General features: G+C 67.2%; 111 protein-coding genes and 1 pseudogene (2 of these 112 only partly in view). 59 read left to right on the top strand and 53 right to left on the bottom strand.

Translation table 11 applies throughout. The features are described 5' to 3' along the window. A protein-coding gene (locus ACFWO8_RS16370) for an MFS transporter (RefSeq protein WP_378950815.1) crosses the window boundary here: on the top strand, positions 1-996 show its 3' portion. It extends 258 nt beyond the left edge of the window; the window shows 996 of its 1,254 coding nt (coding positions 259-1,254); the start codon falls outside the window, past its left edge; its stop codon occupies positions 994-996. Positions 997-1,037: 41 nt separating this feature from the next. Here the strand turns inward: ACFWO8_RS16370 and ACFWO8_RS16365 are convergent, their stop codons facing one another. Beyond that, positions 1,038-1,484 (bottom strand): SRPBCC family protein, encoded by a 447-nt coding sequence (locus ACFWO8_RS16365; RefSeq protein WP_378950812.1) that lies wholly within the window; start codon positions 1,482-1,484, stop codon positions 1,038-1,040. Positions 1,485-1,669: 185 nt separating this feature from the next. On the opposite strand from ACFWO8_RS16365, the gene ACFWO8_RS16360 reads away from it, so the two are divergent. From ACFWO8_RS16360 to ACFWO8_RS16350, 3 genes are all read left to right on the top strand, one after another. Next, on the top strand, positions 1,670-2,473 hold the full coding sequence (locus tag ACFWO8_RS16360) for a helix-turn-helix domain-containing protein (protein ID WP_378950809.1): 804 nt from the start codon (positions 1,670-1,672) through the stop codon (positions 2,471-2,473). 84 nt (positions 2,474-2,557) lie between these two features. Beyond that, positions 2,558-3,199 carry a helix-turn-helix domain-containing protein gene (locus tag ACFWO8_RS16355; protein ID WP_378950806.1) on the top strand — a complete coding sequence of 214 codons (642 nt, stop codon included), beginning with the start codon at positions 2,558-2,560 and terminating at the stop codon, positions 3,197-3,199. Next, positions 3,196-4,788, top strand: a complete 1,593-nt coding sequence (locus tag ACFWO8_RS16350) for an MDR family MFS transporter (RefSeq protein WP_378950803.1) — start codon at positions 3,196-3,198, stop codon at positions 4,786-4,788. The genes ACFWO8_RS16355 and ACFWO8_RS16350 overlap by 4 nt, the downstream gene beginning before the upstream one ends. Before the next feature lie 84 nt (positions 4,789-4,872). Here the strand turns inward: ACFWO8_RS16350 and ACFWO8_RS16345 are convergent, their stop codons facing one another. Continuing rightward, a complete protein-coding gene (locus ACFWO8_RS16345) occupies positions 4,873-5,709 on the bottom strand; it encodes an SDR family oxidoreductase (RefSeq protein WP_378950800.1) in 837 nt (278 codons plus the stop codon). 128 nt (positions 5,710-5,837) lie between these two features. Between ACFWO8_RS16345 and ACFWO8_RS16340 the strand changes: the two genes are divergently transcribed. Together ACFWO8_RS16340 and ACFWO8_RS16335 are read left to right on the top strand one after the other, a co-directional pair. Beyond that, positions 5,838-6,311 (top strand): MarR family winged helix-turn-helix transcriptional regulator, encoded by a 474-nt coding sequence (locus ACFWO8_RS16340; protein WP_378950797.1) that lies wholly within the window; start codon positions 5,838-5,840, stop codon positions 6,309-6,311. Next, positions 6,311-6,925 carry a GNAT family N-acetyltransferase gene (locus ACFWO8_RS16335; protein ID WP_378950794.1) on the top strand — a complete coding sequence of 205 codons (615 nt, stop codon included), beginning with the start codon at positions 6,311-6,313 and terminating at the stop codon, positions 6,923-6,925. The genes ACFWO8_RS16340 and ACFWO8_RS16335 overlap by 1 nt, the downstream gene beginning before the upstream one ends. A 57-nt stretch (positions 6,926-6,982) precedes the next feature. On the opposite strand, the gene ACFWO8_RS16330 is transcribed toward ACFWO8_RS16335, so the two are convergent. From ACFWO8_RS16330 to ACFWO8_RS16310, 5 genes are all read right to left on the bottom strand, one after another. Continuing rightward, positions 6,983-7,909 carry a TAXI family TRAP transporter solute-binding subunit gene (locus ACFWO8_RS16330; RefSeq protein WP_378950791.1) on the bottom strand — a complete coding sequence of 309 codons (927 nt, stop codon included), beginning with the start codon at positions 7,907-7,909 and terminating at the stop codon, positions 6,983-6,985. Beyond that, complete coding sequence (locus ACFWO8_RS16325; protein WP_378950962.1) at positions 7,906-8,091, bottom strand: ATP-binding protein; 186 nt, start codon at positions 8,089-8,091, stop codon at positions 7,906-7,908. Before ACFWO8_RS16325 ends, ACFWO8_RS16330 begins: the two co-directional genes overlap by 4 nt. Positions 8,092-8,258: 167 nt before the next feature. Beyond that, positions 8,259-9,692, bottom strand: coding sequence for an RNA-guided endonuclease InsQ/TnpB family protein (locus tag ACFWO8_RS16320; RefSeq protein WP_378950788.1), 1,434 nt, complete (start codon positions 9,690-9,692; stop codon positions 8,259-8,261). Between the two features lie 83 nt (positions 9,693-9,775). Further along, on the bottom strand, positions 9,776-9,973 hold the full coding sequence (locus ACFWO8_RS16315) for a transposase (RefSeq protein ID WP_378950959.1): 198 nt from the start codon (positions 9,971-9,973) through the stop codon (positions 9,776-9,778). Between the two features lie 2 nt (positions 9,974-9,975). Further along, entirely contained in the window at positions 9,976-10,773 is a 798-nt protein-coding gene (locus ACFWO8_RS16310; protein WP_378950785.1) for a transposase, read from the bottom strand. 376 nt (positions 10,774-11,149) lie between these two features. Here ACFWO8_RS16310 and ACFWO8_RS16305 point away from each other — a divergent pair, with 376 nt between their 5' ends. Both ACFWO8_RS16305 and ACFWO8_RS16300 read left to right on the top strand, forming a co-directional pair. Further along, entirely contained in the window at positions 11,150-12,385 is a 1,236-nt protein-coding gene (locus tag ACFWO8_RS16305; protein ID WP_378950782.1) for a cytochrome P450, read from the top strand. 288 nt (positions 12,386-12,673) lie between these two features. Beyond that, positions 12,674-13,558 carry a hypothetical protein gene (locus ACFWO8_RS16300; protein ID WP_378950779.1) on the top strand — a complete coding sequence of 295 codons (885 nt, stop codon included), beginning with the start codon at positions 12,674-12,676 and terminating at the stop codon, positions 13,556-13,558. Between the two features lie 122 nt (positions 13,559-13,680). On the opposite strand, the gene ACFWO8_RS16295 is transcribed toward ACFWO8_RS16300, so the two are convergent. After that, the gene (locus tag ACFWO8_RS16295; RefSeq protein ID WP_378950776.1) at positions 13,681-13,938 is read right to left on the bottom strand and encodes a hypothetical protein; all 258 of its coding nucleotides are present in this window, start codon (positions 13,936-13,938) and stop codon (positions 13,681-13,683) included. 555 nt (positions 13,939-14,493) lie between these two features. Between ACFWO8_RS16295 and ACFWO8_RS16290 the strand changes: the two genes are divergently transcribed. The 6 genes from ACFWO8_RS16290 (at position 14,494) to ACFWO8_RS16265 (ending at position 21,819) form a co-directional block, all read left to right on the top strand. Then, positions 14,494-14,976 carry a pyridoxamine 5'-phosphate oxidase family protein gene (locus tag ACFWO8_RS16290; RefSeq protein WP_378950773.1) on the top strand — a complete coding sequence of 161 codons (483 nt, stop codon included), beginning with the start codon at positions 14,494-14,496 and terminating at the stop codon, positions 14,974-14,976. Between the two features lie 54 nt (positions 14,977-15,030). After that, positions 15,031-18,117, top strand: coding sequence for an amino acid adenylation domain-containing protein (locus ACFWO8_RS16285; RefSeq protein WP_378950770.1), 3,087 nt, complete (start codon positions 15,031-15,033; stop codon positions 18,115-18,117). After that, positions 18,114-19,313, top strand: a complete 1,200-nt coding sequence (locus ACFWO8_RS16280; protein ID WP_378950767.1) for a cytochrome P450 — start codon at positions 18,114-18,116, stop codon at positions 19,311-19,313. The genes ACFWO8_RS16285 and ACFWO8_RS16280 overlap by 4 nt, the downstream gene beginning before the upstream one ends. Positions 19,314-19,363: 50 nt before the next feature. Beyond that, positions 19,364-20,578, top strand: coding sequence for a cytochrome P450 (locus tag ACFWO8_RS16275; protein WP_378950764.1), 1,215 nt, complete (start codon positions 19,364-19,366; stop codon positions 20,576-20,578). Between the two features lie 206 nt (positions 20,579-20,784). Continuing rightward, positions 20,785-21,009 carry a hypothetical protein gene (locus ACFWO8_RS16270; protein ID WP_378950761.1) on the top strand — a complete coding sequence of 75 codons (225 nt, stop codon included), beginning with the start codon at positions 20,785-20,787 and terminating at the stop codon, positions 21,007-21,009. A 72-nt stretch (positions 21,010-21,081) separates the two neighbouring features. After that, positions 21,082-21,819, top strand: a complete 738-nt coding sequence (locus tag ACFWO8_RS16265) for a class I SAM-dependent methyltransferase (RefSeq protein ID WP_378950758.1) — start codon at positions 21,082-21,084, stop codon at positions 21,817-21,819. 65 nt (positions 21,820-21,884) lie between these two features. Here the strand turns inward: ACFWO8_RS16265 and ACFWO8_RS16260 are convergent. The 8 genes and pseudogenes from ACFWO8_RS16260 to ACFWO8_RS16225 all read right to left on the bottom strand — a co-directional run. Further along, positions 21,885-23,012 (bottom strand): annotated as a pseudogene (locus tag ACFWO8_RS16260) (AMP-binding protein); the annotation flags it as partial. Then, complete coding sequence (locus tag ACFWO8_RS16255) at positions 22,955-23,104, bottom strand: hypothetical protein (protein WP_378950755.1); 150 nt, start codon at positions 23,102-23,104, stop codon at positions 22,955-22,957. The gene ACFWO8_RS16255 and the pseudogene ACFWO8_RS16260, both read right to left, overlap by 58 nt. Beyond that, on the bottom strand, positions 23,101-24,003 hold the full coding sequence (locus tag ACFWO8_RS16250) for an alpha/beta hydrolase (RefSeq protein WP_378950752.1): 903 nt from the start codon (positions 24,001-24,003) through the stop codon (positions 23,101-23,103). Before ACFWO8_RS16250 ends, ACFWO8_RS16255 begins: the two co-directional genes overlap by 4 nt. Positions 24,004-24,041: 38 nt before the next feature. Then, positions 24,042-24,914, bottom strand: coding sequence for a short-chain dehydrogenase/reductase (locus ACFWO8_RS16245; RefSeq protein ID WP_378950956.1), 873 nt, complete (start codon positions 24,912-24,914; stop codon positions 24,042-24,044). Continuing rightward, complete coding sequence (locus tag ACFWO8_RS16240; RefSeq protein ID WP_378950749.1) at positions 24,914-26,371, bottom strand: flavin-containing monooxygenase; 1,458 nt, start codon at positions 26,369-26,371, stop codon at positions 24,914-24,916. Before ACFWO8_RS16240 ends, ACFWO8_RS16245 begins: the two co-directional genes overlap by 1 nt. A 3-nt stretch (positions 26,372-26,374) precedes the next feature. After that, the gene (locus ACFWO8_RS16235; RefSeq protein WP_378950746.1) at positions 26,375-27,355 is read right to left on the bottom strand and encodes an aldehyde dehydrogenase family protein; all 981 of its coding nucleotides are present in this window, start codon (positions 27,353-27,355) and stop codon (positions 26,375-26,377) included. Positions 27,356-27,374: 19 nt separating this feature from the next. After that, positions 27,375-28,406 (bottom strand): PDR/VanB family oxidoreductase, encoded by a 1,032-nt coding sequence (locus tag ACFWO8_RS16230; protein ID WP_378950743.1) that lies wholly within the window; start codon positions 28,404-28,406, stop codon positions 27,375-27,377. Then, positions 28,403-29,284, bottom strand: coding sequence for a metal-dependent hydrolase (locus ACFWO8_RS16225; protein WP_378950740.1), 882 nt, complete (start codon positions 29,282-29,284; stop codon positions 28,403-28,405). The genes ACFWO8_RS16230 and ACFWO8_RS16225 overlap by 4 nt, the downstream gene beginning before the upstream one ends. Positions 29,285-29,382: 98 nt before the next feature. On the opposite strand from ACFWO8_RS16225, the gene ACFWO8_RS16220 reads away from it, so the two are divergent. After that, positions 29,383-30,000, top strand: a complete 618-nt coding sequence (locus tag ACFWO8_RS16220; RefSeq protein ID WP_378950737.1) for a TetR/AcrR family transcriptional regulator — start codon at positions 29,383-29,385, stop codon at positions 29,998-30,000. 15 nt (positions 30,001-30,015) lie between these two features. Here ACFWO8_RS16220 and ACFWO8_RS16215 read toward each other — a convergent pair whose 3' ends face one another. Then, entirely contained in the window at positions 30,016-31,164 is a 1,149-nt protein-coding gene (locus ACFWO8_RS16215; protein WP_378950734.1) for an acyl-CoA dehydrogenase family protein, read from the bottom strand. Between the two features lie 191 nt (positions 31,165-31,355). Here ACFWO8_RS16215 and ACFWO8_RS16210 point away from each other — a divergent pair, with 191 nt between their 5' ends. From ACFWO8_RS16210 to ACFWO8_RS16170, 9 genes are all read left to right on the top strand, one after another. After that, entirely contained in the window at positions 31,356-32,855 is a 1,500-nt protein-coding gene (locus ACFWO8_RS16210; RefSeq protein WP_378950730.1) for a CoA-acylating methylmalonate-semialdehyde dehydrogenase, read from the top strand. A 7-nt stretch (positions 32,856-32,862) separates the two neighbouring features. Beyond that, on the top strand, positions 32,863-34,002 hold the full coding sequence (locus tag ACFWO8_RS16205) for an acyl-CoA dehydrogenase family protein (RefSeq protein ID WP_378950727.1): 1,140 nt from the start codon (positions 32,863-32,865) through the stop codon (positions 34,000-34,002). After that, positions 33,999-35,069: an enoyl-CoA hydratase/isomerase family protein gene (locus tag ACFWO8_RS16200; RefSeq protein ID WP_378950724.1), complete on the top strand. Its 1,071-nt coding sequence runs from the start codon at positions 33,999-34,001 to the stop codon at positions 35,067-35,069. The genes ACFWO8_RS16205 and ACFWO8_RS16200 overlap by 4 nt, the downstream gene beginning before the upstream one ends. Then, positions 35,066-35,962, top strand: coding sequence for a 3-hydroxyisobutyrate dehydrogenase (gene mmsB, locus ACFWO8_RS16195; protein WP_378950720.1), 897 nt, complete (start codon positions 35,066-35,068; stop codon positions 35,960-35,962). Before ACFWO8_RS16200 ends, mmsB begins: the two co-directional genes overlap by 4 nt. Next, positions 35,959-36,735, top strand: a complete 777-nt coding sequence (locus ACFWO8_RS16190; protein ID WP_378950717.1) for an enoyl-CoA hydratase — start codon at positions 35,959-35,961, stop codon at positions 36,733-36,735. Before mmsB ends, ACFWO8_RS16190 begins: the two co-directional genes overlap by 4 nt. A 33-nt stretch (positions 36,736-36,768) precedes the next feature. Continuing rightward, entirely contained in the window at positions 36,769-37,980 is a 1,212-nt protein-coding gene (locus tag ACFWO8_RS16185) for an acetyl-CoA C-acetyltransferase (RefSeq protein WP_378950714.1), read from the top strand. A gap of 29 nt (positions 37,981-38,009) precedes the next feature. Continuing rightward, positions 38,010-40,172 carry a 3-hydroxyacyl-CoA dehydrogenase NAD-binding domain-containing protein gene (locus tag ACFWO8_RS16180; protein WP_378950709.1) on the top strand — a complete coding sequence of 721 codons (2,163 nt, stop codon included), beginning with the start codon at positions 38,010-38,012 and terminating at the stop codon, positions 40,170-40,172. Positions 40,173-40,185: 13 nt separating this feature from the next. Further along, positions 40,186-40,884, top strand: a complete 699-nt coding sequence (locus ACFWO8_RS16175; protein ID WP_378950706.1) for a TetR/AcrR family transcriptional regulator — start codon at positions 40,186-40,188, stop codon at positions 40,882-40,884. 139 nt (positions 40,885-41,023) lie between these two features. Next, positions 41,024-41,152, top strand: coding sequence for a hypothetical protein (locus ACFWO8_RS16170; RefSeq protein ID WP_378950703.1), 129 nt, complete (start codon positions 41,024-41,026; stop codon positions 41,150-41,152). Positions 41,153-41,238: 86 nt separating this feature from the next. Here the strand turns inward: ACFWO8_RS16170 and ACFWO8_RS16165 are convergent, their stop codons facing one another. From ACFWO8_RS16165 to ACFWO8_RS16145, 5 genes are all read right to left on the bottom strand, one after another. After that, on the bottom strand, positions 41,239-41,706 hold the full coding sequence (locus ACFWO8_RS16165) for an NUDIX hydrolase (RefSeq protein ID WP_378950700.1): 468 nt from the start codon (positions 41,704-41,706) through the stop codon (positions 41,239-41,241). Positions 41,707-41,892: 186 nt separating this feature from the next. Next, entirely contained in the window at positions 41,893-42,534 is a 642-nt protein-coding gene (locus tag ACFWO8_RS16160; protein ID WP_378950697.1) for a LysE family translocator, read from the bottom strand. Between the two features lie 202 nt (positions 42,535-42,736). Beyond that, entirely contained in the window at positions 42,737-43,144 is a 408-nt protein-coding gene (locus tag ACFWO8_RS16155) for a hypothetical protein (protein WP_378950694.1), read from the bottom strand. Positions 43,145-43,214: 70 nt separating this feature from the next. Next, positions 43,215-43,856 carry a LuxR C-terminal-related transcriptional regulator gene (locus ACFWO8_RS16150; RefSeq protein ID WP_378950953.1) on the bottom strand — a complete coding sequence of 214 codons (642 nt, stop codon included), beginning with the start codon at positions 43,854-43,856 and terminating at the stop codon, positions 43,215-43,217. Between the two features lie 26 nt (positions 43,857-43,882). After that, positions 43,883-45,277 (bottom strand): sensor histidine kinase, encoded by a 1,395-nt coding sequence (locus tag ACFWO8_RS16145; RefSeq protein ID WP_378950691.1) that lies wholly within the window; start codon positions 45,275-45,277, stop codon positions 43,883-43,885. Between the two features lie 300 nt (positions 45,278-45,577). On the opposite strand from ACFWO8_RS16145, the gene ACFWO8_RS16140 reads away from it, so the two are divergent. Continuing rightward, the gene (locus ACFWO8_RS16140) at positions 45,578-46,207 is read left to right on the top strand and encodes a hypothetical protein (protein ID WP_378950688.1); all 630 of its coding nucleotides are present in this window, start codon (positions 45,578-45,580) and stop codon (positions 46,205-46,207) included. Between the two features lie 4 nt (positions 46,208-46,211). Here ACFWO8_RS16140 and ACFWO8_RS16135 read toward each other — a convergent pair whose 3' ends face one another. Then, positions 46,212-46,472, bottom strand: a complete 261-nt coding sequence (locus tag ACFWO8_RS16135) for a hypothetical protein (RefSeq protein WP_378950685.1) — start codon at positions 46,470-46,472, stop codon at positions 46,212-46,214. 236 nt (positions 46,473-46,708) lie between these two features. Here ACFWO8_RS16135 and ACFWO8_RS16130 point away from each other — a divergent pair, with 236 nt between their 5' ends. Next, complete coding sequence (locus tag ACFWO8_RS16130; RefSeq protein ID WP_378950682.1) at positions 46,709-47,794, top strand: fatty acid desaturase family protein; 1,086 nt, start codon at positions 46,709-46,711, stop codon at positions 47,792-47,794. A 13-nt stretch (positions 47,795-47,807) separates the two neighbouring features. On the opposite strand, the gene ACFWO8_RS16125 is transcribed toward ACFWO8_RS16130, so the two are convergent. Both ACFWO8_RS16125 and ACFWO8_RS16120 read right to left on the bottom strand, forming a co-directional pair. After that, the gene (locus ACFWO8_RS16125; protein ID WP_378950679.1) at positions 47,808-50,069 is read right to left on the bottom strand and encodes a molybdopterin-dependent oxidoreductase; all 2,262 of its coding nucleotides are present in this window, start codon (positions 50,067-50,069) and stop codon (positions 47,808-47,810) included. 11 nt (positions 50,070-50,080) lie between these two features. After that, complete coding sequence (locus tag ACFWO8_RS16120) at positions 50,081-50,542, bottom strand: PaaI family thioesterase (RefSeq protein WP_378950676.1); 462 nt, start codon at positions 50,540-50,542, stop codon at positions 50,081-50,083. An 88-nt stretch (positions 50,543-50,630) separates the two neighbouring features. Between ACFWO8_RS16120 and ACFWO8_RS16115 the strand changes: the two genes are divergently transcribed. Both ACFWO8_RS16115 and ACFWO8_RS16110 read left to right on the top strand, forming a co-directional pair. Continuing rightward, the gene (locus ACFWO8_RS16115; RefSeq protein WP_378950673.1) at positions 50,631-51,191 is read left to right on the top strand and encodes a TetR/AcrR family transcriptional regulator; all 561 of its coding nucleotides are present in this window, start codon (positions 50,631-50,633) and stop codon (positions 51,189-51,191) included. Positions 51,192-51,227: 36 nt separating this feature from the next. Further along, complete coding sequence (locus ACFWO8_RS16110; RefSeq protein WP_378950670.1) at positions 51,228-51,677, top strand: nitroreductase family deazaflavin-dependent oxidoreductase; 450 nt, start codon at positions 51,228-51,230, stop codon at positions 51,675-51,677. Positions 51,678-51,853: 176 nt separating this feature from the next. Here ACFWO8_RS16110 and ACFWO8_RS16105 read toward each other — a convergent pair whose 3' ends face one another. Next, positions 51,854-52,522 (bottom strand): SDR family NAD(P)-dependent oxidoreductase, encoded by a 669-nt coding sequence (locus tag ACFWO8_RS16105; RefSeq protein WP_378950667.1) that lies wholly within the window; start codon positions 52,520-52,522, stop codon positions 51,854-51,856. 144 nt (positions 52,523-52,666) lie between these two features. Between ACFWO8_RS16105 and ACFWO8_RS16100 the strand changes: the two genes are divergently transcribed. Next, positions 52,667-53,053 (top strand): winged helix-turn-helix transcriptional regulator, encoded by a 387-nt coding sequence (locus tag ACFWO8_RS16100; protein ID WP_378950664.1) that lies wholly within the window; start codon positions 52,667-52,669, stop codon positions 53,051-53,053. 31 nt (positions 53,054-53,084) lie between these two features. On the opposite strand, the gene ACFWO8_RS16095 is transcribed toward ACFWO8_RS16100, so the two are convergent. Next, positions 53,085-54,299 (bottom strand): PE-PPE domain-containing protein, encoded by a 1,215-nt coding sequence (locus ACFWO8_RS16095; RefSeq protein WP_378950661.1) that lies wholly within the window; start codon positions 54,297-54,299, stop codon positions 53,085-53,087. A 75-nt stretch (positions 54,300-54,374) separates the two neighbouring features. Then, complete coding sequence (locus ACFWO8_RS16090) at positions 54,375-55,070, bottom strand: DUF2993 domain-containing protein (RefSeq protein ID WP_378950658.1); 696 nt, start codon at positions 55,068-55,070, stop codon at positions 54,375-54,377. Between the two features lie 166 nt (positions 55,071-55,236). Here ACFWO8_RS16090 and ACFWO8_RS16085 point away from each other — a divergent pair, with 166 nt between their 5' ends. Continuing rightward, positions 55,237-56,367: a metallophosphoesterase gene (locus ACFWO8_RS16085; protein WP_378950655.1), complete on the top strand. Its 1,131-nt coding sequence runs from the start codon at positions 55,237-55,239 to the stop codon at positions 56,365-56,367. Between the two features lie 15 nt (positions 56,368-56,382). Here the strand turns inward: ACFWO8_RS16085 and ACFWO8_RS16080 are convergent, their stop codons facing one another. Beyond that, positions 56,383-57,462 carry a PQQ-dependent sugar dehydrogenase gene (locus tag ACFWO8_RS16080; protein WP_378950652.1) on the bottom strand — a complete coding sequence of 360 codons (1,080 nt, stop codon included), beginning with the start codon at positions 57,460-57,462 and terminating at the stop codon, positions 56,383-56,385. Between the two features lie 92 nt (positions 57,463-57,554). After that, positions 57,555-57,986, bottom strand: a complete 432-nt coding sequence (locus ACFWO8_RS16075; RefSeq protein WP_378950649.1) for a PaaI family thioesterase — start codon at positions 57,984-57,986, stop codon at positions 57,555-57,557. Between the two features lie 55 nt (positions 57,987-58,041). Here ACFWO8_RS16075 and ACFWO8_RS16070 point away from each other — a divergent pair, with 55 nt between their 5' ends. Both ACFWO8_RS16070 and ACFWO8_RS16065 read left to right on the top strand, forming a co-directional pair. Further along, the gene (locus tag ACFWO8_RS16070; protein WP_378950646.1) at positions 58,042-58,659 is read left to right on the top strand and encodes a TetR/AcrR family transcriptional regulator; all 618 of its coding nucleotides are present in this window, start codon (positions 58,042-58,044) and stop codon (positions 58,657-58,659) included. After that, positions 58,649-59,365, top strand: a complete 717-nt coding sequence (locus tag ACFWO8_RS16065) for a hypothetical protein (protein ID WP_378950643.1) — start codon at positions 58,649-58,651, stop codon at positions 59,363-59,365. The genes ACFWO8_RS16070 and ACFWO8_RS16065 overlap by 11 nt, the downstream gene beginning before the upstream one ends. Positions 59,366-59,376: 11 nt before the next feature. Here the strand turns inward: ACFWO8_RS16065 and ACFWO8_RS16060 are convergent, their stop codons facing one another. Beyond that, positions 59,377-59,970, bottom strand: coding sequence for a TetR family transcriptional regulator (locus ACFWO8_RS16060; RefSeq protein WP_378950640.1), 594 nt, complete (start codon positions 59,968-59,970; stop codon positions 59,377-59,379). A gap of 144 nt (positions 59,971-60,114) precedes the next feature. Here ACFWO8_RS16060 and ACFWO8_RS16055 point away from each other — a divergent pair, with 144 nt between their 5' ends. The 7 genes from ACFWO8_RS16055 to ACFWO8_RS16025 are packed head-to-tail and all read left to right on the top strand — an operon-like array spanning position 60,115 to position 66,688. Then, complete coding sequence (locus tag ACFWO8_RS16055; RefSeq protein ID WP_378950637.1) at positions 60,115-61,332, top strand: acetyl-CoA C-acetyltransferase; 1,218 nt, start codon at positions 60,115-60,117, stop codon at positions 61,330-61,332. Continuing rightward, positions 61,329-62,084 carry an SDR family oxidoreductase gene (locus ACFWO8_RS16050; RefSeq protein ID WP_378950634.1) on the top strand — a complete coding sequence of 252 codons (756 nt, stop codon included), beginning with the start codon at positions 61,329-61,331 and terminating at the stop codon, positions 62,082-62,084. The genes ACFWO8_RS16055 and ACFWO8_RS16050 overlap by 4 nt, the downstream gene beginning before the upstream one ends. A gap of 51 nt (positions 62,085-62,135) precedes the next feature. Next, positions 62,136-62,891 (top strand): SDR family oxidoreductase, encoded by a 756-nt coding sequence (locus tag ACFWO8_RS16045; protein WP_378950631.1) that lies wholly within the window; start codon positions 62,136-62,138, stop codon positions 62,889-62,891. Beyond that, the gene (locus ACFWO8_RS16040; RefSeq protein WP_378950628.1) at positions 62,888-63,340 is read left to right on the top strand and encodes a MaoC family dehydratase; all 453 of its coding nucleotides are present in this window, start codon (positions 62,888-62,890) and stop codon (positions 63,338-63,340) included. The genes ACFWO8_RS16045 and ACFWO8_RS16040 overlap by 4 nt, the downstream gene beginning before the upstream one ends. After that, entirely contained in the window at positions 63,340-64,422 is a 1,083-nt protein-coding gene (locus ACFWO8_RS16035; protein WP_378950625.1) for a phosphotransferase family protein, read from the top strand. The genes ACFWO8_RS16040 and ACFWO8_RS16035 overlap by 1 nt, the downstream gene beginning before the upstream one ends. Further along, the gene (locus ACFWO8_RS16030; protein ID WP_378950622.1) at positions 64,419-65,597 is read left to right on the top strand and encodes an acyl-CoA dehydrogenase family protein; all 1,179 of its coding nucleotides are present in this window, start codon (positions 64,419-64,421) and stop codon (positions 65,595-65,597) included. The genes ACFWO8_RS16035 and ACFWO8_RS16030 overlap by 4 nt, the downstream gene beginning before the upstream one ends. After that, positions 65,594-66,688, top strand: coding sequence for an acyl-CoA dehydrogenase family protein (locus ACFWO8_RS16025; protein WP_378950619.1), 1,095 nt, complete (start codon positions 65,594-65,596; stop codon positions 66,686-66,688). The genes ACFWO8_RS16030 and ACFWO8_RS16025 overlap by 4 nt, the downstream gene beginning before the upstream one ends. A 15-nt stretch (positions 66,689-66,703) precedes the next feature. Here the strand turns inward: ACFWO8_RS16025 and ald are convergent, their stop codons facing one another. Beyond that, positions 66,704-67,804 carry an alanine dehydrogenase gene (ald, locus tag ACFWO8_RS16020; RefSeq protein ID WP_378950616.1) on the bottom strand — a complete coding sequence of 367 codons (1,101 nt, stop codon included), beginning with the start codon at positions 67,802-67,804 and terminating at the stop codon, positions 66,704-66,706. A 120-nt stretch (positions 67,805-67,924) separates the two neighbouring features. Here ald and ACFWO8_RS16015 point away from each other — a divergent pair, with 120 nt between their 5' ends. The 3 genes from ACFWO8_RS16015 to ACFWO8_RS16005 all read left to right on the top strand — a co-directional run bounded on the left by ACFWO8_RS16015 (position 67,925) and on the right by ACFWO8_RS16005 (position 70,692). After that, positions 67,925-68,437 carry an Lrp/AsnC family transcriptional regulator gene (locus tag ACFWO8_RS16015; RefSeq protein WP_378950609.1) on the top strand — a complete coding sequence of 171 codons (513 nt, stop codon included), beginning with the start codon at positions 67,925-67,927 and terminating at the stop codon, positions 68,435-68,437. A gap of 60 nt (positions 68,438-68,497) precedes the next feature. Further along, on the top strand, positions 68,498-69,781 hold the full coding sequence (locus ACFWO8_RS16010; protein ID WP_378950605.1) for an MFS transporter: 1,284 nt from the start codon (positions 68,498-68,500) through the stop codon (positions 69,779-69,781). Positions 69,782-69,876: 95 nt separating this feature from the next. Then, the gene (locus ACFWO8_RS16005; RefSeq protein ID WP_378950602.1) at positions 69,877-70,692 is read left to right on the top strand and encodes a cyclase family protein; all 816 of its coding nucleotides are present in this window, start codon (positions 69,877-69,879) and stop codon (positions 70,690-70,692) included. Positions 70,693-70,698: 6 nt separating this feature from the next. Here the strand turns inward: ACFWO8_RS16005 and ACFWO8_RS16000 are convergent, their stop codons facing one another. The 6 genes from ACFWO8_RS16000 to ACFWO8_RS15975 form a co-directional block, all read right to left on the bottom strand. Continuing rightward, a complete protein-coding gene (locus ACFWO8_RS16000; RefSeq protein WP_378950598.1) occupies positions 70,699-72,255 on the bottom strand; it encodes an FAD-binding protein in 1,557 nt (518 codons plus the stop codon). A 120-nt stretch (positions 72,256-72,375) separates the two neighbouring features. Beyond that, positions 72,376-73,164, bottom strand: a complete 789-nt coding sequence (locus ACFWO8_RS15995; protein ID WP_378950595.1) for a GTP pyrophosphokinase family protein — start codon at positions 73,162-73,164, stop codon at positions 72,376-72,378. 129 nt (positions 73,165-73,293) lie between these two features. Next, complete coding sequence (locus ACFWO8_RS15990; protein ID WP_378950592.1) at positions 73,294-74,400, bottom strand: PDR/VanB family oxidoreductase; 1,107 nt, start codon at positions 74,398-74,400, stop codon at positions 73,294-73,296. Then, on the bottom strand, positions 74,397-75,296 hold the full coding sequence (locus ACFWO8_RS15985; RefSeq protein ID WP_378950589.1) for a metal-dependent hydrolase: 900 nt from the start codon (positions 75,294-75,296) through the stop codon (positions 74,397-74,399). The genes ACFWO8_RS15990 and ACFWO8_RS15985 overlap by 4 nt, the downstream gene beginning before the upstream one ends. Beyond that, on the bottom strand, positions 75,293-77,068 hold the full coding sequence (locus tag ACFWO8_RS15980) for an amidohydrolase family protein (protein WP_378950950.1): 1,776 nt from the start codon (positions 77,066-77,068) through the stop codon (positions 75,293-75,295). Before ACFWO8_RS15980 ends, ACFWO8_RS15985 begins: the two co-directional genes overlap by 4 nt. A 21-nt stretch (positions 77,069-77,089) precedes the next feature. Next, positions 77,090-78,016, bottom strand: coding sequence for an alpha/beta fold hydrolase (locus tag ACFWO8_RS15975; protein ID WP_378950586.1), 927 nt, complete (start codon positions 78,014-78,016; stop codon positions 77,090-77,092). Between the two features lie 211 nt (positions 78,017-78,227). Between ACFWO8_RS15975 and ACFWO8_RS15970 the strand changes: the two genes are divergently transcribed. Beyond that, a complete protein-coding gene (locus ACFWO8_RS15970) occupies positions 78,228-78,935 on the top strand; it encodes a TetR/AcrR family transcriptional regulator (protein WP_378950583.1) in 708 nt (235 codons plus the stop codon). 47 nt (positions 78,936-78,982) lie between these two features. On the opposite strand, the gene ACFWO8_RS15965 is transcribed toward ACFWO8_RS15970, so the two are convergent. Further along, a complete protein-coding gene (locus ACFWO8_RS15965; protein ID WP_378950580.1) occupies positions 78,983-80,905 on the bottom strand; it encodes an acyl-CoA dehydrogenase family protein in 1,923 nt (640 codons plus the stop codon). 109 nt (positions 80,906-81,014) lie between these two features. Here ACFWO8_RS15965 and ACFWO8_RS15960 point away from each other — a divergent pair, with 109 nt between their 5' ends. Continuing rightward, positions 81,015-81,641: a TetR/AcrR family transcriptional regulator gene (locus ACFWO8_RS15960; RefSeq protein ID WP_378950577.1), complete on the top strand. Its 627-nt coding sequence runs from the start codon at positions 81,015-81,017 to the stop codon at positions 81,639-81,641. Positions 81,642-81,669: 28 nt separating this feature from the next. Here ACFWO8_RS15960 and ACFWO8_RS15955 read toward each other — a convergent pair whose 3' ends face one another. Next, positions 81,670-82,737, bottom strand: a complete 1,068-nt coding sequence (locus ACFWO8_RS15955; protein WP_378950574.1) for an alpha/beta hydrolase — start codon at positions 82,735-82,737, stop codon at positions 81,670-81,672. A gap of 199 nt (positions 82,738-82,936) precedes the next feature. Continuing rightward, positions 82,937-83,734, bottom strand: a complete 798-nt coding sequence (locus ACFWO8_RS15950; protein ID WP_378950571.1) for an SAM-dependent methyltransferase — start codon at positions 83,732-83,734, stop codon at positions 82,937-82,939. A gap of 338 nt (positions 83,735-84,072) precedes the next feature. Between ACFWO8_RS15950 and ACFWO8_RS15945 the strand changes: the two genes are divergently transcribed. Next, positions 84,073-85,275 (top strand): cytochrome P450, encoded by a 1,203-nt coding sequence (locus ACFWO8_RS15945; RefSeq protein ID WP_378950947.1) that lies wholly within the window; start codon positions 84,073-84,075, stop codon positions 85,273-85,275. Between the two features lie 45 nt (positions 85,276-85,320). Here the strand turns inward: ACFWO8_RS15945 and ACFWO8_RS15940 are convergent, their stop codons facing one another. The 3 genes from ACFWO8_RS15940 to ACFWO8_RS15930 are packed head-to-tail and all read right to left on the bottom strand — an operon-like array spanning position 85,321 to position 88,222. Further along, positions 85,321-86,544 carry a cytochrome P450 gene (locus ACFWO8_RS15940; protein ID WP_378950944.1) on the bottom strand — a complete coding sequence of 408 codons (1,224 nt, stop codon included), beginning with the start codon at positions 86,542-86,544 and terminating at the stop codon, positions 85,321-85,323. A 2-nt stretch (positions 86,545-86,546) separates the two neighbouring features. After that, positions 86,547-86,975 carry a roadblock/LC7 domain-containing protein gene (locus tag ACFWO8_RS15935; RefSeq protein WP_378950567.1) on the bottom strand — a complete coding sequence of 143 codons (429 nt, stop codon included), beginning with the start codon at positions 86,973-86,975 and terminating at the stop codon, positions 86,547-86,549. Then, positions 86,975-88,222 (bottom strand): sensor histidine kinase, encoded by a 1,248-nt coding sequence (locus ACFWO8_RS15930; protein ID WP_378950564.1) that lies wholly within the window; start codon positions 88,220-88,222, stop codon positions 86,975-86,977. The genes ACFWO8_RS15935 and ACFWO8_RS15930 overlap by 1 nt, the downstream gene beginning before the upstream one ends. Before the next feature lie 429 nt (positions 88,223-88,651). Between ACFWO8_RS15930 and ACFWO8_RS15925 the strand changes: the two genes are divergently transcribed. The 11 genes from ACFWO8_RS15925 (at position 88,652) to ACFWO8_RS15875 (ending at position 100,213) form a co-directional block, all read left to right on the top strand. Beyond that, positions 88,652-88,810 (top strand): hypothetical protein, encoded by a 159-nt coding sequence (locus ACFWO8_RS15925; RefSeq protein ID WP_156677555.1) that lies wholly within the window; start codon positions 88,652-88,654, stop codon positions 88,808-88,810. A 158-nt stretch (positions 88,811-88,968) separates the two neighbouring features. Then, on the top strand, positions 88,969-90,159 hold the full coding sequence (locus ACFWO8_RS15920) for a lipid-transfer protein (RefSeq protein ID WP_378950560.1): 1,191 nt from the start codon (positions 88,969-88,971) through the stop codon (positions 90,157-90,159). Positions 90,160-90,193: 34 nt separating this feature from the next. Beyond that, complete coding sequence (locus ACFWO8_RS15915) at positions 90,194-90,634, top strand: SRPBCC family protein (protein WP_378950557.1); 441 nt, start codon at positions 90,194-90,196, stop codon at positions 90,632-90,634. Beyond that, positions 90,631-91,503: a MaoC/PaaZ C-terminal domain-containing protein gene (locus ACFWO8_RS15910; protein ID WP_378950554.1), complete on the top strand. Its 873-nt coding sequence runs from the start codon at positions 90,631-90,633 to the stop codon at positions 91,501-91,503. The genes ACFWO8_RS15915 and ACFWO8_RS15910 overlap by 4 nt, the downstream gene beginning before the upstream one ends. Positions 91,504-91,515: 12 nt before the next feature. Then, positions 91,516-92,394, top strand: coding sequence for an SDR family oxidoreductase (locus tag ACFWO8_RS15905; protein WP_378950551.1), 879 nt, complete (start codon positions 91,516-91,518; stop codon positions 92,392-92,394). Positions 92,395-92,396: 2 nt separating this feature from the next. After that, positions 92,397-94,625, top strand: a complete 2,229-nt coding sequence (locus ACFWO8_RS15900) for an acyl-CoA dehydrogenase (RefSeq protein ID WP_378950548.1) — start codon at positions 92,397-92,399, stop codon at positions 94,623-94,625. Further along, a complete protein-coding gene (locus tag ACFWO8_RS15895) occupies positions 94,622-95,779 on the top strand; it encodes a CaiB/BaiF CoA transferase family protein (protein WP_378950545.1) in 1,158 nt (385 codons plus the stop codon). Before ACFWO8_RS15900 ends, ACFWO8_RS15895 begins: the two co-directional genes overlap by 4 nt. Before the next feature lie 269 nt (positions 95,780-96,048). Then, positions 96,049-96,732, top strand: coding sequence for a TetR/AcrR family transcriptional regulator (locus ACFWO8_RS15890; protein WP_378950542.1), 684 nt, complete (start codon positions 96,049-96,051; stop codon positions 96,730-96,732). 29 nt (positions 96,733-96,761) lie between these two features. Further along, positions 96,762-97,775: a diiron oxygenase gene (locus ACFWO8_RS15885; RefSeq protein WP_378950539.1), complete on the top strand. Its 1,014-nt coding sequence runs from the start codon at positions 96,762-96,764 to the stop codon at positions 97,773-97,775. After that, entirely contained in the window at positions 97,772-99,100 is a 1,329-nt protein-coding gene (locus ACFWO8_RS15880; RefSeq protein ID WP_378950536.1) for a lipase family protein, read from the top strand. The genes ACFWO8_RS15885 and ACFWO8_RS15880 overlap by 4 nt, the downstream gene beginning before the upstream one ends. 78 nt (positions 99,101-99,178) lie before the next feature. Beyond that, positions 99,179-100,213: an alpha/beta fold hydrolase gene (locus ACFWO8_RS15875; protein WP_378950533.1), complete on the top strand. Its 1,035-nt coding sequence runs from the start codon at positions 99,179-99,181 to the stop codon at positions 100,211-100,213. On the opposite strand, the gene fadD5 is transcribed toward ACFWO8_RS15875, so the two are convergent. The 3 genes from fadD5 to ACFWO8_RS15860 form a co-directional block, all read right to left on the bottom strand. Then, positions 100,203-101,771 (bottom strand): fatty-acid--CoA ligase FadD5, encoded by a 1,569-nt coding sequence (gene fadD5, locus ACFWO8_RS15870; RefSeq protein WP_378950529.1) that lies wholly within the window; start codon positions 101,769-101,771, stop codon positions 100,203-100,205. The two genes, ACFWO8_RS15875 and fadD5, sit on opposite strands and share 11 nt — an antisense overlap. 79 nt (positions 101,772-101,850) lie before the next feature. Next, positions 101,851-102,660, bottom strand: a complete 810-nt coding sequence (locus tag ACFWO8_RS15865; RefSeq protein ID WP_378950526.1) for an enoyl-CoA hydratase-related protein — start codon at positions 102,658-102,660, stop codon at positions 101,851-101,853. Then, positions 102,657-103,643: an NAD(P)H-dependent flavin oxidoreductase gene (locus tag ACFWO8_RS15860; protein ID WP_378950523.1), complete on the bottom strand. Its 987-nt coding sequence runs from the start codon at positions 103,641-103,643 to the stop codon at positions 102,657-102,659. The genes ACFWO8_RS15865 and ACFWO8_RS15860 overlap by 4 nt, the downstream gene beginning before the upstream one ends. A gap of 178 nt (positions 103,644-103,821) precedes the next feature. Between ACFWO8_RS15860 and ACFWO8_RS15855 the strand changes: the two genes are divergently transcribed. From ACFWO8_RS15855 to ACFWO8_RS15845, 3 genes are all read left to right on the top strand, one after another. After that, the gene (locus ACFWO8_RS15855; RefSeq protein WP_378950520.1) at positions 103,822-105,318 is read left to right on the top strand and encodes an aldehyde dehydrogenase family protein; all 1,497 of its coding nucleotides are present in this window, start codon (positions 103,822-103,824) and stop codon (positions 105,316-105,318) included. Between the two features lie 37 nt (positions 105,319-105,355). Further along, positions 105,356-106,501 (top strand): acyl-CoA dehydrogenase family protein, encoded by a 1,146-nt coding sequence (locus ACFWO8_RS15850; protein WP_378950517.1) that lies wholly within the window; start codon positions 105,356-105,358, stop codon positions 106,499-106,501. Between the two features lie 157 nt (positions 106,502-106,658). After that, entirely contained in the window at positions 106,659-107,633 is a 975-nt protein-coding gene (locus tag ACFWO8_RS15845; protein ID WP_378950940.1) for an alpha/beta hydrolase, read from the top strand. An 82-nt stretch (positions 107,634-107,715) separates the two neighbouring features. Here the strand turns inward: ACFWO8_RS15845 and ACFWO8_RS15840 are convergent, their stop codons facing one another. The 6 genes from ACFWO8_RS15840 to ACFWO8_RS15815 all read right to left on the bottom strand — a co-directional run. Next, positions 107,716-109,257, bottom strand: coding sequence for a molybdopterin-dependent oxidoreductase (locus ACFWO8_RS15840; protein WP_378950514.1), 1,542 nt, complete (start codon positions 109,255-109,257; stop codon positions 107,716-107,718). A 48-nt stretch (positions 109,258-109,305) separates the two neighbouring features. Further along, positions 109,306-110,040, bottom strand: coding sequence for an anti-sigma factor domain-containing protein (locus ACFWO8_RS15835; protein WP_378950511.1), 735 nt, complete (start codon positions 110,038-110,040; stop codon positions 109,306-109,308). Continuing rightward, complete coding sequence (sigK, locus tag ACFWO8_RS15830) at positions 110,037-110,684, bottom strand: ECF RNA polymerase sigma factor SigK (RefSeq protein WP_378950508.1); 648 nt, start codon at positions 110,682-110,684, stop codon at positions 110,037-110,039. The genes ACFWO8_RS15835 and sigK overlap by 4 nt, the downstream gene beginning before the upstream one ends. A 122-nt stretch (positions 110,685-110,806) precedes the next feature. Beyond that, entirely contained in the window at positions 110,807-111,454 is a 648-nt protein-coding gene (locus ACFWO8_RS15825; RefSeq protein ID WP_378950505.1) for a fasciclin domain-containing protein, read from the bottom strand. A 132-nt stretch (positions 111,455-111,586) separates the two neighbouring features. Next, a complete protein-coding gene (locus tag ACFWO8_RS15820) occupies positions 111,587-112,288 on the bottom strand; it encodes a class I SAM-dependent methyltransferase (protein ID WP_378950502.1) in 702 nt (233 codons plus the stop codon). A gap of 127 nt (positions 112,289-112,415) precedes the next feature. Beyond that, positions 112,416-113,001 carry the final stretch of a TetR/AcrR family transcriptional regulator gene (locus tag ACFWO8_RS15815; protein WP_378950499.1) on the bottom strand. Its footprint extends 671 nt past the window's final position, so only the last 586 of its 1,257 coding nucleotides appear in the window; its start codon lies beyond the right edge, outside the window — the gene reads right to left on this strand; the stop codon is at positions 112,416-112,418.

Below are 113,001 nucleotides of genomic sequence, written 5' to 3'. Positions count from 1 at the left end.
GCGCACTTCGCGGCACTGGCGGTCGCTTCGGCGGCCGGGGCGATGGCGGGTTCGGTGTGGGTGCTGGGAGCCGCCGTCGGCGTGGTCGGGGCGGGATCGGCCGTCGGCGCTCAATTGAGTTCGGTGGCAGGGCGTTTCGCGGGGCCGCGCCGCCAGGCCACCGTGTTGGGGATCGTCACCGCGGGTATCTCGACCGGAATCCTCGCGGGTCGCATCGTGGGCGGTTGGCTCACCGAGGTGATCGGCTGGCGCCCGACGCTTGTGGTGTTCGCGGTGCCCTGTGTCGCGGTGGCGGCGATCGCGTTTTCCGTCCTGCCTGCGGTCCGCGGTCGCACGCGTGCCGGATATCTGGATACGGTGCGGGGGATACCCGGGCTCTTCGCGCGCTTCGCGGCCCTGCGTTGGGCGGCGGCGCGGGGTGCGCTGTGGTTCTTCGCGTTCTGTGCGGTCTGGGCGGGTCTCGCGGTGGCGTTGTCGCAGCCTCCGTACTCGTATTCGCCCGAACGGATCGGTCTCTACGCCGGAGCCGGGCTGGCCGGTGTCGTCGCGACGCGGATCGCCGGCAGCTGGACCGATCGAGTCGGTCCGAGGAAGGTGATCCTGGTCGGGCTCGCGCTCGCCTTCGCCTCGGCAGTTGTTCTGGCGGTCGCGCTCTCGAACACCGTGGTGACGCTGATGTGTCTCGGTCTCTTCGATGCCGGCCTGTTCGCGGCGCAAGTCGCCAATCAGAGCACGGTACTGGCCATCGATTCCTCGGCACCGGCCCGCTTCAACAGCGCGTATATGTCGGTCTATTTCGTCGGGGGCAGTCTCGGCACGGCGTTCGGGGCCGCCGCGGTCGGCTGGTTCGGCTGGTCGGGTCTGGCCGCTGCCGCCGCGGCGGCCACGGCTGCGGCGGGCGTGGTCGCCCTGGCCGACCGGGCACGCATCGACTCCGGTTCGGTCGGCGAACATGATGGTTGCGCGACCGTTGCCGCTGCCCGCGTCGAGCGGTAGTCGGCGAAGGGCGGCGCGATTGTTCCGCGCCGCCCTTCGGGTCAAGCGATCTCGTGCACGGGTTCGCCCACCCGAGGCGACCGCGTTGCCGCCGCTTCCAGCGCCGCGCGGATGACCGTGGCTCCGTGTTCGACGGACTCGGCGATCGACGCGGCGAGCGGTTCGGGAAGAACGTCGGTGTGCCAGATGAACCGTGTCTTGTCCTCGGCCTCCGGGAGGGCCTGCATCCACGCATGGTGATGGGAGGGATGCAGACTTCCCCCGACCACCGTGTAGGCGACCCGCCTGCTCACGGGGTCGAGGTCGACGAGCCGCTCGGCGACGATGGTGCCGTCGGCGAAGGTGACTGTGCGGGTGTCGGCGTCGAGTCGGGTATCGGTGACGAAGCCGGGAGCGAGGCGCTCGTGCACAGCGCCGAAGTCGCGCAAGACATCCCAGACCTGGTCCGGTGTGGCGTCGACGAGAAATTCTTTGTGAACAGATGCCATGGTGTACTCCTGGTCAGGCTGCGGTGATACAGAACAGGTGGGTCCTCGGCGAGGACCGTGAGTTCTGCGGGGCGGTCGATGTCCGGTGTGCGTTGCTGCCCACTCAGCATTCAGTCCGGACCAGCCCCCGGTCTTGAAGATCCTTGCGGGGTCGAGGTGTCATAGCCCCGGCGTACGGTCAGCCCATGCTGTGCGCCGTTCCCCTTGCCGCCCGGCCGGACTTCACCGTGACCACCGTGACCTGCCACGCCGACCACACCCGATGGTCGGCGCCGGAGGCGTGCGGTGATCACCGCCTTGTTCTCGTGCGGCGCGGCAGGTTCCGGCGTCGAGCCGACGGCGTCGACGCCGACTTGGACCCCACCCTCGGCTACCTGGGCGCACCCGGGGAGGAAGAACGGTTCGCGCATCCCGCCGGTGGCGACGTGTGCACCTCGGTGAGCATCGGGCCCGAGTTCTGGGAAGGGCCGGCGGCCGCGCGATCGGTATACATCGACGCGCGCGTCGAGCTGGCCCACCACCGGCTGCTCGGTGCCGCCGCCGTCGGCGATATCGACTACGCGCTGACCGAGGAACTGCTCCGGCTCGTCGCTGTGGCCACCGGCCGCTCGACCCCGCGTCCCCGTCCGGCCGACCAGGCGATGGTCACCGCGGCGCGCCAAGCGATCCTCGCCGGTGCGACGGAAGCCGCCGGGTTGCGGTCGCTGGCCGGACTGCTGAGGGTCTCGCCGTACCGGCTGAGCCGGGTGTTCTCGCAACACATGGGCGTCTCGCTGACCCACTACCGCAACCGGGTACGCGTCGGCTACGCCATCGATCGGCTCACCGACGGCGAAACCGGCCTCGCCGATCTCGCCGCCGACCTCGGTTTCGCCGACCAGCCCCACCTGACCCGGACCGTGCGCGAGCACCTCGGCCACACTCCTGTCGCGCTGCGCCGACTACTCACCCAGCGAACGGACGACGCCCCCGTCCTGCGTGCGAGCTGACCCGTCGCGCTCGGCGGCCAGGAACGGCACCCACCGACTATTTGCAGGTTCTGAAATATTGCAGTTTGTGCTAATTTATCGGGTGTGACACAGGAACCGGTCAAGCAGGCCACGCTCGGTCTGCGCGAACAGAAAAAGCAACGGACCCTGCTCGATCTCTGCCTCGCCGCACGGCGGCTGGCGGTCGAGCGGGGGCTCGACGCGACGAATGTCGACGACATCGCCAAAGCGGTCGGCGTCTCGTCGCGCACCTTCTTCAACTACTACGACACCAAACTCGACGCGATAGTCGGTCCGATCGGTGAGATCGGCACGCCCGAGGCCAGACAGCAGTTCGTCGCAGGCGGTCCGACCGGTGTACTCATCGAGGACCTCACCTGGCTGCACGCCGCCGGCTACCAGCCGGAAAGCGAAGTGCGCGAGGGTATCGCGCTGGTCACCAAGATCATCATGGCCGAGCCGAGGGTGCTTGCCGCGTTCATCGCCTCCGGTGTTCGGATGGAGGCCGCCACCGCCGAGCTCCTCTCGGCCCGGCTCGGTGCCGATGTCACCCCCGAATTCGCCTCGCTCACCGCGGGAATCATGACGACCATCACGACGCGGGCAGCAATGTCGCTGGCCGCCGACCCGAACGGGTCGCTGGCAGCAGCGCTGCACGAGCACTGCGCCATGGCCGCCCGGCTGTTCGATCAGCTGGACGACGATACAAGGGAGACGCTCCGATGACCACGACGGCTGACTCGCCGCCCACCCCGATCGTCCTGACGCAGAAGCGGATCTGGCTGATCTTCTCCGCGCTGATCGCGGGCATGTTCCTGGCCAGCCTCGATCAGATGATCGTCGGCACCGCGATGCCGACCATCGTCGGCGAACTCGGCGGGGTCTCGCACATGGCCTGGACCGCCACCTCGTATCTGCTCGCCACCACCATCGTGATGCCGATCTACGGAAAACTCGGCGACATGTTCGGCAGGCGCTGGCTGTTCCTGTTCGCGATCACCGTGTTCACCGCCGCATCGATCGGCGCCGCCGCGTCGACCGGGTTCTGGGAGTTCATCGCCTTCCGCGGCCTGCAGGGTGTGGGTGGCGGTGGTCTGATGATCCTGGCGCAGGCCATCATCGCCGACGTGGTGCCCGCCAAGGACCGCGGCAAGTACATGGCGCCGATGGGTGCCGTCTTCGGTATCACCTCGGTCGCCGGACCGCTGCTCGGCGGTCTGTTCGCCGACCATCTCGACTGGCGCTGGTGCTTCTGGATCAATGTGCCGATCGGTATCGCCGCGCTGTTCATCGCCTTCCGCTACCTGGACATCCCCAGCCACCGGCCCAAGTTCCGGCCCGACTACCTCGGCATCGTGCTGATGTCGAGCGCGACCACGTTGCTGATCCTGATCACCGACTGGGGCGGCAAGCAGTACGAGTGGGGCTCGACGGTGATGGTGTCGATGATCGCCGCGTTCGTCGTGGTCGTCGCGGCCTTCGTGTTCGTCGAGTCGCGGGCCGCGGAACCGATGCTGCCGCTGTGGCTGTTCCGCAATCGCACCTTCGTGCTCACCTCGCTGATCGGATTCCTCGTCGGCCTGGTGATGTTCGCGGCGATCGGCTTCATTCCGACCTATCTGCAGATGGCCAGCGGAACCTCGGCCTCGGTGTCGGGCCTGCTGCTGATCCCGATGATGGTCGGCATGATGCTCACGCTGATCACCTCGATGAACATGGTCACCAAAACCGGTCGCTACCGGGTGTATCCGCCGATCGGCGCCGCGCTCATCGGGATCGACATGCTGTGGCTGACCCGCCTGGACGCCAACACCTCGATGTGGCTGGTCTCGGCCATGCTGTTCGTCATGGGCGCGGGCCTCGGCCTGATCATGCAGATCATCGTGCTCGTGGTGCAGAACGCGGTGGCGCCCGACCAGATCGGCACGGCGACCAGCGCGAACAACTACTTCCGTGAAATGGGTGGCGCGCTGGGCATCGCGATCTTCGGTTCCATCTTCACCAGCAGGCTGACCGAGAATCTCACCGGCGCGTTCCAGGCCAACTGGCAGGAAGCGATGGCGGCGAAAATCGACCCGAGCGCGCTGATCCCCTCGGTGGTCAAGAACCTGCCGGACAAGCTGCACGACGCGATCGTCGGCGCCTACGTCGACGCGCTGGTCCCCGGATTCTGGTACCTGATTCCCGGTGCGGTGCTGGCGTTCGGGCTCGCGTTGTTCATCCCGCACCTGAAGCTCTCCGACGAAGCGGGCATGGTCGCGCGCGGTGAAGCGGTGATGGCCGAGGAGACGCCGGAACTGGTCAAGGAGGCCTGAGCGGGCGGTCTCGGCGGCGAGCCACCTTCCGGTGGTACGCCGCCGAGACCCCTACCAGGGCTACTGGCCCTAGCGATCGTATGGTCAGGAATCCTGATGTGCGGCATCGAGCAGCGGCTGCCCGATGACACCCATCGCGTGCGATGCGCCACCGAGCACCCACCCACCATCCGCCGGCAGTACAACTCCGGAGACGAAGTCCGCGAGCGGAGACGCGAGGAATCGGCAGACATTGGCGACGTCACGGGGAGTGCCGTAGCGGCGCAGCGGCACGCTGCCGGTGACCAGGGCGCGATCCTGCTCGGTCGGCGCCAGCCGGGCCATTCCCTCGGTGCCATCGATCGGGCCCGGAATCACGCCATTGACGCGAACCCCCTGCGGACCCCATTCCATCGCCAGGACCTTGGTGAGCATGTCGACGCCTGCCTTGGCGGCACACACGTGCGCCTGGGTGATGGTCGGCAACTCCGACTGCGGCGCCGAGATATTGATGACCGAGGCGCCCGGCTTGCGGAGGAACTGGTAACTCGCGCGCAGGACGTTGAACGTGCCGAGCAGATCGATGTCGACCACCGATTTGAACCCGTTGGCGGACATGCCGAGCGCGGCGGCGGGGAAGTTGCCCGCCGCACCGGAGATCATCACATCGAAGTCGCCGAACTCCTGATGCACCGATTCCAGGACCGCCTCGGTCGCGCTGTAGTCGCGCACGTCGGCGCTACCGCCGAGCGCTTGGGCACCGAGCGCGCGTAGCCGTTCGACGGCCGCGTCAACCTTGTCGGCGGAGCGACTGAGAACCGCGACCCGAGCACCTGCCCGCGCGAAGTCCTCGGCCACACCGAGATTGATGCCGCTGGTACCGCCCGCGACGACGACGACCTTGTCGGTCAGGTCGATCTTCTGGATGAATTCTGACTCCATGTCGGGCAGACTATCAGTAGTACGAACTATTTCTTGTCGTGATGATCGGTGACTGCGGTTGTCGATGGAGGGTGTGGTCCCGACTACTATCGGTCTGCTGTCCAGTCCAGAAATCGAGGTTTCCACCAGTGACCGAACCGTTGATCCCGGATATGGTCGCCGACCACATCACCTGCCTGCTGATAAAGCTCGGGCAGGTGACATTCCGCGTGAGCGAGGATCGCCTCGCCACCCTGGGTCTGCGGACGAGGCACTTCATGATCTTGAAGGTGCTGGCAGGCGACAAGGCCAGTTCTCAGCTCGAACTCGGAACGCGGTTGCGGATCGACTCGACCACGATGGTTGCCGCGATCGACCACCTGGAGGCAGCGGGTCTTGCCGCCAGGATTCGCGATCACCGCGACCGTCGGCGGTTTCTCGTCGAGATCACCGAGCAGGGGATGCGCACAGTCGAGCAGGCCGACGAGCTGGTCCGCACGCTGAACGACGACCTACTCGACGGCCTCGACCCGGATGAGCGCACAAACCTGCATCAAGCGCTGCTGGCGCTCAATTCCGGCGAAGCGTTGCCACTGGCCTACGATGCTGTCCGGCAACGCTGATGGTGAGCTGGCCACTAGCCATTCCCGCCGAGCGACTCGTCGACGGCGAGGTGTCTTTGCGCAGCTACGAATCCGCCGACGCAACAGGACTATTCGCCGCGATCGGCGACGCGCGGGTGTGGGAGCACATCCCGCGGCTGATCCCGCGCGATGCCAGTGAACTCGATGCCACCATGGCGCCAGGACTCGGTGCCGCGCAACGTCTGGCCTTCACAGTGTTTCGAGAATCCACGATCGTTGGAACGACCTCGATCTTCTTCGAGTCGGCCACGCCCGACGGGGTCGAGATCGGTGCGACCCTGTTCGCTCCGTCGGTCTGGGGCACCGGCATCAACGCGCGGGTGAAGTCCATACTGGTCCGGGAGGTGTTCGAGCTCGGGGCGCAGTGGATTTCGCTGCGGACCGATGAACGCAACGCCCGTTCGGCCGCCGCGATCCGCAAGCTGGGCGCCCTCGATCTCGGTGTGCGCCACGACGATGTCGTCCGTCGTGACGGCAGCGTTCGCCGGAGTCGGTTCTTCCGCCTCGAGCGTCCTCGGCGTAGCCGCCGAACGGAGCGGGCCCATGAGCGCCGTCGGCGGCCGGTGGCCCACGCGGCCTGCCCGACCGCATAGTGCCGTTGCTGGGCGTCGCGCAGATCGCCGGTGCTCTGACCGCCACGAAGGCTCGGTTCAACCGTGCCAGCGACGGTAGACCTCGACGGCGCCCGGGTGCAGCGGGACGGTTCCGGTGCCGATCAGGAATCGGCCGTCGAGGAACTGGGTGCCTGCGGCCTCGGTGGGGACGAGGCTGTCGGCGTGCCGGACCAGCAGGTCGACGATGGCGGCCGCGGTCTCGTCGGGCAGGGTCGCCGCGGCCAGTAGCAGGTTGGCGACGCCGATGGTGTGGATCGCCGGGCCCGCAGGATAGGCGTCGGCGGGAATGGCGACTCGGTCGTAGACGGGCCCGTACTGTTCTCGCATCGGTGTGGCGAGGGCGCCGAGGTCGATCAGCCGCATCGGGTCGGGCACGGTGAGGGCGGCGGTCGGCACGCCACCAGCCCACAGCAACGCGTCGATGGTGCCGTCCGTCAGTGCCTGTGCGGCGTCCCTGAGGGGGCGATGCTCGACCACTACATCGGCGGCGGGATCGAGACCGGCCGTCGCCAGCAGCCGCCGACCGGTGACCGCGGCGCCCGAGCCCGCGGCACCGAGATTGACTCGGCGGCCACGCAAGTCGGCGACCTCGTCGATCGGGCTCTCGGCGCGGACCGCCAGCTGCAGGTAGTTCTCGTACACGCGGCCGAGCGCAACCACTCGACCCCCGAAGTCGCTCGCCGAATCCGCCAGCGCGAGTGCCATGCCGACATCGCCGTCGGCGACCATCCGCAGATTCTGTTGCGATCCAGCGGTTTCCACCGGTTCGATGCGCAGGGTGCCGGTTTCGTTCGCGGCCGCGGTGGCCAGGAGTCGAGCGAAGGCGTAGTAGAAGCCGCCGTCCTCGCCCGAGGCCAGGCGCACCGTCACCGAATCGCTTGTGCTGCAACCGAACATGCCCGCCGATGCGAGCGCGGCCAGGGCCAGCATCCGGCGACGTGACATCGGCGAACCGCCCTTCATCGCGCCACCACCGGCACACGGACCGCCACGGCGAGGCCGTGCGGCCGCACCGCCTCGACCGTCAGAGTCCCGCCCCGCGCCTTGGCCAGCGCCTGCGCGATCGACAGTCCCAGGCCCGTTCCGCCGGAGGACGCGGTTGTCCCGCGGAAGAACCGGCGGTGAGTTTGTCGAGTTCGTCCGATGGAACACCGGTCCCGTTATCGGCGACCCCGGACCGTCACCCATTCCGGCTCGATCGTCACACCGACGACCGTGTGCGCGCTGGGTCCCCCGGTTCCTGACCTTCCCTTACAGCGTGTCTGGAAATCTAGATGGTTTTCAGACACCGCCCTTCTCGGGCGTCGTCGGTTCACGCCACGCAAGTGGCGTGAACCTCGGTTCCCGCGTCAACCGGGACGGTTTCACCGACACCCATAAGGTGTCGGTCAGCGCCTTCCCGTCGGCGGACATTGGTAACCCGGCCTCCTGCTCGGGGGTCCGGGGATCGTGAAAAGTCCTTTCGCACCGTCGGCCACAGCGCGAGATTGATCGCCGCGTTATGGTCACGGTCAGCACGAAACCCACACCCGCAGACGAACACTCGATCCCCCAATGACAGCGTCAGGTTGAGTGTGCCGCAGGCCGAGCACCGTTTACTCGACGGATACCAACGATCCGCGACGGTGACCGTGCCACCACGCCACGTCTGTTTGTAGACCAACAGCCGGGCGAAGTCGGCCCATCCGACATCGCTGATCGCGCGCGCCAAGCAACGGTTGCCGAGCATCCCCGCCACGTTCAAGTCTTCGACAATGAGCCGGTCGTGGGTCTTGACCAGCCGGTTGGCGACCTGATGAGCGAAATGACGACGAATATTGGCGACCCTGTGATGGTGGCGGCCCAACCGGGCGACCGCCTTCCGATGGTTGTGGGATCCCTTCTGTTTCCGAGCTATCGACTTCGCCAGGTGTCGTTGCCGATCCAGTCCGGCGGCCAGTGGTTTGGGAGCGGTGTCGATACGGGCAACCTCGCTACCGTCGGCATTCGCGGCGACAACAAACGCGTTCAGCCCGCGGTCGATCCCGACCCAGCCACCGTCATCGCTGTGTTCGCGGGGCCGGTGATGGTGGGCTGTGTGTAGCTCGGATGCTTCGGTGGTCAGGTTGATCCACCAGCGTTGCGCCCGATAGGAGACGGTGGCGTGGAGGATCTTCGCCCGGCCTTTGGTGAGCATCCGCCGCAACCGGCGGGTGTCCTCGCGCACCCGGACTGCACCGATCCCGGGCAACGCCACCGACCGGGCTCTTGCCTGGTCACCGATCCGGATCGCTGCCCGCCCTACTTTGGTGTGTTTGTTGCGGATCCGAAACGCCGGGACGGTTTTATCCCTCTTCTTGAAACGAGGGAACCCAACCCTCTTGCCTGCGCGTTTGCCGGTTCTGGAGTCCGAGAACGCGGCCAGCGCGCGACCGCAGTCGACGGCGGCTTCCTCGAAGACTTGCTGACATACCTCGGCGCGCCACGCCAGCCCGGTCACCTGGATCTCGGCGACCCCGTCCGCGCCGACAGCGATGACCCTTCCTGCGGCTTCGGTCTTCTTCCAGGTGTTGAACGTGTTGATCAGATCGAACCGGGTCCACGGGACCGGACATTCTGGGCGGGTTCTACGTTGGGCGAGAGCGGTTCTCACGAAGTCGAGGCTTTGGTTGAACGCGAACCGGGCCGCTCCGGCATGCCGGGCGAGCGTGACGGACTGCTCGACCGTGGGGTCGAGGCAGTACCGAAAAGTCGTGTGGCGGCTCATCATCGACGAGTGTGACACAAGCCACCGACACAGATAGACGAGCTGCCTGGCGCAGTCGCCTCAGAGCGCATCTGAGAACTCGGTCAGGTACGGGCGAGGCGGCGTGACATGACGGCGATCATGGCGATATAGACGATCGCTTCATGATGATCGGGTCGGGTCTCGTAGTCACGGATGCAGCGGCGGTGGTTGGTGATCCAGCCGAATGTGCGCTCGACCACCCAACGACAGGGCAATACCTTGAATCCGGCAAGATCGTCGGTGCGTTTGGCGATGTGGATCGTCAGTGCCAGGATGGTTTTCGACCAATCCGCCAGTCGCCCGGTGTAACCACCGTCGGCCGACGAGGGTGATCGTGGAGAACTTCGCCCGCATCGCGACCAGCATCCGGATCACGCCGTCGCGGTCCTGGATCGAGGCGACGGTGACGACTACGGCAGCAGCAGGCCGTTGGTGTCCACGGCGATGTGACGTTTGCGTCCGTTGGTCTTCTTGCCGCCGTCATAGCCCGGCTACCGCGCGGCACAGTGTCGGAGCCCTGGACTGATTGGGAGTCGATGATCGCCGCTGTCGGAGTCGGCTTGCGTCCGCCTCGCGCCCGCGACCGGTCGCGCAGTGCGTCATGGATGCGCTGCGATGCGCCTGTGGCGACCCATCGCTGGTAAATGTCGTAGACGGTCTTGGCTGGGGGGAACTCTGACGGCATCGGTTTCCATGTGATGCCGCCGCGCACAACATAGAAGATCGCATCCAGAACAGCACGGCGGCAATGTAATTCAGGTCGACCGCCTCGACCGCCTCGACCGCCTCGACCGCCTCGACCGCCTCGACCGCCTCGACCGCCTCGACCGCCTCGATCGCCTCGTCCGCCCTTGCCAGGATGTCGGCCATGTCGGCCATGTCGGCCATGTCGGCTCGATTCGGTGACGGACTCCTGACGGTGCGCTGTTGCGATCGCCTCTACCGAGGATAACTTCGTCGATTGCCCGAGTCCGGCGGGATCACCCCGTCCGGTATGCCCGGAGAAACGCACGCACGCCTTCGACGATGAGTGGCCGGATTCGAGGGTCCTGCACGGCATTGGCGGACCCGAATCGGCTGATCGCGACTCCGAAGGTCAGCGCGATGAAGTGGTCGGCCGCGCGTCGCGGTCCAGGACCGTGCTGCCGACGCGGGTCAGCTGAGGAGCCGATTTTCCGCTTGCTTACCGCTGTCGCCCCCGAAGTGGTTTCGACATGCGGCAGCCCCGTTGACGTTCGGCCAACCTGGTACTCGGGTATCGAACCGCACTGCGAATCCTCGATGATCCGGACAATTTCCCGCGGATCCGCGCCGTGCGCGCCCCTGTTCGTCCCCTAGGCGGCCCTACCGCGGGGTAAGTTGCCTACTAATGTGGCGAAACTGGCTGCAGCACCGTCGATTACGGCGCTGTGGCCCTTGGTATGGAGGAGATTGTCATGGAACCGATCGTGCTGGATTCGACCGGGGCCGACATCCAAGGTGAGTCGGCCCGCATTCAGCAGCGGGGCCCGGTGGCGCTGGTCGAGCTGCCGGGCGCCGTGCCCGCCTGGTCGGTCACCGATCAGGCTGTGCTCCGGAGCCTGCTCGCCGATCCTCGGGTGTCGAAGGACCCCAGGCAGCACTGGGCGTCGTTCATGAACGGCGAGATCACCGAGGCGTGGCCATTGCTGCCTTGGGTGGCCGTCGACAGCATGTTCACCGCCTACGGTTCCGATCACCGCAGGCTGCGCAGGCTGGTCTCCCCGGCCTTCACTCATCGCCGCACTACCGCGCTGCGTCCGCGGATTGCTGAGATCACCGAGGGCCTGCTCGATGAGCTGGCTGCCGTACCTGTCGGCGAGCCGGTCGATCTGCGCGAGCGCTTCGCCTACCCGGTCCCGATCCGGGTCATCACCGAGCTGGTTGGTGTGCCCGATGAGCTGGGGCCGGCTATGCACAAATGCGTCGACGGCTTTTTCGACGGCTCGTTCACTGCCGAGCAGGCACAGGCCAATTACCTCGAAATGTACCGATTGGTCAGCGAACTCGTCGCCTACCGTCGGAAGCACCCGGGTGATGACGTCACCAGCGTGCTGATCGCCACGCGCGACGAGGCCGACGATACCCAGCTGAGCGAGAAGGAGCTCGTCGACACGTTGATGCTGGTCATCAACGCCGGCCACGAGACGACGGTCAATCTGCTCGACCAGGCGATTGTCGCCATGCTCACCCATCCCCAGCAGCGGTCCGCAGTGGCTGCGGGCCGGGTGTCGTGGTCGGACGTGGTGGAAGAGTCACTGCGCTTCCAGGCGCCGGTGGCGCACCTGCCCCTGCGGTATGCCGTCGAGGACATCGACATAGCGGGCGGGTACCGGATCAGTAAGGGCGAGGCCATCTTGGCCTCCTACGCGGGCGCCAGTCGTGACCCGAAGGTGCACGGCGCCACAACCGCCGAGTTCGACCCCACCCGTGCCACCCGCGAGCAGCACCTCGCCTTCGGCCACGGGGCACACCATTGCCTCGGAGCACCGCTGGCCAGGCTGGAGGCCGCCGTCGCGTTGCCCGCTCTGTTCGACCGATTCCCGCAGATGCGCCTGGCCGCGAGCCCGGCCGCGCTGGCGCCGGTTCCCAGTTTCATCTCCAATGGGCACGCCACCGTTCCGGTGCTCCTGCACGCGGACCAGGCCCAATAGAGGTTCGTGATCTTTCCTCGCTGAAACGGGCTGGTCAGTTCGACCTGCCGAAGTCTTGTCCGCCACGTCCGGCCAGCGCGCCGATCTGGTCGGCCAGCATGCCCATCATGGCATCGGCGGTTTCCAGGAATACTGCGCGGTCAGCCCATTCCAGTCAGGCGGTCGTGTTCGAGAGCGCCTGGCCGATTAGCACGAGGAACCGGTCGAGGAGGCCGCGAACCACACCGTCTTCACGCCTACCTCGAACTTGACGACAAACGAGCGATACTCGAAGGGACGGGCGAGATCATGAGCAGCGATGCAGCACAGCAGAACCGGCGAGACGACTACTCCGCCATGTATGGGCAGTTGATCCTGCACGCCGAAAACTCCGTCAGCGCGGTGCGGAAGCGGACCGTGCGCTGGGCACTCCTCGTCGCACTATCACTCGTGATGGCGGGCGTCGTTGTGCTGTATGTCTTCCGTGTCGCCGAACCGGGCAGTGGCCCGCCTCCCTGGTGGATCTACGTCCCGCTCTTCTCCGCCGGAGGGCTGCTGTTCTGGGGCTTCTGGGAGTTCCTCGACCTGCTGTCGGCGTGCCGGCATGCGGGCTGGTCGGTCGACGTGTACGAGCAGGGCGTCATCGAGTCGCGCTTCGGCACGGCGCGACAGGCCATGCCGTTCTCCGGCGGCGTGCTCGACCTACACCGCACGCTCTTTACCTCTCCGCATCCCCAGCACGGATCCGGCAGACTCACCGCTCCCTGGCGCGGCGAGCTGGCACAGGCGGCGTCCAAAATCGACATCGCAGCGAAACCGGTCCTCGTGCGAGAGACACTGGCACAGCTCCGGACAGGACACCTGGTCTCCTTTCCCGGCAAGCGAAACGGCAAGCCCGGGATCACTCTGACCCCGAACATGCTGAGGCTTCCCGACGGGCGAGAGTACGTGTACACCTCGATGCGGATGCATTACTCGATCTCCGACGGCACCGGTGGCTACACCGCCACCGACGATCCCGCCCGGGCGAACGTGTTGGGCTTCAGCGACGATCGAGGAGATGGCGTTCGAGGCCTGCAGCGAACCAGCCCCAACCTCGCGGTGGTACGCGAGGTGCTCCACATTCTCATCGACCCCGACGGACACACGACGTACTACGAGAAATTTTCCCACCAGGAGCAGGAGAAGCAATGACCAATCAGCAGGCCGAGACACGGAACGCCGGCACACAGACGGTCTACGCCGCTCCGACGGCTCCGGGACGCGATTGTCGGCGAGTTCACCCCACCGCCGACCCCATGCCCTCGGCTATGACGTCAATTATCTCCACAACGTGCCGCTCTGGCTGCCGTACTCCCGGACATTCCCGCTCGAATCCGGCCCTTCAAATGCCCGGTGACATACCACCATTCCATCTGCTTGCTGTGGCTGGATTCGTTCTCGGCGACGAACTGGGCCGGTGTCTGCGCGGCGGCCTGGCCTGACATGCTGATCGACAACGCGGCTGCGAGTCCGGCAACAAGCACGCGAATCAGGCCGGGGCGCCGGGATCGCTGGGACTGGGGAATGAACAATGGAGCCTCCTCGGGGGCGAACAAGCACAAAGTAATCGCCGCCGAAGTTCGACTACAATTCGCATTCGCGATCGTCGATGACCCGCATCGCACCACCGAAATCGCCAGATCAACGCAAGGATTTGTCACCGTCGGCGACGGCACAGTGACGTTCCGTCGAACGATGCTCGTGTTTACGTCAGAGTTGCTTCGACGGACGATATGTTGGCTAGCTCGGTGAAGCCGAGGCGATGACTGATCGCGGCGCCGGGGAGGTTTGGTTGGACGAGCAGGCGTTCGGGCGCGCCGCCGCTTTGCAAGCAAATGGTGATTCGTTTGTATGGCATGATGGAACCGGTTTCCAGTAATGTCACCATCCTGACCGGTTCGATGAGTCGTTGATGAATTGATGACCGTTGGCGCCGCCACCGGTCGTGGGATCTATATCGGTGTGAGTGCACCCGGTGTGCGCCGTTCATTTGTTTGCGGATTCAGGTATTCGGCGTTCTCGGTGCTTGTACCCAGATGATGCCCGGAAAACGACACCACAGGAGCCCCCGACAAATGCTGCCTGCCATGACCCACGACGAGCGCGAACGATTCCTCGCTGCCCCCCGCGTCGGCGTTCTCGGAGTCGCCGACCCCAGAGGTGGCGCCCGTGCTCCCCTGGTAGTACCGATCTGGTACGGCTACGAGCCGAGAGGTGAGATCGTGGTCGAGATGGGCCGCGAGACGATCAAAGCCCAATTGCTGTGTGCCGCCGGTCGGTTCAGCCTGTGCGTGCAGGACGAGCAGCCGCCGTACCGGTACGTCAGTGTCGAGGGACCCGTGACGTCCGTCGAGGATCCGATCGACCCGGCCGTGCGCGAGACGCTGGCCCAGCGCTATCTGGCCCCCGAGGAAGCCCGTGCCTATCTGGCGGCGACCGCGGACCAGCTCGAGCAAGACATCGCCTTCCGGATGCGCCCACAGCGCTGGCGCACCGCCGACTTCGCCTCCTTCGCCGCCGAATTCGCGGAAGTCGGCGCCGAACCGGGCCGCGACGGCCGCACCGGCTGAACAGCACACCGCACGCACCGAGCAACCGAAGCCGTACGAACGGAGAAGGACTTGGTGACCTACATCAATGGTTCGTCATGCCCGCGTACCGCATCCCCGACCTCAGCCGACATACCGTTGCCCGCCTATCCGCGCGACGCATGCATACCGGAGCTGTTCCAGGCGCAAGCCGCCGCGCGCCCGGACGAGCCCGCTGCCCGGCACGGCGAGCGCGCCCTGACCTATGGGCAGCTGGCCGCCCGGGCCGAGGATGTGGCGGCACGGCTGCTCGCCCAGGGCGTCGAGCCGGGCGATCTGGTCGGCGTATGCGGGAGCCGCTCGCTGGAAGCACTGGTCGCGCTGCTCGGCATCCTCGTGGCCGGCTGCGTGTACGTACCGCTCGACGAGGACCTCCCACCGGCCCGATTGCGGGCCATGGCCGAGGACGCGGGACTGCGGGCCGCCGTCGTCCTCCCCGGCAGCGCGCATCGCATGCGCGGGCTGCGCGTGCGCATCGAGCTCGACGACCACACGACGGGCGGGGAGATCCACGCACCGCAGCGCAGGCAAGTCCGCGTTGCCTGCGCCACTGACCCCGCCTACGTCGTTTTCACCTCCGGCACAACCGGTCGCCCCAAGCCGGTGGCCGTTCCACACCGGGGCGTGGTCCGGCTCGTACTGTCCGACCATCGACTGCCGTCGCCCGGGCCGGGCGACCGGGTCCTGCACGCCTACGGACTGTCCTCCGATGCCTCGACGATCGAGATCTGGACCGCGTTGCTCACCGGCGCGTGCCTGGTCATCGCGGACCGGGAGGAACTGCTCTCGCCCATCGCCCTGGCGGAGCTACTTCGCGCGCGGGATGTGACGTTCGCGTACCTGACGACGAGCGTCTTCCATCTCGTCGCCCGCACCCGCCCCGAGGCGCTGGCCGGGCTGCGTTTCGTCTCGGCGGGCGGGGAGGCGATGGATCCGCCGCTGGCGAATGCCGTCCTCGCGGCCTGCCCCGGCACCACCGTGGTCAACTTCTACGGTCCGACCGAGAATTCGGTGGTCTCCACCGCCCACGTGTTGCACCCGCTGCCGGCGGACGCGACGCACGTTCCCCTCGGGCGTCCTTTCGGCGCCTCCACCTGTCACGTCGTGCGGGCCGATGGGTCGGTCGCCGGGCCCGGCGAAGAGGGTGAGCTCTACGTCGGCGGGGACGGGTTGGCCCTCGGCTACCTCGGCGACCCGCAGCTGACCGCCGAACGGTTCGTGCGACTGCCCGCGGTGGAACCGGCCGGGCTGCTGTATCGGACCGGCGATCGGGCGGTGTGGGCTGACGGTCTGCTGGAGTTTCGTGGGCGGCTCGATCGTCAGGTGAAGTTGCGCGGCGCGCGCGTCGAACTCGACGAGGTGGAGGCCCGATTGCGGGCTCACCCGGCGGTCGGTGAGGCCGTAGTCGAGGTCGCGGACGGGGCGCTGACCGCGTACGTCACCGCCGCTCGGCCGGGCTGCTCACTGCCGCTGCCGGAGCTGCGCGCGTACTGCGCGCAGTGGCTGCCGCCGCAGGCCGTGCCGGTGCTGGTACCCCTTGACCATTTCCCGGTGACCAGCGGTGGCAAGGTGGACCGTGCCCGGCTGCGGGCCGCCGCGTCCGGGGTGGAGACAGCGGAGCAGGCCGTGGTCGATGGCATGCTCGGTGTGCTCACCCAGGTCTGGCACCAGGTGCTGCGCGTCCGCCCCACGCCGCGAGACGACTTCTTCCTCCTCGGCGGTGACTCCCTGCTCGCCTCCGAGGCCGTTACCCGCACCCTCGCAGTCCTGAACCTCGACGCCGCCCGGGGCTCCGGCCTGATCAGGGCGCTGCTGACCGCACGCACACTGGAGGGCTACGCGGCTGCCGTCGATCAAGCGCGCGACGGCACCATGGCGACAGCCGAGGGAGTCGTCGACTTCGTGAAGGAGACCGAGCTCGGCTTCGACCTACCGTCGGCCCATGGCCCGGATCCGAGCCCACATGCCCCGCGGGAGGTGTTGCTCACGGGCGCTTCAGGGTTCGTCGGCGCCTTCCTCCTCGACCGGCTGCTGCGCTCGACGTCGGCGCGGGTCCACTGCCCGGTGCGGGCGGTCGGCCGGGTGCGCGCCGAGCAGCGGGTGCGCACGGCGCTCGCCCGTTACGGGCTGCGTCCGGACGCGGCCGCGTGGCGCCGGGTGGAATGCTTCCCCGGTGACCTGACCGAGCCCCGGCTCGGCCTGTCGCAGGCGCACGCGGATGAGCTGGCCCGCACCCTGGACCTGGTGGTGCACAACGGCGCCCACGTCAACTTCCTCTATCCCTACGAGCAGTTGCGCGCAGCGAATGTGGACGGCACCCGGGAGGTCGTCCGGATCGCGGCGCCACGTCGAGTGCCGGTGCACTTCATCTCGACGGTCGCCGTCGTCGCCGGGTTCGGCGCGGCGGGGGTCCGCGAAGTGGCCGAGGATCTGCCGTTGGCCCACGCGGACGGACTCACCCTCGGTTACGCGGAGAGCAAGTGGGTCGCCGAGGGCGTGCTGCGGCAGGCGGCGGAGCAGGGCCTGCCGGTGGCGGTGTACCGGCCGTACGAGGTGACGGGCGACCGGACACACGGCGTGTGCAACACCGAGACGGCCATCTGCTCGCTGTTCAAGACGATCGCCGAGACCGGGCTCGCCCCGGACATCGAGCTGCCCATGGACTTCGTGCCAGTGGACCACCTCGCCGAGTCCATCGTCCACATCGCCACCCACCGGCCGGCCGAGGGCCGCGTCCATCACCTCACCAACCCGCGCCGGGCAATGCTCTCCGACGTCCTCGACCGGATGCGCGCGGCCGGCTTCGTGCTGCGGACGCTGCCCTACGCGCAGTGGGTCGGCGAGCTGGTTCGCTATGTCGGCGAGCATCCGACCAGCGCGACAGCCCCGTTCGTGTCCTTGTGCGTCGACCGGAGCCGCACGGCGGATATGTCGGTCAAGGAGATGTACCTCGAGGACACGTTCCCGAGGCTGGGGCGGGTCAACACCGAGGCGGCGCTGTCGGGCAGCGGACTGCACTGTCCGCCGGTCGACTCGGCCCTGCTCGACCGCTACCTGGAGTACCTCTTCACCTCCGGTTACCTCGCCCGCCCCGCCGCCGTGCCTTCGGTGACCAGGTGGTGAGCGACGTCGATGCCGTCCTCGGAGTCCCTGCCGTCGAACCGGGAACCGCTGGTCCGCCGTGCGCCTACGCCCGGCTGCGCGACGAAAAGCCCGTCGTCCGAACGCGATTGCCCAACGGCGAGACGGGCTGGCTGATCAGCCGGTACGCGGATGTGCGGGCCGCGTTCGCCGATCCGCGATTGGAGCGGCCGCTGCTGTCCGCCTGGCCGCGCAGCGATGACGACGACGAGCCGCCGCCGTGCCTGCCGACCTTTCTGGAGATGACCGGGGAGCACCACGAACGGGTACGGCGAGCCGTTCTGCCACTGTTCGGCCGACGGCGGCTCGAGTTCATGGGACCGCGGATCCGGGCCATGGCGGAGGAGTTGATCGACACGATGGTGGCTGGGGCCGCGGACGGGACGGCGGATCTCGTCGCCTTCTACGTCGAGCCGCTCCCGCTGCGGGTGTTGTGCGAGACCACCGGACTGCCGCACGAGGACCGCGACATCTACCTGCCGCACACCCTCACCCTTCTCGGCGCGTCGGGGCTGTCGAAGGCGGAGGTGCTCGCGGCACTGAACGCGCTGCAGGACTACGCGTCCGCGCTCGTCTCCCGTAAGGAGCAGGCGGGCTTCGTCGAGCTGCTCCTCGCTCAGAGTCGTTGTCCGGGTAGCGATTTGACCCGCGACGACGTCGTCAGCTTCGTCGTCACGATGATCATGGCCGGCTTCAAGACCACTATGCAGCACACCGGCAACGCCCTGCTCGCCTTGCTCACCCATCCCGGCGAGCTGCGGCGATTGCGCGAGGAACCGGCCGGAATCGGCACGGCGGTGGAGGAATTGCTGCGGTACGTGCCGCTGATGAACGCGATCAACATCCTCGTCGCGAAGGAGGACTTCACGCTGCACGACCAGCACATCCGCGTGGGCGACGCGGTCGTGCCCGTGCCGGCGTCGGCCAACCGCGATCCCGGGGCGTTCGCCGACCCCGACCGCCTCGACCTGACCCGATCGCCCAACGCGCACATCGCATTCGGGCACGGCCCGCACATGTGCACCGGCGGGCACCTGACGAGGCTTCAGCTCGCCACCACGATCCAGGTGCTGGTGGAGCGGCTGCCCGGCATCGAGCTCGCGGTGCCGGTCGATTCGATTCCCTGGGACGAGTCGACTCCGCTGCGCGCCCCGGCACGGCTGCCGGTGCGCTGGTGACCGGTCGAACCGAACCGTCGACGATTTCAGGAGAGAGAGGGCTGCCCACCGTGACCGAATCCGACCGAGGACGTCCTGCGGGAAGCGTCGAATCCCGCTATCCGTTCAGTACCAAGGGCGACCGCCTCGCCCCGGAACTCACCGACTTGCAGAGCCGATGTCCCGTAGCCCGGGTCGGCACCAACTCCGGCGGCGAGGCATGGCTGGTCACCAGCTACGAGCTGACCAAGCACGTGTTGCGCGACCGGGCGTTCGCCCGCTCCGTGCTGGCCGAGGCCGACAGTCCGGCGCAAGACACCCCGGTCTTGGCGCCCGAGTTGCTCGACGTCATGGACCACCTCCAGCGGGCCGGGCTGCGCGAGGAGGTGCTGCGGGCACTCGGCCGTAACCAGCCCGATCTACCCGCCGACTGGGTCGCCGAGGTCACCCGTGCGGGCCTGGACGCCATGGTCAGGGAGGGCGACCCGGGCGATCTGCAGCGCCACTTCGCGGAGTGGGTCGCCGCGCAGTGCATGTGCCGGCTGCTCGGCGTGCCCTTCGAGGACCACAAGTGGCTCGCCGAACGGGCCGACGTGGACTTGACGATGGTGACGTATTCCCAGGAGGAGCTCGCCCGCAACTGGGAGGAGATCCGCGCCTATATGCAGGCGCACATGGCCGCCCGCCGCCCCGGCGAGCCGCGCGGCCTGGCGGACCGCCTCGCCGATCTCAACGCCAGAGGGCACGGGCTGACGGATCGCCAGTTGTCGAACATCGTCGTGGTCCTGTTCGTCAGCGGCTATGAGGATTTCGCGGGCTTTCTGGGGGTAGGGGCGCTCAACCTCCTGCAGCGGCCCGAGGTGATCGGGGAGGTACGGGCCCGACCGGAGACGATGCCGCAATGCGTGGAGGAACTGCTGCGGTACAGCGTCGTGCTGGGCAATGCGATCCCGCGCTACGTCACCCGGGACGCGGAGTTGGGTTCGGTGTCCGTCGAGGAGGGCGACCTGGTGTTGTTGTCGCTGGACGCGGTCAACGTCGACCCGGCCGCGTTCGTGGATCCCGGCGTCTTCGACGCGGCCCGCTCGCCCAACCCGCATCTGCGGTTCGGTTACGGCCGCCATCACTGTCCCGGTGCGCATTTGGTCCGCGCTCAGTCCGGCACGGCGTTCCGGGTCCTGCTCGACCGCCTGCCCGGCATCCGGCTGACGGTGCCGGTGGCGGAGGTGGGATGGCATCCCAACCGGATGGCGATCATGCCTGCCGCGATCCCGGTTGGCTGGTGAGGATTTCGGCCGAATTTCGGCCACTGCGTCGGTTATGCCGCCAGGAATGGAGTCGTGGGTGTTTTCATTGTTCGCTACGTTATATCTATGTAGCCAGAAATTCACAAAGAATAGGATCTGACCACATTCGGTATCGTGCTAGGTTTATGCCGCAAGTATGCAGTCTCCGAAATGTAGTACACGACTACGAATTTGAGGAGCATTACATGCGGTTCGTCAAGACAAGTGCTTTCGCTCTCGCCTTTGCCGCCGTTTCGGTTTTCGGTGCGGGAATGGCGCAGGCCGCCACCATCGAGGTGACCGGTGAACTTTTGGGTTGCGCTTTCGAGACCGGCGTGTCCAATGAAACGATTGTGGAATTGACCCGCAATCTAGGCGGGAGCGTCGAACTCTCGGCGGCAGCGAAAGCCGAACTCGAGGGCTGCCTCTAGCAGTCCCGATATCGTGCAGGTCGGTCCGGCTACTGGGAAGCAGTAGCCGGACCGGCTTGTTCTCGCCGGTCGATGCCTATCGAGAGGAACGCCGAGATGTACGAGGGCGAGCTCACCGAAATCTACGACTGCATTCAGGCCGACCGCGGCAAGGACTACGCGGGTGAGGCCCGGCTTGTCGCGGATCTCGTCCGTGCCCGCAACCCCGAGGCCGGGTCCGTGCTCGACGTTGCCTCGGGGACCGGCAGCCACCTGCGTTACCTCCGTGCGGACTTCCCGGACGCGGCCGGCCTGGACCAGTCGCCGGAGATGATCGCGCTGGCCGAGCGGCACATACCCGAGATCACCATGCACCAGGGTGACATGCGGAACTTCGATCTCGGGCGCACGTTCGATGTCATCACGTTGATGTACAGCTCCATCGCCTACGTGGACGACTACCCCGACCTGGTGCGGGCACTGGCCGCGCTGGGGCGGCACCTCGGCCCCGGCGGAGTGTTGGTGATCGAGCCGTGGGAGTTCCCGGACTCCGTCGCTGTCGACGACCTGGCCACGGATCTGATTCAGAACGATGAAGGTGCGCTGACCCGCTTCTCCCATGCCGTGCGGGAAGAAGATGCGGTCGTGATGACCGTGCACTACCTCGTCGCAACTCCGGAGCGCGGGATCCGCCACCTCACCGACCGGCATCGGCTGGCGCTCTTCACCCGCGAGCAGTACCTCGCGGCGTTCGCGGCGGCGGGGTGTCCGGCGGAGTTCGTTCGGCCGGAGCCGTTCGGCCTCGGCTTGTTCATCGGTGTGAAACAGTGATCGAACCCCGTACAGCCCCAGTCGATCCCGGCTGGGGCTGTACGAGTTCCGGCTGAGGTGGCGGGTTACCCGACGTTGACGATCTCGGCGGGCGGGTTCTCGGCGTAGAGCTCGTCGATCTGCGCGGTGTACTTCTCGGCGATGACCTTGCGCTTGAGCTTCAAGGTGAGCGTCACCTCGTCGCCGCCCGCCTCCCAGAACGTGGGCAGGATGCGGAAGCGCTTGACCTGCTCCACCCGCGACAGCTTGCTGTTGCCCACGGCCACACCGGCTTCGATGGCGGCGAGCACCGTGGCGTCGACGGCCAGCGCGGCGGCGGAGGCATCGGGCAGCGCGTGCTCGCGCGCGTACGGCTCAACGGATTCGGCGTCGAGCACGATCAGCGCGGTGTTGTAGGACCTGCCGTCGCCGAGGACGGCCATGGCGCCGATCAGTGGTGTGGCGGCCTTGACCGCGTTCTCGATGTTGTTGGGGGACATGTTCTTCCCCGCCGCGTTGATGATCATCTCCTTCTTGCGGTCGACGACGCGGAGGTAGCCCGCGTCGTCGATGCTGACGATGTCACCGGTGTGCAGCCACCCCTCGGCGTCGATGGCCTCGGCGGTCTGCTCGGGCAGCCCGCGGTAGCCCTTCATCACCAGCGGCCCGCGCACATGCAGCTCACCGTCGTCGGAGAGCCGGGACTCCATGCCGGGCAACAACTTTCCGACCGCGCCGAGCTCGGCGGGCACCGGTTCGTCGGCCAGCTGGTGGGCGCTGCGTGCGGCGGCGACCGACATGGCCCACGCCATGCCCTGGCGGCGGGTCTCGTCGGGTTCGGCCGCGACCTTGAATTCGAAGGCGGCCTTGAGCTTTTCCCACACTCGCGGTACCGCGCCCCAGATGGTCGGGTGCAGGTCGGCAAGGGCGGCGGCGATCTGCTTGGGGTCGCCGACGCTGGTCACCTGGGTGCCGAGCACCTCCTGGACATAGAGCGCGGTCAGCCGGTCGGCGATATGGGCTGTCGGCATGAAAGAGGTGATGGTGTCACCGAATTCGATGCCGAGGATGTCGGCGATGCCGTGCACCTGGAACAGCAGTGCGGCATGGGTGGTTTCGACGCCCTTGGGCGCGCCGGTGGTGCCCGAGGTGTAGATCAGGGTCGCGACATCATCGCCGCGCACGGCACGCCAGGCGGCATCGAAATCGAAGTCGGCGCGGCCGCTTCGAGCAGGTCGGCCACCGGATCGATGGAGGCGGTGTGCTGGAACGCTGCGGGCAGGGTGCCGAAACGGGGAATGCTCACGAGGCAGGCACTTTCTGGGTCATGACCGCCGGGGCGGTGTCGAGATGGGCGGCAACGAAGCGAGCGGCCGCGCGATAGGCCGTTCTGGATTCGGGGACGACGATGGGCAGCGTCTGAAAGGCATGCATCTGATCCGGCCACACCTGCAGTTCGCAGTGCGTTCCGGTGTCGCGCCAGCGGCGCGCCAGCACGGTCGCGTCGGCGCCGAAGTACTCGGTGTCGCTGGTGTGGATCAGGGTGGGCGGCAACCGCATTCCGTAGACGGGCCGCAGTTCGAACGGTTCGGCGGTGAAGGCGGCGATCGCCTGCCTGGCGATCTGGGTGGACAGCAGCCCGTCGCGGTGCTCGTTCTCGTGGCCGATGGCGATGGTCAGACGCAGGTCGGCCATCGGGGAGAACAGCACGAGCGCACCCGGTTCGGGCAGCCCGGCGCGCGCGTTCTCGATGGCCAGATGAGCCGCCAGGAATCCACCGGCCGAGTCCCCGGCGACGACGATCCGGTCGGCGCGATAGCGCCGGGTCAGCCACTGGAATGCTGCGGCGACATCCGTTGGCGCGGCGGGGAACGGGTGCTCGGGGGCGAGCCGGTAATCCAGGGTGAACACCGGAAGTTTGGTCGCGGTGGACAACCGGGAGGCGACGCCGCGGTACCCGAGGACCGAGCCCGCGACGAACCCGCCGCCGTGGATGTAGAGCACCACCGCGTCGCAACGGTCGGCGCGCGGCCCACGCACCCACTCGCCACGGATCCCGTCCTCGTCCACCGGCTCGGTCGTGGTCGCGCGCAACGGCGGCGCGCCCGCCCGCAGTGCCTGTTCGATCAGCAGCCGTGACGGCGGCAGCGTGTAGGCGTTCACCGGCGCGAGCGCGGCCAACTGGCCCACGGTGAACGCCGACACCTGCCGGACCGTACGAGCCCGCAGCGATCCGCGTTCGGTCACCGGCGTTGCTCGATCGCCCGGATCAGCCCGTGCACCGTGGCGTCGGCGGCGAGCCGGTGATCGAGGACGACGTTGATCGCCCCGCGAAACAGTGCGTAGGGCTCCCAGCCGCTCGGCGCGATGGTGCGCGGTGCGCGGCGGGCGATGCCGTCGGCGATCGTGCGGGCCGCGTCCTCGGCGGTGATCCGCACATTGAGCGGCCACGGCAGCATCCCGTCGAGCTCTTTGCCCAGGTCGTCCACGTCGAGCATGTCGTGGGTCATCGCGGTGTCGACGATGCCGAAGTAGGCGACGCCCGCGCTGGCTCCGCTCGCGGCGAGTTCCACGCGCAATGCCCGGCCCAGCTGCTCGACCGCGGCCTTGCTCACCATGTACGGCGACCCGCCCATCCCCGGTGCGAACGCCGCGCACGACGACACGACGACGACATGTCCGCGCGCGCGGACGATGTGGTCGAGCGCCGGATGCACGGTGTTGAACACACCGGTGAGGTTGATGCCGATCACCCGGTCGAAGTCGGCCGGATCCATCGTGCGCACGGTGGCGGGCACCGGGGTCACACCCGCGTTGGCCACGACCACGTCGAGCGTGCCGAACCGCTGCACGACCTCATCGACTGCCGCCGACATCTGTGCCCGGTCGGCGACATCGGCGCCGATCCCATGAGCGTCGCCGCCCAGCTCGTCGGCGGCCCGGCGGGCCGCGACGGCGTCGACGTCGATCACGACGACCTGCGCGCCGCGGTGGGACAGGATCGCGGCCAGCTCACGGCCGATGCCCTGGCCCGCACCGGTGATCAGGACGACCTTGCCCGCCACGTCGTAGGAGGGGGCGAACCAGCTGGCCGGTGTGAGATCGGGCAGGCGCATCATGCCGACACCTCGTAGGACTCGATATCGAATCGACGGGTGCGGCGGCGGTATTCGAAGCTCCAGCTCGGATACAGCCCGGCGTTGCCGCCCTCGGCGGTGGTGTAGTAGCTGTCGCAACCGCCGGTCAGCCAGACGGTGTCGGTACTGCGCACGCGCATCTCCTCGACGAAGTCCTCCTGCACCTGCGGACGGACCTCGACTCGGGTCTCGCCGCGGGCCCGCAGCGTGGTCAGCGCGTCGACGATGTAGGCGATCTGCGACTCGATCATGAAGACCGCCGACTGGTTGCCCACCGCACCGAACGGGCCGAGCGTGCAGAAGAAGTTCGGGAATCCGGCGACCGCCGCACCGAGGTAGGTCTGCGGCCGCTTCCGGTAGAGCTGGGCGATCGAGTGCCCGTCGCGGCCGATGATGCGGTCGAACACACTCGGCGTGGAGGTGAAGCCGGTGCCGTAGATGATGGTGTCCACGGGGATCTCGACCCCGGCGCGGGTGAGGATGGAGCGCGCGCGGACCTCGGCGATGCCGTCGGTCACCACATCGACGTTGTCCTTGTCGAGGGCGGGCAGGTAGGCGTCGGAGAAAATCGCCCGCTTACAGCCGAGCATGTAGTCCGGTGTCACCTTGGCGCGCAGCTTCGGGTCGCGGATCTGGCGGCGCAGCTGGATCCGGCCGAGCAGCTCGTAGGGGTGGCGGAACCGGTTGTCGACGAACCCGGCCAGCCCGAAGCTCTCGATCAGCGAGTACCAGGTGCCGCGAACGGCCTTCTGCGCCAAGGGGAGCTGGCGCAGCAGTCGACGCTCGAGTCCGATGGTCGGCCGGTCCAGCCGTGGCACGATCCACGGCGCCGACCGCTGGAACACCGTCAGCGCGGCGACCTCGGGCTGGATCTCCGGCACGAACTGGACCGCGGAGGCGCCGGTGCCGATCACCGCGACCCGCTTGCCGGTCAGATCATGGTCGTGATCCCAGTGCAGCGAGTGGAAGGCCGTGCCTTCGAAGGTGTCGAGACCGGGCAGCGACGGATACTTGGCCTCGGCGAAAATGCCTGCCGCGGAAAGGAAGTAGTCCGCGGTCAGCTCGCCGCGCGAGGTCTCGATCCGCCACACCGAGTGCTCGTCGTCCCAGCGCGCGTCCAGCAGTTCGGTGCCGAGGCGCACATGCCGGATCACCTCGTTGTCCTCGGCGACGGTGCGCAGGTAATCGAGGATCTCGGCCTGCTTGCCGTAGGTGCGTGACCACTCCGCGTTGGGCGCGAAGGAGTAGCTGTAGAGCTGGGAGGGCACATCGCAGGCGCAGCCGGGGTAGGTGTTGGCCTGCCAGGTGCCGCCGAGGTCATCGGCGCGTTCCAGCACGACGATGTCGTCGAAGCCGGCTTCGCGGAGTTTGATCGTCAGCCCGATCCCGCCGAAGCCGGCGCCGAGCACGACGATGTGCGTATGTTCTGTGGGCATGGGTCAGCCGATCCTTCCGTGCAGCACCGAAACCAGCCGATCGACGACGGTGTCGATCGCGGTGCTGCGGGTGAACGTCGTGAGCGCAAGCGGCGAGGAGAACCGTTGCCGCGTGGTCGCTTTGGCGTAGGTGAACTCGCGCAGGCCGTCGGGTCCGTGCACCCGGCCGAAGCCGGAGGCGCCGACCCCGCCCAGTGGCAGCGCGGGGATGGTGGCGTGCGCGACGAACGCGTTGATCGAGGTGGCGCCGGCTTCGATCCGGTCGGCGATCGCGTCGCCGTCGCGGCGGGCGAAGACAGTGGCGCCGAGCCCGTACTCGGAGTCGTTGACCCGCTCGATCGCCTCGTCCATGGAGGCGACCCGGGTGACGACCAGCGTCGGGCCGAAGGTCTCCTCGGTGACCGCGGTCGAATCGTGCGGCACGTCGACCAGGATGGTCGGCTGCACGAACTGGCCGTCGATGGCGTCGGGCCCGCCCAGCAGCGCCCGGCCACCGCGCGCGATGGCGTCCTCGATATGGCGCTGGATCACCGCGAGTTGCTTGGGCATCGTGATCGGACCGATCTTCTGGGGGCCGGGTCCGGCCCGCAGTTCGCGTGCCCGATCGAGCAGTTCGGTGAGGAAGCGGTCGTAGACGTCGGTGTGCACGTAGACCCGTTCCACGCCGAGACAGGTCTGCCCAGCATTGGCCATGCCACCCCACAGCGCGGCGTCGGACGCGGCGCCGAGGTCGGCGTCGGAGTGCGGCTTGCCCATCTCCTGGCTCATGACGCGGGCGAGTTCGTCACGGCCGCGCGTGATCTCGGTGCGCCAGCGATCGAGGCGGCGGGCACGTTCGTCGAAACCCGCTGCCCGCCACCAGATCGCGGCACCGTGGGCGCGCTCGACGGCGGCCGCGACAGCGCTCTCGTCGTGGCTGGGATAGGAACCGACCAGGGCACCGGTCGCCGGACTGTGGACGTCGAAGGTGAGTGTGGTGGTCATGGGACCATGCCTTTCTCGGTCAGAGGTCCAGCGTGAGTGCGTCACCGGCGGAACGGGATACGCAGGTGAGGATCTGGTCGGCGCGCTCGCCCGGCGGGAGCAGTCGGTCGCGGTGATCGATCTCGCCCGCGACGACCCTGGTCTTGCAGCTGCCGCAGAACCCCTGCCTGCAGGAGTAGGCGACGTCGGGTCGCACCCGGCGGATCGCGTCGAGCGCGGTCTCGGTGCTACCCACCCGCACGGTCTCCCCGCCGCGGGCGAGGGTGATATCGAATTCCTTGCCGTCGATCACCGGCCGCGCGGAGAACAGTTCGGTGTGCAGCGAGGCGGTGGGATTGCCCGCGAACAGGCTGCGCTGGGCGGCATCGAGGACCGGGGGCGGGCCACACACGTACACCGCCGCGCCGGGGGCCGCGGTGGCGAGCAGCGCGGAGATGTCGGGTGTGCCGGTCTCGTCGTCGGGGCGCAGGTCGGTGCCCGCGGGGAGTTCGCCGAGGAACGGCATGGTCGCCCGCGACCGACCGAGGTAGACCAGTCGTCCGCGAGCACCGGCCGCACGTGCCATCGGCAGGATCGGGGTGATCCCGATCCCGGCGGCGATGAACAGGTACGACGGTGCGGTCTCGATGAAGGTGAAAGCGTTGCGCGGGCCGCGGATTCGGAGCACGTCACCCGAGCGCAAGGCGTGCATCTCCCGCGATCCGCCGTCGCCGTCGTCGATGCGGCGCACCGCGATGCGGTAGCGGTGCCGGTCGCGTGGGTCGCCGCACAGGGAGTACTGGCGTTGGCGGCCCGAGGCGAGGAAGACATCGATGTGGGAACCCGGCCGCCACGACGGCAGGTACCCGCCTTCGGTGTGGGCCAGGGTCAGGCTCACCACATCGGTGCCCTCGGCATGGACCGCTTCCACGCGGACGTCGAGGTCGAAGCCGTTGTGCCGCACAGGATGTGGTGGTGACAGCGTCGGCTGGGTGAAGACCTTCTTGTAGATGTCGACGGCGGCGCCGAGCGCTCGCAGGCTCGGCGTCGCGACATCGGCGACAGGGTTCACGCGCGCGCCGCCGGCGAGTGCGCCAGGTACCGCAGGGCGTTGTCCATCGAACCCAGTTGGGAGGGGTGGAAACTCGGCCGCAGATAGCGCGGCATCTCGGTGACGAAGGTGGTGAAGTTCGGGATCACTCCGCGCGCCGTCGCGCTCACGAACTGCCTGGCCCAGGACCGTCCCTTGTTCTTGCTGGGGTCCTGGCGATATAGGTAGGCGGTCGAGACGATGAACAGCGGCAGCAGGGTGCCACTGGCGAGCAGCCCGGTGCGCAGTCGCCGGGCGTAACCGCCGTCGACGTGCATGTACGCGTCGAACACCACGCTGCGATGCTCGACCTCTTCGGCGCCGTGCCAGCGCACCAGATCGAGCATGGTCGGGTCCATCCCGAGCTCGGCCAGCACATCCGACTCCAGCAACCATTCGCCGATGACGGCGGTGAAGTGTTCCATCCCGGCGAACAGGCCGAGGCGTTCCTTGAGCCATTCCTCCTTGGCGCGGCCGGCGAGGCCCTGGTCGCCGAGGAGCCGATCGACCATCCAGGCGATCTTGGCGACATAGGACTCGACATCGAGCCCGATCGACTGCAGATGCCGCCGCGCGCCTTCGTGGCTGCTGGCGTGCATCGACTCCTGGCCGATGAACCCGGTGACCTCCTCCCGCAGCCGCTCGTCCTGGATATAGGGCAGGGCCTCGGCGAGGCAGGTGGCCATCGCTCGTTCGCCCTCGGGAAGTACGAGATGCATCACATTGGTGACATGTGTCGCGAGTACTTCGCCCGGGATGTAGTGCATGGGCACCGACGTGAAGTCGAAGTGCACATCCCGCGCGTGAATTGCGTGCGCTTCTTCCTGATAGGAGCGCGCCGTTGCACCGTTATCAGCCATAGGGAGACCGTACAGTGCAACAAATAGCTTCGCAATGTTGCGCAGTGATCTGATCCACGTCTGTGACCGTGGCTCGCCGCGCCTGATACCGTCGAACCGTGCTCTCTACCGCCGCGACCTCGGGGAATTCGCCCACCGCCGACTCGGTCGAAGAACGAATTCTCGATGCCGCCCTCGTGCAGTTCGAGCGGGTCGGCGTGCGCAAGACGACGATCGAGGACATCGCCAGGGCCGCCGACGTCGACCGTGCCACCATCTACCGGCGCATCGGGTCGCGCGATGACGTGGTGAGCGCGGCGTTCGAACGGGAGGTGCGCAGGCTGCTCGCCGACCTGGGGGAGATCCCGGCGCGCCACGACACCTTCGACGACATCGTCGTCGACGTCTTCACCACCGTGATCACGCGCTGGCGGGCGCACCCGCTGGTCGAGCGGCTGCTGACCCTGGAGGCCGACCGGCTGCTGCCGCAACTCACCGTCGACGGCGCGTCGTTCTTCCTGCTCTCGGTCGCCGCATCCACCGAGATCATCCGAAAGGTGCTCGAGGGCAATCGATTTCCCGACATCCCTGATCTCAGCGCCCGCGTGGAAGTGGTCTGCCGGGTGGTGCACTCGCTGATCCTGCAGCCGGTCGGCACCATCGATACCGGCTCGGAGCAGGCCCTGGCGGCGTTCGCCCGCGCCTACGTGGTCCCGATTCTGGTGACCGGTTCGTAGCCGCGGGCCGACGCGTCAGAGGAAGCGGGCGATCAGGTCCTTCATGACCTCGTTGGCGCCCGCGTAGATGCGCGAGATGCGCCCGTCGATCCACATGCGGGCGATCGGGTACTCCTCCATGTAGCCGTAGCCGCCGTGCAGCTGGACGCACCGGTCGATCACCTGGGACTGCTGATCGGTGGTCCAGTACTTGATCATCGCGGCGGTCTTCACATCCAGCGCGCCGCGTAGGTGCTTGGCCACCGCGTCGTCGACGAAGGTGCGCACGACGGTCGCGATCGTCGCGCAGTCGGCCATTTCGAAGCGGGTGTTCTGGAGGGCGAACAGCGGCTTGCCGAAAGCGTTGCGCTGCTTGACATAGGCGAGCGTCTCATCGACCGCGGCCTCGATCGCGGCCGCGGCGGCGACCCCGCAGATCAGCCGTTCCTGCGGCAGTTGCTGCATGAGCTGGATGAAGCCTTGACCCTCGGCGGTGCCGAGCAGGTTCGCCTGCGGCACCCGCAGTCCGTCGAAGAACAGTTCGGTGGTGTCCTGGCCCTTCTGGCCGACCTTCTTCAGCAGTCTGCCGCGTTCGAATCCGGGGGTGTCGTCGGCGACCTCGGCGACCACCAGCGACACGCCCTTGGCGCCGAGGCTGGGGTCGGTCTTGACGGCGATGATCAGCAGATCGCAGTTGCGGCCGTTGGAGATGAAGGTCTTGGCGCCGCTGATCACGTAGTCGTCGCCGTCCTTCACCGCCTTGGTCGCGATGTTCTGCAGGTCCGAGCCGGTACCGGGTTCGGTCATGGCGATGGCGCCGATCCACTCGCCGGAGGCGAGCTTGGGCAGCCAGCGCTTCTTGTTCTCCTCCGAGGCGTAGGACAGGATGTAGTGCGGCACGATGCCGGTGTGCACACCCAGCTGCATCGAGGAGTCGCCGCCCTTGACCTGCTCGGTGAACAGCACGGCCTCGTGCGCGAAAGTGCCACCGCCGCCGCCGTATTCCTCGGGAACCGACATGCACAGCAAGCCGAGCTCGCCGGCCTGCCGGTAGACCTCACGGCTGGGATATCCCTGCGCGGCGAACTCCTCGCGGTGCGGCGCGACGGTGTTGACGAAGAAGTTGCGGGCCAGCTCGGCCAGGCCCTGCAGCTCCGACTCGGCGTCGGTGTCGACGGTGCTCATCGAGTTCCTCTCCTTGTTTCGATGGACTGCGCACCAGAGTGAACACTCTGTTGGCAATCTGTCAATAGTGCGGGTCGGGCATTGACAAACATCAACCGTACTGCGAAGGTTCCAATTGCTTGGACATCCAACTATTGGATAACCTCCAACTGCGCGCACCGCGCAACCGACATCAACGGAGTAGGACTGGCATGGTTCGCGAACTCACGCACTTCATCGGCGGCAAGCACGTCACCGGCACTTCCGGCGCCTACGGCGACGTCTTCGATCCCAACCTCGGACAGGTGCAGGCCAGGGTTCCGCTGGCGAACACCGCCGAGGTGGCGGCGGTGATCGCGAACGCGGCCGAGGCCCAGCGGGTGTGGGCGGCGTTCAACCCGCAGAAGCGGGCCAGGGTGCTGATGAAGTTCGTGAACCTGGTGAACGACGAGATGGACAGCCTGGCCGCGCTGCTCTCGTCCGAGCACGGCAAGACGATCGCCGACGCCAAGGGCGACATCCAGCGCGGCCTCGAGGTCATCGAGTTCGCCATCGGCATTCCGCACCTGCTCAAGGGTGAGTACAGCGACAGCGCGGGCACCGGCATCGACGTGTACTCGATGCGGCAGCCGCTGGGTGTTGTCGCGGGCATCACGCCGTTCAACTTCCCGGCGATGATCCCGCTGTGGAAGGCAGGCCCGGCACTGGCCTGCGGCAACGCATTCGTGCTCAAGCCGTCCGAGCGCGATCCCTCGGTGCCGCTTCGCCTGGCCGAGCTGTTCCTCGAAGCGGGTCTGCCTGCGGGTGTGTTCAACGTGGTCAACGGCAACAAGGAAGCCGTCGACGCGATCCTGCACGACCCGCGGATCAAGGCGGTCGGTTTCGTCGGTTCGACCCCGATCGCCCAGTACATCTACGAGACCGCGACCGCCAACGGCAAGCGCGCGCAGTGCTTCGGCGGGGCCAAGAACCACGCGGTCGTGATGCCCGACGCCGACCTCGACGATGTCGCCGATCAGCTCATCGGCGCGGCGTACGGCTCGGCGGGTGAGCGCTGCATGGCGCTGTCGGTGGCCGTGCCGGTGGGTCAGGAGACCGCGGATCGGCTGGTCGCGAAGCTGACCGAGCGCGTGCACAAGCTCAATGTCGGCCGCTCCGACGACGCGGGCGCCGATTTCGGGCCGCTGGTCGGGCTCGACGGTGTGAACCGGGTCAACGACTACGTGCAGATCGGTATCGACGAGGGCGCGCAGTTGCTGATCGACGGCCGTGGGCTGACCGTCGACGGCGCCGAGGACGGCTTCTTCGTCGGTGCGAGCCTGTTCGACAACGTCACCGCGGACATGCGGATCTACAAAGAGGAGATCTTCGGCCCGGTGCTCACCGTGGTGCGCGCGGGCGACTACGAAGAGGCGCTGCGGCTGGTCGACGAGCACGAATACGGCAACGGTGTCGCGATCTTCACCCGCGACGGTGACACCGCCCGTGATTTCTCCGCGCGTGTGCAGGTCGGCATGGTCGGTGTGAATGTGCCGATCCCGGTGCCGATCGCCTACTTCACCTTCGGTGGCTGGAAGGGTTCGGGCTTCGGCGATCTCAACCAGCACGGCCCGGACTCGATCCGGTTCTACACCAAGACCAAGACTGTCACCCAGCGTTGGCCTGCCGGGCTCAAGGAGTCCAACGCGTTCGTCATCCCGACGATGGACTGACGCGGCGATGTTCACCCTCGATGAGGACGAGCGCGCGATCGGTGAGACCGCGCGCCAGTTCGCCGACGAGTTCCTGGCGCCGAACGCGCTGGATTGGGATGAGCGCAAACACTTTCCGGTCGATGTGCTGCGCAAGGCAGGCCCGCTCGGGCTCGGCGGCATCTCGGTGCGCGGCGACGTCGGCGGGTCCGAACTGCGCAGGCTCGACGCGGTCCGGATCTTCGAACAGCTCTCCACCGGATGCCCTTCGGTGTCGGCGTACATCTCGATCCACAACATGGCGACCTGGATGATCGATGCCTACGGCACCGAGCAGCAGCGGCACCGGTGGGTGCCGGGGATGGCGTCGATGGAGCTGCTCGGCAGTTACGCGCTCACCGAACCGGGCGTCGGGTCCGACGCGGCGGCCTTGAGCACCAAGGCCGTTCGCGACGGCGAGGACTACATCCTCACCGGCGCCAAGCAATTCATCTCCGGCGCCGGCGCCAACGATGTGTACGTGATGATGGTGCGCACCGGCGGGGACGGCCCGCGCGGCATCTCGGCGCTGATCGTCCCGGCCGACACACCGGGTCTGACAGTGGGGCCGAACGAACGGAAGATGGGCTGGAATGCCCAGCCGACCCGGCAGGTGATCCTCGACGGCGCCCGGGTGCCGGTCGCCAACCGCCTCGGCGAGGAGGGCGACGGATTCTCGATCGCGATGAACGGACTCAACGGCGGCCGGCTCAATATCGCCGCCTGCTCGATCGGCGGCGCGCAGGCCGCGCTCGACAAGACGGTGCGCTACCTCACCGAACGGCACGCCTTCGGTAAACCCTTGGTGCGCAACGAGGCTCTGCAGTTCGAGCTGGCCGATATGGGCACCGAGCTGGAGGCCGCGCGGACCCTGCTGTGGCGGGCCGCCGCCGCGCTCGACGCCGACGCACCGGACAAGGTCGCCCTGTGCGCGATGGCCAAGCGATTCGCCACCGACACCGGTTTCGAGGTCGCCAACAAGGCACTGCAATTGCACGGCGGCTACGGCTACCTGCACGAATACGGCCTGGAGAAGATCGTGCGCGACCTGCGAGTGCACCAGATCCTCGAGGGCACCAACGAAATCATGCGGGTGGTCGTCGCCCGCTCACTGATCGGAGCAGCATGACCGACGAGCCCGAAGTCCTGATCACCGTTCGTGACGGTCTTGGCCTGATCACCCTGAATCGGCCCAAGGCCATCAACGCGCTCAATCACGCGATGACCCTTGCCATCACCGACGCGCTGCGGTCCTGGGCCGACGACGACGCGGTGCGCACCGTCGTGGTCACCGGCGCGGGCGAGCGCGGGCTCTGCGCGGGCGGCGACATCGTGGCCATCCACGCCGACGCGAAAGGCGGTACGGCGGGCGCCGATTCGCCGACCGGGCGGTTCTGGCGCGACGAGTACCACCTCAACGCGCTGATCGGCAGCTATCCCAAGCCGTATGTGGTGATCATGGACGGCATCGTGATGGGCGGCGGGGTCGGCCTGTCCGGGCACGGCAGCCACCGCGTCGTCACCGAACGGTCCAAGATCGGGATGCCCGAGGTCGGTATCGGTTTCATCCCCGACGTCGGCGGCACGTACCTGCTTTCGCGCGCGCCCGGTGAACTCGGCACCCACGTCGCGTTGACCACCGCGCGCATGGGCGCGGGCGATGCGATCGCCGCCGGCTTCGCCGACTACTACGTGCCTTCTGGCGATCTCGACGCTTTGCTCGACGCGCTGCGCACGGCGAGCGCCGACGAGGCGATCGCGCAGTTCGCCACGGCCGCACCGGATTCGGAGTTGCTCGCCCAGCAGAGCTGGATCGATGCCTGCTACGGCGCGGACACCGTCGAGGAGATCGCGGCCGGGTTGCAGGCGCACGAGTCACCCGATGCCGCCAAGGCCGCCGGTGATCTGCTGGCCAAATCGCCGGTGGCGCTGAAGGTCACGCTGCGGTCGCTGCGCGCGGCCCGCGAACTGACGAGCCTGGAGGCGGTGCTCGACGAGGAATACCGGGTCTCGGTCGCCGCGCTCGGTTCACACGACCTGGTCGAGGGCATCCGCGCCCAGGTGATCGACAAGGACCGCAATCCCCAGTGGCGGCCGGCGACGCTCGCCGAGGTGACCGACGATCAGGTGGCGGTGTACTTCGCCGATCTGGGTGCGGCGGAACTGGGTTCGACGACAGCGGAGGCGCAGCGATGAGCAAGAAGATCGGTTTCCTCGGGCTCGGCCACATGGGCGGCCCGATGGCGGCGAACCTGGTGCGGGCGGGCTACGAAGTGCTCGCCTTCGACCCGGTGCCCGCCGCGCAGGAGCAGGCCCGCACCGACGGCGCGAGGGTGGTGGCCACCGCCGCCGAGGCCGCCGCCGACCGTGACGTGGTCATCACCATGCTGCCCAACGGCAAACTCGTCCTCGACGTCTACGCCGAACTGCTGCCCGCCGCCACGTCCGGCACCCTGTTCATCGACTGCTCGACCATCGACGTCGCCGATGCGAAAGCAGCTGCGGCACTGGCTGTCACGGCGGGCCACCGCCCCCTGGACGCGCCGGTCTCCGGTGGTGTCGCCGGCGCCACCGCGGGCACCCTCACCTTCATGGTGGGCGGCGCGGCCGCCGACTTCGCCGACGCGAGCGAGGTACTCGCGGTGATGGGCGGCAAGGTCGTGCACTGCGGCGACGCCGGGGTCGGTCAGGCCGCCAAGATCTGCAACAACATGCTGCTCGGGATCTCCATGATCGGGCTGTCGGAGGCGCTGGTGCTCGGTGAGCAGCTCGGCCTGAGCCACCAGTCGTTCTTCGACGTGGTGTCCACCGCGTCGGGCCAGAGCTGGGCACTGACCAGCTACTGCCCGGTGCCCGGCCCGGTGCCGACCAGCCCGGCCAACAACGACTACCTGCCCGGCTTCGCTACTGCGTTGATGTCGAAGGATCTCACCCTGGCCGCGAACGCGTTGCAGGCCAACGGGATCGACGGACAGCTCGGCGAACTCGCTGCCGCGATCTACGCGCGGTTCAACCAGACCGACGCACACCGCGACTTCTCCGCCATCGTCACCGACATCCGCGACCGATCCGGCGAGGCCACCGCGTGAGCGACTACGAAACGATCCTGGTCGAGACCAAGAACCGCGTCGGCTGGATCACGCTGAACCGGCCCAAGGCGCTCAACGCACTCAACACCCAGGTACTCGACGACATCGTCGGCGCGCTCGACGAACTCGGTCGTGACGACGAGGTCGGCGCGGTCGTGATCACCGGCTCCGCCAAGGCTTTCGCGGCGGGCGCCGACATCAAGGAGATGCAGCCCAAGTCGTACATGGACATGTTCATGGACGATTTCTTCGCCCGCTGGGACCGCCTCGCGCAGTTCCGCAAGCCCACCATCGCCGCGGTCGCGGGATACGCGCTGGGCGGCGGCTGCGAGCTCGCCATGCTCTGCGACATCCTGATCGCCGCCGACACCGCGCAATTCGGTCAGCCCGAGATCAAACTCGGCGTGATCCCCGGCATCGGCGGCTCCCAGCGACTCACCCGCGCGGTGGGTAAAGCCAAGGCGATGGACATGGTGCTGACCGGACGCACCATCGGCGCCGAGGAAGCCGAGCGCGCCGGCCTCGTCTCGCGCATCGTGCCCGCCGACGACCTGCTCGATGCCGCGGCCGAGGTGGCCGAGACCATCGCGGCGAAGTCGTTGCCGGTCACCATGATCGCCAAGGAAGCGGTGAATCGGTCCTTCGAGACCACCCTCGCCGAGGGAATCCGCTTCGAGCGCAGGGTCTTCCACTCGCTGTTCGCGATCGAGGACCAGACCGAAGGTATGAGCGCCTTCGTCGACAAGCGGCCACCGCGCTTCACCCATCGCTGATCTTGCATCACCCGACACACTCTTCGAGGAACCATGACCGAGGCATACATCTACGACGCGATCCGCACCCCGCGCGGCCGCGGCAAGAAGACCGGCGCCCTGCACGGCGTCAAGCCGCTCGACCTGGTGGTCGGACTCATCGACGAACTGAAGACCCGCCATCCTGAACTCGATCCGGCCGCGATCGACGACATCGTGCTCGGAGTGGTGTCCCCGGTGGGCGACCAGGGCGCCGACATCGCCAAGACCGCCGCGATCGCGGCCGGACTGCCCGACACCGTCGCCGGCGTGCAGCTCAACCGGTTCTGCGGCTCGGGCCTGGAAGCGGTCAACACCGCCGCGCAGAAGGTGCGATCGGGGTGGGAGCAGCTCGTCATCGCCGGTGGCGTGGAATCGATGTCGCGGATTCCGCTCGGCTCCGACGGCGGCGCGTGGGCGCTCGACCCGATCACGAACTACCAGTCCTACTTCGTGCCGCAGGGTGTCAGCGCCGACCTGATCGCCACCATCGAGGGTTTCACCCGCGAGGACGTCGACGCCTTCGCGGTGCGGTCGCAGCAGAAGGCGGCCGCGGCCTGGTCGGGCGGCTACTTCGCCAAATCTGTTGTCCCGGTGCGCGATATCAACGGCGCGGTGCTGCTCGACCACGACGAGTTCATGCGGCCTGGCACCACCGTGGACAGCCTGGCCGGGCTGACGCCGTCGTTCGCGGCGATGGGGGAGATGGGTGGCTTCGACGCCGTCGCCCTGCAGCGCTACCACCACATCGAGAAGATCAACCACGTACACCACGCCGGCAACTCCTCCGGCATCGTCGACGGCTCGGCGCTGGTGCTCATCGGCAGCGAATCCGCGGGCAGCGCAGCGGGTCTCACCCCGCGCGCCAGGATCATCGCCTCCGCCGTCAGCGGCAGCGACTCCACGATCATGCTGACCGGACCGGTCCCGGCGACCGAAAAGGCCCTGGCCGTGGCCGGACTCACCGTCGACGACATCGACCTGTTCGAACTCAACGAGGCCTTCGCCTCGGTGGTGCTGAACTTCCAGAAGAAGCTCGGCGTGCCCGACGAGAAGATCAACGTCAACGGCGGCGCCATCGCCATGGGCCACCCGCTGGGCGCCACCGGCGCCATGATCACCGGGACCATGGTCGACGAGCTGGAGCGCCGGGGAGCGCGCCGCGCGCTGATCACGTTGTGCATCGGCGGCGGCATGGGTATCGCCACCATCATCGAGCGCGTCTGAGCGCCGGACCCGGATACAGAGGAAAGACCATGAGCGAGAACATGATTGCCTGGGAGCTGGGCACCGACCGGGTGCTCGTGCTCACCATCGACGACCCGAATCAGTCGACGAACACCATGACCGAGGCGTTCGCGCGCGACCTCACCGCGACCGTCGACCGGCTCGAGGCGGAGAAGGACACCTTCGACGGCGTCATCCTCACCTCCGGCAAGGACACGTTCTTCGCCGGTGGCGACCTGAACCTGCTGATGAACGCGACACCCGAGACCGCACCGGACATCGCGCTCGGTCTCGACACCTACAAGGCCGCGTTCCGTCGCCTCGAGACGCTGGGCAAGCCGGTGGTCGCCGCGATCAACGGCACCGCACTCGGCGGCGGCTTCGAGGTCGCGCTCGCCGCCCACCACCGGATCGCGCTCGACGCCAAGGGCAGCCTGCTCGGCCTGCCGGAGGTCACCTTCGGGCTGCTGCCCGGTGCGGGCGGTGTCACCCGGACCGTGCGGCTGCTCGGCATCACCAACGCCGTACTCAATGTCGTCGGACAGGGCCAGCGGATGAAACCCGCAAAGGCGTTGCAGGTCGGGATCATCGGTGAGGTCGCCGCCACCCGCGAGGAGATGTTCGCGCAGGCCCGCGCCTGGATCGCGGCCAACCCCGAAGCGGCCCAGCCGTGGGATGTGAAGGGCTACAAGATCCCCGGCGGCCTCCCGTCTAGCCCGGCGCTGGCGGCCAACCTGCCCGCGTTCCCGGCGAATGTGCGCAAGCAGCTCAAGGGTGCGCCGATGCCCGCGCCGATCGCGGTGCTGGCGACGGCGGTCGAAGGCGCGCAGGTCGACATCGACACCGCCTTCGCCATCGAGACCCGCTACTGCACCAAGCTGATCTGCGGCCAGGTCTCGACCAACATGATCAAGTCCCTGTTCTTCGATCTGGGCACGATCAACAAGGGCGGCAGCCGCCCCGAAGGCTTCCCCGTGCGCACGCCGGAGAAGGTCCTCGTGCTCGGCGCGGGCATGATGGGCGCGGGCATCGCCTATGTGCAGGCCCGCGCCGGCATGCAGGTCGTGCTGAAGGACGTCACCATCGAGGCGGCCGAGCGCGGTAAAGGTTACGCGCGCAAGCTGCTCGACAAGGCGCTGCGCAAGGGCGCGCTCACCCAGGACAAGTACGACGAGATCCTCGGCCGCATCCACCCGAGTGCCGATCCGGCCGACGCCGCGGGCTGCGACTTCGTCGTCGAGGCGGTGTTCGAGGACCCGGGCCTGAAGAAGAAGGTGTTCGGCGAGATCGAGGCGCTGGTGAACCCGGATGCCCTGCTCGGCTCCAACACCTCCACCCTGCCGATCACCGACCTCGCCACCGGCGTGGCGCGGCCCGCGGACTTCATCGGCCTGCACTTCTTCTCGCCGGTGGACAAGATGCCGCTGGTCGAGATCATCGTCGGCGACCAGACCAGCGACGAAGCGATCGCTCGCGCCATCGATTACACCCTCGCCATCAAGAAGACCCCGATCGTGGTCAACGACAGTCGCGGCTTCTTCACCAGCCGGGTCATCGGCCAGTTCATGGACGAGGCCATCGCGCTGGTCGCCGAGGGTGTGCACCCCGCCAGTGTCGAGCAGGCGGCCACTCAGGCGGGCTACCCGGTCGGCGCGCTCGCACTGGCCGACGAGATCAATATGAAACTGGCCCAGAAGATCCGGCGCAGCCTGAAGGAGAACCTGCTCGCCGAGGGCCGCGACTGGACCGATTCGAAGGCTTACCCGCTCGTCGACGCGATGGTCGACGACTTCGACCGGCCGGGCAGGCTCGAAGGCCGCGGCTTCTACGACTACGACGCCGACGGCAAGAAGCTCGGCCTGTGGCCGGGACTGGCCGAGAAGTACACCCGCGACCACGACATCCCGTTCATCGACATGCAGGAACGGATGCTGTTCGCCGAATCCCTCGACACCGTGCGGTGTTTCGACGAGGGTGTGCTCCGCACTGTGCCGGACGCGAACATCGGATCGATCTTCGGCATCGGCTTCCCCGCCTGGACCGGTGGTGTCATCCAGTACATCAACCAGTACGAGGGCGGCCTCGCCGGATTCGTCGCGCGGGCAGACCAGCTACGCGCGGCCTATGGCGAACGCTTCGACGTTCCGGAGTCGTTGCGCACCAAGGCCGCGGCCGGCGCAACACTCGGTTGAGTACCGGTCTTCGATGACGACGATGCGCGGCGACACCCGGCACCCGGTGACCCCGGGTGCCGGGGGATCGGCCAGCTCTGCCGCCGACCTTCGTGGGCCCGTCGCGCGGGCCCACCGGCGGCAGACGATGCTGGTCGCCGCGCAAGCGGTCTTCGTCGCCAACGGGTATCACGGTGCCAGGATGGACGAGATCTGCGCACGGTCCGGGATCAGCAAACCGGTGCTCTACGCGCACTTCGCGAGCAAGCTGGACCTGTATCTCGTTGTGCTGCAACTTCATCTGGACCGGATGGTCGACGGTGTCCGGGCCGCTCTCGCAGCGGACACCGAGCCGCGCGGCCGGGTCCGTGGCGCCGTGCAGGCCTATTTCGACTTCGTCGAACACGACCTCGGCGGGTATCTGCTGGTGTTCGAATCTGCGGTGCCCAGCGAACCGTGCGTCGAATGGCGGGTGCGCAACGCGATGCGCGAATGCGCCGTCCTGGTGAGTGCTGAACTGCGGGCGGCGGGCGTGGACGCGACCAGGGCCGACATCCACGCCTGGGGACTGGTCGGCCTCAGCCGCCTCGCGGCAGGCCACTGGCTGGAGGCCGGGCGGCCGATCCCGAAAACAGACGCGGTGGATACCGCGTCCGCCCTGTGCTGGAACGGATTATCGACAGTGGATCGACAACAGGAAGTACACCGACCCTCGGACGCATCGCCGCGCTGACCGAACGTTTCTACCGCTGGGATGACCAGCGGCGCATGACCTTTACCGTCGACGCCGCCTCGATCCCCGGACTCCGCTTCGCCGAGGACATCGAACTGGCACCAACCGCCACGGGAACCGGCTGACATGGACCTTCGCCGTGGAGGGCAAGCCCGCCCTGCAACTGCTGTTGCGTTCGACGAGCGCGGTGACCGACCGGGTCACCGGCTCCATCGCCAAGGGCATCGTCGGTCATGTCGCCGCGACGGCGCCGACCGGGGGAGAGTGACGCCGACCGCTGCGCTGTGATCAACGACCTGGCCGCCACCATGGTCGTTGTACCGCTCGATGGGCTCGAGGCCGTGCCGCCGGTGCTCAGTGCTGGATCAAACCGCCGACCGGAGTGGTCGTGACGTGACCGGTTGCCGGAAGGGTCTGTGCCAGAGCCAGGCCGTTATCGACAAGCGATGATCGGCGCAGAGAAGTCACCTCGCCGATCGGAGTCCAGGTCGGCTCGACAGTTGCCCCGTTCAGTTCGGCCCGGAGCCGACCACCGGTGACTCGGACGCGGTAGAAGATTCCAACGTTCTGATGCTCGACTCCCGCGTGGGCAACGGCTGCGGAAATCACCCTCGAATCCACGCCCAGCAGGCGTTCGACAACCCCGAGATAGCCGGTCTCCTCGGCGAGCTCCCGGGTCACCGCATCGAAGGGATCCTCCGCATGCTCTACCCCACCGCCTGGAAGTGTCCAGGTGGTTTCGCCGCTTGCCGCCACGTGACGAGTGAGCAGCACCCGCCCCTGTTCGAGGCAGACGGCGTAGGCCGCGATTCTGAAACTCATCCACTGAACTGTAATCCCGCCATCGGGGTTGCTCGGCGACGACGAGGTCCGTGCGGTCGGTGACGAGGTCGCGCCACGCCCGAGTCGAAGATGCCGTCCTCCTAGCCGAAGATCGTGCGCTGTCCGGGCGGCCACTCCCGCCACCTGATGTCGTGCTGTCCTGGCACCGATATGCGGTGTCCACGTTCATGTCCGCACGGTCAGTGTGGCTACACCCATGGCGGCCAACGCTGCCGAACTCAACTTCGTCAGTGTTTGCCCGACCCGGGGCCGACGTAGCCAATGGACAGCGCGGGCCGCGACGACAGAGACCAAGAGCAGCCAAACGAACGCGACGACTCCATCGATCGCGCCCAGAACCATCGTCACGCTCACCGCCGAGGACCCGACGGGCGCGAACTGAGGAACGACGGCGAGGAAGAACAGGCCGACTTTCGGGTTCAGTAGGCAGGAGACGACGCCATCACGAAACGCTGTTGTCGTTGTGGGCCCTGACTTCTGTTCGGCGCCAGCAACATCCGGTTCTGCATCGACAGGCATGATCGTGTTGCGGTGTATGAATCCGCTGATTCCCAAGTAGATCAGGTAAATGCCGCCGATGATCTTCAGCGCCAGCAACGCGGTCGGATATGCGGTGAGCAGCGCCGCGAGTCCCACAGCGACCGCACCGGCCCACACCAACGATCCGAGACCGGACCCCGCTGCGGCGGCGACACCTAGGCGCGCACCGGAAAAGGAGTAGCGCAGCACAAGAAAAGTGTCTGGTCCCGGGGTGATGGCAAGTAGCAGGCAGAGTCCGGCGAATGCCGCCAGAGTCGGGGCTGTCATGGTGGCCTCTCCTACCCGCCGATGGTGATTCCGCGTTCTTCTCCGTACTCGCGCATTCGTCCGCGGGCCTCTGCCGGGTCATCCAGGCATAGTCCGGGCATCACAGAGTCCACGTAGTCGACCATGGCCCCTTCTCTATCAACGATGTCCTGTCGCGCCACTTCTTTTGCGCGCTACGCGTGGACGTTGGTGCCGCTGGTGGTCAGGCCGAGTTGGTGGGCGCAGTCGGATCCGAGAGCATCGCGAAGTCCATCGAACCCGGTTCAGGTGACAGGACCTCCACGTCGAGGGACGCGATGCCGCCTGCCCCTGAGTCGAGGAGCGCCTTCATCGGGCGAGCCGGAGGTTGTTGTCGCCGCGGGGGCGTTGAGCATCCGCTTTCGTGGGTCAATACTGCGGTTTCGCCGGTCATGGTGGTCGGGCTCACGGGGCCTTTCCATCCGCACCAGCCACCGCAGGCGGCGATGGTCTGGCTCTCGACTACGCCGTCGTCGAACTGGGCGGTGAGGTGCCATGCCTGAGCCGGATAGTCACAGATCGGGCATCTGCCGAAGTAGTTGAGAACATCCTGGACTTCGGAAGCGATGACGGTGCGTTTGCGGCTGGCCATGGTTGGTTCCTCCCTGATGAGGAGCGTATGCCGGTGAGGCCGCGCTGATGCGGGGAATGTGTTCTGTGGTTCACCCTTTGAGTCGCAGCACCGCCAGCACCCTGCGGTGGCGCGTATCCGACGGTGGCAGATCGAGTTTGGTGAAGATGTTGCCGATGTGCTTCTCGACCGCCCGCTCGGTGACGGTGAGCGAGGTCGCGATGGCGTTGTTGGTGAGTCCCTGGGCCATCAGTTCGAGCACCTCTCGTTCGCGCGGGGTGAGGCGGGTGAGTGAATCCTGTTGCCGAGACGCACCCATCAGCTGACTCACCACCTCGGGGTCGAGTGCGGTGCCACCGGTGGCGACCCGGTGTAGTGCGTCGACGAAGTCACCGACGTCGGCGACGCGGTCTTTGAGGAGGTAGCCGACGCCGCTCGCTCCGGCAGCGAGAAGTTCTGTCGCGTAACGGGTTTCGATCCATTGTGAGAACACGAGTACGCCGGTGCCCGGATGCTTCCTGCGCAGTTCGATGGCTGCCAGCAGGCCCTCGTCGGTGAAGCTGGGCGGCATCCGCACATCCACCACCGCGACATCGGGTTGGTGGACGCCGACCACCTCGCTCAGCGATGTCGCGTCGCCGACCATCGCCACCACCTCGTGTCCGCGTTCGGTGAGCAGCCCGGCCAGCCCGTCGCGGAGGATGGCGCTGTCCTCGGCGATCACCACTCGCAGGGGTCTGTGCGGGGCACCGCCCGCGGTCACTGCGGGCCCTCGTTCGGCAGGATCATGGTCACCACGGTAGGCCCGCCGGCGGGGCTGTCGACGGTGAGTGTGCCGTCGACGGCGAGAGCACGGGCGGCGAGCCCGGCCAACCCGCTGCCGGTCATGGTGTGGGTGCCGGGCCGGGGCGCGCCGCCGATTCCGTTGTCCCACACGGTGACCGCGATGGATCGCACGCTGTCGGGCAGCACCGACACCGTGGCCCGGTTCGCGTGCGCGTGTTTGACCACATTGGTGAGTAGCTCGGCGACGGAGAAGTAGGCGATCGCCTCGATGGCCGGGCTCGGCCGCTGGGGGATGTGCACACGCAGGTCGACCGGCACCGCGCAGCGGGCGGTGAGCGTCTCGAGCGCCGGGCCGAGGCCGAGCTCGAGCGCGGGTGGATGGATGCCGCGTACCAGTTCGCGCAGTTCGGTCAGCGCCTCTTTGGAGTTGGCGCGCGCCTCGGCGATGAGGTCGCGGGCGTCGCCGCCCGCGGCCAGGCGTTCTTCGGCCCTGCCCAGCGCCATGGCGATGGTGACCAGCCGCGCCTGCGTGCCGTCGTGCAGGTCGCGCTCGACCCGGCGCAGGGTGGCGGTCGCATCGTCCACCGCGGCCCGTCTGCTGGCCCGCAGTTCCGCCAGTTGCCGGTCGCGCGGTGTCGCCGCCAGCAGGTGGACGATCAGCATCCGATGCAGCCAGCAGACGCTCCGGACCAGCCACGGCAGCGCGAAACACAGCACGAGACCGATACCGGACAGCGCGAGCGCCCGCGGCCAAGTGTCGATGTAGAACGAACCGAACTGGGCGAGACTGTGGTGCTCGACGCCATTGTCGTCCACCTGGATCGGATCGAAGAGCACCCACGGGATGGGCGAGATCGCCGTGAACCCGACCATCGCGATCACCACGAGCACGACGTAGCCGACCGCCACGCCGAGCACGGACTGCGCGATCAGGAACAGCACGGCCCGCCAGCTCGGCCGATCGGTGAACGCGCTCTTCAGGAAGCCGAACAAGCCGCTCGCCCTGATGAATTCCGGTGGCGATTCCACCTGGGCGCCGAGCAGTTCACGGCCGAGGAACCGATAGATCCGGCCCCACATCCGTCCGCCGAGCAGAACTGCCGCGAGCAACGGAATACCGATGAGGAGGATCGATGCGTACAGCCCCCCGCCGAACCCGAAGAACAGGTAGCACACGGCAACGCAGCCGAGTACGAACGACAGGACCAGGTAGGCGAGCTCCTTCCAGGTCCTGGCCTCGATCGGCGCGCGCAGCACCGCGGCGAGCGGGCCGGTCCGGCGCGGCGACGGGCGACTCGGTTCATCGTGCGCGGTCGGTTCGCCGGCTATGTCGACCACGAAGGTCGGCTCGACTGGTGTCTCGGTCATGACTCCATGGTTGTCGTCGCGGCGCGGAAATTCGATCGAGCTGTCCACCGAGTCGATGGTGTGGCGAGCTACACCGGCTCGAGGGTGATCGAACGGCTGACCGGATCTTTCGCGCCCGTGTATTAATGCGGGTCCAGCGAGGATCGACACTCCCCGTCATCGAGCAGATCTCGAGATTCTTCGACGAAACCGAGATCGGACGACGCTGAGTTACGCATCGGGTGATTTCGAATCCGGTGCGTATTCGGTAGCGGCAGGGGTAAGCGCTACCTACTTCTGTTCTCGATGATCGGAGGCGTCATGGTGGATTTCGAGGAGAAAGTCTCGACCGGGGCGGGCGGACGGATGCGTATTCCGCGTAGCAGGGGCGCGCTGGGCGGGCTGGTGGTGTTGCTCCTCGGGATCTGGGGCGCACTCATCCCGTTCATCGGTCCGTATTTCGATTTCGCGTACACCCCTGACGAGGCCTGGGTGTGGACGGCGGCTCGCGGCTGGCTCCAGGTGCTGCCGGGTGTGGTCGCGATAATCGGTGGGTTGCTCATGCTGATGAGCCGGAACCGGGTGGTCGCCAGTTTCGGCGGCTGGCTGGCGGTGGCAGCGGGTGTGTGGTTCGTGATCGGGCCGTTCCTGGCCGCGCTGCTGCGACTCGGCGACATCGGTGAGCCGGTCGCCACCTCGGATCTGAAGCGTGCGCTGCTGCAGCTCACATTCTTCTACGGGCTCGGCGCGCTGATCCTGTTCTTCGCCGCGAGCTCGCTGGGACGACTGTCGGTGCGCAGTGCCAGGGACATCGCCTTCGTCGAACGCACGCGTGTCGTCGGCACCGATCAGCGCCGGGTGGTCGAGGAGGAGGTGGTTCCCGCTGACGGCAAGCGTTCAGCGACCCGCCGCCTGCATCACCCCACCGACATCCGGCATCGGCCCGTCTGACGGACTATGCCGTTTTGACGGTGACCATCGTGTCGGCGCTGGGGAAGTCGAGCACGCGCAGCCTGCCGCTGACCAGGTCGACCGTGTCGGCGACGACACGACCGGCGCGGCGCGCGTCGTCGGCGAAGCTCGTGCTGACCACCCGGTAGCTGCGCTTGGCGGTGAGCACGATGTCGCCTGCCCGCAGCGACCCGGCCGAGGTGGGGGGCTCGGTCGGGATCGTCGACTGCGCCGGTCTGCGTATGAGCTCGATCAGTTTCAGCAACCTGTTCTCCACACTGTGAAACGCCTGCTAGGACGTTGTTGTCCGCCGGATTCGCGAACAGCATCGAGATCTTTTTACCCACGATCGTCATGTTCGAACCCTCGGATTCGCGCACGTGAACTCGAGTGCCGGTGATGTGCGGGTCCTCGCTGGAGATCAGAAATCACCCCGCAGTCCGATTCCATCTCATACCAAGGGATTACGGCCGACGAGAATCCGGCCGATAGCTTCGGGGCATGACGACATCTGCTCTGGTCCCCGGGCCATCTCCACGGTCACCGCGGCGCGGCGCCGACGGCGATTACGCCCGCCTGTTGCGTCGAATCTCCGACGCGGGGCTGATGGGCCGACGCCCCGTCTACTACGCCGTGCGGCTCAGTCTCGTCGGGATCGCGTTCGTGGGCGGCTGGGCGGCGTTCGTACTCATCGGCGATTCGTGGTGGACGCTGCTGGTCGCGGCGTTCATGGCCGTGACGTTCGCGCAGGTCGCACTCGTGATGCACGATGTCGCGCACCGCCAGGTCTTCCGGTTACGACAGCCGACGGAGCTCGTGGGACGAATCGCCGGGAACGCGGGCATCGGCCTCGGCTACGGCTGGTGGCAGGACAAGCACACCCGTCACCACGCCAACCCGAACCACGAGGAGCTCGATCCCGATGTCGCGCCCGACATCCTGGTCTGGTCGCAGCAGCAGGCACGGTCCAGCCACGGTCTGCCCCGTCTCATCGGGCGGGCGCAGGCGTACTTGTTCTTCCCGCTGCTGCTGTTGGAAGGCCTGAACCTCCATGTGGCCGGTGTCCGCGCGCTCAGGAACCGCTCGGTCAAACACCGTGGATGGGAAGGTGCGCTGCTGTTCGGGCACTTCGCCCTCTACCTGACCGCGCTGTTCGCGGTTCTGCCCGCCGACAAAGCGCTCGTGTTCCTCGCTGTTCACCAGGGTCTTTTCGGCCTGTACATGGGCTGCATCTTCGCCCCGAACCACAAGGGCATGCCGACCTTGACCGGCGACGACCGCCCCGACTACCTCCGTCGCCAGGTCCTCACCTCCCGCAATGTGCGCGGCGGACCGTTGACCGACCTTGCCCTCGGCGGACTCAACTATCAGATCGAGCACCACCTGTTCCCGAGCATGCCGACACCGAACCTGCGCCACGCCCAGGTGATCGTCCGCGACTACTGCGCCGAAATCGGCGTGCCGTACCACGAAACCGGTCTGATCTCCTCGTACCGCGAGGCCCTGACCCACCTGCACCACGTCGGCGCCCCATTGCGCCGACCCGATCAGCACTCGGATGCCGAAGTGCCGCAACGTAATCGTTGAATACGGCCCCTGGCTACGTGTGCGGAACGGGTTCGACCCGGGCGGGGACGTGTTTGTGCCAGGGGGTGGCGGAGAACTGATCGCGGCGTCGCAGGTCGGTGAGGTCGTTGGGCGCTACGCCGGTGCGCTGGTCACTTCCGGGGAGATCGAGCCCGAAACCGTTGGGCAGGGAGATATGGCCGTCCTGCATTCGGTCGTTGAGTTCGACTGTCGCGGTAGCGGAGCCGCGGTTGGTGGTGATCAGTGCTCGCCCGCCGTCGGCCAATCCGAGGCGCTCGGCATCGGCGGGGCTGATACGCAACGCGCCGGTGGCGTCGCGGCGCCGCCAGCTGTCGTCACGGAAGATCGTGTTCGCGGTGAACGCGCGGCGCTCGCCCGCGGAGAGCACGAAGGGGTATTCGCCGCTGGTGTGCGCCCATTCCATGCGGTCGAGACCGCGCAGGGATTCGAGCAACGGAGTGATGGACAGGGGGATCGGCCGATTGTCTTCGGGGACGTAGGTCCAGCTGCCGCCGTCGAGTTCGTCGACGGTGATATGGACGCCGGATCGCTCGGAGAGCATCGCGGTGAACAGCGCTTCGGGGTCCGCGTGCCCGGCGCGGCGCATCGATTGTGGGTGCCGACGCGCAACGCCTTGCGCCAGTGCCCACAGCACCGCTGCTGCGCGTGCCCCGCCGGGCAAAGTCGGGCCGAGCGTTTCGTAGAGCAGGTAGGGGGCCAGGCCTGCTGCCTTCCGGTCCAGTTTGAGCAACGCCAGAAATGTCAGCCCATAGGCTTTGCGGCCGAGGCGCAGGGCGCCCCTCAATACCGACAACGACAGCGGGCTGGCGACGCCGAGCTCACGGATGATGCGGGCGTAGATTTCCGGTTCGGCCAGCGTACCGGGCAGTGGCTCGAGCAGCGGGGCGCGAAGCTGGAAGGTATTGACCGGAAATTCGAGGTTGAAGAAGGTCGCTTCCCACTTCTCGAACTGGCTCGCAGCCGGAAGAACATAGTGGGCGCGACGAGCGGTCTCGGTCATCGCGACATCGATGACAACGCTCAGTTCGAGAGAGTCGAACGCCGCACGGAAGCGCTGCGAATCCGCCAGGGAATGCGCGGGATTCGACGACTCGACGATCATCGCGCGGAACCGCTTCGGATGGTCGGTGAGAATCTCCTCGGCGATGACATTGCAGGGCACGATGCCGCCGAGCATCGGCGCTGCTGTCACCGGCGTGGTCTTCGTCTTCAGCGAATAGTTGATCAGTGGCGCCAACCACGAGTGCATCTGCATGGTGCCGCGTGCGGCGAAGTTCCCGGTGAGCAACCAGGTCAGTTTGTTCAGGTACGACACCAGGGTGCTGTTCGGACTCTGCTGCACACCCAGGTCCTCGTAGGTCGACACGCTCTCGGCGGTCCCGATCAACTGCGCGGCTCTGCGGACGGATGCGGGATCGACGCCGCTCAGGTGGGCATACGCGTCGACGTCGACGGCGCGCAGGGCGGCGAGCACCGGCTCGGCCTCGGTCGTGTGCGCGGTCAGGAACTCGTGGTCGATCAGATCTTGCTGAACGATCTCACCGAGGATCGCGGCCAGACACCAGGCGTCGGTGCCCGGTTTGATCTGCAGGTGGATGTCGGCGAGGTCGGCGGTTTCGGTGCGCACCGGGTCGAGCACGATCATGGTGCGCGCGGGATCCTTGGCGATGTTCTGGAGTACGGTGCGGGCGCGCGGAACGCCGTGCGACTGCCACGGATTCTTGCCGACGAATACGCTGACCTGCGCGTGTTCGAAGTCGCCGTGTGTGTGTCCGCCGGTGAGATGGGCATCGACCCATGCCTCGCCGAGCTTTTCCTGGGCGAGCGCGTTGGAGCGATAACGCCCGCCGACGGCCCGCAGCAACGCGCCGCTGTATGCGCCGCCCAGGTGGTTGCCTTGCCCGCCGCCACCGTAGAAGAAGATCGATTCCCCACCGTGGGTGTCGCGCACCGCGCGCAGTCGGTCGGCGATCTCGGTGATCGCGACATCCCAGCTGATCTCGGTGTAGGTGCCGTCGTGCTCCCGGCGCAGCGGTGCGGTGATCCGGGCGCCGCCGTTCTGATAATGGTCCAGCCGCAACGCCTTGTTGCAGGTGTACCCGGCGGACGCGGGATGGGCCTTGTCGCCACGGATTTTCGCGAATCGCCGTCCTTCGACCTTGACGGTGATTCCGCAGTTGTTCTCGCACAGAATGCAGGCGCTGGCCTGCCATTCCTCGCTGGCGCTTGTCACGGGAGCCTCCTCGACCGGCATCGACTCACCCGTCAGCGATGAATGATGCAGGTGGTGGTGGCGTGGGCGACGAGTTTGCCTGCCTCGTCGAACACCTTGCCTTCGGCTGTCGCGGTGGTGCGGCCGACATGTAGCGTCGTGCCGGTGCCGATGAGGCGGCGGCCGTCGATCGGGACCGATCGGATGTAGTTGACCTTCAGCTCCAACGTGCCGTATCCGACTCCCGCGTCCAGCGCGGTATGCACCGCGCAACCCATCACCGAGTCCAGCAAGGTCGCGCAGATACCGCCGTGGGTGGTGCCGAGCGGGTTCGCGAAATCGGGACGCGTGACGAGACTGAACGACACCCGGCCGAATTCCAGTTCCTCGACCTGCATCCCGAGCAGCGTGCCGATTCCGGCTCGATCGGGCATCGTGCTCGCCGCTCGCAGCAGTTCGAGGCCGCTCATGGTGGCGAAATCCGGTGTTTCGGGGTTGTGCGTCGCGGTTGTCATCTTGCCCTCTCACTCGATAGACCGATCGTTCTATCCTCGGTGACGATACCGTATGATGAACTGATCGGTCTATGGCGAAGGGTTGCCGATGAACACAGTGGCGGGGCCACGAGAACGTCTCATCCGCAGCGCGATTCTCATGATGCGTGAACATGGCGTCGCGGCGACCGGACTGACCGACCTGCTCGCGCACAGCAAGACCGCCCGAGGCTCGATATATCTGCACTTCCCCGGCGGCAAGAGCGAACTCATGGAGCAGGCCACTCTCCACGCGGGGCAGCAGCTCGGTGCGACGATCGAGGCACTGGTCACCGAATCGTCGTCACCGGCGGAAGTCGTTGTCGGACTCGTGGGAGTCTGGAAGCGGGTACTCGAGACTTCGTCGTTCACCGCCGGCTGCCCGATCGTGGCCGCCGCGCGCAGCGACTCGCCGACCGTGCAAGCGGCGTCGGCCACTGTTTTCGCCGACTGGACCCGTCGACTGGCCGACTACCTGATATCGACGGGCACGGACTCGGCCGCGGCCGCGTCGATCAGCAGCGTCATCGTCAGCACGATCGAAGGCGCGATCATCCAATGTCGGAGCGCGAAATCTCTTCAGCCGCTCGATGACGCGGGCACCAACCTCGTCAAACTTCTCGAACTCTGAAAGTTCTCCGCACCTAGATCAGAGAGGCCTACAACGATGACCGAGCAGATCGACCAGCGCGCCCGGCGCAAGTTTCTTTTCGAGCGTGGCGTGGGACGCTACATCGCCAACCCCACCGTGCGTGCGCTGCGCCGCGTCGGGATCGACACCGCGCTCGCTACCGAACTGGAAACGACCGGGCGAAAGAGCGGTGCACTTCGCCTGGTCCCGATCGCCGCGGCCTTCGACGAGTCCGGCGCCTGGGTGATCTCCCAGCACGGCACCCGCTCCGGGTGGACCGCCAACATCACCGCCGACCCGCAGGTGCGAATTCGGCAGGCCGGCCGCTGGCGCACCGGTACCGCGCAGTTGGTGCCTGACGACGATGTCGACGCTCGTGCGCGCACCTTCGCGTCGCATCCCGCTTTCGCCGGATTGACCGCCGCCACCTTCCGGGCACTGCAGAGTGCACCGATCTCCGTCCGAATCACCTTCAGCGACAACTGATCGGCGCTGAGACAGATCAAGGAGCGGGCCTAGGGCATGTCCCACTCGGCAAGGCACGGCCGCCGATCAGGTGGTCAGTTGGCCAGGGCCATGATCACGGCCACGATCCACAAGGCAACGTTCACAAAGCAATTCCTTCATCCAGGACGGGATGCGCCGGTTCGGGTCATGCAGGGTCAGGGGGTGAAGATCTTCTCGGCCTGGTCGCGCTGGACATGCAGGTCCCAGTACAGCGGCGAGATCTGGTCGGCAGAGGCGCTGGGCGTGCCCTCCGGAGCACGGTCGCCGATCCATGCCCCGATCGCTACATGCGCGGCCTGAATGCCCTCGGGCTCGAGCTCCTTGTGCAAGTTCAGCACCCACGAGCGCAGGGCCGCACCGGCGGTGTTGATGTCACCGAGCATCGGGGTGGGATCCACCGACCCGGCCCCGGTGGTGAACAGCAGTGTGCCCGTACCGGCTTGCCGCATCGCGGGCAGCACCACGCCAGTGGCTGCGATCGCGCCGTAGACCAGGTACCGCATCTGCAGCTCCACATCCGCGGCGGTGAGCCTGCTGGGCGTGACGAACTTCGGCTCGGGCCCGCCCGGGGAATACTCGAGCACGTCGATCCCACCGAAGTGCTCCGCCGCGGCCTCGATGGCGCCGGTTAAAGAATCGGTATCCAGGACGTCGGCCGCAAAGCCGCTGGCGGTGATGCCTTCAGCGGCCAGAGTCGCGACCCGAGTGTCGAGGTTGGCCTGGCTGCGGGAAAGCAGGGCTACGTCGAATCCGTGGGAGCCGAAGGTGCGGGCGATGGCCAGGCCCATGCCGGGCCCGGCGCCGACGACAGCGATAGTAGGCATGAAGAGAACTCCTCGAGAAAGACGGCATCTTCCCTGGACGGGACTGAAACCGGCAGTTACTAGTGATTCCTTGGTAACTTTGGATAACCACATCCTGATGGTCAAGTAGGCACTTTCGGGTGCCGTGGTTCTCCGGAGGTAACCATGCAGGTCAACGACGAACTCGACCCGATCTGCGGCCAGGGCGCGGCCAGGGCTCGCGAGGTCCTGGACTTGGTCTCGGACAAGTGGTCGCTGTACGTCGTGGCCGCTTTAGGGCAAGGCCCGTTGCGGTTCAGTCAGGCCCGGCGGGTGGTAGTCGGGATCAGCCAGCGCATGCTCACCGTGACCCTGCGTCGCCTCGCGCGCGACGGACTGGTCACGCGCACAGTGACCCCCACGGTGCCGCCGCAGGTCACCTATGCGCTGACCGAGACCGGGCACAGTCTGCGTCTAGCCGTCCAGCCGTTGATCAGTTGGGCTTTCACCACCGTCGATGACATCGACTCCGCTCGCGCAGCCTACGACGCCCAGGTCGAAGAGCAGGCATGACCACGACTCCCCGTGGGTTGTCGGACACCCCCTAGCCAGTAGGGGCGAAAAAGTCTCGGATGACGGGAGCTACCGGGTTCGGAGGTAGGAGATCGTCGGCGTTGGCAAGTACTGATTCCAGCGATAGCGTCCGGTCCGCATGGTGGGACGGGTTCTCGATCACCGCTGCGGCGTCGGCGATCCCCTGCTCGAACGCAACGGGAAGGTCGACCGGTAGGCGGGCGGTCTTCTCCGGGTTCAGCGGTTGGTCGAACTGCAATGGCGTTGGCGTCGCGTAGTCCGTGCGGTCGTATCCCGTTTCGATCAGTACCCGCAGTGTCGGCTCGATCAGGGCGGCGGCGGGCTCTGTCACTGCCGCGGTGTTCGTGTGCTTCCCGAGTGCGCGCAGCGGATACAGCAGCGGCAGCGTTCCTTCCGGGTTGGGTATCGAAATGTAGGTCGTGTCGCCGTGGTTCTGGCAGTTCTCGGGATGCAGGTCGCAGTCCTGTTGCGCGATGTAATCGGTTCGGCCCGGATATCCGTAAACAGCCGCGCCTGCCTTGGGTGCGCTCCCCGCGCCGTTGCCCTTGGGCTGCAAATACGAGGGGTGGATCAGGAGGGTGCCCATCAGGGCATTCGCGTCGGCGAGCACATTGAGTGGATACGCCGGGAAGTCCGAAATGCCGTCGTACTGCATCGCGATATCGGTCGTCTCGATGCCGGTATCGGTAGGGGTGGGCGGCCCGAAGGTCATGTCGACGATCGGTATGCCACCGAAACGCACCGGCCGTTCGATGATTCCACCGTTGGGGCGGTTCGGATTCGCGATGAGCACAAACGACAGCCGGTCCTTGTCCTGCTGCGACAGGTCGGTCAAGGCTGCCTTCTCCGCGCCGGCCACTGTCGCGCCCTGCGAGTATCCGAAGATGACGATGGCGCCGCTCGGCTGTGCATTCATTTGTCGCGTCGCGATCGTGTCGAGGTTCGTCACACCGTCGACCACCGAGGTGTCCCACTTCGCGGACGACGCTTCGGGGCCTTTCGACGAGATGAGCGGCCAGAGCGCGGCGTCGTACGGGACGGGAACAAAGGTGACGCCGGGACAGTCGTTGTCGGTGCAGCCTTCCGCGCCGGGGGCGATGAAGTTCTGATACGCATTGCTTTCGAAGTTGTGCGCCATCTCGGGGTTGCTGGTGCCGGTCCCCGGAACGATCAGTGCCGTCGTCGCGGCCAGTGCCGCCGTGCCGAAAGCTAACGCCTGCGTCATCGACTACCCTTCGATAGGAGAAAGTGCGAGGTCAAGGCAATTCTGTCGGACCGTCCTTGCGGCATTGCGAGATTCTCACGGCAGGCTGTCGAACCGCACGTCGTGGGCCACGGCGGTCGCGTGCAAGCCATCCGCGCTCGGTTGGATGGCGGTCAGGCGCGCACCGAGCGGCAGTTGTCGCAGCGGCACGATGAAGGTCAGGGACTGGCGGAGCAGCGCCAGGGAGATCGTCGGTCCACCGGCCGCTGGTTGGACGGAGACCGGGGTGACCTCGATGCCGGCGTCGGTGGGCGCGACGGTGACGAAGACTGTTGCCGGTACCGAGATACCCGCGACCGAGAAGGTCCCGGTAGCGCGAAGTCCTTCCGGGGTATAGGAAATCGATTCGATTCCTGCCGGGGCGAAGCTCTGCACGATGTCGTAGGGCACCAGGGCGGTCGCGGTCGCTGTGCCCGCGACGAGGTTCGATGTGCGGTTGCCGATCACGTCGGACAGCGGTGCGGAGACGTCGGTCAGCGCGACATCGAGATTGTGGACGGAGATGTTCTGCCCACTCCAGTCGCCGATCCGGATATCGATGGCGCGGTAGTTGCCGTCGACGGCCTGGGTCAGGAACGGGAAACCGCCGATATCGACGCCCGGCTGATGCGGGAGGTTGTATTCGGCGGCGATCTTGCGACCGATCTCGTTCTGCGCCATGACGACTCCGACTCGATCGCCGACGACCAGCGCGATCATCAGCACGACGATCAGTATCAGCAGTGCGCGCATGCGTTCATCATCTCGGCCATCCCACCATCATGCTGTGGATCGTGGCCGGGTGCTGGTTTCGACCCGCGGTCCTGCCACATCTCGGCTGCGAGCGGCCGAAGGGGAGCTGAGATGATCTGATGTTGTGCGGCCCGACTGGGGGCGGCCTTGTTCAGGACGGGATCTCGTGAGCTCCGTTGTACTGGTGATAGCGATCGTGCTGGTTCCGGCGGTGATGTTCGTGGTCCCGTGGTGGGTGCTCGTTGCCGCGCCGACCGGCCGTAGTGGGACCCGGTTTCGGGTCGGCACCGTGGTCTGTGTGGTCGGGTACCTGTGTTTGCCCGTCGCTCTGTTCTTCGGGCACGGGCCGCCGCAGTTCGATCCCGCGACGATCGTCGGTGACGTCCTGCTCGGGGTGTTGTGGGTGGTGTTCGTCTGGTCGCTGATCGGTTCGGTCGTCCGAGGCGCGCTGCGCGTCGCCGGGGTCGAGCGGATTCGCGCCAGTCGGGGCGTGGCGCTCGCTGTGGTGGCAGTGTCGGTGGTCCTTATCGGGTACGGGGTGTACGAGGCGCGGCGGGTGCCGCAGGTTCGTACGGTCGACGTCGCGATCCCGGGTTTGGCCGACGGGCTCGACGGGCTGCGCGTCGTGGTGCTCACCGATACCCACTTCGCCGCGATCGACCGGGAGGAATGGTCGCGAGAAGTAGTCGACGTGGTCAATGCGCAGCGGCCCGACATCGTGGGTCTCGCCGGTGACCTCGTCGACGGTTCGGTGGCCGAGCGCGCCGATCAGGTCGCCCCACTCGCGCGCGTCGAGGCGCCGCTCGGCCGGTTCTACATCACCGGCAATCACGAGTACCTCGACGACGCCCAGGGCTGGATCGACTACATGGCCTCGATCGGCTGGCAGCCGCTGCACAACGCGCATCGGACCGTCGAGCGCGACGGTGACCGGCTCGTTGTCGCCGGAATCGACGACCCCACCGCCGACGTGCCCGGTCACGGTCCCGACCTGCCTGCCGCGCTCGCCGGCACCGACCCCGAGTTGCCGACTGTCCTGCTGGCCCACCAGCCGAAACAGGTCGCCGACAGCGCCGAGGCCGGGGTGGAGCTACAGATCTCCGGGCATACGCACGGCGGTCAGATCTGGCCGTTCCACTACCTGGTCCGGCTCGACCAGCCGGTCGTCGCTGGACTGAGTAGGCACGCGAACAACACTCAGCTCTACACCAGTCGTGGTACGGGGTATTGGGGTCCGCCGATGCGGGTGTTCGCGCCGAGTGAGATCACCGTGCTGGTGCTGCATCCGCAACGGTAAATCTTGCCGCACTACTCATTTCGAGGGGGACGGCGATCGGTCGAGCTCGAGTCGGATGATGTGGTCGTCTCCGGGGTTCGGGTCGCCGCGACCGTCGGTGTTGTTCGTCAGCAGCCAGAGTGCTCCGTCGGGGGCCACGGCGATGTCGCGGAGGCGTCCGTACTCGCCGACGAGATATTCGGTCGACTGGGTGAGGTTGTCGAGCGGGATTCGACGTAGTCGCTCGCCGCGCAGATTCGCGATGTAGAGGGATCCGCCGGTGTTCGTCATCCCACTCGGGCTGGCTTCGGACGGTTTCCACTGCTGAACGGGGTCGATGAAGCCCGCTCGACCGGCGATGCCTTCGACCTCGGGCCAGCCGTAGTTGCCGCCGGGTTCGATGAGATTGAGTTCGTCCCAGGTGTTCTGGCCGAATTCGCTGGCGAACATCCTGCCGTCGGGCGCCCAGGTGATGCCCTGCGGATTCCGGTGACCGTAGCTGTAGACCAGTGAGCCGGGGATGGGGTTGTCGGCTGGTGCTTGCCCGTCCGCCGTCATGCGCAGGATCTTTCCGGCGAGGGCGGCGCGATCCTGAGCGGTCCGGCGCTCGCCCGCGTCGCCGACGGTGGCATACAGCATCCCGTCGGGACCGAAGGCGATCCGGCCACCGTTGTGGTTCGCTGCGGCGGGCAGTCCGGTGAGGATTGTCGTGCCGCCAGCGAGCGCGAGGTTGCCCGGCGCTCCGGTGAGGTCGAATCGTTCGATCCGGTTGTCGTCGGCGGCGGTGTAGTAGGCGAACAACTGCCCCCCGCGCACCGCGATGCCGAGGAGGCCGCCTTCGCCGGAGGCTTCGACATTGTCGACGGTGCCCACCTCGTGTTGTGTTCCGTCGGTGCCGATTTCGAGGATCCGGGCGCTGTCCCGCTCGCTCACCAGTGCGGTGGTGCCGTGGAAGGCGATCGACCACGGCGCGTCGAGCTCGTCGGTGACGGTGGAGTTGCGTTCCGGCGAACCGGTCCGGGTGCTCGGCTGCTCGGAGCTGTCGGTCGGGGCGCACGCACACAGCAGGCCGACGGCGGCGGACACGACGAGAAACGCGGCAATGCGGGACTCCATGACGTCGAGGTTAAGCCCGATGTCCGGCCGGGTGCCAGGTGCTGTGAGGGGGTATTCGCGGCATGCCCCGGCTACCCGATCCCGCCGGTGGTTCATCCCACCTTGTAGGTGCCCGCGCCCGCGGCGATGAGGCGACCGCCGTCGGTGGCGACGATGTCGACCCGGCAGGTGCTGAGGTGGCGGCCGGCGCGCAGGCGAGTGCCGATGATGTCGATGCTTTCGGCGTGGGCGGGCTGGATGAAATCGATGGACATCGAGACCGTCACCCCGCGCAATTGTTCGGGGAGTCGGGCTCCGGCCCAGGCCGCGGCCATGATTCCGATGTCGATGCATCCTGCGAGAGCGCCGCCGTGGACCATGTCGCCGACAGTGACGAGTTCTTCCCGGAAGGGCATGCGCAGGCGGGCCAGGCCTTCCTCGATGTCGACGAGTTCGATGCCCATGTGCCGGACGAAGGGGGATTGGGGGAGGAACAGAGCCATGGCTTCGCTGCCGGTGCGAGGGAGTTGCGGAGAAAGGGTCATCGGGACTCCTATCGGAAGTTGACTACGATATCGGAACGAGACTACGGTATTTGGTATGACGTTGGAACCCCCCACCGACCGACGCAAGCGGCGGACCCACACCGCCGTGCTCGACGCCGCGCAGGTCCTGTTCCTTCGAGAGGGCTACCGCGGCACCACCATCGACATGCTCGCCGCCGAGGCCGACGTAGCGGTCAGCTCGATCTACGCCAATTTTCGCGAGGGCAAGGCCGACGTGTACGCCGCGCTGGCCTGGCGCATAGCGACCCTGCACGCGGACGCGATGTCCGCACCGATCGGCAGCGAATCGACCCCGCGTGACGAGGTCGCCGCCGTATACGACCGCTACGTCGCCTTCCATCGGGAGAATCCGCTCGCATTGCGAATTCTCGCGCTGACCGACGTCGACGTCAGTGAATCCGAACTGGCGACGACAGCGAAGGCGCGGATCGACGATGTGCTCGGCGGCTTGATCGAATCCTTCGCCGCCGCAGTGCGACTGGTGGGCTGCGATGTCGAACCCCATGCGCTGGTGATGGTTTCGTGGGCAGCGGTGAACGGGGCCTACTCGCTGTTCCAGCGCCGGATCGTCGACGAAACAACCCTGGAAGCCATGCTCGGCATCGCCCGAGCCGATCTGCTTTCCCACGTAGGAGATGACCATGAGGCGTGATGGCGAATTGAGCCGAATGCGGCAGATCCGCACCGCGGGTTCGGCATTGGGCGTACAGACCACGGCCTTGCCGCATCTGATCCGGGGCCTGCGTCGGGAGGGCGACGGTTCGGGTTGGGCGGCGCCGGTGCCACCGGATTCGCGACTGTGTCGGTCGGCACTGGAAGAAGCCACGCAGACACTCACTCCCGCGCTGCTCGCCCACAGCTTGCGATGCTGGGAATTCGGCATGGCCCTGGCGCAGGTGGACAACCTGCGGCCCGACCCCGAGGCGCTCTACGTCGCGTGTGTGCTGCACGACGTTGCGGTGGGGGAGCCGGACGATCCCGCAGCGGGATGTTTCGCTCTGCTCGGCGCACAGCACGCTCGCGCGTTCGTCCTCGACCGTGGCGCCACCCCTGAGTTGGGTGCGTGTGTCCATACGGCCATCGCGCGCCACATGGACCCGGCGACTCCGCGTGACCGCGGCGCGGAAGCGGCGTTACTGCACGACGCCGCCCATCTGGATGTCACGGGTTTGCGTGCCCACCACTTGGATTCGCGTCAGCTCGCCGCCGTCGACGCCCGCCACCGCAGGAACGGATTCGCCGCTGAGTTCACCGCGGCCATGCGACGCGAGGCGCACCTCCGGCCGCGTTCGACAGCGGCGACGCTCTGGTACTCGGGAATGCGGGCAGCCATCGCGCTGAACCCGCTGGATCGCTGATCCGCGTCAGCTCAGCGCGCCCCGACGATGCGTAGGGCCATGTCGGCGTAGGCGTCGGCGATGTCCTCGGGGCTCCAGTCGCCCTCGTCGCGGTACCAGCGGGCGATGTCGATGCCGAGCGAGAGCAGCGCGACCCCGGCCATGCGCGGGCTGGGGGTGTCGAAGACGCCCGCCGCGACGCCCCGCTCGACGAGCGCGCGGATCTCCCCGTCGATCCGGTGGCGGATATCGAGGATCTCGGCGTAGTGCTCGGGGGTGAGCGCGGACAGTTCGTAGTTCACGATCCTGGCGCCGGTGTGCCCTCTGGCATGGTGAACAGCGAAGGCGTGCACCACATTTCGCAGCGCGGTGGCCGGTTCGCCGGACGACTCGACTCCCTTCAGCACGAGGTCGAGGGTGGCTTCGTGCCCGGACCGCGAGATCAGATAGAGCAGCTCTTCCTTGGATTTGTGATGCACGTACACCGCGGCGGGGCTCAAGCCCGCGGCCGCGGCGATGTCGCGCGTGGTGGTGCCGTTGAAGCCCTTCTCGGCGAACGCGGCGATGGCTGCGTCGAGTAGGCGCGCGCGGGTCGCATCGGAGCGGGCTTCTGTCATATCGGTCATCGCTGGGTCATTATCTCGCCCCGGAATCGCATCCCTCGGATCAGGTGGTGTGACGTGGATTACAGGTGCCCACATATTGACGGCCGCCGCCGGACTGTTGCACCATGCTGACTAAGCAAGCGCTTACTTAATTGAGGAGATTCGATGCCGGAAGCCGTGATCGTCGCCGCTGCCCGTTCCCCGATCGGCCGGGCGGGCAAGGGGTCGCTCAAAGACATGCGCCCCGATGATCTGACCGTTCAGATGGTGCAGGCCGCATTGGCGCAGGTACCGGCGCTGGATCCCGCCGAGATCGAGGACCTGGTGCTCGGCTGCGGGCAGCCCGCGGGGGAGTCCGGCTTCAACATGTCCCGGGTGGTCGCGGTACTGGCGGGGCTCGACGCGGTGCCCGGAACGACGGTCAACCGCTATTGCTCGTCGAGCTTGCAGAGCACCCGGATGGCGCTGCACGCGATCAAGGCCGGGGAGGGCGATGTCTTCATCTCGGCCGGTGTGGAGACCGTGAGCCGCTATTTCAAGGGCAACGCCGACGGTCTGCCCGACACCCAGAATCCGTTCTTCGCCGAGGCCGTGACGCGCACCGAAGGACGGGCCGCGGGTGGCTCGACCTGGGGCGATCCGCGCATCGATGGACTGGTTCCCGACGTGTACATCGCGATGGGGCAGACGGCGGAGAACGTCGCCCAGCACACCGGCATCACCCGCGCGGAGCAGGACGCGTTCGGTGTCCGGTCGCAGAATCTGGCGGAGAAGGCGATCGCCAATGGCTTCTGGGCCACCGACATCACACCGGTGACGTTGCCGGACGGCACGGTTGCCAGCACGGATGACGGTCCGCGCGCGGGCGTCACCCTGGAAGCGGTCTCGACGCTGAAGCCGGTGTTCCGGCCGGACGGCACGGTCACCGCGGGCAACTGTTGCGCCCTCAACGACGGCGCGGCCGCCCTGGTGATCATGTCCGACACCCGGGCGAAGGAGCTCGGGCTCACCCCGTTGGCCCGGGTCGTCAGCACCGGTGTCTCGGCGCTGTCTCCCGAGATCATGGGCCTCGGCCCGGTCGAAGCGTCGAAGAAGGCGCTGCTTCGGGCGGGTCTCACCATCGATGACATCGACCTGGTGGAGATCAACGAGGCTTTCGCGGTGCAGGTGATCGGCTCGGCCCGCGAGCTCGGCATTCCCGAGGACAAGCTCAATATCAACGGCGGCGCGATCGCGGTGGGACACCCGTTCGGCATGACCGGCGCTCGCATCACCAGCACCCTGATCAACTCACTGCGCTTCCACGACAAGCAGTTCGGCCTCGAGACCATGTGTGTCGGCGGCGGTCAGGGTATGGCGATGGTGCTGGAGCGTCTGTCGTGACCGGCCGATTCGCGGGCAAGACCGCGATTGTGACCGGCGCGAGCCGCGGAATCGGGTTCGGCATCGCCGAGCGACTGGTGGCCGACGGGGCGAAGGTCGTGATCACCGCGCGCAAGCAGGACGCGCTCGATGACGCGGTCGAGCAGTTGGGCGGCGCGCAGTGTGCGCTCGGTGTGGCCGGACGCGCCGACGACATCGAGCATCAGGCCGATGTGGTCGCTCGTGCGATCGAGGCGTTCGGCAGCGTCGATCTGCTGGTCAACAACACCGGCATCAACCCGGTGTACGGACCGATGATCGAGATGGACCTCGCCGCGGCCCGCAAGATCATCGAGGTCAACTGCCTCGCCGCCCTGTCGTGGGCGCAGCAGGCGCACAAGGCGTGGATGAACGAGCACGGCGGCGCGATCGTCAACGTCTCCTCGGTCGCCGGGTTGCGGCCCGCGCCGGGCATCGGCTTCTACGGTGCCAGCAAGGCGATGCTCACCTACATCACCCAGGAGCTGGCCGTCGAGCTCGGCCCGAATATCCGGGTCAACGCAGTGGCGCCCGCGGTGGTGAAGACGAAGTTCGCCACCGCGCTCTACGAGGGCCGCGAGCAGGAACTCGCCGATACCTACCCGCTCAAACGGCTCGGCGTGCCCGAGGACATCGCAGGCGCGGCGGCGTTCCTGCTCTCCGCCGACGCCACCTGGATCACCGGCCAGCTGCTGGTCGTCGACGGTGGCGTGACCCTGACCGGCGGCGTCTGAAACATCCGCTCGGACAGCCGAAGACACATCAAACCCTGGAGGAATGACTCGATGAGTATCACCAACACCGCCATCGTCACCGGTGCTGCCCGCGGAATCGGTGCCGGCGTGGCCCGCCGACTGGCCGCGGACGGATTCGCCGTGGCCGTGATCGATCTCGACGAGGCCGCGGGCAAGCCGGTGGTCGCCGAGATCGAGGCCGCCGGTGGACGTGCGATCGCGGTCGGCGCCGACGTCGCCGACGAGGCCGCCGTGCAAGCCGCTGTCGAGCGGGTCACCGCCGAGCTCGGCGCACCCACCGTGCTGGTCAACAACGCCGGTGTCCTGCGCGACAACCTGCTGTTCCGGATGACCGCCGACGACTGGGACACGGTGATGAACGTGCACCTGCGTGGGTCGTTCCTGATGACCCGGGCGGTCCAGAAGCACATGACCGCGGCCGGTTTCGGACGCATCGTCAACCTGTCGAGCACCTCGGCGCTCGGCAACCGTGGACAGGCCAACTACGCGGCGGCCAAGGCCGGGCTGCAGGGGTTCACCAAGACCCTCGCCTTCGAGCTCGGCAAGTTCGGCATCACCGCCAATGCGGTCGCGCCCGGTTTCATCGAGACCGAGATGACCGCGGCGACGGCGGCGCGCATGGGTATCTCGTTCGAGGACCTCAAGGCCGGGGCCGCTGCGGAAATCCCCGTTGCTCGTACCGGCGTGCCCGACGATATCGCGCACGCGGTGTCGTTCTTCGTCAGCGAGGGCGCCGGTTTCGTCTCCGGCCAGGTGCTCTACGTGGCGGGCGGGCCGAAGGCATGAGGACCTTCCACGGCATCGCCGAGCTCGAAGCCGCTGTCGGCACGCACCTGGGCTACTCGGACTGGCACACCGTCGCCCAGGAGCAGATCGATACCTTCGCGGATGCCACCGGTGATCACCAGTGGATCCATGTCGATCCGGCGAAGGCGGCACAGGGCCCCTTCGGCAGCACCATCGCGCACGGCTATCTGACGCTGTCGCTGGTCCCGGACCTCGTCGGGCAGATCTATCGGGTCGATGGCGTCAGCATGGGTGTCAACTACGGCGCCAACAGGCTTCGGTTCCCGGCCCCGGTGCCGGTCGACTCGAAGGTTCGCGCCGGTGTCGAGCTGCTCTCGGTCGAGCCCGGTGGTGGCGGACATATGGTCACCGCGAAGGTCACCGTCGAGCGCGAAGGCGGCGACAAGCCGGTGTGTGTGGTCGAGACCGTGTCGCTAGTGGTGGCCTGATGGCGATTCAGACGGAACTTCCCGGTCTCGATCTCGGTCGCTTCTCGTCGTGGTTGCGTACCGAAATCCCCGATGTCGGCTCGCCGATCAGCGGTCGGCTGATCGCAGGTGGGAAGTCCAACCTGACCTATGAGGTCACCGACGGCACTCGGCAATGGATCGTCCGTCGTCCGCCGCTGGGCCACGTGCTGGCCACCGCACACGACATGGCACGCGAGTACCGGGTGATGGCGGCGCTGGCGCCGACCGCCGTCCCGGTGCCCGAGATGTACGCGCTGTGCCATGACGAGGACGTTCTCGGCGCGCCGTTCTATGTGATGGAGCGGGTCGACGGCACGCCGTATCGGGATGCCGCCGAGCTGGTCGCGCTGGGACCCGAACGGACCAGGGCGATCTCGACCGGTCTGATCGACACCCTCGCCGCACTGCACGCCGTCGACCCGGCGGCGGTCGGCCTGGCGGACTTCGGTCGGCCGTCGGGTTTTCTCGCGCGCCAAGTGAACCGGTGGCGCAAGCAGCTCGACGCATCGCACACGCGCGAGCTGCCCGCGGCCGTCGAGCTCCACGCACGTCTCGCCGCCGATGTTCCGACCGAGTCGGCCGTCGGGATCGTGCACGGCGACTTCCGCCTCGACAACGTGCTGACCGACGCCGACGACCGTCCCGCTGCCGTCATCGACTGGGAGATGGCCACGCTCGGCGACCCACTCACCGACCTGGCGTTGATGATCGTCTACGGCCGCCTGGCATCCGGCACCTCGAGCAACGCGAACGTGGCGGACGCGTCTGTCGCGCCCGGCTTCCTGTCCGAAGCCGAGATCATCGCGCGCTATACGGCACGCAGCGACCGCGACATGTCCCGCTTCTGCTTCTACCTGGGTCTGGCGGCCTTCAAGCTCGCCGCGATTCTCGAGGGCGTGCACTACCGCTACCTGCACGGCCAGACCGTGGGCGCGGGCTTCGACAGCATCGGTGCCGCGGTCGAACCGTTGCTCGAAACCGGCCTCGCCGCACTACATTTCGAGGTCGACGAGAACACGCCGGCCGGCAGTGAGCCGCGCGGTGAACGGGAGGCACGATGACAGTCGACGAACTCGGGCGCAAGATCGAGGAGTTCCTCGCCGCCCATGATCCGGCCACCACCGAGCGCCTGGAGTTCCTGCGCGCCCGCTACGACGCGGGCCTGGCCTGGGTGTACTTCCCGCCCGGCCACGGTGGGCTCGGTCTGCCGCATGCCAGGCAGGTCGAGGTGGACCGTGCTTTCGAGGAAGTGGGCGCACCCGACAACAACCCCGCTGGCAACGGTATCGGGCTCGGCATGGCAGCGCCGACGATCCTGGCCTACGGGACCGACGAGCAGAAGCGACGCTTTCTGCGGCCGCTGTGGACCGGCGAGGAAATCTGGTGCCAGCTCTTCAGCGAGCCGGGCGCCGGTTCGGATCTCGCGAATGTGAGCACCCGCGCGGTGCGCGACGGCGAGAGCTGGGTCGTCGACGGGCAGAAGGTGTGGACCTCGGGGGCGCACCTCGCGCAGTTCGCGATCCTGCTCGCCCGCACCGACACCGGCCTGCCCAAACACCGTGGCATGACATATTTCCTGTGCGATATGACCGATCCCGGGGTGGAGGTCCGGCCGCTGCGTCAGATCACCGGGGAGGCCGAGTTCAACGAAGTCTTCCTCACCGAAGTCCGCATTCCCGACGCCCAGCGTCTCGGCGGCGAAGGTGACGGATGGCGGGTTGCCAACGCGACGCTCAATACCGAGCGGGTCGCGATCGGCGGCAGAGCCAGTGACCGCGAGTCCGGGATCGTCGGTGTGGTCACCGAGACCTGGCGCGCGCACCCCGACCAGCGCACGCCCGAATTGCACGACCGGCTGCTGCGCCTGTGGGTAGACGCCGAGGTCGGGCGACTCACCGGTATGCGGCTGCGGCAGAAGCTGGCTCAGGGCAGGCCGGGTCCGGAAGGCGCGGCGATGAAGCTGACCTTCGCCCGGGTCGCCCAGCAGCTGTCCGGTCTGGAACTGGAGATCCTCGGCGAGGAAGGCTTGCGCTACTCGGACTGGACCATGGTGCGGCCCGACCGGGTCGATTTCAACGCCCGTGACGCGGGCTACCGCTACCTGCGCGCCAAAGGCAATTCGATCGAAGGTGGCACCTCCGAAATTCTGCGCAACATCGTGTCCGAGCGGATTCTCGGCCTGCCACCCGAGCCGCGGACCGACAAGGACCGACCATGGAAGGAGGTCGCCCGATGACCGACCTGGATCTGCTCTACACCGACGTCGAGGACGACCTGCGCAACGTCGTGCGTGCTGTGCTCGCCGCGCACTGCGATCCGGTCGCGGTGACGGCCCTCTACGACGGTGACCGGTCGCTGGTCGAAAGCCTGTGGAAGAACATCGCCGTCGACCTCGGTCTGGCCGGGCTGCTGGTCCCCGAGGACCGCGGCGGTGCGGGAGCGTCGGCGCGGGAAGCCGCGGTCGTGCTCGAGGAACTCGGCCGATTCGCGGCGCCGGTGCCGTTCCTGACCAGCGCGGTCGTGGCGACCACCGTGCTCCTCGACACCGACGGTCCGCTGCTCGGTCAGGTGGCGGCGGGGGAGCGGACCGCGGCCCTCGTGACCCCGTTGTCCACGTCGGCCCACGGGGCGTTCCCCACGGTGTCCCTCGGTCCGGACGGCCTGACCGGTCGCATCACCAGTGTGGCCGGTGCGCTCGAGGCCGATGTTCTGCTGGTTCCGGTCAGCGTTGCCGATGGCATTGCCGTGTATGCCGTTTCGGCCGAGCACGCCGACATCACCCCGGTGATCTCGCTCGACATGACCAGGCAGCTGGCCGACATCACCTTCGATGCCGTCGCGGGCGAGCAGATCGTTTCCGACGGCGAGTCCTCGGTGCGTCGCGCGCTCGAGGCGGGCACCGCCCTGCTGGCTTCGGAGCAATACGGTGTTGCCCGTTGGTGTCTCGATGAGACCGTGGCCTATCTGAAGGAGCGCCGCCAGTTCGGGCGTGTGGTCGGCGGCTTCCAGGCGATCAAGCACCGGCTGGCCGACCTCTATACCGCGGTCGAGTCCGCCAACGCCGCCGCCAGATACGCCGCGGCCGCCCTCGCCGCGGACGACGCCGACACCCTGGTGGCAGCCAGTGTGGCGCAGGCGTTCTGTGGCGATCTCGCGGTACTCGCGGGCGAGGAAGCCGTGCAGCTACACGGCGGTATGGGCATGACCTGGGAGCACCCGGCGCACCTGTACCTCAAGCGTGCCAAAGCCGACCAGATCGCCTTCGGCACAGGTGGCGTTCATCGGTCCCGCCTGGCAGATCTGCTCGATATACCCGGCCCGCGATAAGGCCGTCGCGCGTGCCTATCCGACCTGTGCCATGAGGTCGTGGGCGGCGGCGACCGGGGCGTTGGTGACGTTGCCTGCGTGAGTGTTCAGGCCCAGTGCGAGGCTGGGGTCTTCCGCGCAGGCGCGTTCCCACCCCTTGTCGGCCAGGGCAACCACGTAGGGCAGGGTGGCGTTGGTCAGCGCGTAGGTGGAGGTGTGCGGCACGGAGCCCGGCATGTTCGCCACGCAATAGAACGTCGACGCGTGGACCTGATAGATCGGATCCGCGTGGGTGGTCGGGTGAGTGTCGTCGAAGCAGCCGCCCTGGTCGACCGCGATATCGACCAGCACCGAACCCGGTTTCATCTGCGCGACCAGCTCGTTGCTCACCAGCTTGGGTGCGGCGGCGCCGGGGATCAGGACAGCGCCGATCACCATGTCCGCCGCGCGGACCTGCTCGGCGATCGCCAGCTTCGACGATGCCAACCCGCGCACGCGGTTGTTGTAGCGCCAGAACGACATTCGCAGTTTGTCGAGGTCGGTGTCGAGCAGCGTCACGTGTGCGCCCATGCCCAGGGCGATGTTGGCCGCGTTCTGGCCCGCGACCCCGGCCCCGATGATGACCACCTTGGCCTGGTCTACCCCGCCGACGCCACCGAGCAGTACCCCGCGACCGCCGTAGGGCTTCATCAGCGCGTGCGCGCCCACTTGCGGCGCCAGGCAACCCGCGACTTCCGACATCGGGTACAGCAGCGGCAGTGCGCCGGAGGGCAGTTGCACGGTCTCGTAGGCGATGGCCGTAACCCGTTGCGCCAGTAGCTGTTCGGTCAACGGCCGGTCTGCCGCCAAATGCAGGTAGGTGAACAGGACCAGTCCTTCACGCAAGCGGTGATATTCCTGCGCGACGGGTTCCTTGACCTTCAACACCAGCTCCGACTCGGCCCAGACGGCGTCGGCTTCGGCGAGGATCTGCGCTCCAGCCGCGAGGTATTCGGAGTCGGGAATCGACGATCCCGTACCTGCCCCCGCTTCGATGATCACGTGATGACCGCTCGACACCAGTTCGTGCACACCGATCGGCGTGATCGCTACGCGAAATTCGTTGTTCTTGACTTCTTTGGGGACACCGATGCGCACGGTAGCTGCTCCTTACGGATGATCGAGTTCTGATCCCAGAATCGAGGATCACCACGGCAATCGGCGAGAACACCTGCATGATCAGCGGATATCGGTCTCAGGGCCGAGTATCCTGCGATCATGGCGTCGCGAGAGCAACACCGCCCGCAACACGTGCGGCCGTTCCGAGGGTTGCCGTCGAACCTCGACGACATCGACCGCAGGCTGCTCGCCGAACTCGCCGAAGACGCGCGCGTTCCCAACAATGTCCTGGCGGCGCGGGTCGGCATCGCCGCGTCGACGTGTTCGCTGCGCCTACGCAGGCTCCGCGAACTCGGTGCGATCCGCGGTTTCTACACCGACATCGCCCCGGAGGCATTGGGGTTGCCGCTCCAGGCGATGATCTCGGTGCAGGTGCAACCGGCGGCTCGGGCCCGGATCGGTGAGCTGAGTGCCAAGCTCGCCGCCCTGCCCGGCGTGGTGAATGTGTACTTTCTCGCGGGCACCGTCGACTTCTTGATCCAGGTGTCGGCGGCCTCGCCGGACGCGTTGCGCGAGTTCGTGACTCGGGAACTCAGCGCGACCCGCGAATTCGCCTCGACCGAGACAAGTTTGGTCTTCGAGCACATTCGCAGCCCGCAGCCCACGCTCTGACGGCGGATCGCGCCGAGCCCGCGCCCGGCGTCGGGACGGACTCTCTGCGACGATGGGCCCATGAGCACCACCACCCGACCGGGTGTGATCACCGCGGGCACGCTGGTTCTGTTGTCGTCGCTGTATTTCGCGCAGGGCCTGCCGTTCGGCTTCTTCACTCAGGCACTGCCGGTGGTGCTGCGCGAATCGGGCTATTCGCTGGTGGCGATCAGCGCCTCGGGCGTGCTGTTCCTGCCATGGGCGCTGAAGTTTCTCTGGGCGCCCTATGTCGATCGGTACGGTACCCGGCGCACCTGGCTGTTGGTGCTGCAACTGCTGTCGGCCGCGGTCGCGATGGTGCTGGCCTGCATGGATCTGTCGTCCTCGCTGCGCTGGATGTTCGTCGGCATCGTCGTGGTGAACCTGCTCTCGGCGACCCAGGACGTGGCCACCGACGGTTTGGCGGTGCGCCTGCTCGGTCCGCGTCAGCGTGGGCTGGGCAACGGCATCCAGGTCGGTGCCTATCGCGTCGGGATGATCGTCGGCGGTGGTGCTCTGCTGTGGTTGTACGCGTTGGCCGGCTGGCGGGCTCTGTTCCTCGCCATGGCAGCACTGATCGTGCTCACCACGGTGCCGGTATGGCTGCTGCGCGAGCCGGTCGTTGACCGTCCGCCGCGGGCGAGGCCCACGCAGCTGCTCGGCGCCTGGTGGACCAGATTGCGCCGCCCCGGCATCCTCGCCTTCATCGCGCTGATCGGCGCCTTCAAATTCGGTGACTCGATGGCCGCGGCGCTCACCGGACCCTTCCTGTCCGACGCCGGCCTCGATCTCGGCGAGATCGCCCTGATCAAAGGTGTTCTCTCCTCGGCGGGCGCGCTGGCGGGTGCGGCGCTGGGTGGCTGGCTGGCCTACCGTTTCGGCCGCCGGAAGGCGCTGCTGATCGGCGGTGTCACCCAGACCGCGAGCATCGCGCTGTATCTGTTCGCCGCCCTCGGACTCGGTGGCTTCGAACTTCTCGTCACCGCCAGTCTGGCCGAGCACGTGTTCGGCGGTGCCGCCACCGTCGCCGTCTTCGCCCTCATGATGGACGCCTCCGAACCCGACCACGCGGGCAGCGACTACACCCTGCTCGCCTGCGCGATCGTCGTCGTCCAAGGCGTGGCGGGGATGGCCGCGGGCGTCGTCGGCGAGCTGGCCGGATACCCCACGCTCTTCGCCACCGGTCTCGTTCTCTCCGGGCTCGGGTGCGCCGCGATGATCCTCGGCCTGTCCCGCGGTCTCGGGCCCGCCAACCTGCACCAGGCCCTCGCGCCGAGAGAAAGTCCGCTACCCGCTGTCGGCCGCGACGAGCGCGCCGACAGATAGTCCGGCGACGGCCGCGCAGTCCACCCGGAAATCCCGCCCTCCGCATCGGCCCTGATCATGCGCCGAACCCGGTTCGCTGGGCTATCTTGAGTCCGATGTGCTCGCCCGAGATCGTTCGTCTCGCCCAGGAGAGTGCGCCACAGCCGAGTCGGCGGGCCGCGCTCGGCCTCGCGGGGCTCACCGCGCTGGCCGCGGTGGCGCCCGCGCCCGCCGTCGCCGCGCCGCGTTCCGGCGTCGTCGACCTCACCCACACGCTGACGCCGCAACTGCCGGTGTGGCCGGGTAATCCGCCGATGGTCATGGTCCCGGTGGCCTGGCACGTCTCGGGTGGGTTCGGGCAGTACGCGCTCGGGTACTGGGAGCACACCGGAACCCATATCGACGCGCCCGCCCATCGGATTCCGGGCGCTACCACGACCGAGGCTCTCGTCGTCGACGACCTCGTCGCGCCGCTGGTCGTCATCGATATCAGTGCCAAGGCCGCCGTCGACGCCGACGCGGTGGTGACCGTCGCCGATCTCGACAGCTGGCGATCGCAGCACGGGGACATTCCGGAGCGGGCTTTTGTCGCGATGTATTCCGGGTGGGAACGTCGCATCGCCCAACCGTCGACCTTCCTCAATCTCGACGAGCGAGGAATGCCGCACGCGCCGGGTTTCTCCGCCGAAGCCGCGCAATACCTTGTCGCGCAGTGCGGGATCATCGGCGCCGGTGTCGATACGCTGAGCCTGGATTGTGGTGCCGATCCCGAATACGGTGCGCACACAGCCCTTCTCGGTGCGGGGCGCTACGGTGTGGAGATGCTCGCCAACCTCGCCGCGGTACCGCCGACGGGCGCGACAGTCGTCGTCGGCGCACCGAAACACGCAGGCGGTACGGGTGGACCGTGCCGGGTTCTCGCGCTCACCTGACCCGCATCACCAGTCCGGTCGACCGATCGAAAGCCGGTGCTGGAAAACATTTCTCGGATCCGCGTCCGCCTTGACGCGAAGCAGTCGCCGGTAATTGTCGCCGTAATAGAAGGCATGCCACGGTAGGCCGGAGGTGTTCCACGCGGGATCGGCCAGATCCGGGTCCGGATAGTTGATGTAACTGCCGCCGTAAGCCTCGTTCGGCACCGGAACACCGCCGGTGTCGGCGTGGACGTCGCGATACATCGAGCGCGCCCAGCGCAGATATCGCTCGTCGTCGAAGGGCAATCGCCACGATGCGTGGATCATCATCTTCATGAACGAATCCCGCGCGGGCATCGCCGTCGCGTCGGCGGTGACGGCATTGATCGCGCCGCCGAACGGCAGGAATTCGAGCTGGGATTCGCCGAGGAAGCGGAGATCGGTGAGGTAGCGATAGAAGATGCGGAGTTGTTCGGGGGAGTACGCCTTGCGTAGATAGGCGGCTTTCACTTTGACCCGTGTCGTGTTCACGCCCTTGGCGTAATACACCTGGTCCAGGGTGTCCGGGTAGGACAACCGGGTGACCGGGGTGAGTATTCCCGGCGGGAACACGCCGTCGCTCACCGTATCGACGAATTCGTCGAAACGCGTTCGCGCGTCGGGTGTTTCGGCATCGAGCAGGATCAGCATGTCGGCCGCGCCGGTGCCGGTCGTCCTGATCATCAGCGGCGCGTAGAGACCGGCGAATTCATCACCGGGCGCACTGTGGCGTTCGAAGAACCCGAGGTAGTTCCCGAGTAATCGGACGAACGAGTCCTCGGTCGTGATGGGCAGGATCAGTCGCGCGCTCAGCATGCTGCCCGGCGGTTTCGGCAGCGCGCGCTCCGGGTCGGAGCCGTCGGATTCGGGCGAGCGGAGCAGGAACCGGGTCACCACACCGAAATTGCCGCCCCCACCACCGGTATGCGCCCACCACAACTCGTGGTCGGGGCCGTCCTTCGTCGCGACCACCACTTTCGCGGTGCCATCGGCATCGACGGTGACGACTTCCACCCCGGCCAGATGATCGGCGACGAGCCCGTACCGCCGTGACAACGGGCCATAGCCACCACCGCAGACATGACCGCCCATCCCGACGCCGAGGCAGATCCCACCCGGCACCGTGACGCCCCAGCGGTGCAGTGCGTGGTAGACGGTGCCGATGTCGGCACCGGCGTCCACCGAGAACGCACGGTGGCGCTCGTCCCAGCGCACCGCGTTCAGTCGGCCGAGGTCGATGATCGACCGCGTCTGCGCGTTGTCGACGAAATTGTCGAAGCAGTGTCCGCCCGAGCGTGCCGCGATCCCCGCGCCCGCACCCACCGCCCTGGCGACCGCGCTGCGCACCTCCTCGGCGCTGGTCGGCACATAGATCTTCGCCGGTTGGGCGACGAATCGCCGGTTGTACCTGCGCGAGACCAGCGACCGGAACTCGCCCGAACCGAGCACCCGCTCCTCAGCGCGCCCCGCGGGCATTCCGAGCGCGGCCACTGTGCCACCGACCGCGGCCGCGGTGATCAACTTTCGACGTGAGAGCGACACCGGATTCCTTCCGCGCCACGTGTTCGAGATGAATCAGCTCGGACACTAGCGGAATCGCCGAGGCCGCGGACGCCCGAAATGCGGCGGGGTCGCAGCGGTTGTGAGTTCGATATCTACCGCTCAGTTCGGCGGATCGGTGGGACGGAGGTAGACGGGGTGCCCGGCGGTGAGGTTGTTGTACAAGATGCTGAGGTCCAGCGCGTCCGTGGTCGGTTTCTTCGGGCGTGCGCTGCGGTCGACCTGGCGGTGTAGGGCTTCCATCTTCTCGTCGAGCTGGGTGGCGACCTCGGCTGCCTGGGCGAGGTCGGTGCGCAGGTTCGGGGGCACCTCGCCGCGGTATTTGTAGTAGATCTTGTGTTCGAGGCTGGCCCAGAAGTCCATCGCGATCGTGCGGATCTGGATCTCGACCGGAATCCGTTCGGTGCGGTCGGAGCGGAACACCGGGATCGAGACGATCAGGTGCATGCTCTGGTAGCCGTTCGGCTTGCGGTGGGTGATGTAGTCGCGCTCCTCGAGGACCGTGATGTCTTCCTGACCGGCCAGCATGTCCCTGATCGTGCCGATATCGGAGATGAAGCTGCACACCACCCTGACCCCGGCGATATCGAGCACGTTGTCCCTGATGGCGGCCAGATTCATCGCGTAATTCTTGCGACGGACCTTCTCGAGGACGCTTTCGGGCGACTTGAGCCGCGAGCCCACGTGCTCGATCGGGTTGTACTCGTGGGTGTTGTTGAAGTCCTCACGCAAGATGTTGATCTTGGTCGTCACCTCGTCGATCGCGAACTTGTAACCGAGCATGAAGTCGACGAACTGCTCGCGCAGCACCCGCAGGTCGTCGAAGCCGACGCCTTCGCCGTTGCCGAGCGGGCTGTCACCGGTGCTGGGATCGCGCTGCCAAGGTTTCATCGATCTCCATTGTGCCGTTCTTCGGGCGAACACCTCGACGAGTGCGTGCGGCATCACGGTGGCACGTCTCACACGTGCGGTGCCTGACGGCGGGCACCGGCACGCGCGCGGTCCCAGCGCTCGGCCTGCTCAGAGGTCGAGGACGAGGCGTTTTCCCGCGCAGCGCGAGACGCACGCCAGCGTGACTCCCGCGTCGTGTTCGTCGGGGGTCAGCGCGCCGTCGCGATGGTCGGGTATGCCGTCCACGACGCGGACCACGCAGGTGCGGCAGAAGCCCTGGCGACACGAGTAGGGCTGGTCGGGGCGCACCGTCAGCAGTGCGTCGAGCATGGTCTGGTCGGCGGCGACGGGGACGACCTCGCCGGTGCTGGCCAACTCCACTTCGAACGCGGTGCCGTCGACAACAGGCGCGGGGGAGAACCTTTCGGAGTGGAACTCGATGCCCGGCATCGTGCGCACGGCGGCGACCAGGGCGGCTGTCATCGGGGTCGGTCCACAGCAGTAGATCGCTGTGTCGTGGTCGACACCGTCGAGAAGATCTGTGGCACTCGGTGTTCCGTGCTCGTCGTCGGTCCGCACCACGACGTGTCCGGAGAGTTCGGCGAGCTCGTCGAGGAACGGCAGGGTGTCGCGGCTGCGCCCGCAGTAGACCAGAGTCCAGGCGATGCCGAGCCGGTCGGCGGCACGGGCCATCGCCAGAATCGGGGTGATGCCGATGCCACCGGCGACGAAATGCAGGCGTTTCGCCGACGAGCCACGTCCGGGCGGCGCGAACGGGAACGCGTTGCGTGGCCCGCGGATCACCACTGCGGTGCCGACCGGGAGCTCATCATGAACCTCGATCGACCCGCCGCCGCCGTGCGGAATGCGGCGCACCGCGATGCGGTACTCCCCGGTCTCGGCGGGGTCGCCGCACAGCGAATATTGGCGTAGGCGCCCGGACGGGAGCTCGATGTCGATATGCGCGCCCGGCGTCCACCGTGGCAGCTGAGCACCATCGGGGGTGCGCAGCCCCAGATTGATGACGGCCTGATCCTCGGCCACCAGCAGTCGGTCGGTGACGACCACCGGGAAGCGGGCGTCGTCGGTCCTGGTGAGGATGGGACGGCGGTTGATCAAAGTCGACCAGCGGATGCGCAGGTTGGCCACGGCGTCGATCGCCCTGGTGGTCGGATCCGTATCGTGCTTGCCGTAAAGGTCCGGCGGGATCACGGTGGGCGCGGGATATACGGTCACTGTGCCGCCGCCCTGGCCGCAGGCGACTTGGCGAGATAGGCGATCGCCTGTTCGGTCGACCCGACCGACGCCGGATCGTAGCGCGGGTTGAACGTGGATCCGGCACTGATCATCAGCGCCGGAATACCCGGCAGCGCCCCGCGCCACATCGCCCCGAAGATCTTCCAGATCAGCCTGGGATAGCCCATGCTGGGCAGTTCGGGATCCTGATTGACCAGGAATTTGGTGCCGCGCACGAGCAGACTGAGCAGGATCGGGATGACGATCAGCATCATCCCCGCACGCCGCAAGTACCCGGCTCCGAAGTAGATCGCGACATCGTGGGCGACACTGCGGTGTTCGACCTCCTCGGCGCCGTGCCAGCGGAACAGGTCGAGCACGCGGGGCTCGGCACCATGAGATTCCAAGTCGGCGTTGAGAATCCAGTCGCCGAGCCAGGCGAAGAAGTGCTCGAGGCTGGCGATGAACGTCAACCGTTCGACTAGGCGAGTCTGCGCCGCTTGCGGGCTGCCCTCGCGCGCGCCGAGTGAGTTACGGAAGACGTACTCCATCTGGCGGGTATACGGCGCGGTGTCGATGTGGTGGGCGGTGAAAACCTGGTCGAGCACCTTGGCATGGGTTTCGGCGTGCATCGACTCCTGGCCGATGAACCCGAGCATGGCCTCGCGCACCTTGGCGTCGCGCACGTAGGGCAGCGCGTCGCGGTAGGTGGCGCAGAACATCCGCTCGCCCTCGGGCAGCAGTAGGTTCAGCGAGTTCACCACGTGCGAGGCGATCGGCTCGGACGGCATCCAGTGCAGTGGTGCCGAGGTCCAGTCGAACTTCACATTGCGAGCCTGCAGTGCGACATCAGGTGCGCGCACGGTCCTGGGCGCGCGACGGAACGAGAGTTTCATCGGGTCTCCTGTGCGAGAGCGGAGTTGTCGTGGCCGGCGCGCAGGAACCTTCCGGTTCCCCAGTCCGCGCCGATGCCTGGCGTTACTTCGCCGGCGCCGAAGACACGGCGGCCGTTGACGACGGTCGCGACGACAGCGCGGTCGTTGCGGTTGACCATGCGGTCGAGCCCGAACTCGGGCAGTGGAGCCTCATGGAGCTGGTGCACCTCGTCGTCGAGCCCGGCGGGGTCGATCACGACCAGGTCGGCCCGGTCGCCCTGACGCAGGTGACCGGCGTCGATCTGATACCAGTCGGCGAGCTCGCCGGTGAGCCGGTGGACGGCACGTTCGGTGCTCAGGAACGGCTTGCCGGATTCCTGTGCGCGCAACACTCTTTCGAGCAGGCGCAGCGGGAAGTTGTAGAACGACATGTTGCGCAGGTGCGCACCCGCGTCGCCGAACCCCATCTGCACGCCGGGGCTGGCGGCGAGCTTGTTCAGGTAGCCGGGGCGATCGTTGGCGATCGTGGTGCGCCAGCGCAGCGCGGAACCGTATTCGACCACCATGTCGAGGTAGGCGTCGACCGGGTGCAGGCCACGGTCCTTGCCGACCTGCCCGATCGACTTGCCGACCACTGATTCGTCGGGGCAGGCGATGATCTCGGCGTCGAAGAAATCGCGGTGCCAGATGCGCGGGGTGAACTTGTTGTCGTACTGCTTACGGAACCAGCGCCGGTACGGCTCGCTCTGGAGCAGCTCGTTGCGTTCGACCTGATCCTTCAGATGCAGGGCCGCGGCACCGGCACCGAACTCCTCGAATACCACCAGGTCGATGCCGTCGGCGTAGACGGTGAACGGCACGGGCAGGTGCTGCCACCGGAAATTGGTGCGGGCGAACCGATTCAGCAGCGGCGCGGCGTAGAGCATGAACCACACCAGCGGCGGGTAGGCCTTGGAGTCGGCCGCCGACAGCAGCGTGGTGCGCAGCCTGGGCCTGCCGATGCCCGCACTGGCGAGGAAGAACTTGGCGATGTTGGGGTTCAGGCTGACCGTCGGGGCACTCTGCAGAACCCGGCCCCGCTTGCGCAGCACCTTGTTGAGCGCGCGCACCTCCTTGCCACGGGTATAGGTCGACGGCAGCGACCGCGACCGGTATTCGTCGCCGTCGATCTTGTCGAGTTTGTTCGTCATCGACGACAGCCCGAGGAAGCCCGCGTCGACCGCGGATTCGAGCAGGGTGGTCATCTGCTCGAGCTCGGCAGCGGTGGGTTTGGTGTCGCGGGTGACCGCGCGGCCGAGCCCGAGCACATGCGTGCGCAGGTCGGAGTGGCCGAGGAACGCGGCGACATTGGGGCCAAGCGGCAGCGAGTCCAGTGCCTTCGCGTACTCGCCCGGATCCGACCAGGTGCGGTGCTCGTCCAGGGCATCGTGCACCGCATCGCGCGGCACGGCTTCGACGCGGCTGAACAGATCCGCGCAGTCGGCGTTGGACGACAGCACGGTCGACAGCGAGCAGTTGCCGACGACCACCGTGGTGACGCCGTGGCGCAGCGACTCCGACAGCTCCGGCTTGATCAGCATCTCGGCGTCGTAGTGGGTGTGCACATCGACGAAACCGGGCAGCACCCACTTGCCCGCGGCGTCGATCACCTCGGTGTCGGCGCCGATCGGCAGCGCATCCCGGGAAACGGCCGCGACGATGCCGTCGCGGATACCGATCGTGCGCTGCGCGGAGGGGGCTCCGGTGCCGTCGAACCAGCGACCGTCGGTAATGACGATGTCGAAGTCGAGCATTGGCTTGTCTCTCATTCGTCGCTACTTGGGCTGGGCCTGGATGAACGCGTCGGCGTATTCGGCGATCGCGGCGGGGTCGGCGTAGGGCAACCAGTGCCCGCGCGGCAGGTCGTGACGAACGACCTGTTCGGCCCACTGCGCGGTGTCGTCGTAGCCGGCGGGGCGCACGGCGATGTCGCGGGTGTTGACCAGCAACTGCACCGGCACGGTGGTGCGGCGTTCCCGCGGCTCGAACATGCGGGCGATGATGTTGGCCTTGTAGAAGCGCAGCCCCGAGATCATGTCCTTTTTCAGCGTCGGCGCCAGCGAGATCTGATCAGCCGACGTGCCCTCGATCACGCGAAGGAACAACTTCCAGATCTTCTCGGTGCCGACGAGCCGGAAGAACAGGCCCGGCAGGATCGGCAGCATGAAGAAGGTGGTGTAGGCCGAGGACAGGCACTGGCTGAGCGTGCCCAAGATCCCGCGCGGGGTGCCCGACAGCACACCACGACGCATCCAGGTGGCCAGGTGGTCCAGGTTCGGGCCCGAGATCGAGGTGAACGACGCGACGTACTGGTCCGCGCCGGGCTCGCACACCGCTTCCCAGATCTGGACCGAGCCCCAGTCATGGGCTACGACGTGCACGGGTTCGGTGGGGCTGACGGCCTCCACCACGGCGAAGAAGTCGGTCGCGAGTTTGCTCAGCTGATAGGCCGAGACCTGGGTCGGCGCGCTGGACTCGCCATAACCGCGGGTGTCGTAGGAGATCACCCGATATTTGTCCGACAACAGCGGAACGACGCCGTCCCAGAGGTGGTGGGTGTCGGGCCAACCATGGACGAGGACGACCGGAATGCCGTCCTCGGGGCCGAATTCGTAGACAGCGAGCGAGATGTCGCCGTTGCGCACCCGATGTGTTCTGGATGACGCTGCCACGGGATGGTCGTGACCGGTTTCGCGCGTCATACGAGACTCCTTCCGGCACGGGGCTACGTTGCTCCGTGCACAATCAATAGTACCGTCGGTACCATTGTCTGGTACGCGTGGTACCGGAAATATCTTGAGGATCTGGAAGGCCGCTGTCAACAAGGCCGCTGAGTCCGCCGCGATACGGTGGCCGATCCATCGCCGAACGCCGCTATCCTGGCCGTACGCGAAGGGCGGATCAGGGAGAACAGTGACTACATCGTCTAGACCGGTTCGCCGGTCGCCCGTACGGTTGCTCACCCGCGACCAAGTCATCGCGGGTGCGGTGCGGTGCATCGACCGCGATGGACCCCAGGTGAGCATGGAAGCGCTCGCTCGGGAGATGGGTGTCGCCAAACCGCGTCTGTACCGCATGTTCGCCGACAAGTCCGAACTCGACGGCGCGGTCTCGGATTGGCTCGTCGCGCAGATCTACGCCGCCGTCGCGCCGGATCTCTCGCTGATCATGCAGCCGCCACGGGCCACGATCCATCGGTTCCTCACTGCCTACGCCGGGGTTATCGCCGAGCACCCCGATGTGTTCCGGTTCCTCGTCCTCACCCAGAGTGTGTCGAGCGCCGACCCGTCTGCTCGGCCATTGGACATCGGTCGGCGCCTCTCCCACGATCTGGCCGAGCGCAGCCGCAGTGTGCTGTCCTCGGTCGCACTCGATACCGACGGTATCGATCATCTGCTGCGCGGCATCGTCGGTTTCGTCATGGCCGTCACCGACCTGTGGCTCGACACCGATCCCGTCCCGCTGCCGGAACCGACGGCACTGTTCGTCGATCGGACGACCAATGCCGTCGTCCAACTGTTCGACGGCTTTCTTCGAGAGAAGGGCGTCGTCATCGAGCCCGATATGTCGGTGGCAGCGACCTTGGCCACCATCACCGAAACAGCGCCGCCGCTCGACTGACCTCGGTTGCCTCCGCTGCATCCACGGAGGCAACCGTCGGCGCTGGGTCAGACCTTCATCTCGTACGTCCCGGCCAGCGCGCGCGCCTTGCCGAGGACACGCTCGAAACGAGCGTTGTCGAACACGGGGCGACGAACCAGGTCGAGGGCCCGGCGCTGCTGGGTGGGGGTGGCGGTCGGCTTGTTGTGCAGGTTGAGCGCGTTCGCGGAGAACGTGCGCACGAAGGCGTCGAAGATCTGGTCGATCACCGCCGGATCGGTGCCGTCGATGCGCGCCTGCTCCAGTACCAGCTGCGCGTAGGGCACCGCGGTGAACAGCTCACCGAACGCGAACAGGAAGTCCACGTCCTGCTGCTGCGACGACGTCGGTGCGGCGACCGCGAGCAATGCCTGTAGCGCGAGGACCTGCTCGAGGAATACCGCCACGTTCGGAACGTCGCTGAAGCTCTCGAAGACCGGGCGCCAGTCCGCGAAGCGAATCCGGCCCAGACCACTGCTCGGGCCCTGCCGGAACAGGAACTCGTCGTCGGCGGTGTCGTGCCGCGATGGCACCGGAGCGTAAGCGGCACTGGCGAATTCGGCACGCAGCGGTTTCACGACCGCGCCGAGGCGCGGGGTGATCTTGCGGCTCGACCAGCTCAGCGCACCGGCGACCGCGCGGGTGGTGCCCTTGGAAGCCACCGAGGCGCCCGGCAGCGACTGCATCGCGGCAAGGCCGGCATCGGCGGGGTGGAACATGTAGTTGGCCATGAACTTCAGCGACAGCGCCATGTTGACGTGGACGGTGCCCTCGAGTCGCGGGAGGCCGAACATGGCCATCACCGCGACCGGGAAGTACATGTCGTTCTCGAACCCGCGCGCGGCGATCACGTCGGCGAGGTCCTCGATCACGCGCTGTCCCTGGCGGGTCACCGACATCTTCTCGATGGCGTTGAACAGCAGGTAGCGACGATCATCCGGCGATGCCGACCGCATGTAGTCCACCGCGCGGGCGCTGTAGAGCTTCATCGCGGCGATGCGCGCGTAGGAATCGGTGATCAGCGCCCGGACCTGCGGGAACTCGGTGACCCTGTGCCCGAACAGGATCCGGTTCTCAGCGTGGTTGATCGCCTCGTAGAAGGTGTGCTCACAGGCGCCGACCGCGCCGAAGCCGAGGTTGAACTTGCCCACGTTGACCGTGTTCATGGCCGCGTGGAACGCGTCCTCGCCACGGTGGAGGATGTCTTCCTCGGCGACGGGGTAGTTCTCCAGATCGAAAGCCGCGACATAGATCTGGCTGTTGACGACGTTCTTGCGCAGCTTGTACGCGTCGTGCTGGGAGTCGGCGACGAAGAAGAGATACCCCTCGTAATCCTCCTGCGTCGGCTTGCCCCGCAGCGCCGCGGCGCTGTCGATGATCGGCTTGTCCGAACGACGGCCGAATACCGAGACCATCGAGGCCAGGTTGCCGTTACCGATGTAGTGCTTGCCGCCGGTCGCGGTGTAACCACCGTCGGGCTGCGGATCGACGATCATGTCGGTGGAGTACACGTCGGCGCCGTGCTCCTTCTCCGAGAGTCCGAACGCGAAGATCTCACCGGAGTCGAGTTGCGCGGCGGCCTTCTTCTTGGCCGCGGAGTTGGCGCTCTGCCAGATCGGGCCCAGACCCAGGATGGTGACCTGCCAGATGTACCAGTAGGTCATGCCGTAGAAGCCGAAGATCTGGCTCAGCATGGCGTTGCGCGAGGTGTCCCAGCGCTTGTTCGGGTCGCCGTCGGCCTCGGCCGCGGGGGTGAGGAAGGTGGCGAACAGGCGCTCGCGCTTGACGAAGTCGAGGAAGTCCGACGGCCAGACGCGGGACCGATCGTCATCGAGTAGCTGGGTTTTGCCGCGCGTCTCGAACCAGTCGACCGTCGCGCGCAACAGCCTGCGCGTCTCCGGATCGAACTGCGCGAAGTCGGCGGTGTTCGGGTTGAAGAAATCCTGGGGCATCGTCGCTCCTCCTGCGGGGGGCGTCCAGCACGGTCGGACGCTTCATTCGCCACTGTAGCATTTTCGTACAGCTATGTAGGAACGCCGGATGGGTTGCTATTGTGGGCTCATGGGTAGCGAGATGGCAGTGCAGCGGCGAGGGCGGGCCGCGCACCTCGGCCCCGAGCGGCGCAGACCGCAGGTGCTCGACGCGGCACTGGCCATCGCCGCCGACGACGGGGTCGCCGCGGTCACGATGGGCGCGGTCGCGGACTACATGAAGGTCACCCGCCCGGTGGTGTACGCCTGCTTCCCGGATCGGGTCGAGTTGATCGACGCGCTGATCCAGCGCGAGGAGAGCTTCCTGATCTCCGGTGTGCTCGACGTGCTGCCGCCGCGTGCGACCAACGCCGACGAGACGGTCTTCGTCGAGGGTTTCCGCACGCTGCTCCATAAGGCAGCCGATCGTCCCGACGCCTGGCGCCTGATCTACGGCAACCCCGACCCGGCGGTCGTCGGCTCCTTCGGTCGTGGTCGGCGCCTTGCCGTCGAGCGCTGCACGGCGTTGCTGCGTCCGACCTTGCAGGCGTGGGGCATCGACGACGCCGAGCGCAAATTGCCCGCACTGGTGGAGTTGTGGGTGTCGGCCGCCGAAAGTGCGGTCCGTACCCTGTTCGCCCACCGGGACCAGTGGAATCCCGATGATCTCGGGGCCTTCGTCGGCTCGGCCGTCTATCGCGCCATGCGCGGCGCGTGATGCCCGCGCTGTAGGCGATGCGTCCCGGTCAGCGGGTGCGCGAGGGTGTTCGGGTCGACAATGCCACGCTGTCGAGGAAGTCCGCGATCGTCGCCCATGTGGTGTCGCGGGCGGCGGGCCCCGCGATGATGCCGAGGTGGCTTCCCGGGACCTCGGCGAAGCGAACCTCCGACGCGCCGGTGAGCACACCGACGCCCGCCGCGACGGACGCCGACGAGGCCAAGGCGTCCTTGGTGCCGCCGATCAGCTGCGTCGGCGCGGTGAGCGCGGTCAGATCGATCGCCCGATTCGGACCCAAATGCACTGTGCCCTTGAACATTTCGTTGCGGATGATCAGTTGCCGGTAGGCCTGGCGATAGAACCGGCCCGGGTAGCCGGGCATGGTGTCCATGAACCGATCCACCGATTGCATGCGAGCCAGTGCTTCGGTGTCGGCGATATTGCGGGCGATGTACCAGGGCTTGGTGAGTTCGCGATCGATCGACTGGATGCGAAAACCGGCCCGCACCCCGTACTTCGGCACGCCACCGGCGATGCGCACCGGCAGGGTGACCTCGCGGCCGCCGGTGAGCTGTCCGAACCTGCGGGCCATCGAGATCTGACCGTTGCGGCGCTGATCGAACGGGGTACCCACCGCGGTGACCGACCCGATCGGTAGATCGGCGTGCCCCGCGGCGGTGAGCACGCTGATGGTGCCACCGAACGACCAGCCGATCAGGTCGACGGTGCGGTGTTCGTTGTCCGCGCTGACCGCGCCGATCGCCGTCGGCACGATGTCGTCGACCCACTCCTCGAAGCCGAGATCGCGGTCCGCGTAAGTGATCTCGCCGTAGTCGAGTACGTAGACCTCGCGCCCCAGGTCGAGCAGGAATCGCACCAGGCTCTGGCTCGGGCGCATGTCGTAGCAGGAAATCGTCACTGCCAGCGGTGGCACGAGCAGTACGGGATCGCCCGTGGCCGGGGTGGCGCGTCGGTAGCGCAGCAGCTTGCGGTGTGGTTCGTCGTAGACGATGTCCGACGGTGTCGGCGCGTACGGCTCGACACCGTCACTGAAGAGTGCGACCGCGTTACGCAGTGCAGCAGCCAGGGGGCCCATGTAATTCTCCGGATACGTCGCGACGGCAGGAGAAAACTATCTGTAACTCCCCGTATCACCTTATCTGGTCTCGCGGAGTCGTCCGAATCCGCAGGTAAACCACTGCTCAGGCCGGTGCAACGTCGACGCCCCGTTCGAGCACATATCGAACGGGGCGTATCGGTCATGTCGACGGCAGCGGCGACCGCTACCGCGTGGGTCAAGGTTTGCGGGCGACCGCGCCATAGGCCGAGATCGGGCGGACCTCGCCGACCTGGGTGGCTTCGGGGCGCCACTGGGTAATCGAGACGACACCCGGCTCGACGAGCTCCAGACCGTCGAAGACGCCGCGGATCTGGGCCTGCGGACGCGGGACGTACGGTGTACCGCCCGTGCCGGTGTAGTTCTCGCACAGGGTGACGTAGGCCTGGCTGTCGTCGGTGCCGTCCCACATGATCAGGTGGCTGCCCGATGGCACCTCGCCGACGACGGTGCGCACAATGCGCAGCAGGTCGTCGTAGGTCTTGGCATGTCCGAGAACGCCCATGAACATCACGGCGATCGGCTCGTTGAAGTTCAGCACGTTGCGTGCGTCGGCCACGATCTGTTCGGGGTTGTGGAAGTCGGCGTCGATATAGGTGGTGACGCCTTCGTCGGTGGTGCTGGTCAGCAGTGCGCGCGCGTGGGTGAGGACCAGCGGGTCGTTGTCCACGTACACCACGCGGGCGTCCGGGGTGACACCCTGGGCGACCTCGTGGGTGTTCTGCATCGTCGGCAGCCCGGTGCCGATGTCGAGGAACTGGCGGATGCCGCGTTCCTTCGCCAGGAAGCGCACGGCCCTGATCAGGAACTGCCGCGACTGCACGGCCATGGTGGAGATGTCGGGGTCGACCGCCAGCCCGGCGTCGCCCGCGATTTTGTCGATCTCGTAGTGGTCCTTACCGCCCATCCAGTAGTTCCAGATCCGTGCCGAATGGGGGATATCGGTCCTGATCATCGGGGTCTGCACGTCGGCCATCAGCCTTGCTCCTCTGTAACTTGACAGTGGTGCGCCCGCGCAGGGAGAACCACCAGCGACATAGCATCTGATCTGTTTGCGACAGTACAAGATTCCCGCCGCGGCGACAGCTGGACGCGATGGATATCCCGGCTGACAGCGGTGGAAAAGCGGACTTCGCGGTGCTGTCGACATTCCAAGTGTTCACTGCGACGAACACGTTCGGCCGGTAGCATCGCTAACGGACCGTAAGGTCTAGTCCAGCAAGATGTTTCGTTGCGATCGCGGAGAACCGGGGTCCACGGGGCACCGGGTGATCGAGAGGTTTCACAGTGGAGACGGTGACGAATCGGGTCGTAATGGACCCGACTGGGCAAGACATTCAGGGTGAGATCGTCGAGATCAGGGCGCACGGTCCCGCCACCAGGGTCGAGTTGCCGGGCGGGGTGGCCGCATGGTCGATCACCGATGCCGCGCTGCTGGAGAAACTGCTCGTCGATCCCCGGGTCTCCAAGGATGCCGGCCAGCACTGGCCCGCGTTCGTCGCCGGTGAGATTCCCGCGGATTGGCCTCTGTACCTGTGGGTCGCGGCGCCGAATATGTTCACCGCCTACGGCCCCGATCACCGCAGGCTGCGCAAGCTGGTGGCGCCCGCCTTCACCGCGCGGCGCACCGAGGCCATGCGCGAACGGGTCGAGCGCATCACCACCGAACTGCTCGACGCACTGGCGCAGACCCCGGCAGGCCAGGTGGTCGACCTGCGTGAGCAGTTCGCGTATCCGTTGCCGATCCAGGTGATCTCGGAGCTGATGGGGGTACCGGAATCGCTGAACCCCGGCCTGCGCACGTGCGTCGACGGCATCTTCGACACCACGCTCACCCCGGAGCAGTCGCAGGCAAACTACATGGAGATGTACCGGATCCTCGGTGAACTGGTGGCCCTGCGGCGCGAACAGCCCGGCGACGACATCACGAGCCTGCTGATCGTCCAGCGCGATGAGGACGAGGGCCAGCTCACCGAGGAAGAGCTCGTCGGCACGCTGCTTCTGGTGATCTCGGCAGGTCACGAGACCACCGTGAATCTGCTCGACCAGGCCATCACCGCGCTGCTCACCCGGCCCGATGTGCTCGCGGGCGTGCGCGCGGGCACGATCACCTGGCCCGATCTGATCGAGGAGACGCTGCGATTCGAATCGCCGGTCGCGCACCTGCCGTTGCGTTTCGCGGTGGACGACATCGACATCGACGGCGTGCAGATTGCCAAGGGCGAGCCGATTCTGGCGAGCTACGCCGGTGCCGGTCGTGACCCGAAGCTGCACGGCGAGACCGCCGATGAGTTCGATCCCACGCGGGAGAAGCAGTCGCACATGGCTTTCGGCTACGGGGCACACCATTGCCTCGGTGCGCCGCTGGCCCGCCTCGAGGCGCTGGTGTCGCTGCCTGCGCTGTTCGAACGGTTCGCCGACCTGAGGCTGGCCGCTCCCGTGACCGAACTCGGCACGGTGCCCAGCTTCATCTCCAACGGTCACCGCCACCTGCCGGCTTACGTACACGGCGCATAGCACCGAACTTGCTCGGCCGACCGAGTCGGGCGGCCGAGCAAGGACTCAGATACCGGGCACCACCAGCGGAGCCATACTGGGGAACACCACCGGCAGCCCGGCCAGCGCCCGGTGGAAAGGCCCTGGCCGCCAGACCAATTCGTCCGCGGGGACCGCCAGCTCCAGTTCCGGCAACGCGTCGAGGAGCTGGTCGATGGCCTCCTGAGCGATCAGGTAGGCCGGGGACTTCGCCGGGCAGCCGTGCGGGCCGGTGCTCCACGCCAGGTGCGCGCGGTTGTCGAGGAAATCGCCGGTCCCGATCGCGGGATCGTTGTTGCACGCGGCCATGCTGATGACGACCGGCTGATGCGCGGGCAGCCAGACGTCGTCGACCAGGATCGGCTGACGAGGATAGGTGGTGCAGAAGTTGGCCATCGGTGGGTCGGTGTAGAGCACCTCGTCGAGGGCGTCGCGCGTGGACAGGCTGCCGCCGAGCAGGCTGCCCGCGAAACGCTGATCGGTGAGCATCAGCCGCACCGTATTGAGAATCAGGTTGAGCATCGGCTCGATCCCCGCGCCGTACATCGTGAGCACCTGGTTCATCAGCTCTTCGTCGGTGAGCCGCTGCGGATGCTGCACCAACCGGGTCGTCACATCGTCGCCGGGTTCGCTCTGCTTGAGCCGCACCAGGTCGTAGAGCGCGTCCTCCATCATCTGCGTGCCACTGGCCGCGGTGTCGCCGCCCTCGAACATCTGCCCCATGCCGGTCGCGATGTGCCCGCCGATATCGGCGGGCACCCCGAGCATCGCGTTGATGGTGGCGAAGATGACGGGAAAGGCGTACTGGCTCAACAGATCCGCGCTGCCGTCGGCGCAGAAGGAGTTGATCACCGGCATCGCGATCTGCTCGACGGTGCGGTGCAGCTGGTACAGGTCGACACCCGCCAGGCCAGCGACGGTGACCTGCCGGTGGCGCGTATGCTCCGCGCCTGCGGTGCGAATCGCGTTGGGGCGGTAGCGCATCATCGGCAGCACCGGGCAGTCGGCGGGGATGTCGCGCTGCCACATCTTCGGGTCGGCGGGGAAATGATCGGGATCGTTGAGAATCTGTACCGCGGTGCGATAGCCGATCACGAGGGTGGCCGGAACCCCGGGCACCAGGTCGACCGGCACCAGCGAACCGAAGCGGTGCCGCATGGCGCGGTAAGTGCTCTGCGGGTCGGCGGCGAATTCCGGCGAGTACAGCGGTACCCGGTCCTGGCCGCTACGCGAGTCCGGCGAAACATCCAGTGTCACAGCGTGTACTCCTGAGTCGACGATCGGTGCCTCGGCGACGCGCCGAGTTCGTGGCCGACCCTGGCGGCCAGCTCGTTCATGCGATGGGCGATGAGCGCGAGGTCCACATCGCCGGTCGTGGCGACGCCGAGCAGGGTGCCCGCGCCCGCGGCCGTGATCAGGACCATGCCCTCGTCGTATTCGGTCATGTTCTGGCGCACTGTGTTCGAGAGTCCACCGCAGAATTCGCCGAGTACCTTACCCAGCGAGCGCAGCCCGCACGCGGCGGCCGCGAAACGCTCCGCGTCATCGGTGGCGATGTCGCCGGAGTGCGCCACGCGTAGGCCGTCCTCGGATAACAACACCGCGAAGCGGACGCCGTCGAGAGCCAGGTCGTCCAGCAGCCACGCGAGGCGGTTGGTGCTGTTGGCGATCGGAGTACTCATCAGCTGTCGTGCCCTTTCGTCGAACGCGCGGCCGCGGCGCGACCGTGTCTGGATCCGCTGTGCCAGGCCGCGGCGAGCTCGGGGCGGGCGAGCGTCTCCGCGGTGCCGACGCGCTCGTCGGCCGGGGCGACGGCGCGGCGTGTGCGCTTGGGGAGCCCGCCGGTGGTCCGGTCGTGCTCGACCGGGTCCGGCTCGGGCGCAGGCCTGGTGATCTCGGAAACGGGTTGTGGTGCTGCCGGTTCCGGTGCCTCGGCGTGCTTGGGTCGGTGCACTTCGGCGGCGGTCACGAGCAGGGCAGCGGGAACGAACACCATCGCCCTGGTGCCGCCGTAGATATTGGGTCCGTCGACATAGGCGGCGAAGCCGTAGCGGCGCGCGAGCGCGGCGACACCGGGGAACCCGACCCGCGGTGACGGGCCGAGCGCGTTGATGTCGACGACACGCTCGCCCGAGAGCACCTGGCGCGCCTCCTCCATCTGCTCCCGGCTCATCCGCACGCCCGCGTCGTCGATGATCACGGTGACGCCGTGGTGGCCCTGCTGGTAGGAGATGTCGACGAACGACGACGGCGGCGAGTAGCGCAGCGCGTTGTCGAGCAGGGTCGCGACCGTGTGCACGAGCGGTTCGACCGCCCGGCTCATCACCACCAGTTCGCAGTTGCCCGTGCGTACGCGCAGATAATCACGCACGCGGCCGGTGGCGCCGCCCACCACGTCGCCGACGGTCTGCTGCGGCCAGCGCCTGCCGGGCAGCCCGCCCGAGACGATGACGTAAGCCTGCGCCTGACGGATCATCTGCTGGACCGTGTGGTCGATCCGGGTGAGCGTCGCGTAGACCTCGTCGTTGCGGTTCTCCCGCAGCGCGTTGCTCACGACCTGGCCGACGTCGGCACCGAGGCTCACCACGGTGGTGCCGAACGCGCGCACCGCGTTGCTGGTGGCGGACCGGGCGTCGGCGGAGACCTGGGCGCGGGTGGCCTCCTGCGCTGCCTCGACAAGCGCGGTGGTGTGGTCTCCGGCGGCCCGGTCGGCCTGTGCTGCCTCGTGTTCTCGCGCACGCAGCTCGTCGGCGTGGGCGAGAGACATCTGCTCCATCGCCGCGTCTTTGGCATGGAGGTCCCGCTCGGCCGCCGCCAGCCGGCCGCGGATCTGACGTTCGTTGCGCAGGGCCTGCAGCGCGACAGCGACCGCGCCGAGCAGGACCAGTGTCGCGATGGAGAACAAGAAGACCGCGAGCGTCGGAGTCATCGGTTCCTTTGTCGTTTGTACCGACCGAAGAGCCGTGGTGGCCGGGTCCTCGCCGGTCTCTCCGACGAGACTTCACGCCGACGCCCGCCCTCACAACATCCGCGCCGCACCATAATTCGGCACCGCGCGCGTGAGTTCGGTTCGAGTCCGGGCTCGCTGCCCGGCGTTTCGGCGATGCGGACACGTTAGCAGTGCAAATCGACGAGTGCACGAAACGGGTTGCTGCAGAACGTGACTCGCATTGTGGTGTAGGGCGGTGAATTGATACCGACGGTTTACCCCCGCCGTGTACGGTTGGACAGATACAGGTCAGCCGTGACCAGCGGTGACCAACGCGTCGTCGCCGCACTCGGCCTCGAGTTACCGGCTCTCGTTCCTTCTCTCGTCTCACCGCTGCGGCGCCGTCGATCGATCCGAGGAAGAACCTGCATGACCAGCGATCTCGACGACGACCCGCCCGACATGACACCCGCCGATCCCGAGGAAGAAGACCCGACCGTCCACTGGCCCGAACCGAGCCCGCTGCAGTCGTGGTGGACCGACATCATGGGCGCGAAGAAGCCCCGCCGGTTCGGCCAACAGAGCTGACCTGGATAACACGACCCACAAGGGCCGCACCGTGGTGCGGCCCTTGTCGTGTTCGAGCTGTATTCCCCGGGGTATTGACCTGGACGCCGTGTCCAACATAAGTTACATGGACACCGTGTCTCAGGTATCCGGGACACACGGCACACGGGAGTGCGTTCATGACACAGAAGGTGTTCGTCGTCGGCGTCGGCATGACGAAGTTCGAGAAGCCGGGTTCGCTGGAGTGGGACTATCCGGACATGGCCCGCGAGGCGGGGACCAAGGCGCTCGCCGATGCCGGAATCGACTACGACCAGGTCGAGCAGGCCTACGTCGGCTATGTGTACGGCGAGTCCACCTCGGGCCAGCGCGCGGTCTACGAGCTGGGGCTCACCGGTATTCCGGTGGTCAACGTCAACAACAACTGTTCCACCGGATCGACCGCCCTCTACCTCGCGGCACAGGCGATTCGCGGTGGGCTCGCCGAGTGCACGCTCGCATTGGGCTTCGAGAAGATGCAGAAGGGCTCGCTCGGTTCGACCTACGACGACCGCGAGCAGCCGATGATGAAGCACCTGCTGGCGCTGGCCGAACTGCAGGAGTTCGCCATGCCGCCCGCGCCGTACATGTTCGGCGCCGCGGGCAAGGAGCACATGGAGCTCTACGGCACCACCGCCGAGCAGTTCGCCAAGATCGGCGTGAAGAACCACAAGCACTCGGTGAACAACCCGTACGCGCAGTTCCAGAAGGAATACAGCCTCGAAGAAGTCCTCGAGGCCAAGCAGATCTACGGCCCGCTCACCAAGCTGCAGTGCTCGCCGACCTCGGACGGTTCGGGCGCGGTGATCCTCGCGAGTGAGGACTTCGTCGACCGGCACAACCTGGCCGATCGGGCCGTGGAGATCGTCGGGCAGTCGATGGTCACCGACCTGCAGTCCACCTTCACCGATCCGACCGCGATCAACCTGGTCGGCTCCTCCATGTCGCGCGCCGCCGCGCTGAAGGTCTACGAGCAGGCCGGGATCGGCCCCGACGACATCGACGTCATCGAACTGCACGACTGCTTCTCCACCAACGAACTGCTGACCTATGAGGCGCTTGGCCTGTGCGCGCCGGGCGAGGGCGGTCGACTCGTCGACGACAACGCCACCACCTTCGGCGGCCAGTGGGTCGTCAACCCGTCGGGCGGCCTGATCTCCAAGGGACACCCCCTCGGGGCCACCGGTCTGGCCCAGTGCAGCGAACTCACCTGGCAGCTGCGCGGCGACGCCGACGCTCGCCAGGTCACTGACGCGCGAATCGCCCTGCAACACAACATCGGTCTCGGCGGCGCGGTCGTCGTGACCGCCTACCGCCCCGCCAACCGCTGACCTTCCCCTACCGAATCACACCAGGAGTAACCCCATGGCATCTGTCTCCGTTTCCACCGCCCTGCCCGTCGCCCCCGAGCTGGCCTGGGCCCGCCTGAGCGATCTCGCCAACTGGGAGGAATGGCTGACCATCCACCAGGGCTGGCGCGGCGATCTGCCCGCCGAGCTCACCGCGGGCTCGCGTTTCACCGAGGTCGTGTCGGTGATGAACATGGCCAACAAGATCGAGTGGACCGTCGCCGAGGTCGTCCCGAACTCGTTCCTGCGCATCACCGGTGCCGGAATGGCCGGTGTCACCATCGAATTCGCGCTGAAGGTGGAGGCCACCGAGACCGGCTCCTCGGCCGCGTTCGACGCGAGCTTCAAGGGTGCGATGATCGTCGGCCCGATCGGCAAGGCCGTGGCCAAGCACGCCGAAGCCGATCTGAAGGAGTCGATGGACAAGTTCACCGAGCTGGTCGGTTCGGCCGCATGACCACCTCGGAATCGGCCGGGGTCGTCTTCGACGGCTCCGCCCTGGGGGAGTGGACCGACGAAGAGCGGTTCTCGGTCACGGCGGAGCGGATCGCGGAATACGCCGCGGCGACCAATGATCCGATCCCCGCGCACCGGTCGGGCGAGATCGCGCCGCCGGTGTTCGCGGTGGTGCCGGTGTTCACCTCGATGGCGCCCGCCGCGCTGTCGGTCGCCCCGGTGGAGCTGCTGATGAAGCTGGTCCACGGTGAGCAGGACTTCCTGTTCCACCGGCCGATCCGGGCCGGCGACGAACTGGTGGTGCGGGCCAAGCCGATCGGCTATGTGGGCCGCCCGAACGGTTCGACCGTGGTGATCTACGCCGAAACCCGTGATGCGGCAGGCGAACTCGTCAATGAGCAGTGGATGACCGCGTTCTTCCGCAAGGTCGACGCCGGCCCCGGTGCAGGGGAGCTCGCGCCCACGCACCGGATCACCGACGAGGACCGCGCCGGCGACCCGGTCGCGAAGGTCACCGCCCACATCGACGAGGACCAGACCTTCCGTTACTCACCGGCCTCGGGTGACCCGATGCCGATCCACCTCGACGACGAGATCGCCCGCATGGCCGGGCTTCCCGGCATCATCAACCACGGTCTGTGCACCATGGCGTTCACCTCGTGGGCCGCGCTGACCGAACTCGCCGACGGCGACACCGCGCGCCTGCGCAGGCTCGCCGTGCGTTTCGCCAAGCCGGTGCTGCCCGGCCAGGACATCACCACCACCTTCTGGCCCACCGAATCCGATGATCCCGCCGTGCGGGCCTACGCCTTCGAGACCGAAGCCGCGGGCCAGATCGCGATCACCGACGGCCGCGTCGAAATCAACTAGGAGACAAGACTCATGGGAAAACTTGACGGTCGCGTCGCGGTCATCACCGGTGCCGGTCGCGGCATCGGCCGCGAACACGCGCTGCTGTTCGCCCGCGAAGGCGCCAAGGTCGTGGTCAATGATCTCGGCGGCGCCAACGACGGCACCGGCACCGACGCGGGCCCGGCCCAGCAGGTGGTCGACGAGATCGTCGCCGCAGGCGGTACCGCGGTTGCCAACACCGACAACATCGCCACCTGGGACGGCGCGAAAGCGCTGGTCGATCAGGCGATCGGCGAGTACGGCACCCTCGACATCGTGGTGAACAACGCGGGCATCCTGCGCGACGCGTTCATCGCGGGCATGGACGAGTCGCAGTGGGATTCGGTCATCGCGGTGCACCTCAAGGGTCACGCCGCCACCCTGCATCACGCCGCGGCGTACTGGAAGGCGCAGTCCAAGGCCGGTACCCCGGTGTCGGCCTCGGTGATCAACACCGCCTCGGCCTCCGGCACGTTCATGCCCAATGCCGGGCAGGGCAACTACGGTGCGGCCAAGGCGGGCATCGCCGCGCTGACGCTGGTCGCCGCCGACGAGCTCGAACGGTACGGCGTGCGCGTCAACGCGATCGCCCCGATCGCGCGCACCCGCCTGACCCTGGCCACCCCCGGCATGGGCGCGCTGTTCGCGGCCGAGGTGCCCGAGGGTGAGTTCGACGCGTTCGCCCCGGCCAATATCTCCCCGCTGGTCGCCCACCTCGCCGCGGCCGATTGCGCGCTCACCGGCAAGGTGTTCGCCGTCCAGGGCGGTGCGATCGTCGAACTGGCCGGTTGGCACGACGTGCGCACTGTCGAGACCGACGGCCCGTGGACCATCGACGAGGTGGCCGCCCAGCTGAAAGAGACCAACTAGTCATGGCGCGCAACAGTTATGAGCTCGGGGTCGGCGTCAGCGAGGACCACCTGGCCCTCGCCGACTCGGTCGCCGGTTTCGTCGAACGGACCATCACGGCAGAGGTCGTCCGGTCCGCGGTCGAGTCCACCGATGCGGGCAAACTGCTGCCGTATTGGGACGCGCTCGTCGCCCAGGATCTGCTGAGTCTGCACATCGCCGAGGATCTCGGTGGTCAGGGCGCGGGTCTGCTGACCCTTGCCGTCGCACTCGAACCGCTCGGGCGAGGTGTGCATACCGGCCCCTTCGTGTCGACCGTTCTCGCCAGTGCGGTGCTCGCTCAGGCGACGAATAGCGCTGGTTCCCAAGACAAGTCGAAGGCGCTGCTGGCCGGTTTGGCGGACGGGTCGCGCACCGGTGCGGTGGCGTTGGCCTCGAACCTGACCGGCGCGCTGTCAGGCGGGGTGCTGACCGTCAGCGGCACCGCCGACGGGGTAGTGGGCGCCCTCACCGCCGATGTCGTCATCGCGCCGGTCGCGGTGGCCGGCGAACAGCGGTGGGTGGCCTTCGAGAACATCGATCTGACGATCAGCGCGCAGGACAGCATCGACGTGCTGCGCGGTTCGGCTCGGCTGCAGGCGGATTCGGTCGAGGTCTCGATCGATCGGCTGCTCGACGTGAATTCGGCCCGCGTGCGTTCGGTGGCCGCGGTGGTGCTCGGCGCCGAGGCGGTCGGCGTGATGTCGTGGTGTGTGTCCACCGCGTCGGAATATGCCAAGACCCGGGTGCAATTCGGTCGGCCGATCGGCCAGTTCCAGGGCGTCAAACACAAGTGTGCCCAGATGGGCATCGCCCTGGAGAAGGCGCGGGCCGTGCTGTGGGACGCCGCGTTCGCGCTCGATCGCGACGACGACACCGCCGATTACGCGGCCGCTGTCGCCGCGCTGATCATCCCGGACGCCGCGGTGCAGGTCGCCCAGGAGTGCATCCAGGTGCACGGCGGCATCGGATTCACCTGGGAGCACGACGCGCACCTGTACTACCGTCGGGCCCTCGCGCTGCGTGGGCAGCTCGGCGCGCGCGACGAACGTGCCGAAGCGGTGGCCGGCTACGCGCTGTCGGGACTGACCCTGTCCAGTGAACTGCAACTGCCTGCCGAGGCCGAACAGATCCGCGCCGCGGTCCGGGCCGAACTCGCCGAGATCGCGGCGATCGACGACGAGGACGACCAGCTCGTCGCCCTCGGCGACGGTGGCTGGAACCTCCCGCACCTGCCCCGCCCCTACGGCCGTTCGGCCTCGCCGCTCGAGCAGGTCGTGATCGCGCAGGAGATCAAGGCTTCCGGCATCCAGATGCCGCAGCTGCTGATGGGTACCTGGGCAGTCGGCGCGCTCGTCCCGCACGGCGACGAACGGCAGAAGCAGGAACTGGTCGTGCCGACGCTGCGCGGCGAACTGGTGTGGTGCCAGCTGTTCAGCGAACCGGGCGCGGGCTCGGACCTGGCGAGCCTGACCACCAAGGCCACCAAGGTCGACGGTGGCTGGCGGATCAGTGGACAGAAGATCTGGACCACGGTCGCGCAGTTCTCCGACTGGGCGATGCTGATCGCGCGCACCAGCCCCGACAAGCCCAAACACGAAGGCATCACCTACTTCGTGCTCGACATGTCCTCGCCCGGCATCACGGTGCGCCCGCTGCGGGAGATGACCGGATCGGCGCTGTTCAACGAGGTGTTCCTCGATGACGTGTTCATTCCGGACGAGAATGTGGTCGGCGCGGTCGACGACGGCTGGCACGTGGCCCGCACGACCCTCGCGGGCGAGCGGGTGGCGCTGAGCCAGAAGATGGAGGCCTACGCCACCGACACCGACCTGCTGCGTTTCGCGACCGGCCGTGACCTCTCGCCGGTGGCACGCTACCGGCTCGGCGAACTCATGGCCGAGAGTCGAGCGGTGGATGTCATCGGCTCGCGGGTGGTACTCAAGCAGCTGTCCGGGATCGACGTATCAACCACGTCCAGCGTCGCCAAGCTGCTGGGAATGGGCCTGGGACAGGCGATTTCGGAGTACGTCGTGGCTGAACTCGGCGTCGCCGGTGTGGTGTCGGTGCCCGGCGAGCGCAGCAACCACGCGATGGAACAGCTGATCGCGGGCCGTGCCACCACCATCTACGGTGGCACCACCGAGGTCCAGCTCAATGTCATCGGTGAGCGGATGCTCGGCCTGCCACGGGACGCGGCGGTGAACGGGTGAGCGCTCCCGGCCCTCGGGCAGGCGGGCCACTGGCCGGTCTGCGGGTGATCGAAATCGCCAGTCTCGCACCGGGGCCTTTCGCGTGCATGGTGCTGGCCGATCTCGGCGCCGAGGTGATCCGCGTGGACCGCGTCGGTGACTCGGCGGGGCTGCTCGCCCCGTCGGGGGTGCTCGATCGCGGCCGCAAGTCCATCGCGGTCGACCTGAAATCTCCTGAGGGCCGGGAAGTCGTCCTGCGCCTGGCCGAAACCGCCGACATTCTCGTCGAAGGGTTCCGGCCGGGCGTGGCCGAGCGCATGGGCATCGGTCCCGACGCCTGCGCGCACCGCAATCCCGGACTGATCTACGGCCGGATGACCGGCTGGGGCCAGGACGGCCCGCTGGCGAACGCCGCCGGTCACGACATCAACTACATCGGTGTCGCCGGTGCGCTGGATCTGCTCGGCCGAGCCGGACAGCAGCCGACCCCGCCGGTGAACCTGCTCGGCGACTTCGGCGGCGGCGGAATGCTTCTCGTCGTCGGTGTGCTCGCCGCGCTCGCGGAACGGACGCGATCGGGCCTGGGCCAGGTGGTCGATGCCGCGATGGTCGACGGTGCGGCCCTGCTGACGTCCTTCCTGCACGGCATGCACGCCGCGGGCCTGTGGGAAGGCGAACGGGGCGAGAACCTGCTCGACGGCGGCGGCGCCTATTACGACACCTACCGCTGCGCCGATGGCGGATATGTCGCGGTCGGCGCGGTCGAGCCGCATTTCTATACCGAACTGCTCGACCGGCTCGGCTTGGCATCGGCCGAGTTGCCCGCGCAGTACGACCTCGACAGCGCCGAGGAACTACGCAACGCGCTGGCCGCGGTGTTCGCCACCAAGCCGCGCGACGAGTGGGCGGCGGTGTTCGCGGACTCGGATGCCTGTGTGTCACCGGTGCTTTCGCCATGGCAGGCACACGAGCACCCGCACAACAAGGCCCGCGACGCCTTCGTGGAGGTCGGCGGCATCAGGCAGCCCGCACCCGCCCCGCGATTCGGGCGCACCCCAGCACCGACCCCACGGCCCGGCAGCACAACCGGTGCCGACACCAGCGCGGTGCTGCGCGACCTCGGCTACGGAGACGACGAGACCGACCGTCTCCGCCGAGCCGGGGCGATCGCCTGACCTGCCGATCACCGTGCCCCTGCGGGTCCGGAGCGATGGAATCCCTGGACTACAGTTCGTAGTACACGGATCCACCACTCCGGACGGGTGATCCTGATGTGTCTCTACCCGGAGGGGCCCGCCCCGATCTGGACTGACCGGAGGGTGCGACGAAGGAGTGCCCGGAGGGAGGGAAGATCGGGGGCCCGAAGGGCCCCGACTCGAGCGCGTCAGCGCTCCAACAAACACAGCAAGGTACACCGCCCCAGGGCCCGGTGAAGGGAGAGATTGTGACCGCACAGCACACCGACGGCAGAGCCAGCCGCTGGGACCGCCACCGCGCCGACCGCCGCGAACTCATCCTCGCCGCCGCCCTCGAAGCGGTCCAGTCCCAAGGCGCCTCGGTCGGAGTCCAGGAGATAGCCGACCTGGCCGGCGTCCCACGCTCGGTCCTCTACCGCCTCTTCAAGGACCGCCAAGACCTCGACGAACAGCTGCGCACCCGCATCGTCGACGACCTGATGGCCGTGCTCGCCCCCACCCTGAACCCCGAGGGCACCGTCATGGAGGCGATAGCACGCTCCGTCGACGCCTATGTGGGCTGGATCGCAATCAATCCGCGCCTGCACTACTTCCTCGGCGCCGGATCAGGCGGCAGCAAGGATCACAACTCGCCGATCGTGTCCGGGACCAAGATCGCCATCGCGGGTACCGTCCGCGAGGTGTTCGTGAGCGCCCTGCGGGCACAGTCCGCGCCGGTGACAGTCGCCGAACCGATGGCCTTCGGCTTGGTGAGCTTCGTCGACGGCAGCGTGAACCGATGGCTGAGCCGGTCGATGCAGCCGATGGACGCCGCCGAACTGTCGTCCTACCTGCAAGTTGCCATCTGGGCGATCATCGACGCCAGTCTGCGCGAAGTCGGTGTCACGCTCGATCCGCGGACGTCGATCGCCGAACTGACGGCGGCGGATTAGCTGTAACACGCGGTAGCGTCATCCCTTGTGTGGTACCTCCAGTACCACTAAACTGGAGGTGGAACCGCACCGAGGAGACACCGATGACGCTGTCCAGCTACCACGACGCCCTGCAGAGCCTGTCCGAGGGCTCGGTGACCAAGCACTTCGATCCCTACGTCGATATCGACTGGGACTCGCCCGAGTTCGCCGTGCACTCCGACGACCCGCGCTGGATCCTGCCCGATGTAGACCCGCTCGGCCGTCACCCCTGGTACAAAGCGCAGCCGGTCGAGAAGCGGATCGCGATGGGCTTGTGGCGCCAGGCCGGTATCGCGAAGGTGGGCATCGACTTCGAGCAGCTGCTCATCCGCGGGCTCATGCAGTATCTGCCGTCGGTGCCCAACGGTGACCCGGAATTTCGCTACATCACGCACGAGGCTGCCGAAGAGTGCAACCACACGATGATGTTCCAGGAGATGATCAATCGCATCGGCTATCGCGATGTGATCGGCATGGGCTCGGTCGATCGCAAGCTCACGTTGATCATCTGGCCCGCCGTGAAGTTCTTCCCCGGGTTCTTCTTCGCCCTGGTGCTCGGCGGTGAGGAGCCGATCGATCACCTGCAGAAGGCGTTGCTGCGCAGCGACGCCGACCCGCATCCGATGGTGCACCGGGTGATGGAGATCCATGTGGCCGAGGAGGCCAGGCACATCTCGTTCGCGCACGAATATCTTCGGATCAACGTGCCCTCGATGAACTTCGTGTCGAAAACCGTCCTGTCCGTGGCCTTTCCGATCATCATGCGGGTGATGCTGGCGATGATCGCGACGCCGCCGAAGCAGTTCGCCGAGAAGTTCGGAATTCCGGGCGCGGTGATTCGAGACGCCTACTGGCGCAACCCCTACTCGCGGCACGTCAAGCGCGACGTGTTCACCGATGTCCGCGCGCTCGCGACCGATATCGGCCTGATGAATCCTGTCGCCAAGCGTGTGTGGCGTCTGCTCGGCATCGACGGACCGGTTTCGCGCTACCGCAGCGAGCCCGCGCGCAGGGCCGCATGAGGGCCGAAAGCTGGCCCGCGCCCACGCGGGCCGTGCTCCCGGACAAGGATCCGTTCTTCGCACCGCGACCCGGGTTCGAGAGCCTCGCCGAGGGCACGATCCTGCGCTCGCGACCGGTCGAACTCGCCGCGTTCGGTCTGATCGGGCTGAAGGTGCAGGCCTGGCAGCTGCTGTATCGCACGACCGATCTCAACGGTATGCCCGAGGCATCGGTCACCACGGTGGTGGCGCCGATGGGCGGTGTCGCGCCCGGTGCGCCACTGCTGTCGTTCCAGTGCGCGATCGACGCGATCTCGCCGCGGGCGTTTCCGTCCTACGCGTTGCAACGTGGCTCCCGTGCCATCGGCACCTTCGCGCATGTCGAGCTTCTCTGTTTCGTCGACGCGCTGACCAGGGGTTGGGCGATCTCGATCCCGGATCACGAAGGCATGCTCGGCGCGTGGGGCGCACCGCGTGAACCGGGCTACCGCGCACTCGACGGCATCCGCGCGGCACTGGCCTTCGAACCCGGCGGGCTCGACCCGTCGACGCAGGTCGGCCTGTGGGGATATTCGGGCGGCGGTCTGGCCACGTCATGGGCCGCGGAGATGGCGCCGACCTACGCGCCCGAACTCGACATCGTCGGCGCCGTGCTCGGCTCCCCGGTGGGCGATCTGGTGTCGACCTTCCATCGACTCAACGGCGGCCTGCACGCCGGGCTGCCGACGCTCGTCGTCGCCGCGCTGCGCCGGGTGTATCCGGCGTTCGAAGAGCTCGTCGCCACCCATTTCAGCGACGACGGTCGCGCGGTGCTCGACAAGGCCGCCCAGTCGACGACCGCCGCCGCGGTCCTGCGGCTGGCCCGCTACAACGTCGACCAGCACAGCGGTACCCCGATCGCCGAGCTCCTCGCCATGGAGGCGATGCTGGCCGTCTTCGCCGATCTCACGCTCGGTGACCGGGCGCCCGCCGTGCCGCTGCTGGTCGTGCAGGCCGTGCACGACCAGATCATCGCGGTGGACGATATCGACGCGCTCGTCGAGCGCTATCGCGCGCTCGGCGCGCACGTGACCTACCTGCGTGACCGGGCGAGCGAACACATCACCCTGCTGCCGCTGTCGACACCGCTGAGCCTGAACTGGCTCGCCGACCGATTCGTCGGCGTGCCGGTGACGCCATCGGAAACCCGCACCGTGCGCAGCGTGCTCGCGCTGCCCGCGGGCAGTCGCGGGTCCGGCGCCCTCGTGCGCGCCGCGCTCCGGGTCCTCTTCGGGCGTCCTATCACCGCTTCGGCGACCGGGCGGGGCAGGGATGGTACGGCGAGTAAGACTCGTCACGCAGCCTGAACTGGAACTTACTCACTGGTAAGATACCGATATTGGGTCTGCCGGTCGGCAGTAACTGGTGAGGTAAGGGGTTTACCGATGGGGATCGTTGCCGAGTTGCCGCGCGCGGTGCGCAATGTGTGGTCGGTGTCGTTCGGCGGTGGACTCGAGTCCTACCGCCCCGCGCCGTCGACGACGGTGTACAACGGCGCGCACCGGCACCTGAAGCGTTACGACCGCACCACACCGGCGAAGGGCAATCCGGTGCTGCTCGTGCCGCCGCTCGCGGTGACCACGGCGTGCTTCGACCTGCGTCCAGGGCAGAGCCTGGTGCGCTTCCTGCTCGACCAGGGCAGGCAGCCCTACGTCATCGACTACGGCGAATTCGGTTACGCCGATCGCGATCTCGGCCTCGAGGACTGGACCGACGACATCCTGCCCGAGGCGATCGCACGGGTTTCCGAAGAACACGACGGCCGTGGCGTCGACATCGTCGGCTGGTCGCTGGGCGGTGTGCTCGCTCTGCTGACCGCGGCCTCCCACGCCGACCTGCCGATCGCCTCCATCACCTGCCTGGCCGCACCGATCGATCAGGCCCGCACCGCGTTCCTGATCCCGCTGCGTCTGGTCGCCAAGGTCACCGGTGGCCGGGAGATGGCCTTGGCGACCAAGGTCATGGGCGGTATCCCGCAGGAATTCGTGCGGCTGGGCTTCCGGATCCAGGCCTTCGACCGCGAGCTCGCCAAACCGATGTTCCTGGCCCGCAACGCCTTCGACACCGAGGCACTGGCCAAGATGGAGGCGACCGACCGGTTCATGGCCACCATGCCCGGCTACCCCGGCCGCTCGTACTGGCAGATCTACCGCAGCCTGGTCCTGCGCAACGAACTCGCGAGCGGGTCGATCCGATTGCGGTCGGACCTGGTGATCGAACTGTCGAAGGTCACCTGCCGGGTGTTGCTGGCCGGCAGCCGCAGCGACGTGGTGGTGCCCGCCGACTCGGTGCGCCGCGGCCTCGAAGTGCTGCCGAATGCCGCCGAGGTCGAGTTCGTGGAGGTCAGCGGCGGCCACCTGGGCATGGTGTCCGCCGCCGACACGACCTGGCCCGCGATCGAGGAGTTCCTCAGCCGCTGACCACGGCCGCCGACCCGTGCTGCGCGCGCAACTCGTGCTTGATCACCTTGCCGCCCGCGTTGCGCGGCAGGGCTTCGACGACGACGAGCGCTTTGGGGTGCTTATAGCGGGCGAGGTGCGCGTCCAGGTGCGGTGCCAGCTCGGCCAGGCCGAGCTCGCCGCCGTCCTCGACGGCGACGACCGCGACGGGCACCTCGCCCCACCGGTCGTCGGCCCGGCCGATCACCGCCGCTTCGCGGATCCGGGGATGGGCGAACAGCACATTCTCGACCTCGGCGCAGTAGATGTTCTCGCCGCCGGAGATGATCATGTCCTTCTTGCGGTCCACCACATAGACGAAGCCCTCCTCGTCACGGCGCACCAGATCGCCGGAGTGGAACCAGCCGCCGGCGAACGCGTCGGCGGTCGCGCCCGGGTTGTTCCAGTACTCGCGCATCAGCGTCGGTCCGCGATAGACGATTTCGCCGATCTCGCCCGCGGCGACGTCGTTCATCGCGTCGTCGACGATGCGGGTGGCGATAGTGGGGATCGGTTTGCCGACGGAGCCGAGCTTGCGGATCGCGTCCTCGCCGTCGAGCACGCAGGTGATCGGTGACATCTCCGTCTGCCCGAAGACGGCCACATTGTGGGCGTTCGGGAACGTCTCGGCCATCGCGCGCAGCACCGTGTCCGAGGCCGGCGCGGCACCCCAGCTGATCACCCGCAGTCGCAGATCACGCTGTGCCACGGTGGGATCGGCGCAGACGAGCTGCCACTGGGCGGGAACGAGGAACACCGAGGTGGCGCGTTCGCGTTCCCAGGCATCGAGCACCTCGGTGACGTCGAAAGCCTTGAGCGGGTGGATCACCGTCAGTGCCCCGAGCACGAAACAGGCTGCGACACTACCCAATCCGGCGATATGGAACAGGGGCGACGCGCAGAAGGCGATGTCGTCGGTGCGGTAGTGCATGGCCCGGATACAGGTGAGGGCCTGGGAGTTCATGTTGAGGTGGGTCAGTACCGCGCCCTTGGGGTTTCCGGTGGTGCCGGAGGTGTACATGATCAAGGCGGCACTGTCCTCGGCGATATCGCGAGGCTCGTGCGGCGTGCCTTCCTCGGCGACCAGGTCCTCGTAGCCGAGCAACCCGTCGCCGGTCGGGAGGCCGACCACGATGCGCGTGGCCAGCGCGTCGGTCAGCGACGACACGGCACCGACCAGCGGCGCGAGCACGACATCGGTGATGACCACCGTCGCGCCGCTGTCGCCGACCTGGTAGGCGATCTCGGGTGGGGTCAGCCGGAAGTTGACCGGGACCGCGATCGCGCCGAGGGTGTTGATCGCGAAAACGGACTCGATGTACTCGGTGTTGTTGAGCATCAAGATCATCACGCGGTCGCCCTCGCCGACCCCGCGCCGGGCGAGCGCGTCGGCGAGACGTTCGACTCGCCAGTGCAACTCGCCCCAGCTGGTGGTCTTGCCGAGATAGCGAAGGGCGGGCCCATCGGGGCTGGTGGTGGCGTGGAGCGCGATCTGGTTCATCCAGTGATTGCGTCGCGAGCGCATCGGTTCTGTGGACATCATGTCTCCTGGGCGGGGCTAGGCATACTTCCGCATACGTTCCGGCCATGCGCGGCTGAGGAACGCTGTGCGGCTGCGCTTATTTGGCCGGGTGGGCGATCGGACGGACTGCGCCGTCGAAGTTCGGTGCGCGGCGGGTCAACATCGCGGTCATTCCTTCGAGGAAATCGGCAGCGGTGAGCAGTTCGACCTGGCCGGTCTTCTCCCTGGCCAGCGCGTCATCGAGGTGGGCGAGGGTCGCCGCGTTGATCGCCGCCTTGGTCAGTTGCAGCGCGCGCCGTGGGCCCGCCGCGAGCTGGGCGGCCGCGGCATCGACCTGGGCGCTGAGCTCTTCGGCGGGCAGGCTGCGGGTGATCAGCCCCGCCGCGGCGGCCTCGGCGGCCGGCAACCGCGCACCGAGCAGCGCCAGTTCGGCGGCCCGTACCCGGCCCATCGCGGCGGCGACGACCGCTGTCGCGCCGCCGTCGGGCATCAGACCGATGGAGGTGAACGGCAGCAGCAGATACGCGGTGTCGACGGCATAGATGAGGTCGGCGGCCAGTGCGATCGAGGCGCCGACTCCGGCGGCCGGTCCATTGACCTGTGCGATCACCGGCAGTGGGGAATCGACGATCGCGCGCACCAGGTCATTGGCACGATCCATCACCGTCTCCGGTGCTGCCTCGTTGCCGCCCGCCGCGGCGGCCGCGGCGAGGTCGGCGCCGGTGCAGAACGCCTTGCCCGCGCCGGTCAGCACGATCACCCTGACCTCGGGGCGGGTCTGGGCCGCGGTGATCGTCTCGCCGAGTTCGCTCATCGTGTCGAGGTCGATCGCGTTCATCCGCGCCTGGCGGTCGATCGTGAGTCGCAGGATCCCGTGCTCTTCGTGGATCAGCAGGTTCTCGCTCATCGGGCCACCGCCTCGACGATCGAGCCCGCCAGCCTGCCCGCGATCAATGCCTCGGCTTCGCGCACGATCGTCGTGACCAGCTCGGCGCAGGTGGGGATGTCGTGGATCAAGCCCTGGCACTGACCGACGCTCCAGATGCCCGCATCCAGGTCGCCTTCCTCGTAGACCTTGCGGCCTCTTGCGCCCGCCACCAGCTCGCGCACATCCTCGAAAGTGCCACCGCCGCGCTCGATCTCGACCACTTGGCGACTGACGGCATTGTCGGCGACCCGGGCCGTATTGTTCAGCGTCCGGAAGATCAGCTTGGTGTCGAGCTCGGTATTGGTGACGATCTGCTCCTTCACGGCGTGCGCGATCGGGGATTCGACCGTGCACAGGAACCGAGTGCCCATGTTCACCCCGTCGGCACCCAGTGCCATCGCCGCGACCAGGCCGCGCGCGTCCGCGATGCCACCGGAGGCGAGCATCGGGATCTCGAGCTCGCGCGCCGCGGCGGGGATGAGCACCAGCCCCGGCGTGTCGTTCTCGCCGGGATGACCGGCGCATTCGAAGCCATCGATACTCACCGCGTCGACGCCGACCTGCTGGGCCTTGAGCGCGTGTTTGACGCTGGTGCACTTGTGCAGCACCTTGATCCCCGCGTCCTTGAGATAGGGCAGGTGGGTGGCCGGGTTGCCGCCCGCGATCTCCACGATCGGCACGCCGGCGTCGATGATCGCCTGGCGGTACTCCGCGTACGGCGGCGGCGTGATCGACGGCAGGATCGTCAGGTTCACGCCGAACGGCTTGTCGGTGAGATCCCTGGTACGGGCGATCTCCTCCCGCAAGGCCTGCGGTGTGGGCTGGGTGAGACCGGTGATGATGCCGAGGCCGCCCGCCTCCGAGACCGCGGCCGCGAGTTCGGCCCGGCCTACCCACATCATTCCGCCCTGCACGATCGGGTGCTCGACACCGAAGGCCTCGGTGAATCGGGTGCGCAACATCGCGCCCTCCGTCCGGTTTCGACGTTCTCGTCCGCTGCGACGCAACCACAGTGGCTCTTTGCAACCGACGAGAATCATGATTAACTTAGCGAGAATTGGGATTAACTTAACGGCCGCTGAGGTGGACTGTCAACAGTGTGCGCAAGTCCGCGTCGTGCTACTCGAAGGATGGTCGAAGATGACCGAAACGCCCACTACCACACCCCTTTCTGCGACAATGCTGACGACTGTCGACGCCGTTTCCGGCGAGCCGGTCGGCAGCTGGCAGATCGACGACGCCGCGGCGGTCGCCGCCGCCGTCGAGCGGGCCCGCTCGGCCGCGCAGCCATGGCGTGAACTCGGGTTCGCCGAGCGGAAACGGGCATTACGACGGTGGGCCGCGCAGATCGTCAACAATGTCGACGAGTTCTGCGCCCTGATCAGCGCCGAGAACGGCAAGCCCGCCGAAGACGCCTACCTCGAGGTGATCACCGCCGTCGAACACCTGAACTGGGCAGCCGAGAACGCGCACAAGGTCTTGAAACCCAAGACGGTGTGGCCGGGGCTGATGATGGCCAACGTCGAGGCGGTGATCGAACAGCGTCCGCACGGGGTGGTGGGGGTGATCGGCCCCTGGAACTACCCGGTGTACACGCCCAACGGGTCCATCGCCTACGCACTGGCCGCGGGCAACACCGTGGTGTTCAAGCCCAGCGAGCTCACCACCGGGATCGGGCACTGGTTCGTCGACGCGTTCGCGAAGGCCAACCCCACGCTGCCGCTCGGGATTCTGAGTGTCGTCACCGGTCCCGGCGACACCGGCCGCGCGCTGGTGGAGTCCGGTGTCGACATGATCGCGTTCACCGGGTCGACCGCCACCGGCAAACGGATCATGGCGGCCGCGGCCGAACGGCTCACGCCCGTGGTGCTGGAATGCGGTGGCAAGGACGCGGCGATCGTCGCCGAGGATGCCGATCTCGCGGCCGCCGCCGACGCGATCGTGTGGTCGGCGATGGCGAACTCCGGCCAGACCTGTGTCGGCACGGAACGCTGCTATGTGGTCGACTCCGTGCTCGACACGTTCCTGGCCGAGGTCACCGCGCGGGTTCGCGAACTCACGCCGGGGCGGTCCTACGGCCCGATGACGCTGCCGAGCCAGGTCGACGTGGTCGCCGAACATGTCGACGACGCGCTCGCTCAGGGTGCGACCGCCGTCTTCGGTGGATCCGACTCGATCAAGGCACCGTTCGTGAGCCCGATCGTGCTGCTCGACGTCCCCGAGGATTCGACCGCGGTGCGCGAGGAGACCTTCGGGCCGACGCTGACCGTGCGCGGTGTCCGCGATGTCGAGGAAGCGATCCGGCTCACCAACGCCTCGCGCTACGGACTGGCCTCCTCGGTGTTCTCCCGCAAACGCGGCATGGAGATCGCCCGCGCGCTGCGGGCGGGCGCCACCTCGGTGAACAGCCCCGCCTCCTACGCGGCGATTCCCGCGCTGCCGTTCGGCGGGGTGGGGGAGTCCGGCATCGGCCGCATCCACGGCGCCGCTGGCCTGCTCGGGTTCACCCGCCCGCATTCCATCGCACGCCAGCGCTTCGCGATTCCCGGCATGGCCTTGCAGTCGTTCGCTCGCACCGAATCGACCATGTCGCTGATCCGCAAGCTCACCGCCCGCCGATTCGGGCGCGCCAAGTAACTCCACCCACTGACGACAAGGACGAGGAAACAACAATATGGGCGTCGAATTCAGCTCCGAACACAAGGATTTCGCCGCGGCCGTCGCCGCGTTCGCCAAGCGCGAAGCGGGCACCCGCGAACAGCGCGACGCGCTCACCGCCAACGACACCGAACAGCACAATCCGGATGTCTACGCGAAAATGGCCGAGCTCGGCTGGCTCGGTCTGACGGTGCCGGAGGAATACGGCGGTTCGGCGGCCACGATGGTCGACATGTGCATTCTCCTGGAAGAATCACTGCGCGGCATGCTGCCGATCGGGGCGATCGGGCCGACCCTCATCACCGGCGGCGCCTACGCCAAATTCGGCACCGAAGCGCAGAAGGACAATGTGCTGCGCGGCATCGTTCGCGGTGCGTCCCAGTCGATTTCGATGTCGGAGCCCGAGGCGGGCTCGGATGTGGGCAACCTGTCGACCAAAGCGGTGAAGACCGCCGACGGCTGGCTGATCAACGGCCAGAAGACCTGGTGTTCCAACGCCCATATCTCCGAGAACATCCTGCTCGTTGCCCGCACCTCGAAAGACGGCGGAAAACACGAGGGGCTCACCATGTTCCACGTACCCGCGGGCACCCCCGGTCTGCAGATCACGCCGATCGAGCTGATGGGCAACCAGAAGGAGACCAACGACCTCTACTTCACCGACTGTCTGCTCCCCGAAGACGCGGTGGTGGGCGAGGAAGGAAACGGCTGGCGGCAATTGATGACCGGCCTCAACTTCGAGCGACTCATCCTCGCCGCGATGAGCTTGGGTGCCGCTGAACGCGCTTTCGAGGACACCATTCAATTCGTCACTCAGCGTAAGCAATTCGGTCGCCCGGTCGGCACCTTCCAGTCTCTGCGGCACCGCCTGGCCGACCTCGCCACCGAGATCGAATGCACCAAGCTGCTGATCTACAGCGTGGCGCGCGAGGCCGATGCCAACCCGAACAAGATGCTGGCCAGGGAGGCGTCGATGGCCAAGCTCAAGGCCACCGAAACCAGCAAGCGGGTGGCGCTGGAAGGCATGCAGATGATGGGCGGCTACGGCTACGCCCGCGAATTCGACATGGAAAAGCACGTCCGTGGGGCCCTGGTCTCCACCATCTTCGGTGGCACCAGCGAGATCCAGCGCGACATCATCGGCCGGACCCTCGGACTCTGACAGCGGCTGACCAAACCGCGGGAAGGGGCAGACCGAACCTCTCTTCATGCCTCACGCACGGTCGTGGGGTGATCCGTACTACGAGAGGTTTCCCATAGTGAGAAGAACACGGCGATCGATCCGTACGGCGACAGCGCACAGTGCGCTGGTGGGCGCGTTGGCCTTCGCAGGGCTGGCGCTACCCACCGGTGTCGCTGCCGCCGAGCCCGAGACCGCCCGTGTGGTCTCGGCAGACGACATCGACGGCAGGCGCCAGCTGGTGACCGTCTTCTCCCCGGCGATGAACAAGCCGATCCCGTTGCAGGTCATCCGGGCCGCCGACACCGAGAACCCGCGACCGACGATGTATCTGCTCAATGGTTCCCAAGGCGGCCCGAATGAGAGCGGATGGGACGCGCAGACCGATGCCGTGGAGTTCCTCAGCGGCAAGGACGTCAATGTCGTGTCCCCGGTCGGGGGTGCCAGCTCCTACTACACCGACTGGGTGCGCGACGACGCCGTGCTCGGCCGCAACAAATGGCAGACGTTCCTCAACGAGGAGTTGCCGTCGGTGATCGAGGGATTCCTCCGGGCCGACGGCAACCGCACCATCGTCGGTGTGTCGATGAGTGGCACCTCGGTGCTGAACCTGGCGATCGCCAAGCCGGGCTTCTGGAACAGCGTGGCCTCCTACAGCGGTTGCGCGCAGACTTCGGACCCCATCGGCCAGGAATTCGTTCGGATCACGGTCGAGAACTGGGGTGGCGGGCAGAGCATCGAGAACATGTGGGGGCCGCGTAACGGCCCGCTGTGGCGAGCCAATGATCCGCTCGTCAACGCGGAGAAGCTGCGCGGCACCGAGGTCTACCTGAGCACCGGCACCGGCGTCCCCGGCGCACCCCACGACACGCCCGCCGATAAACGCGTCCAGGAGGGCAGGATCCCCCTCCCGGTCCAGATCGCCCTCGGTGGCCCCATCGAAGCGGCGGTGCACTTCTGCACGATGAACCTCGCCAACCGCCTGCGCGAGCTGAACATTCCGGTCACGCTGGACGAACGACCCGTAGGCACCCACTCGTGGGGTTACTGGGAGGACGACCTGAAAACATCATGGCCGTTCCTGGCGCAGTCGGTCGGCAGCCGGACGAACTGAGTCCATCGCAGGGCAACTGCGACAACGAGTCCCGATGACCAGCTCCGCGGTCATCGGGACTTCGTTTCTGTGCCGTCGCAGGTCAGCGCACTGTCACCACCCGGGAATGCCGTCCGGTGGCACCATCGGGGAACGGTGTGGTCCGCACGTCGGTCTGCACCGTGCCGGTGGCATCGACGGCGCGCACTCGCAGCGAGTGAGTTCCGGGGGAGGCGTTCCACACCCAGGTCCATTGGCGCCAGGTGTCGATGGAGTACGCGGCGGCAAGCGTGGCCTGCTGCCAGGGGCCGTCATCGACCTGGACCTCCACGGCGGTGATACCGCGGCCCTGTGCCCAGGCGACTCCGGCGACGGTCACTGGTCCGGCGGGCAGCTTCGCGAACGCGGCGGGGACATCGACCCGGGACGCGGTCTTGATGGGCGCACGGTCGGCCCAGCCGCGTTCGGTCCAGTACGCCGCGGCGCGGTCGAAGCGGGTGAGTTCGAGGTCGACCACCCATTTGGTGGCCGAGACGTAGCCGTAGAGGCCGGGCACGATCATCCGTGCCGGGTAGCCGTTGGCCACGGGTAAGGCGTCGCCGTTCATCGCGACGGCGAGCAGCGCGTCAGGGTTGTCGAGGATAGCGGCCAACGGGGTGCTCGCGGTGAATCCGTCGATACTGCGGGACAGAACCATGTCGGCATCGCGAGCCGGGCCGGCTTCCCGCAGCAGATCAGCGAGGCGGTAGCCCGTCCAGGTCGCGGTTCCGGCGAGGCCGCCGCCGACTTCGTTCGAGACGCAGGTGAGTGTGATGAGTGATTCGACGGCCTGCCGGGCGCTCAATTCGTCGAAGTCGAGCCGGATTTCGCGGTCCACCATCCCGTGGATGCGCAGACGCCACCGGTCGCGGGTCAGCGACGGAAGCTGCAACGCGGTGTCGATGCGATAGAAATCCGCTGCCGGAGTGATGAATCGGGTCAAACCGGGAACCGAGAGATCCATCTCGGGAGTGACCGGCGGGATGGGATCGGCCACCCGCGGAAGGACGAAAGCCGCTCGGTCGGCGCCGATATCGCGCAGTCGCTGACCGATGACCCGCCCCGCGGTGCCCGCCGCCGCGGCACCGGCAACCACTACTCCCAGCGCCAGCAGGAACCCGCGACGGGTGGGCCCTGCCTGCCGACCGGCATCGGCCGGAACGAGGAAGAGCGCGCACAGCGCCGCGATCCCCGCACACGTACCGACTACGGCGGGGATGGCGAACAACGGTGTGGCGGTCGGCCTGGACAGCGCCAGCACCGCCACGACCAGGCCGAGACCGCCCAGGCAGCAAGCTCCCAGCGCGAGCTTGCGGCGGGTCACCTGGCCGATCAGTGCGGCCGCCGCCACCATGACCACACCCATCGTGATGGCCAGCGCCAGTTTGTCGTTCGTGCCGAACCAGCGAATGGCATTGTCCTTGAGCCACTTCGGCGTCCGGTCGACCACCGTCGCGCCGAGTACGAAGAACGGCGAGGACGTCGGATCGAGGAAGGCGGCCACGAGGTGTCCGACCCCGAGGACGACGGCGGCGGCCGCCGTAGTCGCGGCGGCCGCCGCCGTGCGGCTCATCGGCCGATGCGTGAACCCGATGCGGCGAATCATGCTGTCACTCCTGAGGTATCGAGTGTCGGCATGACCCGCCGGGGCGGGTCAGCCGACAGTCAAGCTGACGATTATCGGCGGGGTAGGCGCCGGCGAGCCACCGGCGGGTTCGACGGTCATCGCGAGGGTGTCGGCGGCATCGACTGCGGTGACGATCGAGACCGAACCATCCAGCACCGACACGGACTTCGGTGTGCCCGCGGGCGGCACCAACCACAGCTGGTACGTGCGGTCGGCGGGCAGGGTGGGCAAATCGCTGAACGACACCGCGGCGGCGCCGAGCTCCTTCGACTGGGACACTGTCATCGACCCGCCGCCGGGGACGGTGACCGAGGACTCCCGGCTGTCAGGCTGGTCGAGCACCTGTTGCGCGGTGACCGCTTTCGACCCCTCATCCGCGCGTTCGATCACCGCCGCGATGCCGACCCCGGCGCCGACAGCCACGATCGCCGCCGCCGCGACGGTCAACCACCGCACATGCCAGCTCCGGCCGAGAGCGCCGCGGCGCGCGAGTGGATGCCTGCGCGAATCGTGTTGATCCAAGGCCAGCATCAGCGCGGATTCCAGTCGCGCGGGTGGTGGCACCGAGTCGAACACGGTCAGCGCCGCGATGGTCTCCTGAATGCGGCGCACGGCGGCGTGGAACTCCTCCGCGTGGTCGGGTCCGGCCGCGACGAGCCATTCGTCGAGAGCGTGCCGCTGCTGTTGGTCCAGCGCGTCCAGTGCGTACGGGTAGGCCTCATCCATCCATGACCAAGGGGTCCGCCGATCTGTCTCGCTCATCGGAAATTCCCTCCGGTCAAACAATTTTCGAGTCTCTTCAAGCCGTCTCTGATCCGGCTCTTCACCGTCGGCAACGGCACTGCCAAGGTCTCGGAGACCTCGACATAGGTGCGCCCGCTGTAGTAAGCCAGCGCCACCGCCTCGCGTTGCAGTTCGGTCATGGTCTCCAGGCAATCCAGCACCGACTGTTCGTCGAGGCGCTGGATCACCTCCTCGGACACGATGTCGTGGTCGCAGCCGAGGTGAGCATGGCCGAAGACGAGGTCGCGGCTGGTGGCCGATTGCTCGGCTCGCACCCGGTCGACCGCGCGCCGATGGGTCAGCATCAGCAGCCAGCCGATCGGGCTGGCCTTGGTGGCGTCGTAGTCCGGCGCCAGCGACCAGACCTGCAGGAACACCTCTTGGGCGATGTCCTCGGCGGCGCCGTGGTTGCGCACCACCCGCAGCGCGAGACCGAACACCCGGGGGCTGGTGGCACGGTAGAACTCGGCGAACGCCGCACGATCACCGGCCGCGACGTCGCCGAGCAGTGTTACCAGCCGGGCCTGGGCGGCATGGTCGGGCTTGGCACCCGCCGGGCAAGCGGTCGCCGGATCGGCGACCGCTCGCAGGCGGATCGGTGAGGAGCCCGGCCGGTTCGTCATCGTGTGCTTCCTGCTCGCATCGGCATGAGAAGGACTTCGGCCAGCCCATACGTTCGGATGGGCGCCGCCGAGATATTTCTCGTCCGATCCTACGAGCCTCAGCGGCGCCATCATCGCCGACATCAGGCTGCAGGCGGCATGAGCACGCTGTCGATCATGTACACGGTGGCATTGGCCGTGCCGACGCCACCACAGATCACGTTCGCGTCGCCGACCTTGATGCTGTTGCCCGCACCGCTGACCGTGACATCAGCGCCTTCGACTGTCTTGTGCGTGCCCGCGATGGACTGCGGGGCGATCTGGCCGGGAACCACGTGGTAGGTGAGGATCTTGGTCAGCGTGGCGGAGTCGGTCTTCAGCGACTCGATGGTGGCCGGATCGATTTTCGCGAAGGCGGAGTCGACGGGCGCGAAGACGGTGAACTGGCCGCCGTTGAGGGTGTCGACCAGGTTGACCTGGGGGTTGAGCTTGCCCGAGACCGCCGCCACGAGGGTGGTGAGCATCGGGTTGTTGGACGCGGCGGTGGCCACCGGGTCCTGTGCCATTCCGCTGACCGAGCCGGGACCGCTGGGAACCTGGGCGGCGTATTCCGCGCACCCCGGACCGACCAGGCCCGAAGCGGCGGCAGCGCCGGAGGTGGTGGGCGCCGAGGTCATCGGCGCGGAGGAGGTGGGTGCGGTGGTGCTCGAGTCGTCGTCGGAACAGGCAGAGGCGCCGAGCACCGAGCCGAGGAGTACTGCCGCCATGAGGGCACTGCGCATCGATCGCATGGTCTTTCGTCACTTCCGTCGAGGCGGCACGGACGCCGCACTGGTTTGGACGCAACGGAGTTCGGCTGGCTCACCTCCTCGGATGGCTGCCGATCTGATCGGATTTGCGCGCGGCCTCCTCGGCCCGAGGAGTCAGGACTTCGTGGCGACGACGAGAATGTTCTTACCGAAGACCTTGCCGGTGACGACCTGCATGACCTTGCTGAGCGGGAACAGGACTCGATCGTAGAATTTCAGCGCTCGGGTGTTGATCGTGCCGTCGTCGCTGCCGATGATCTTGTAGGCCAAGGTGGCGAAGAAGCCGATCGGGTCGCAGTAGCGCGACTCCACGATCTCCAGCCCGGCATTGCGCAGAATGCGCTCGAGCTGGGTCCGGCGGTAACGCCGGTAGTGCCCGACCTTCGTGTCCATCGACGTGAACAGCATCTCGAGCGCGGGCACATAGATCACCAGCGTCCCGCCCGGCCGCAACAGCGAGGTGAGGTGTTCCGAGGCTTCCTGGTCGTTCTTGATGTGCTCGAAAACGTTGAAAGAATATATGAGACTGTACATTTCGGAATCGGAGGGCTCGGCGTCGCAATCGACGACCTTGTAGCCCTTCGACAGCAGCAATTTCTGCAACTCGGCGTCGGGTTCGAGACAATCCGGGACGATCCGCCGCTCGGCCAACATGTCGGCATAGGTGCCCCGACCAGCACCGAAGTCGAGGATGCGCAGGTCCGGCGACGCGACATGTTTATCCACGCAGTCGATCAGAAACTTGTTGTAATTGACCGCTTCGGTCATCGCCTCCAGGTTGTCGCACCCGGTGTACGCGAATTCGCTGCTGGTCACGCTTGATCCCCTCAATTCATCGATGGGCGGCAATGGCGGCCAGCGTAGTCCGACTACATTGCGGTGCCACGACATCGGGAATAATGACCGCGCCGCGCGCGCCGATCCAGTACGGACCGTGCGCGCGTCAGCAGGGCAGCGGACGACCGAGGGTGATGGTCTGCAGCAGCCGGATCACGGTGTCCTGCGGGCAGATTCCGTCATCGCCGAAGGTCCGGCCGAGGTCGACCACCAGGCTGAACGCCGCGTGCACGAGGATTCTGGCCTCGCCGATCGACAGCTCCGGCCTGGCCTGCGCCACGAGTTTGGCCCATTCGGTGATGATCAACTGCTGCAGGTGGCGCAGGGTTACCTGATCGGCGGGGTCGACATGGGTGAATTCGGCGTAGTAGACGAAGGTCAGCGCCCGCTCGTCGAAGGACCCGGTGACATAGAGGTCGATCAGTGTCCCCAGCGCCTCGGCGGGGGTATCGGCGGCGGTCACCGCGGGGGTGATCGCCCCGGACACCCGGTCGGCCGCGCGCCGGAACGCCGCGGCGAGCAGGTCGCTCTTGCTGCGGTAGTAGCGATATACAGCCGAGGCAGCCGACAAGTCCGCCGCGACGGCGATGTCTTCCATACTGACGTTCGGATAGCCACGCTCGTGGAACAGCTCCACCGCCTTGCGCAGCAAGAGTTCATGTTTGAACGGCTCCGGCCGCTCGGTGGCCCGC

This window comes from Nocardia sp. NPDC058480, from assembly GCF_042720495.1.
In the GTDB taxonomy this organism is placed as follows: Bacteria; Actinomycetota; Actinomycetes; order Mycobacteriales; family Mycobacteriaceae; genus Nocardia.
Note: the sequence above shows the minus strand (reverse complement) of the source record. Positions and strands in the feature narration are given on the sequence as shown.

Coding starts and splice junctions, on each gene's coding strand:
- ACFWO8_RS16365 (WP_378950812.1), bottom strand. CDS start 1,484: ATGGCATCTGTTCACAAAGAATTTCTCGTCGACGCCACACCGGACCAG.
- ACFWO8_RS16360 (WP_378950809.1), top strand. CDS start 1,670: ATGCTGTGCGCCGTTCCCCTTGCCGCCCGGCCGGACTTCACCGTGACC.
- ACFWO8_RS16350 (WP_378950803.1), top strand. CDS start 3,196: ATGACCACGACGGCTGACTCGCCGCCCACCCCGATCGTCCTGACGCAG.
- ACFWO8_RS16345 (WP_378950800.1), bottom strand. CDS start 5,709: ATGGAGTCAGAATTCATCCAGAAGATCGACCTGACCGACAAGGTCGTC.
- ACFWO8_RS16335 (WP_378950794.1), top strand. CDS start 6,311: ATGGTGAGCTGGCCACTAGCCATTCCCGCCGAGCGACTCGTCGACGGC.
- ACFWO8_RS16330 (WP_378950791.1), bottom strand. CDS start 7,909: ATGAAGGGCGGTTCGCCGATGTCACGTCGCCGGATGCTGGCCCTGGCC.
- ACFWO8_RS16320 (WP_378950788.1), bottom strand. CDS start 9,692: ATGAGCCGCCACACGACTTTTCGGTACTGCCTCGACCCCACGGTCGAG.
- ACFWO8_RS16310 (WP_378950785.1), bottom strand. CDS start 10,773: ATGCCGTGCAGGACCCTCGAATCCGGCCACTCATCGTCGAAGGCGTGC.
- ACFWO8_RS16305 (WP_378950782.1), top strand. CDS start 11,150: ATGGAACCGATCGTGCTGGATTCGACCGGGGCCGACATCCAAGGTGAG.
- ACFWO8_RS16300 (WP_378950779.1), top strand. CDS start 12,674: ATGAGCAGCGATGCAGCACAGCAGAACCGGCGAGACGACTACTCCGCC.
- ACFWO8_RS16290 (WP_378950773.1), top strand. CDS start 14,494: ATGACCCACGACGAGCGCGAACGATTCCTCGCTGCCCCCCGCGTCGGC.
- ACFWO8_RS16270 (WP_378950761.1), top strand. CDS start 20,785: ATGCGGTTCGTCAAGACAAGTGCTTTCGCTCTCGCCTTTGCCGCCGTT.
- ACFWO8_RS16265 (WP_378950758.1), top strand. CDS start 21,082: ATGCCTATCGAGAGGAACGCCGAGATGTACGAGGGCGAGCTCACCGAA.
- ACFWO8_RS16245 (WP_378950956.1), bottom strand. CDS start 24,914: ATGCGCCTGCCCGATCTCACACCGGCCAGCTGGTTCGCCCCCTCCTAC.
- ACFWO8_RS16240 (WP_378950749.1), bottom strand. CDS start 26,371: ATGCCCACAGAACATACGCACATCGTCGTGCTCGGCGCCGGCTTCGGC.
- ACFWO8_RS16235 (WP_378950746.1), bottom strand. CDS start 27,355: ATGACCACCACACTCACCTTCGACGTCCACAGTCCGGCGACCGGTGCC.
- ACFWO8_RS16225 (WP_378950740.1), bottom strand. CDS start 29,284: ATGGCTGATAACGGTGCAACGGCGCGCTCCTATCAGGAAGAAGCGCAC.
- ACFWO8_RS16215 (WP_378950734.1), bottom strand. CDS start 31,164: ATGAGCACCGTCGACACCGACGCCGAGTCGGAGCTGCAGGGCCTGGCC.
- ACFWO8_RS16210 (WP_378950730.1), top strand. CDS start 31,356: ATGGTTCGCGAACTCACGCACTTCATCGGCGGCAAGCACGTCACCGGC.
- ACFWO8_RS16205 (WP_378950727.1), top strand. CDS start 32,863: ATGTTCACCCTCGATGAGGACGAGCGCGCGATCGGTGAGACCGCGCGC.
- ACFWO8_RS16200 (WP_378950724.1), top strand. CDS start 33,999: ATGACCGACGAGCCCGAAGTCCTGATCACCGTTCGTGACGGTCTTGGC.
- mmsB (WP_378950720.1), top strand. CDS start 35,066: ATGAGCAAGAAGATCGGTTTCCTCGGGCTCGGCCACATGGGCGGCCCG.
- ACFWO8_RS16185 (WP_378950714.1), top strand. CDS start 36,769: ATGACCGAGGCATACATCTACGACGCGATCCGCACCCCGCGCGGCCGC.
- ACFWO8_RS16180 (WP_378950709.1), top strand. CDS start 38,010: ATGAGCGAGAACATGATTGCCTGGGAGCTGGGCACCGACCGGGTGCTC.
- ACFWO8_RS16175 (WP_378950706.1), top strand. CDS start 40,186: ATGACGACGATGCGCGGCGACACCCGGCACCCGGTGACCCCGGGTGCC.
- ACFWO8_RS16165 (WP_378950700.1), bottom strand. CDS start 41,706: ATGAGTTTCAGAATCGCGGCCTACGCCGTCTGCCTCGAACAGGGGCGG.
- ACFWO8_RS16160 (WP_378950697.1), bottom strand. CDS start 42,534: ATGACAGCCCCGACTCTGGCGGCATTCGCCGGACTCTGCCTGCTACTT.
- ACFWO8_RS16155 (WP_378950694.1), bottom strand. CDS start 43,144: ATGGCCAGCCGCAAACGCACCGTCATCGCTTCCGAAGTCCAGGATGTT.
- ACFWO8_RS16145 (WP_378950691.1), bottom strand. CDS start 45,277: ATGACCGAGACACCAGTCGAGCCGACCTTCGTGGTCGACATAGCCGGC.
- ACFWO8_RS16140 (WP_378950688.1), top strand. CDS start 45,578: ATGGTGGATTTCGAGGAGAAAGTCTCGACCGGGGCGGGCGGACGGATG.
- ACFWO8_RS16130 (WP_378950682.1), top strand. CDS start 46,709: ATGACGACATCTGCTCTGGTCCCCGGGCCATCTCCACGGTCACCGCGG.
- ACFWO8_RS16125 (WP_378950679.1), bottom strand. CDS start 50,069: ATGCCGGTCGAGGAGGCTCCCGTGACAAGCGCCAGCGAGGAATGGCAG.
- ACFWO8_RS16120 (WP_378950676.1), bottom strand. CDS start 50,542: ATGACAACCGCGACGCACAACCCCGAAACACCGGATTTCGCCACCATG.
- ACFWO8_RS16115 (WP_378950673.1), top strand. CDS start 50,631: ATGAACACAGTGGCGGGGCCACGAGAACGTCTCATCCGCAGCGCGATT.
- ACFWO8_RS16110 (WP_378950670.1), top strand. CDS start 51,228: ATGACCGAGCAGATCGACCAGCGCGCCCGGCGCAAGTTTCTTTTCGAG.
- ACFWO8_RS16105 (WP_378950667.1), bottom strand. CDS start 52,522: ATGCCTACTATCGCTGTCGTCGGCGCCGGGCCCGGCATGGGCCTGGCC.
- ACFWO8_RS16100 (WP_378950664.1), top strand. CDS start 52,667: ATGCAGGTCAACGACGAACTCGACCCGATCTGCGGCCAGGGCGCGGCC.
- ACFWO8_RS16095 (WP_378950661.1), bottom strand. CDS start 54,299: ATGACGCAGGCGTTAGCTTTCGGCACGGCGGCACTGGCCGCGACGACG.
- ACFWO8_RS16090 (WP_378950658.1), bottom strand. CDS start 55,070: ATGCGCGCACTGCTGATACTGATCGTCGTGCTGATGATCGCGCTGGTC.
- ACFWO8_RS16080 (WP_378950652.1), bottom strand. CDS start 57,462: ATGGAGTCCCGCATTGCCGCGTTTCTCGTCGTGTCCGCCGCCGTCGGC.
- ACFWO8_RS16075 (WP_378950649.1), bottom strand. CDS start 57,986: ATGACCCTTTCTCCGCAACTCCCTCGCACCGGCAGCGAAGCCATGGCT.
- ACFWO8_RS16070 (WP_378950646.1), top strand. CDS start 58,042: ATGACGTTGGAACCCCCCACCGACCGACGCAAGCGGCGGACCCACACC.
- ACFWO8_RS16065 (WP_378950643.1), top strand. CDS start 58,649: ATGAGGCGTGATGGCGAATTGAGCCGAATGCGGCAGATCCGCACCGCG.
- ACFWO8_RS16060 (WP_378950640.1), bottom strand. CDS start 59,970: ATGACCGATATGACAGAAGCCCGCTCCGATGCGACCCGCGCGCGCCTA.
- ACFWO8_RS16055 (WP_378950637.1), top strand. CDS start 60,115: ATGCCGGAAGCCGTGATCGTCGCCGCTGCCCGTTCCCCGATCGGCCGG.
- ACFWO8_RS16045 (WP_378950631.1), top strand. CDS start 62,136: ATGAGTATCACCAACACCGCCATCGTCACCGGTGCTGCCCGCGGAATC.
- ACFWO8_RS16040 (WP_378950628.1), top strand. CDS start 62,888: ATGAGGACCTTCCACGGCATCGCCGAGCTCGAAGCCGCTGTCGGCACG.
- ACFWO8_RS16035 (WP_378950625.1), top strand. CDS start 63,340: ATGGCGATTCAGACGGAACTTCCCGGTCTCGATCTCGGTCGCTTCTCG.
- ACFWO8_RS16030 (WP_378950622.1), top strand. CDS start 64,419: ATGACAGTCGACGAACTCGGGCGCAAGATCGAGGAGTTCCTCGCCGCC.
- ACFWO8_RS16025 (WP_378950619.1), top strand. CDS start 65,594: ATGACCGACCTGGATCTGCTCTACACCGACGTCGAGGACGACCTGCGC.
- ACFWO8_RS16015 (WP_378950609.1), top strand. CDS start 67,925: ATGGCGTCGCGAGAGCAACACCGCCCGCAACACGTGCGGCCGTTCCGA.
- ACFWO8_RS16010 (WP_378950605.1), top strand. CDS start 68,498: ATGAGCACCACCACCCGACCGGGTGTGATCACCGCGGGCACGCTGGTT.
- ACFWO8_RS16005 (WP_378950602.1), top strand. CDS start 69,877: ATGTGCTCGCCCGAGATCGTTCGTCTCGCCCAGGAGAGTGCGCCACAG.
- ACFWO8_RS15995 (WP_378950595.1), bottom strand. CDS start 73,164: ATGAAACCTTGGCAGCGCGATCCCAGCACCGGTGACAGCCCGCTCGGC.
- ACFWO8_RS15985 (WP_378950589.1), bottom strand. CDS start 75,296: ATGAAACTCTCGTTCCGTCGCGCGCCCAGGACCGTGCGCGCACCTGAT.
- ACFWO8_RS15980 (WP_378950950.1), bottom strand. CDS start 77,068: ATGCTCGACTTCGACATCGTCATTACCGACGGTCGCTGGTTCGACGGC.
- ACFWO8_RS15975 (WP_378950586.1), bottom strand. CDS start 78,016: ATGACGCGCGAAACCGGTCACGACCATCCCGTGGCAGCGTCATCCAGA.
- ACFWO8_RS15965 (WP_378950580.1), bottom strand. CDS start 80,905: ATGCCCCAGGATTTCTTCAACCCGAACACCGCCGACTTCGCGCAGTTC.
- ACFWO8_RS15960 (WP_378950577.1), top strand. CDS start 81,015: ATGGGTAGCGAGATGGCAGTGCAGCGGCGAGGGCGGGCCGCGCACCTC.
- ACFWO8_RS15955 (WP_378950574.1), bottom strand. CDS start 82,737: ATGGGCCCCCTGGCTGCTGCACTGCGTAACGCGGTCGCACTCTTCAGT.
- ACFWO8_RS15950 (WP_378950571.1), bottom strand. CDS start 83,734: ATGGCCGACGTGCAGACCCCGATGATCAGGACCGATATCCCCCATTCG.
- ACFWO8_RS15945 (WP_378950947.1), top strand. CDS start 84,073: ATGGACCCGACTGGGCAAGACATTCAGGGTGAGATCGTCGAGATCAGG.
- ACFWO8_RS15935 (WP_378950567.1), bottom strand. CDS start 86,975: ATGAGTACTCCGATCGCCAACAGCACCAACCGCCTCGCGTGGCTGCTG.
- ACFWO8_RS15930 (WP_378950564.1), bottom strand. CDS start 88,222: ATGACTCCGACGCTCGCGGTCTTCTTGTTCTCCATCGCGACACTGGTC.
- ACFWO8_RS15925 (WP_156677555.1), top strand. CDS start 88,652: ATGACCAGCGATCTCGACGACGACCCGCCCGACATGACACCCGCCGAT.
- ACFWO8_RS15920 (WP_378950560.1), top strand. CDS start 88,969: ATGACACAGAAGGTGTTCGTCGTCGGCGTCGGCATGACGAAGTTCGAG.
- ACFWO8_RS15915 (WP_378950557.1), top strand. CDS start 90,194: ATGGCATCTGTCTCCGTTTCCACCGCCCTGCCCGTCGCCCCCGAGCTG.
- ACFWO8_RS15910 (WP_378950554.1), top strand. CDS start 90,631: ATGACCACCTCGGAATCGGCCGGGGTCGTCTTCGACGGCTCCGCCCTG.
- ACFWO8_RS15905 (WP_378950551.1), top strand. CDS start 91,516: ATGGGAAAACTTGACGGTCGCGTCGCGGTCATCACCGGTGCCGGTCGC.
- ACFWO8_RS15900 (WP_378950548.1), top strand. CDS start 92,397: ATGGCGCGCAACAGTTATGAGCTCGGGGTCGGCGTCAGCGAGGACCAC.
- ACFWO8_RS15880 (WP_378950536.1), top strand. CDS start 97,772: ATGAGGGCCGAAAGCTGGCCCGCGCCCACGCGGGCCGTGCTCCCGGAC.
- ACFWO8_RS15875 (WP_378950533.1), top strand. CDS start 99,179: ATGGGGATCGTTGCCGAGTTGCCGCGCGCGGTGCGCAATGTGTGGTCG.
- fadD5 (WP_378950529.1), bottom strand. CDS start 101,771: ATGTCCACAGAACCGATGCGCTCGCGACGCAATCACTGGATGAACCAG.
- ACFWO8_RS15865 (WP_378950526.1), bottom strand. CDS start 102,660: ATGAGCGAGAACCTGCTGATCCACGAAGAGCACGGGATCCTGCGACTC.
- ACFWO8_RS15860 (WP_378950523.1), bottom strand. CDS start 103,643: ATGTTGCGCACCCGATTCACCGAGGCCTTCGGTGTCGAGCACCCGATC.
- ACFWO8_RS15855 (WP_378950520.1), top strand. CDS start 103,822: ATGACCGAAACGCCCACTACCACACCCCTTTCTGCGACAATGCTGACG.
- ACFWO8_RS15850 (WP_378950517.1), top strand. CDS start 105,356: ATGGGCGTCGAATTCAGCTCCGAACACAAGGATTTCGCCGCGGCCGTC.
- ACFWO8_RS15840 (WP_378950514.1), bottom strand. CDS start 109,257: ATGATTCGCCGCATCGGGTTCACGCATCGGCCGATGAGCCGCACGGCG.
- ACFWO8_RS15835 (WP_378950511.1), bottom strand. CDS start 110,040: ATGAGCGAGACAGATCGGCGGACCCCTTGGTCATGGATGGATGAGGCC.
- sigK (WP_378950508.1), bottom strand. CDS start 110,684: ATGACGAACCGGCCGGGCTCCTCACCGATCCGCCTGCGAGCGGTCGCC.
- ACFWO8_RS15825 (WP_378950505.1), bottom strand. CDS start 111,454: ATGCGATCGATGCGCAGTGCCCTCATGGCGGCAGTACTCCTCGGCTCG.